General features: G+C 42.2%; 108 protein-coding genes, 1 tRNA gene, 1 other RNA gene and 2 pseudogenes (1 of these 112 running past the window's edge). 58 read left to right on the top strand and 54 right to left on the bottom strand.

What is annotated here, in order from left to right; all coding sequences use genetic code 11:
* The 4 genes in view from LTAR_RS15920 to LTAR_RS15905 are tightly spaced (at most 13 nt apart) and all read left to right on the top strand, a layout consistent with a single transcriptional unit that may run on beyond the window.
* Nucleotides 1–2,131: the 3' portion of an HD family phosphohydrolase gene (locus LTAR_RS15920; RefSeq protein WP_062423301.1), read on the top strand. Its footprint begins 26 nt before the window's first position; 2,131 of the gene's 2,157 nt are visible here — the last part of the coding sequence; the start codon falls outside the window, past its left edge; it ends in the stop codon at nt 2,129–2,131.
* Complete coding sequence (gene ybeY, locus LTAR_RS15915; RefSeq protein WP_062423300.1) at nt 2,128–2,583, top strand: rRNA maturation RNase YbeY; 456 nt, start codon at nt 2,128–2,130, stop codon at nt 2,581–2,583. Before LTAR_RS15920 ends, ybeY begins: the two co-directional genes overlap by 4 nt.
* Nucleotides 2,584–2,958, top strand: a complete 375-nt coding sequence (locus LTAR_RS15910; RefSeq protein WP_201776014.1) for a diacylglycerol kinase family protein — start codon at nt 2,584–2,586, stop codon at nt 2,956–2,958. It begins immediately after the preceding gene.
* A gap of 13 nt (nt 2,959–2,971) precedes the next feature.
* Nucleotides 2,972–3,808, top strand: a complete 837-nt coding sequence (locus LTAR_RS15905; protein ID WP_062423299.1) for a TIM barrel protein — start codon at nt 2,972–2,974, stop codon at nt 3,806–3,808.
* Between the two features lie 2 nt (nt 3,809–3,810).
* Here the strand turns inward: LTAR_RS15905 and LTAR_RS15900 are convergent, their stop codons facing one another.
* Complete coding sequence (locus LTAR_RS15900) at nt 3,811–4,506, bottom strand: response regulator transcription factor (protein WP_062423298.1); 696 nt, start codon at nt 4,504–4,506, stop codon at nt 3,811–3,813.
* Nucleotides 4,507–4,639: 133 nt separating this feature from the next.
* On the opposite strand from LTAR_RS15900, the gene LTAR_RS15895 reads away from it, so the two are divergent.
* The 6 genes from LTAR_RS15895 (at nt 4,640) to LTAR_RS15870 (ending at nt 9,155) form a co-directional block, all read left to right on the top strand.
* A complete protein-coding gene (locus tag LTAR_RS15895) occupies nt 4,640–5,038 on the top strand; it encodes a response regulator transcription factor (protein WP_062423297.1) in 399 nt (132 codons plus the stop codon).
* 8 nt (nt 5,039–5,046) lie between these two features.
* Nucleotides 5,047–5,415 carry a DUF192 domain-containing protein gene (locus tag LTAR_RS15890; protein ID WP_062423296.1) on the top strand — a complete coding sequence of 123 codons (369 nt, stop codon included), beginning with the start codon at nt 5,047–5,049 and terminating at the stop codon, nt 5,413–5,415.
* A complete protein-coding gene (locus LTAR_RS15885; RefSeq protein WP_062423295.1) occupies nt 5,408–6,799 on the top strand; it encodes a LysM peptidoglycan-binding domain-containing M23 family metallopeptidase in 1,392 nt (463 codons plus the stop codon). Before LTAR_RS15890 ends, LTAR_RS15885 begins: the two co-directional genes overlap by 8 nt.
* Before the next feature lie 66 nt (nt 6,800–6,865).
* A complete protein-coding gene (locus LTAR_RS15880; protein ID WP_062423294.1) occupies nt 6,866–8,452 on the top strand; it encodes a hypothetical protein in 1,587 nt (528 codons plus the stop codon).
* Between the two features lies 1 nt (nt 8,453).
* Nucleotides 8,454–8,888 (top strand): hypothetical protein, encoded by a 435-nt coding sequence (locus LTAR_RS15875; RefSeq protein ID WP_062423293.1) that lies wholly within the window; start codon nt 8,454–8,456, stop codon nt 8,886–8,888.
* A 57-nt stretch (nt 8,889–8,945) separates the two neighbouring features.
* Nucleotides 8,946–9,155: a hypothetical protein gene (locus tag LTAR_RS15870; RefSeq protein ID WP_062423292.1), complete on the top strand. Its 210-nt coding sequence runs from the start codon at nt 8,946–8,948 to the stop codon at nt 9,153–9,155.
* A 52-nt stretch (nt 9,156–9,207) separates the two neighbouring features.
* Here LTAR_RS15870 and LTAR_RS15865 read toward each other — a convergent pair whose 3' ends face one another.
* Nucleotides 9,208–9,762, bottom strand: a complete 555-nt coding sequence (locus LTAR_RS15865; RefSeq protein ID WP_062423291.1) for a hypothetical protein — start codon at nt 9,760–9,762, stop codon at nt 9,208–9,210.
* A gap of 260 nt (nt 9,763–10,022) precedes the next feature.
* Here LTAR_RS15865 and LTAR_RS15860 point away from each other — a divergent pair, with 260 nt between their 5' ends.
* Nucleotides 10,023–11,309, top strand: coding sequence for a hypothetical protein (locus tag LTAR_RS15860; protein WP_062423290.1), 1,287 nt, complete (start codon nt 10,023–10,025; stop codon nt 11,307–11,309).
* A gap of 25 nt (nt 11,310–11,334) precedes the next feature.
* Here LTAR_RS15860 and LTAR_RS15855 read toward each other — a convergent pair whose 3' ends face one another.
* The 6 genes and pseudogenes from LTAR_RS15855 to hisS form a co-directional block, all read right to left on the bottom strand.
* Nucleotides 11,335–13,320: a serine/threonine-protein kinase gene (locus LTAR_RS15855; RefSeq protein ID WP_062423289.1), complete on the bottom strand. Its 1,986-nt coding sequence runs from the start codon at nt 13,318–13,320 to the stop codon at nt 11,335–11,337.
* 198 nt (nt 13,321–13,518) lie between these two features.
* Nucleotides 13,519–14,080: pseudogene (locus tag LTAR_RS17685) on the bottom strand (IS3 family transposase); the annotation flags it as partial.
* A 48-nt stretch (nt 14,081–14,128) separates the two neighbouring features.
* Nucleotides 14,129–14,320 (bottom strand): annotated as a pseudogene (locus LTAR_RS17680) (IS3 family transposase); the annotation flags it as partial.
* 32 nt (nt 14,321–14,352) lie between these two features.
* The gene (locus LTAR_RS15845; RefSeq protein ID WP_139044604.1) at nt 14,353–14,946 is read right to left on the bottom strand and encodes a helix-turn-helix domain-containing protein; all 594 of its coding nucleotides are present in this window, start codon (nt 14,944–14,946) and stop codon (nt 14,353–14,355) included.
* Nucleotides 14,919–14,993: transfer RNA gene (locus tag LTAR_RS15840), tRNA-His, on the bottom strand. Before LTAR_RS15840 ends, LTAR_RS15845 begins: the two co-directional genes overlap by 28 nt.
* 48 nt (nt 14,994–15,041) lie before the next feature.
* Nucleotides 15,042–16,310: a histidine--tRNA ligase gene (gene hisS / locus LTAR_RS15835; RefSeq protein WP_062423287.1), complete on the bottom strand. Its 1,269-nt coding sequence runs from the start codon at nt 16,308–16,310 to the stop codon at nt 15,042–15,044.
* Between the two features lie 168 nt (nt 16,311–16,478).
* On the opposite strand from hisS, the gene LTAR_RS15830 reads away from it, so the two are divergent.
* The 23 genes from LTAR_RS15830 (at nt 16,479) to LTAR_RS15720 (ending at nt 37,845) form a co-directional block, all read left to right on the top strand.
* The gene (locus LTAR_RS15830) at nt 16,479–16,865 is read left to right on the top strand and encodes a DRTGG domain-containing protein (RefSeq protein ID WP_062423286.1); all 387 of its coding nucleotides are present in this window, start codon (nt 16,479–16,481) and stop codon (nt 16,863–16,865) included.
* A gap of 9 nt (nt 16,866–16,874) precedes the next feature.
* The gene (locus tag LTAR_RS15825; protein WP_062423285.1) at nt 16,875–17,876 is read left to right on the top strand and encodes a CBS domain-containing protein; all 1,002 of its coding nucleotides are present in this window, start codon (nt 16,875–16,877) and stop codon (nt 17,874–17,876) included.
* 1 nt (nt 17,877) lies between these two features.
* Nucleotides 17,878–18,222, top strand: coding sequence for a DRTGG domain-containing protein (locus tag LTAR_RS15820; RefSeq protein WP_062423284.1), 345 nt, complete (start codon nt 17,878–17,880; stop codon nt 18,220–18,222).
* Nucleotides 18,219–18,980: a PHP domain-containing protein gene (locus LTAR_RS15815; RefSeq protein WP_062423283.1), complete on the top strand. Its 762-nt coding sequence runs from the start codon at nt 18,219–18,221 to the stop codon at nt 18,978–18,980. The genes LTAR_RS15820 and LTAR_RS15815 overlap by 4 nt, the downstream gene beginning before the upstream one ends.
* A gap of 216 nt (nt 18,981–19,196) precedes the next feature.
* On the top strand, nt 19,197–19,712 hold the full coding sequence (locus tag LTAR_RS15810; protein WP_062423282.1) for an NADH-quinone oxidoreductase subunit NuoE family protein: 516 nt from the start codon (nt 19,197–19,199) through the stop codon (nt 19,710–19,712).
* 12 nt (nt 19,713–19,724) lie between these two features.
* Entirely contained in the window at nt 19,725–20,273 is a 549-nt protein-coding gene (locus LTAR_RS15805) for an ATP-binding protein (RefSeq protein WP_062423281.1), read from the top strand.
* A 24-nt stretch (nt 20,274–20,297) separates the two neighbouring features.
* Nucleotides 20,298–20,669, top strand: coding sequence for a (2Fe-2S) ferredoxin domain-containing protein (locus LTAR_RS15800; protein ID WP_236686627.1), 372 nt, complete (start codon nt 20,298–20,300; stop codon nt 20,667–20,669).
* 45 nt (nt 20,670–20,714) lie between these two features.
* A complete protein-coding gene (locus tag LTAR_RS15795) occupies nt 20,715–22,496 on the top strand; it encodes an NADH-quinone oxidoreductase subunit NuoF (RefSeq protein WP_062423279.1) in 1,782 nt (593 codons plus the stop codon).
* A 91-nt stretch (nt 22,497–22,587) separates the two neighbouring features.
* Nucleotides 22,588–23,076, top strand: coding sequence for an NADH-quinone oxidoreductase subunit NuoE (gene nuoE / locus LTAR_RS15790; RefSeq protein WP_062423278.1), 489 nt, complete (start codon nt 22,588–22,590; stop codon nt 23,074–23,076).
* Nucleotides 23,077–23,085: 9 nt separating this feature from the next.
* On the top strand, nt 23,086–24,726 hold the full coding sequence (gene nuoF, locus LTAR_RS15785) for an NADH-quinone oxidoreductase subunit NuoF (protein WP_062423277.1): 1,641 nt from the start codon (nt 23,086–23,088) through the stop codon (nt 24,724–24,726).
* Nucleotides 24,727–24,756: 30 nt separating this feature from the next.
* Nucleotides 24,757–26,688 (top strand): molybdopterin-dependent oxidoreductase, encoded by a 1,932-nt coding sequence (locus LTAR_RS15780; protein WP_062423276.1) that lies wholly within the window; start codon nt 24,757–24,759, stop codon nt 26,686–26,688.
* A gap of 28 nt (nt 26,689–26,716) precedes the next feature.
* Entirely contained in the window at nt 26,717–27,259 is a 543-nt protein-coding gene (locus LTAR_RS15775) for an NADH-quinone oxidoreductase subunit B family protein (protein WP_062423275.1), read from the top strand.
* Nucleotides 27,260–27,281: 22 nt separating this feature from the next.
* Entirely contained in the window at nt 27,282–28,709 is a 1,428-nt protein-coding gene (locus LTAR_RS15770; RefSeq protein ID WP_062423274.1) for a Ni/Fe hydrogenase subunit alpha, read from the top strand.
* 125 nt (nt 28,710–28,834) lie between these two features.
* A complete protein-coding gene (locus LTAR_RS15765; protein WP_139044603.1) occupies nt 28,835–29,287 on the top strand; it encodes a hypothetical protein in 453 nt (150 codons plus the stop codon).
* Between the two features lie 49 nt (nt 29,288–29,336).
* Nucleotides 29,337–30,440 carry a formylglycine-generating enzyme family protein gene (locus LTAR_RS15760; protein WP_236686625.1) on the top strand — a complete coding sequence of 368 codons (1,104 nt, stop codon included), beginning with the start codon at nt 29,337–29,339 and terminating at the stop codon, nt 30,438–30,440.
* Between the two features lie 100 nt (nt 30,441–30,540).
* The gene (gene hypA, locus LTAR_RS15755) at nt 30,541–30,885 is read left to right on the top strand and encodes a hydrogenase maturation nickel metallochaperone HypA (protein ID WP_062423271.1); all 345 of its coding nucleotides are present in this window, start codon (nt 30,541–30,543) and stop codon (nt 30,883–30,885) included.
* Nucleotides 30,886–30,893: 8 nt separating this feature from the next.
* On the top strand, nt 30,894–31,562 hold the full coding sequence (gene hypB / locus LTAR_RS15750) for a hydrogenase nickel incorporation protein HypB (protein WP_062423270.1): 669 nt from the start codon (nt 30,894–30,896) through the stop codon (nt 31,560–31,562).
* 7 nt (nt 31,563–31,569) lie between these two features.
* Nucleotides 31,570–33,852, top strand: coding sequence for a carbamoyltransferase HypF (gene hypF / locus LTAR_RS15745; RefSeq protein WP_081420026.1), 2,283 nt, complete (start codon nt 31,570–31,572; stop codon nt 33,850–33,852).
* A 9-nt stretch (nt 33,853–33,861) separates the two neighbouring features.
* Nucleotides 33,862–34,119 (top strand): HypC/HybG/HupF family hydrogenase formation chaperone, encoded by a 258-nt coding sequence (locus LTAR_RS15740; RefSeq protein WP_062423269.1) that lies wholly within the window; start codon nt 33,862–33,864, stop codon nt 34,117–34,119.
* 17 nt (nt 34,120–34,136) lie between these two features.
* Nucleotides 34,137–35,249 (top strand): hydrogenase formation protein HypD, encoded by a 1,113-nt coding sequence (gene hypD, locus LTAR_RS15735; RefSeq protein ID WP_062423361.1) that lies wholly within the window; start codon nt 34,137–34,139, stop codon nt 35,247–35,249.
* Nucleotides 35,239–36,315, top strand: a complete 1,077-nt coding sequence (hypE, locus tag LTAR_RS15730) for a hydrogenase expression/formation protein HypE (RefSeq protein ID WP_062423268.1) — start codon at nt 35,239–35,241, stop codon at nt 36,313–36,315. The genes hypD and hypE overlap by 11 nt, the downstream gene beginning before the upstream one ends.
* Before the next feature lie 79 nt (nt 36,316–36,394).
* Complete coding sequence (locus tag LTAR_RS15725) at nt 36,395–37,195, top strand: class I SAM-dependent methyltransferase (RefSeq protein ID WP_062423267.1); 801 nt, start codon at nt 36,395–36,397, stop codon at nt 37,193–37,195.
* 2 nt (nt 37,196–37,197) lie between these two features.
* A complete protein-coding gene (locus tag LTAR_RS15720) occupies nt 37,198–37,845 on the top strand; it encodes a PIG-L deacetylase family protein (protein WP_062423266.1) in 648 nt (215 codons plus the stop codon).
* 41 nt (nt 37,846–37,886) lie between these two features.
* On the opposite strand, the gene LTAR_RS15715 is transcribed toward LTAR_RS15720, so the two are convergent.
* From LTAR_RS15715 to LTAR_RS15680, 8 genes are all read right to left on the bottom strand, one after another.
* On the bottom strand, nt 37,887–38,204 hold the full coding sequence (locus tag LTAR_RS15715) for a Rieske (2Fe-2S) protein (protein WP_062423360.1): 318 nt from the start codon (nt 38,202–38,204) through the stop codon (nt 37,887–37,889).
* Between the two features lie 5 nt (nt 38,205–38,209).
* Nucleotides 38,210–38,608, bottom strand: coding sequence for a Fe-S cluster assembly sulfur transfer protein SufU (gene sufU / locus LTAR_RS15710; RefSeq protein ID WP_062423265.1), 399 nt, complete (start codon nt 38,606–38,608; stop codon nt 38,210–38,212).
* A gap of 12 nt (nt 38,609–38,620) precedes the next feature.
* Nucleotides 38,621–39,844, bottom strand: coding sequence for a cysteine desulfurase (locus LTAR_RS15705; RefSeq protein ID WP_062423264.1), 1,224 nt, complete (start codon nt 39,842–39,844; stop codon nt 38,621–38,623).
* An 8-nt stretch (nt 39,845–39,852) separates the two neighbouring features.
* Nucleotides 39,853–40,155 carry a hypothetical protein gene (locus LTAR_RS15700; RefSeq protein ID WP_062423263.1) on the bottom strand — a complete coding sequence of 101 codons (303 nt, stop codon included), beginning with the start codon at nt 40,153–40,155 and terminating at the stop codon, nt 39,853–39,855.
* A gap of 53 nt (nt 40,156–40,208) precedes the next feature.
* A complete protein-coding gene (sufD, locus tag LTAR_RS15695; protein WP_158423461.1) occupies nt 40,209–41,558 on the bottom strand; it encodes a Fe-S cluster assembly protein SufD in 1,350 nt (449 codons plus the stop codon).
* Between the two features lie 27 nt (nt 41,559–41,585).
* Nucleotides 41,586–42,998 carry a Fe-S cluster assembly protein SufB gene (sufB, locus tag LTAR_RS15690; protein ID WP_062423261.1) on the bottom strand — a complete coding sequence of 471 codons (1,413 nt, stop codon included), beginning with the start codon at nt 42,996–42,998 and terminating at the stop codon, nt 41,586–41,588.
* A gap of 39 nt (nt 42,999–43,037) precedes the next feature.
* The gene (gene sufC, locus LTAR_RS15685) at nt 43,038–43,814 is read right to left on the bottom strand and encodes a Fe-S cluster assembly ATPase SufC (RefSeq protein ID WP_062423260.1); all 777 of its coding nucleotides are present in this window, start codon (nt 43,812–43,814) and stop codon (nt 43,038–43,040) included.
* A gap of 152 nt (nt 43,815–43,966) precedes the next feature.
* Nucleotides 43,967–45,163 (bottom strand): diguanylate cyclase domain-containing protein, encoded by a 1,197-nt coding sequence (locus LTAR_RS15680; RefSeq protein ID WP_062423259.1) that lies wholly within the window; start codon nt 45,161–45,163, stop codon nt 43,967–43,969.
* Between the two features lie 188 nt (nt 45,164–45,351).
* Between LTAR_RS15680 and LTAR_RS15675 the strand changes: the two genes are divergently transcribed.
* The 8 genes from LTAR_RS15675 (at nt 45,352) to queG (ending at nt 53,087) form a co-directional block, all read left to right on the top strand.
* Entirely contained in the window at nt 45,352–45,984 is a 633-nt protein-coding gene (locus LTAR_RS15675; protein ID WP_062423258.1) for a helix-turn-helix transcriptional regulator, read from the top strand.
* Complete coding sequence (locus LTAR_RS15670) at nt 45,981–46,328, top strand: metal-sulfur cluster assembly factor (RefSeq protein ID WP_062423257.1); 348 nt, start codon at nt 45,981–45,983, stop codon at nt 46,326–46,328. Before LTAR_RS15675 ends, LTAR_RS15670 begins: the two co-directional genes overlap by 4 nt.
* A gap of 108 nt (nt 46,329–46,436) precedes the next feature.
* Nucleotides 46,437–48,119, top strand: coding sequence for a DUF6056 family protein (locus tag LTAR_RS15665; protein WP_062423256.1), 1,683 nt, complete (start codon nt 46,437–46,439; stop codon nt 48,117–48,119).
* 64 nt (nt 48,120–48,183) lie between these two features.
* Nucleotides 48,184–49,158 carry a magnesium/cobalt transporter CorA gene (gene corA, locus LTAR_RS15660; RefSeq protein ID WP_062423255.1) on the top strand — a complete coding sequence of 325 codons (975 nt, stop codon included), beginning with the start codon at nt 48,184–48,186 and terminating at the stop codon, nt 49,156–49,158.
* A gap of 236 nt (nt 49,159–49,394) precedes the next feature.
* Entirely contained in the window at nt 49,395–50,372 is a 978-nt protein-coding gene (locus tag LTAR_RS15655; protein WP_062423254.1) for an NBR1-Ig-like domain-containing protein, read from the top strand.
* 22 nt (nt 50,373–50,394) lie between these two features.
* Nucleotides 50,395–51,156 carry an NBR1-Ig-like domain-containing protein gene (locus LTAR_RS15650; protein ID WP_062423253.1) on the top strand — a complete coding sequence of 254 codons (762 nt, stop codon included), beginning with the start codon at nt 50,395–50,397 and terminating at the stop codon, nt 51,154–51,156.
* An 18-nt stretch (nt 51,157–51,174) separates the two neighbouring features.
* On the top strand, nt 51,175–51,843 hold the full coding sequence (locus tag LTAR_RS15645; protein ID WP_062423252.1) for an NBR1-Ig-like domain-containing protein: 669 nt from the start codon (nt 51,175–51,177) through the stop codon (nt 51,841–51,843).
* 101 nt (nt 51,844–51,944) lie between these two features.
* The gene (gene queG / locus LTAR_RS15640) at nt 51,945–53,087 is read left to right on the top strand and encodes a tRNA epoxyqueuosine(34) reductase QueG (RefSeq protein ID WP_062423251.1); all 1,143 of its coding nucleotides are present in this window, start codon (nt 51,945–51,947) and stop codon (nt 53,085–53,087) included.
* On the opposite strand, the gene LTAR_RS15635 is transcribed toward queG, so the two are convergent.
* The 3 genes from LTAR_RS15635 to uvrA form a co-directional block, all read right to left on the bottom strand.
* Nucleotides 53,084–54,448 carry an Ig-like domain-containing protein gene (locus LTAR_RS15635; RefSeq protein WP_062423250.1) on the bottom strand — a complete coding sequence of 455 codons (1,365 nt, stop codon included), beginning with the start codon at nt 54,446–54,448 and terminating at the stop codon, nt 53,084–53,086. The genes queG and LTAR_RS15635 overlap by 4 nt on opposite strands.
* Before the next feature lie 61 nt (nt 54,449–54,509).
* Nucleotides 54,510–55,265, bottom strand: a complete 756-nt coding sequence (locus LTAR_RS15630) for a muramidase family protein (protein WP_062423249.1) — start codon at nt 55,263–55,265, stop codon at nt 54,510–54,512.
* Between the two features lie 129 nt (nt 55,266–55,394).
* Entirely contained in the window at nt 55,395–58,280 is a 2,886-nt protein-coding gene (gene uvrA / locus LTAR_RS15625; protein ID WP_062423248.1) for an excinuclease ABC subunit UvrA, read from the bottom strand.
* A gap of 168 nt (nt 58,281–58,448) precedes the next feature.
* Between uvrA and LTAR_RS15620 the strand changes: the two genes are divergently transcribed.
* On the top strand, nt 58,449–59,750 hold the full coding sequence (locus LTAR_RS15620; protein WP_062423247.1) for an MFS transporter: 1,302 nt from the start codon (nt 58,449–58,451) through the stop codon (nt 59,748–59,750).
* Here the strand turns inward: LTAR_RS15620 and LTAR_RS15615 are convergent.
* From LTAR_RS15615 to LTAR_RS15605, 3 genes are all read right to left on the bottom strand, one after another.
* Nucleotides 59,734–60,591, bottom strand: coding sequence for a hypothetical protein (locus LTAR_RS15615; RefSeq protein ID WP_158423460.1), 858 nt, complete (start codon nt 60,589–60,591; stop codon nt 59,734–59,736). The two genes, LTAR_RS15620 and LTAR_RS15615, sit on opposite strands and share 17 nt — an antisense overlap.
* Before the next feature lie 63 nt (nt 60,592–60,654).
* A complete protein-coding gene (gene mce / locus LTAR_RS15610) occupies nt 60,655–61,059 on the bottom strand; it encodes a methylmalonyl-CoA epimerase (protein ID WP_062423245.1) in 405 nt (134 codons plus the stop codon).
* Between the two features lie 8 nt (nt 61,060–61,067).
* Nucleotides 61,068–62,717 (bottom strand): acyl-CoA mutase large subunit family protein, encoded by a 1,650-nt coding sequence (locus LTAR_RS15605; RefSeq protein WP_062423244.1) that lies wholly within the window; start codon nt 62,715–62,717, stop codon nt 61,068–61,070.
* Nucleotides 62,718–62,801: 84 nt separating this feature from the next.
* On the opposite strand from LTAR_RS15605, the gene LTAR_RS15600 reads away from it, so the two are divergent.
* The 6 genes from LTAR_RS15600 (at nt 62,802) to LTAR_RS15575 (ending at nt 69,492) form a co-directional block, all read left to right on the top strand.
* Nucleotides 62,802–64,052 carry a cation:proton antiporter gene (locus LTAR_RS15600; RefSeq protein ID WP_062423243.1) on the top strand — a complete coding sequence of 417 codons (1,251 nt, stop codon included), beginning with the start codon at nt 62,802–62,804 and terminating at the stop codon, nt 64,050–64,052.
* Nucleotides 64,052–64,414, top strand: coding sequence for a hypothetical protein (locus LTAR_RS15595; RefSeq protein WP_062423242.1), 363 nt, complete (start codon nt 64,052–64,054; stop codon nt 64,412–64,414). Before LTAR_RS15600 ends, LTAR_RS15595 begins: the two co-directional genes overlap by 1 nt.
* Nucleotides 64,415–64,505: 91 nt before the next feature.
* Nucleotides 64,506–65,039 (top strand): 50S ribosomal protein L9, encoded by a 534-nt coding sequence (rplI, locus tag LTAR_RS15590; RefSeq protein ID WP_062423241.1) that lies wholly within the window; start codon nt 64,506–64,508, stop codon nt 65,037–65,039.
* A gap of 84 nt (nt 65,040–65,123) precedes the next feature.
* Nucleotides 65,124–66,578 carry a helix-turn-helix domain-containing protein gene (locus LTAR_RS15585; protein WP_139044601.1) on the top strand — a complete coding sequence of 485 codons (1,455 nt, stop codon included), beginning with the start codon at nt 65,124–65,126 and terminating at the stop codon, nt 66,576–66,578.
* A complete protein-coding gene (rimO, locus tag LTAR_RS15580; RefSeq protein WP_062423239.1) occupies nt 66,578–67,915 on the top strand; it encodes a 30S ribosomal protein S12 methylthiotransferase RimO in 1,338 nt (445 codons plus the stop codon). The genes LTAR_RS15585 and rimO overlap by 1 nt, the downstream gene beginning before the upstream one ends.
* A 17-nt stretch (nt 67,916–67,932) precedes the next feature.
* Nucleotides 67,933–69,492: a glycosyltransferase family 39 protein gene (locus tag LTAR_RS15575; protein ID WP_062423238.1), complete on the top strand. Its 1,560-nt coding sequence runs from the start codon at nt 67,933–67,935 to the stop codon at nt 69,490–69,492.
* A gap of 68 nt (nt 69,493–69,560) precedes the next feature.
* Here the strand turns inward: LTAR_RS15575 and LTAR_RS15570 are convergent, their stop codons facing one another.
* Together LTAR_RS15570 and murJ are read right to left on the bottom strand one after the other, a co-directional pair.
* Nucleotides 69,561–70,832 carry a tetratricopeptide repeat protein gene (locus LTAR_RS15570; RefSeq protein WP_062423237.1) on the bottom strand — a complete coding sequence of 424 codons (1,272 nt, stop codon included), beginning with the start codon at nt 70,830–70,832 and terminating at the stop codon, nt 69,561–69,563.
* A 21-nt stretch (nt 70,833–70,853) separates the two neighbouring features.
* Nucleotides 70,854–72,398: a murein biosynthesis integral membrane protein MurJ gene (gene murJ, locus LTAR_RS15565; protein ID WP_062423236.1), complete on the bottom strand. Its 1,545-nt coding sequence runs from the start codon at nt 72,396–72,398 to the stop codon at nt 70,854–70,856.
* A 133-nt stretch (nt 72,399–72,531) separates the two neighbouring features.
* On the opposite strand from murJ, the gene LTAR_RS15560 reads away from it, so the two are divergent.
* From LTAR_RS15560 to LTAR_RS15550, 3 genes are read left to right on the top strand one after another with little or no spacing between them, the layout of a single operon-like run.
* The gene (locus LTAR_RS15560; protein ID WP_062423235.1) at nt 72,532–73,353 is read left to right on the top strand and encodes a metal ABC transporter ATP-binding protein; all 822 of its coding nucleotides are present in this window, start codon (nt 72,532–72,534) and stop codon (nt 73,351–73,353) included.
* Entirely contained in the window at nt 73,350–74,180 is an 831-nt protein-coding gene (locus tag LTAR_RS15555) for a metal ABC transporter permease (protein WP_062423234.1), read from the top strand. Before LTAR_RS15560 ends, LTAR_RS15555 begins: the two co-directional genes overlap by 4 nt.
* A 17-nt stretch (nt 74,181–74,197) precedes the next feature.
* Nucleotides 74,198–74,881, top strand: coding sequence for an SAM-dependent methyltransferase (locus LTAR_RS15550; RefSeq protein ID WP_062423233.1), 684 nt, complete (start codon nt 74,198–74,200; stop codon nt 74,879–74,881).
* Here LTAR_RS15550 and selB read toward each other — a convergent pair.
* The 24 genes from selB to thpR all read right to left on the bottom strand — a co-directional run bounded on the left by selB (nt 74,862) and on the right by thpR (nt 103,969).
* Entirely contained in the window at nt 74,862–76,772 is a 1,911-nt protein-coding gene (gene selB / locus LTAR_RS15545) for a selenocysteine-specific translation elongation factor (RefSeq protein ID WP_062423232.1), read from the bottom strand. The genes LTAR_RS15550 and selB overlap by 20 nt on opposite strands.
* Nucleotides 76,773–76,774: 2 nt before the next feature.
* The gene (locus LTAR_RS15540) at nt 76,775–77,953 is read right to left on the bottom strand and encodes a coiled-coil domain-containing protein (protein WP_062423231.1); all 1,179 of its coding nucleotides are present in this window, start codon (nt 77,951–77,953) and stop codon (nt 76,775–76,777) included.
* A 52-nt stretch (nt 77,954–78,005) separates the two neighbouring features.
* On the bottom strand, nt 78,006–79,394 hold the full coding sequence (locus LTAR_RS15535) for a proton-conducting transporter transmembrane domain-containing protein (protein ID WP_062423230.1): 1,389 nt from the start codon (nt 79,392–79,394) through the stop codon (nt 78,006–78,008).
* On the bottom strand, nt 79,391–79,975 hold the full coding sequence (locus tag LTAR_RS15530) for a hypothetical protein (protein WP_062423229.1): 585 nt from the start codon (nt 79,973–79,975) through the stop codon (nt 79,391–79,393). Before LTAR_RS15530 ends, LTAR_RS15535 begins: the two co-directional genes overlap by 4 nt.
* Complete coding sequence (locus LTAR_RS15525; RefSeq protein WP_139044600.1) at nt 79,976–81,460, bottom strand: hypothetical protein; 1,485 nt, start codon at nt 81,458–81,460, stop codon at nt 79,976–79,978. It lies immediately after the preceding gene.
* Nucleotides 81,461–81,571: 111 nt separating this feature from the next.
* On the bottom strand, nt 81,572–82,990 hold the full coding sequence (gene hydA, locus LTAR_RS15520) for a dihydropyrimidinase (protein ID WP_062423226.1): 1,419 nt from the start codon (nt 82,988–82,990) through the stop codon (nt 81,572–81,574).
* Nucleotides 82,974–83,591 (bottom strand): DUF8743 domain-containing protein, encoded by a 618-nt coding sequence (locus LTAR_RS15515; protein WP_062423225.1) that lies wholly within the window; start codon nt 83,589–83,591, stop codon nt 82,974–82,976. Before LTAR_RS15515 ends, hydA begins: the two co-directional genes overlap by 17 nt.
* Nucleotides 83,592–83,636: 45 nt before the next feature.
* Nucleotides 83,637–85,103 carry a pyridoxal-phosphate dependent enzyme gene (locus LTAR_RS15510; RefSeq protein ID WP_062423224.1) on the bottom strand — a complete coding sequence of 489 codons (1,467 nt, stop codon included), beginning with the start codon at nt 85,101–85,103 and terminating at the stop codon, nt 83,637–83,639.
* A 20-nt stretch (nt 85,104–85,123) separates the two neighbouring features.
* A complete protein-coding gene (locus LTAR_RS15505; RefSeq protein ID WP_062423223.1) occupies nt 85,124–86,068 on the bottom strand; it encodes a glycosyltransferase family 2 protein in 945 nt (314 codons plus the stop codon).
* Nucleotides 86,069–86,091: 23 nt separating this feature from the next.
* The gene (thrC, locus tag LTAR_RS15500) at nt 86,092–87,339 is read right to left on the bottom strand and encodes a threonine synthase (protein ID WP_062423222.1); all 1,248 of its coding nucleotides are present in this window, start codon (nt 87,337–87,339) and stop codon (nt 86,092–86,094) included.
* 67 nt (nt 87,340–87,406) lie between these two features.
* Entirely contained in the window at nt 87,407–88,408 is a 1,002-nt protein-coding gene (locus LTAR_RS15495) for an ABC transporter permease (RefSeq protein ID WP_062423221.1), read from the bottom strand.
* A gap of 9 nt (nt 88,409–88,417) precedes the next feature.
* The gene (locus LTAR_RS15490) at nt 88,418–89,458 is read right to left on the bottom strand and encodes an ABC transporter permease (RefSeq protein WP_062423219.1); all 1,041 of its coding nucleotides are present in this window, start codon (nt 89,456–89,458) and stop codon (nt 88,418–88,420) included.
* A gap of 12 nt (nt 89,459–89,470) precedes the next feature.
* Nucleotides 89,471–90,943, bottom strand: coding sequence for an ABC transporter ATP-binding protein (locus LTAR_RS15485; protein ID WP_062423217.1), 1,473 nt, complete (start codon nt 90,941–90,943; stop codon nt 89,471–89,473).
* Nucleotides 90,944–91,041: 98 nt separating this feature from the next.
* Nucleotides 91,042–92,361, bottom strand: coding sequence for a BMP family lipoprotein (locus tag LTAR_RS15480; RefSeq protein WP_201776013.1), 1,320 nt, complete (start codon nt 92,359–92,361; stop codon nt 91,042–91,044).
* A 100-nt stretch (nt 92,362–92,461) separates the two neighbouring features.
* Nucleotides 92,462–94,300: an adenine deaminase gene (locus LTAR_RS15475; RefSeq protein WP_062423215.1), complete on the bottom strand. Its 1,839-nt coding sequence runs from the start codon at nt 94,298–94,300 to the stop codon at nt 92,462–92,464.
* A gap of 136 nt (nt 94,301–94,436) precedes the next feature.
* Nucleotides 94,437–95,174: a glycosyltransferase family 2 protein gene (locus LTAR_RS15470; RefSeq protein ID WP_062423213.1), complete on the bottom strand. Its 738-nt coding sequence runs from the start codon at nt 95,172–95,174 to the stop codon at nt 94,437–94,439.
* 62 nt (nt 95,175–95,236) lie between these two features.
* Nucleotides 95,237–96,184, bottom strand: a complete 948-nt coding sequence (gene arcC / locus LTAR_RS15465; protein WP_062423211.1) for a carbamate kinase — start codon at nt 96,182–96,184, stop codon at nt 95,237–95,239.
* 22 nt (nt 96,185–96,206) lie between these two features.
* Complete coding sequence (locus LTAR_RS15460; RefSeq protein ID WP_062423208.1) at nt 96,207–97,187, bottom strand: ornithine carbamoyltransferase; 981 nt, start codon at nt 97,185–97,187, stop codon at nt 96,207–96,209.
* A gap of 54 nt (nt 97,188–97,241) precedes the next feature.
* The gene (locus LTAR_RS15455) at nt 97,242–99,206 is read right to left on the bottom strand and encodes a hypothetical protein (protein ID WP_062423207.1); all 1,965 of its coding nucleotides are present in this window, start codon (nt 99,204–99,206) and stop codon (nt 97,242–97,244) included.
* Nucleotides 99,166–101,112 carry a hypothetical protein gene (locus tag LTAR_RS15450; protein WP_062423206.1) on the bottom strand — a complete coding sequence of 649 codons (1,947 nt, stop codon included), beginning with the start codon at nt 101,110–101,112 and terminating at the stop codon, nt 99,166–99,168. The genes LTAR_RS15455 and LTAR_RS15450 overlap by 41 nt, the downstream gene beginning before the upstream one ends.
* 63 nt (nt 101,113–101,175) lie before the next feature.
* Complete coding sequence (gene pyrB, locus LTAR_RS15445; RefSeq protein ID WP_062423205.1) at nt 101,176–102,126, bottom strand: aspartate carbamoyltransferase; 951 nt, start codon at nt 102,124–102,126, stop codon at nt 101,176–101,178.
* 38 nt (nt 102,127–102,164) lie between these two features.
* Nucleotides 102,165–102,929 (bottom strand): GntR family transcriptional regulator, encoded by a 765-nt coding sequence (locus tag LTAR_RS15440; RefSeq protein ID WP_081420023.1) that lies wholly within the window; start codon nt 102,927–102,929, stop codon nt 102,165–102,167.
* 71 nt (nt 102,930–103,000) lie between these two features.
* A complete protein-coding gene (gene rsfS, locus LTAR_RS15435; protein ID WP_500778622.1) occupies nt 103,001–103,345 on the bottom strand; it encodes a ribosome silencing factor in 345 nt (114 codons plus the stop codon).
* Between the two features lie 45 nt (nt 103,346–103,390).
* The gene (gene thpR, locus LTAR_RS15430; RefSeq protein WP_062423198.1) at nt 103,391–103,969 is read right to left on the bottom strand and encodes an RNA 2',3'-cyclic phosphodiesterase; all 579 of its coding nucleotides are present in this window, start codon (nt 103,967–103,969) and stop codon (nt 103,391–103,393) included.
* Between the two features lie 81 nt (nt 103,970–104,050).
* Here thpR and ssrS point away from each other — a divergent pair.
* Nucleotides 104,051–104,228: non-coding RNA, 6S RNA (ssrS, locus tag LTAR_RS15425), on the top strand.
* Nucleotides 104,229–104,311: 83 nt separating this feature from the next.
* Here the strand turns inward: ssrS and LTAR_RS15420 are convergent.
* Nucleotides 104,312–105,634 carry a UDP-glucose dehydrogenase family protein gene (locus tag LTAR_RS15420; protein WP_062423194.1) on the bottom strand — a complete coding sequence of 441 codons (1,323 nt, stop codon included), beginning with the start codon at nt 105,632–105,634 and terminating at the stop codon, nt 104,312–104,314.
* Nucleotides 105,635–105,785: 151 nt separating this feature from the next.
* Here LTAR_RS15420 and folD point away from each other — a divergent pair, with 151 nt between their 5' ends.
* Both folD and LTAR_RS15410 read left to right on the top strand, forming a co-directional pair.
* Nucleotides 105,786–106,664 carry a bifunctional methylenetetrahydrofolate dehydrogenase/methenyltetrahydrofolate cyclohydrolase FolD gene (gene folD / locus LTAR_RS15415; protein ID WP_062423192.1) on the top strand — a complete coding sequence of 293 codons (879 nt, stop codon included), beginning with the start codon at nt 105,786–105,788 and terminating at the stop codon, nt 106,662–106,664.
* Between the two features lie 8 nt (nt 106,665–106,672).
* Entirely contained in the window at nt 106,673–108,055 is a 1,383-nt protein-coding gene (locus LTAR_RS15410) for an 8-oxoguanine deaminase (RefSeq protein WP_062423189.1), read from the top strand.
* A 92-nt stretch (nt 108,056–108,147) separates the two neighbouring features.
* On the opposite strand, the gene bcp is transcribed toward LTAR_RS15410, so the two are convergent.
* Nucleotides 108,148–108,606 (bottom strand): thioredoxin-dependent thiol peroxidase, encoded by a 459-nt coding sequence (gene bcp / locus LTAR_RS15405; protein WP_062423185.1) that lies wholly within the window; start codon nt 108,604–108,606, stop codon nt 108,148–108,150.
* Nucleotides 108,607–108,642: 36 nt separating this feature from the next.
* Nucleotides 108,643–109,419: a UbiA prenyltransferase family protein gene (locus tag LTAR_RS15400; RefSeq protein ID WP_139044599.1), complete on the bottom strand. Its 777-nt coding sequence runs from the start codon at nt 109,417–109,419 to the stop codon at nt 108,643–108,645.
* Between the two features lie 332 nt (nt 109,420–109,751).
* On the opposite strand from LTAR_RS15400, the gene LTAR_RS15395 reads away from it, so the two are divergent.
* The 3 genes from LTAR_RS15395 to LTAR_RS15385 all read left to right on the top strand — a co-directional run bounded on the left by LTAR_RS15395 (nt 109,752) and on the right by LTAR_RS15385 (nt 112,325).
* Entirely contained in the window at nt 109,752–110,579 is an 828-nt protein-coding gene (locus LTAR_RS15395; protein ID WP_062423181.1) for an amino acid ABC transporter permease, read from the top strand.
* 2 nt (nt 110,580–110,581) lie between these two features.
* The gene (locus LTAR_RS15390; protein ID WP_062423179.1) at nt 110,582–111,310 is read left to right on the top strand and encodes an amino acid ABC transporter ATP-binding protein; all 729 of its coding nucleotides are present in this window, start codon (nt 110,582–110,584) and stop codon (nt 111,308–111,310) included.
* Between the two features lie 142 nt (nt 111,311–111,452).
* Nucleotides 111,453–112,325 (top strand): MBL fold metallo-hydrolase, encoded by an 873-nt coding sequence (locus tag LTAR_RS15385; RefSeq protein WP_062423170.1) that lies wholly within the window; start codon nt 111,453–111,455, stop codon nt 112,323–112,325.
* Nucleotides 112,326–112,331: 6 nt separating this feature from the next.
* Here LTAR_RS15385 and LTAR_RS15380 read toward each other — a convergent pair whose 3' ends face one another.
* The 3 genes from LTAR_RS15380 to LTAR_RS15370 all read right to left on the bottom strand — a co-directional run bounded on the left by LTAR_RS15380 (nt 112,332) and on the right by LTAR_RS15370 (nt 115,250).
* The gene (locus LTAR_RS15380; RefSeq protein ID WP_062423167.1) at nt 112,332–113,033 is read right to left on the bottom strand and encodes a glycerol-3-phosphate acyltransferase; all 702 of its coding nucleotides are present in this window, start codon (nt 113,031–113,033) and stop codon (nt 112,332–112,334) included.
* A gap of 138 nt (nt 113,034–113,171) precedes the next feature.
* Nucleotides 113,172–113,990 (bottom strand): DUF5656 family protein, encoded by an 819-nt coding sequence (locus tag LTAR_RS15375; protein ID WP_062423166.1) that lies wholly within the window; start codon nt 113,988–113,990, stop codon nt 113,172–113,174.
* A gap of 120 nt (nt 113,991–114,110) precedes the next feature.
* Entirely contained in the window at nt 114,111–115,250 is a 1,140-nt protein-coding gene (locus LTAR_RS15370; RefSeq protein WP_081419793.1) for an integrase catalytic domain-containing protein, read from the bottom strand.
* Nucleotides 115,251–115,343: the final 93 nt, after the last annotated feature.

Here is a 115,343-nt window from a genome sequence, read left to right as displayed (position 1 = left end):
GAAACACTTTTTCAGCAACCGAGTCGTTTCTCGGATCATATTACTTTTGCTGGCTGCCGTTTTATCCTATGCAGCCCTGATTTTCCCGTTAGCATTAAGACCATCTTATCTACCTATAACTGTTGGCAATGTTGCCCCGCAAGACATTCAGGCACCTTCCTCATTAACATATATTAGTGAAATACAGACTGAAGCTGCGAGAAAAGATGCAGAAAGAAGTATAGCTCCCATATATCTACCGGCTGATCCTGCCATAGCGCGGCAAAAGATGGATGACCTCAGAAAGACTATGGGGTACATTACATCTATTCGGATGGATCAATATGCCACTAGAGAACAGAAAAGTGCCGATCTCCAGGCATTGAAAAATGTTAAATTTGAGGCAAATGAAACTTCGAGTATTCTGGATCTATCAGATGAACGTTGGGATTCAATACAACAGGAAGCGCTTCGTGTTCTAGAAGAAGTGATGCGGACAACAATTCGCACGGATCAGATCTATGAAGCTCGTCAATCCGTTCCGAGCCGCATTTCATTGGCTTTTTCTCCTGCCTCCAATACCATTATTTCACGCCTTGTAGAACCGCATATCGAAGCAAATTCACAATTTAGTGAAGATCGAACACGGGCATCCGTAGAACAGGCTAGAAATGCTGTCCAACCTGTGTCTCGGTCATTGCTTTCCGGTGAAATTATTGTCCGCCGTGGACAAATTGTCACCCCCCTGATTTTTGAAACACTTGAGAAATTTGATCTTGTAAAACCGAAATCTGGTTATACGAATTATCTGGCACCAGCAGCACTAATTGCAATTATTGCTGCATTCATAGTTTTCTATTTCATCCGAAGACCCATTTCTCCTATCAATAATTGGCAGGGTTTGTTGCTGGTCGCGGGATTGTTCATCATTTTCCTCGTTCTGGCGAGATTTATTGTTCCCAATCGGACAGTATTTCCCTATCTGTTCCCAATGGCTGCCTTTGGATTGACTATTTCATGCCTGTTTAATTTTGAAGTTGGCCTGATTTTATCTTTAGCACTTTCCATAGTGGCTTCTTTTGGGCTTTCTTCCACTTTTGATATAACTCTTTATTATGCTTTAACTTCAATTATTGGAATCCTCATTCTTGGAAAAGGAATGAGGATTTCTAATTTTCTCTATGCGGCAGCAGGCATCGGCATGACAGGTTGCGCCATAATTATTGCCTATCGCCTTTCACCCGGCAGTCTCGACTTGATTGGGCTGGCAACCTTATTAGGTAGCGCGTTTATCAACGGGCTGGCTTCGGCAAGTCTTGCCTTGCTTTTTCAATACTTCTTTTCTCAACTTCTTGGTACAACGACTGCCCTTCAATTATTGGATTTATCAAGGCCAGATCATCCGGTTATGCAATTCATGTTAAGAAACGCTCCGGGAAGTTATCAACATAGTCTACAAGTTGCCAACCTGGCAGAACAGGCTGCTGAAGCAATCGGAGCTGACGTTCTACTAACTAGAGTCGGCGCACTTTATCATGATATTGGTAAAGCTGCCAACCCTCAATTTTTTATTGAAAACCAGGTTACAGGGAAATCCAATCCACATGATGATCTGACACCCGAGGTTTCATCTGCCACAATTATTCGTCATGTTAGTGACGGGATCCAGATTGCCCGAAAGAATCACCTACCACCCAGAATTATTGATTTCATTAAAGAACATCACGGTACATTGTTGACTCGTTATCAATATGCCCGAGCCATTCAGGAATCCGCTGGACAGATTGAGCAAGTGAATATTGAACAATTTCGATACCCTGGTCCCAGACCTTGTTCCAGGGAGACAGCATTGCTAATGCTGGCGGATGGTTGTGAGGCGCGTGCAAGAGCTGAATTGCCCCGATCAGAGGTGGAATTACGGTCTCTTGTTAAGAAAGTTTTTGATTATCTTCAACAGGAAGGACAACTTGATCAGACATCATTGACACTTCGGGACCTAAATGTGGCTTCTGATTCTTTTGTTTCAACTTTACGTAATAGCTACCATCCGCGCATTATATATCCAGAAATAAAACCACCTAGCAGTCCCACAGAGCCAATTATATTTTTGACACCTCAAGAGAAATTTGATCTGGATAACAAATCAAAATGATTCACATATCTCGAAAAGTAATCTTGCCAAATGAAATGACCTTGTCATGTATTCGTCATATTGCTAAAAGTTCTTTGTCTACAACCCAAACGGATGGTGACGTTAGTATTATTTTTACCAACAATACAGAAATTCATAATTTAAACCGTGATTTTCGGGACGTTGATGCTCCTACAGACGTTCTTTCCTTTCCTTCTGATGAGGTGGATCCAGATTCTGGTGTCCGATATCTGGGAGATATTGTTATATCTGTAGAAAAAGCTGCTACTCAAGCAAAAATCGCTGGGAAACCATTATTTGATGAAATTTCAATGTTAATAGTTCATGGTTGCCTTCATCTGGCAGGTTTTGATCACTCCTCAGATGAACAAAGAGATGAGATGAAAAAATTACAGGAATCAATTCTTGCAAATCTAGGAATCAAGAATTATTCATGGCCTGAGGAAATTTAAATGATGGATTTTTTTATCAGTAGAATTCACTCATTTGGACACGCGTTTTGCGGCCTTGGGTATGTTTTGCGAACACAGAAAAATGCATACATCCACTCGTTGGCCACAATACTTGTCATTTGTATTGCTCTTTGGCTCCGAATTCCTGCCAGTGATTTTGCCATTTTGATCCTTACCATAGGTACCGTCTGGACGGCAGAATTTATCAATACATCACTGGAAGCTGTAGTTGACCTGGCGAGTCCTGAAAAACATCCACTTGCTAAAGTTGGAAAGGATGTGGGGGCTGCTGCCGTCTTAATTGCCGCCATGTCATCGGTGATTATTGGATTAATAATTCTTGGGCCTGCTTTATTACGAAAACTTGGTTACTAATGGAGTTGTTTTAATGACATCACCTTTCCGTTTTGGCACAGTAGGATCCCCCATATCAACTCCCAAAAAACCTGGTGGCAGCGTGGGAGCTATCCAGCAACTTCGATCGCTCGGACTTGATGCTCTGGAACTTGGTTGGGTTCAGAGTGTACGGGTTTCTGAAGAAACCTGTCAGGCGATAAAAAAAGAATCTACTAATCTTGATGTTGCTATCAGCGTTCACGCTCCGTATTTCATCAATCTAAATGCGAATGATGAAGAGTGGCCGAAATCACGGAAAAGATTGATGGATGCGTCATGTTATGGAAACCTTGCAGGTGCAACGGATATTATTTTCCATCCTGGTTCATATTTTGAGCAACCGGCAAGCGAGGTTTTGGCTAAAGCTATACCACGATTGGAAGAGTGTGTGCGAGAACTTCGCGATGCCGGAAATCAAGTTACGTTGCGCCCCGAAACGATGGGCAAAAGTGCCATGTTAGGCTCATTAGAAGATACACTGGAAATGAGTAAAAATATTCCAGGAGTACTTCCCTGTATTGATTTTGCCCATCTCCATGCACGGTCAGCAGGTAAATTGAATACTAGCGAAGAGTGGCTTTCACTTATCGATCTGATAGATAAAACATTGGGTGCCGATGTTTTGAAAAAAATGCATATCCATCTTTCCGGAATCGAATATTCCGAAAAAGGTGAAAGGAATCATTTGCCTATTAAAGAATCAGATTTCAATTTAATTGAGTTGCTAAAGGTATTAAAAACAACAGGATGCTCAGGCAGAATCATGTGCGAAAGTCCCATCATGGAAGATGATGCTTTATATATTCAAGAGATGATGATGCAAGTCTGAGTTTATTCTTCCGATTTACTATCCATTTTTTCAATTAATTCTTTTGGCATATATTCTTTTAAATTATGCTCAACTGCAAAGGCGGCAGCCTCAGCACGGTTACTGACACCAAGTTTTGATAGAATGCTCGAAACATAATTCCGAATAGTGCCTTCTCCAAGGAATAGTTCTTTGGAGATTTCTCTGTTAGTTTTCCCTTCGGATACTTTAAGAAGCACCTTTTTTTCATTATCGGATAAATGCGCAAAAGCAGAGGCTTCTTCTTGCTTCACAACACGTTTAACTTCTTGGAAAATTCGTTTTGTCATCGCCGGATCAAGAGGTGCTTCACCACGCCCTACTGCTTCCAGAGCCTTCACAAGATCATCCCCGCCAATTTGTTTTAATACATACCCTGAAGCTCCTGCGCGTATGGCTGAGAATAACATTTCATCTTCCGCATACGATGTAAGCATGATCACTTTTGTATTTGGATAGGTGTGCGTAATCTCTTCGCAAGCCTCGATACCGGAAGGTCCAGGGAGGCGAATATCCATAAGTACTGCATCAGGTAATAATTGAGCCACTTTCTCAATGGCTTCTTTTGCTGTTCCCGCTTCACCGACCACTTCAAATTGAGGATGATGTTGTAATAAAGACCTCAATCCAATTCGAACCACTTCATGATCATCAACAATCAGAATTCGTTGTTTCTCCATAATATCTCCTGCAGGTTATGATAAGGAGTATACCCGATTGTAAAAAAGTCGTATCATAATATTGAACTAATTTATATTTAATCTTTAACGTCCAGATTTCTCTTGTGATACACTTCATAAAATAGGAGTTGAGATGGCAATTTCATCGATTAACAGGATCATATATATTGAAGACGACCCTGATATGATCGACCTCATTACTCTCATTTTGACACGTCGAGGGTTTACTGTCAAAGGTGCAAAAGGGGGTGTGCAGGGATTGGAGTTGGTTTTGTCAGAGATTCCAGATCTCGTGCTTCTTGATCTCATGATGCCTGACCTGGATGGTTGGGATGTTTATCAGCAGATGAAAGCTCAAGCAAAAACAAGAAATATTCCGGTAATTGTGATCACAGCGAAAGCTCAAGCAATTGATCGAGTTCTTGGATTACGTATCGCCAAAGTAGACGATTATATTTGTAAACCATTCAGTCCGAATGAACTTATTGCCAGTATTGATCGCATTTCTCAGAAAAATAGAATACAGGTATAAACAAAAGAATGCGTTTGATTAAAATTACGAATATATCAAATCAATCTGCTCATCCTTTACATCTGGGAATCTGCGATGATTTTTTCTCCCGGTTACAGGGATTAATGTTTACATCGAGTATTCCAATTGATGGAGGTCTCTTTTTTATTAATTCGTCAGAAGATCGAATCAATTCTGCCATACATATGTGGTTTATGAATTATGACCTTTCCATCTTTTGGGCAGATAATTCAGGGATAATTGTTGATAAAGTTATTGCCTGTAAATGGAAGACTCTGGCAGCACCAAAACAAAATGCAAAATATATTCTAGAGACTCACATAGATCGTTTTGACGAATATAATTGTGGAGATAAATTGGACTTTCAATATGATTAAATTTAATAAAATTGTTTTATTTACTCTAATCTTCTCTATTTTTTGCTATCAACCAGTTTACGCGCAAGACCAACCATCAGGCCCTACCTATACGATTCAGCCGGGAGACACATTGGGAGTAATTGCGACAAAATTTGGTGTTTCTGTAGACGACATCATAAATGTCAACAAGATTGAAAACCCAAATGTATTATCGGCCGGCCAACAAATAATTATTCCTGGACTAGAAGGTGTTACTGGAAATTTAACTGCTGAAGATGTTCCACTTGGTGCGAATCTATCCAGCTTAAGTATTCAGCATCAATTCCCGATCGCCATGCTGGCAAAGTTAAACAAAGTTACCAGTCCTTATGAAGTTTATGCCGGCGCGAGTCTCATTTTGCCAGTGTCTGAGCAGACAGGATTAAAAAATGTTCTGAGTTTAAAACAGGGTGATTCCCTTCTTGATTCCGCAGGCCAGTTAAAAAAGAATCCATGGGTTATCGCTCTTCAAAATAACCTTGACCAGACATGGCAGGCGATTCCATCTCAACCTATTTTTTATTCACAAGATTCGGCAGATCCCAAACAACCTTCCTACACTCTTCCATTTTTATCGAGTTTGCAATTTGATGCCCTTCCCATAATTCAGGGTCGAACTGTGGAGATAACTGCCACAGGAGAAACAAACTTGCAATTCTCTGGGAAACTAGCCGGTAATCCATTGCACTTTTTCCCCGTCCAAGAAGGGAAATATGTGGCTCTGCAAGGTATAAATGCGATGATGGATACAGGTCTTACTAATTTTGAATTGACAGTGACACGTCCTGATTCTTTATCATTTCAATTTTCGCAGATGGTTTATGTTCAATCAGGATATTATCCCGAAGATCCTCCTCTCACAGTCGATCCTGAGACCATTGATCCGGCATATACAAAACCCGAAGACGATACAATCAAGAAGGTTATTTCCCCCGTATCCCCTCAACAACTTTGGAATGGTCTCTTTCGAGACCCTGTTGATGAACCAATTTGTACAAAATCAATTTTTGGCGTTAGGCGTTCATATAATGGGGGGCAATTTGTTGGATATCACGGTGGTCTTGACTATGGTGTTTGTGCGAATTTGAATATCTATGCACCGGCAGCCGGAACTGTTGTTTTCACCGGGCCGTTGACAGCAATGGGTAATGCCACATTCATTGATCATGGACATGGAATTTATACCGGTTACGGTCATCAAGCGGAGATAAGAGTTAAAGTTGGTGATCATGTTGAACCAGGACAATTGATTGGCATTATCGGCGCCACAGGCCGCGTTACTGGACCACATCTTCACTGGGAAATTTGGGTCAACGGCCAAAAGGTAAATCCGGTTCAATGGTTGGAAAGAGCCTATCCATAACACATTACAAGCTACGGTATAATTAAATGCTTGCTAATTCTCTTTACGGGAGAAAAAGATTATCTGATGGCATCATCTACTCTTACCTTGCAGCAAGATTACTGGAGTGATTTTAAGTTCACTAATCAGGATCTCGAGTTTCTATATAACCATCTTTTAGAAATTGAATTACCTCAAACGGCAGAAGAGCTTACCAAAGCTTTGATTTCTCACCGTATCGAGAAAGAAATTTTCGCATTAATAAACCAGAAACCTTCAGATGGACTTCGTTATCAACCAGGCGAAAGGTATAACAAATCTGATATTTTGATATTTCCTGCGCTGGGATGGAAAAAAGGTGTCGTCACAGATATTCGGCCTTCTAATAACCCTAATCTCCCACCTTTTGAAGTTCTTTCAGTGAATATTGATAATACCAATCATCTGTTTGCCGCCGGTCTATCTGATCACATCTTGAATCAACCCTTGAAAGTAGATGAAAACGATCCGGCTTTTAATGCAAATTTGGTCTTTGAGAAATTTGGCGAAGCCATCACGGAGAAAGTGACAGAACATCTTGAAGCCGTAGATGATCTTGTTCGTATTGCCGGAAGATGGTTTCCCAGGGCTTTGTTGGTCGATATTAATGTCGGTCATCTGAATCTTGTTGAAGCTGTACTCGATATGAACGGTGGTGGACCGCTTGCCACCCGCAATCTTATGGAACAGATTGACCTGCCGACCGACGTAAATTCCAAGCTTACTGAATTTTCACTTAATCTGGCGCTTGAGGAAGATGAGCGTTTTGATGAAGTTGGTCCTGCTGGAGAAACGCTCTGGTTTTTGCACCGTCTGGAACCTGAAGGAGTTCGCGAATCCCCTATTACGCTTCGATATACTCAACCAACTGAGAAACTTGAAACAATGGAAAGTGATCTGGTAGATCAGTTGATAAAGAATGTTATTGATGAACTTGAACCAGATTCTGGTAAAGTAGACAAACCCGACCAGGTAACAATTAGTCTGATCTATCCACATTGGCGGGCTGGTACTCTTCCAATGACAAAAGCTATACGCAGACTCTTCCCTTCTGCCTATGAAGCTCCAAGAGTCCAGTTCAAATTTATCGATACTGAAACAAATGAAGATATCTCTGGTTGGGTTGTGCGCACAAATAAATATGTTTTTGGATTGAGAAATTGGTACGAATCAATGGAATTAATTCCAGGAAATTATGTAACCATTTCACGAGGTCAAAAACCTGGGGAAGTACTAATATCTGCCGGTAAAAAGAAACCATCACGTGAATGGGTCCGTACAGCTCTAATTGGAGCTGACGGTGGTATCGTTTTTGCGATGCTCAAACAATTGGTCAGTGGAAGTTTCGATGAAAGAATGGCGGTTGCCATTCCAGATGTTGAAGCTCTGGATAAATTATGGCAAAATGGAAATTATTCTCGCCAATCATTGGAATCAATTTTGAAAAAAGTTATGAAAGAACAGGCGAAATTAAATCCTCAAGGACATGTACATGTTCAAGAGTTGTATTCTGCCGTAAATTTAATCCGTCGGTGTCCCCCTCTAATTATTCTTTCTATCCTTCAAAATAGTAAATGGTCAAATCATATGGGTGATCTCTATTTCCGCCTGGCAGAAACTGAAGAAGAGGTCTGAGATGATTGAGACAAAGAAATTTAGCCTCGTTAAACCAACGGCTGATACTCCATTTCATATCGATTTTGAGTGGTGGAAACTACATGATGGGAATTGGAGAATATATCTTCATTCCTGTCTCTGCCCTGAGCATCAGGCTGCTTTTGAGAACATTGAAGAAAGCACAACAATTGACTGGGTTGACCCAGTCACAGCAGAAGTTCAGACTGTTGACGGTCTCCAGGATACATTGATGACCCATTGTGCTAAACAGACTGATTTTCTTACTAATCATACAACCCTGGTGGATGCAGTTTTTCGAACACTCATTTCTCATGGCAATACTCCTATGTCTCCCAGAGAACTTGAAGAGCAAATTGGTAAACCGGCTGAAACAATTCTGAGAACCATCGGCGGAATTCAAGTTTATAAAGGTCTCCGCCCTGTAGGTCAATAGTAAGACAATCGCCATGAAAATGGCGATTGTCTTTAATTCAACCCGAGAGGATATCCGATGACTGAATGGGAATACCTTGAATTTGAAACGGAATATTATCAAGTCGATCGAATTAATGGAAAAACCCAATCAGAAAAGAAATTTGTCTGGCAATATCTTTTAGAAATCGGGAAAGAAGGATGGGAAGTAGTTTCTATGTTATATGATTCAGAACATAGAAGACGTATTTACCTTGCAAAGAGAATTATCGAATCTAACCGTGAATAACAAAAAAATTTTTCAAGAATAAATGCCAGTAAATTAATTTTTCAATAATTACCTAAAAAATTGAAATAATGCCAAATAAAAGAGAAGAAAGGAATGACTTCCCTTTTTTCTCATCTTTATTTTTATCCTTATTCTTATTCTGTCGTTGCTCTACCTGTGGATCAAAAAACAGGATTCTTGGTTTTTGTTCTGTAAAATCGATCACACCAAATGGGCTATTCGACGTATTGGGGCGAATCTGGTTTAGTATAAGAATTATGTGATCCTTCTTGTAAGAGATGTATTTATTCTTGTTTGGCAAGGAAATTTGCATCTCCTGCCCTTCAAATGTCTCAATTGAAACTTTCTCGGTTCCATTGGAATGCGTTTGAATTACTCTGCCGAATAATCCATCATAAGTTGATTTGCATTTTGGGCATGAAATGGGGTCAAACTTGTAAAACCATCCATCTATATCAAATTCATATCCGCATGTATCACATGAAAAGAGAAGTGTATACGAATGCGAGTAGAGTGATTTCCAAATATAATCTTTTGTTTCTTGTTCATCAAGTTGTTCTAGTAATTTTTCTTGTTGATTGACATTTATCGTTTGACAGTTATCCATGCAAAACCCCATTGATCTTTTTTATTACATTTCTCTGAATAGATTATCGTATTTTTCAGCATGATTTTTATATACAAAAATGAAAGGTTACTTTCAGGTTATAGATATTGACAAAAATTAACAAAGACATTTGTTTTTTTATATTCCATTTCTATTCTTCCTCTTCATTCATTTGGTTAACTAATTATTCATCATGACACTTTGCAACATTGTTTTCCGTATATATTCTTGATGACTAAAAACATGGAAAAGGCAAAAAAATGGTACTGGCAACACGTTCTGAATTTATAGCGAAATCTGATAACATTTCTCGATACGATACTGTTACATCGAGAATCCCTTCCTTAAAAAGCCATTTTCAAAACATCTGGTGGAATTGTTCTTCAGATATACCTTCTTTTATTAATTCATATACTAGAACTGAACAATTTATATATGAAAATAAATCGGATAAGTATGTAGATCAGTTATTTCGACAAATTGACTTTCAAAAAAAAGCACCTGAGTATCAAGAGACAATAGAGGCGGTTCGTCAAGTCGCAGCAGAATTCTTGCAGGAGAGTTTTCACATACCTCCTCATTTATTTGCATTCATTGATTCATGCGGAATTTATGATTCCATTAAAACTTTTTTTATACTATCCCGTAAATTTGATCCTGACATTTCTATAGAAGATATATATCAAGCTGGAAGAAATGTTATTACAGCCAATCTAATCCAAATGCTTCTAGGTTTACCTGTGCGGGTTTCTCCATCTATTTTTGCCTATTCCATGCTTTATCCATATACCGATAATTATCTCGATGACCCTTCTATTTCGAGTACAACCAAATATGCCTTTAATATGAAATTTCTTAAACGTCTCCAGGGTGAAATGGTTGAATCTTCCAATCCAAATGAGAAAACAATAAGTACTCTGGTTGGAATGATTGAAAGTGAATGGGACAGAATGCAATATCCAAAAGTATATGAAAGTCTACTATCAATTTACCAGGCCCAGGTAAACAGCCTATCTCTTGTATCTAAAGAAATCTCCCCGTTTGAAAAGGATATTCTTGGGATCAGTTTCGAAAAAGGAGGAACTTCAGTCCTTACCGATGGCTACCTTATTGCCGGTGATTTGACACTTGATCAGGAGGAGGCTCTCTTCGGTTTTGGTGCGTTTACGCAATTGATGGATGATCTTGAAGATGTTCACACTGATTTAATAGAAAATCGTGCGAGTATTTTTTCAACCACATCTCATTTCTGTAAGCTTGATAGACTTTTTAATCGTTTTTATGATTTTGGGCATATTGTTATTCAGAATCTTAATGCCTTCCCGGGGAAAGATGTTCAATTACTATCTGAATTGATGACCACGTGTATAGATCCGATGTTGCTTACCTCAATAGGTCAAGCAATATCTTATTTCAACAAGAATAATTTAGGCACCTACGAAATCCATATGCCTTTTCATTTTTCATTTCTAGAAAAACAAAGGCAAAAAGTAATTAAGAATAAAAAGAATATTGAGAGATTCTTAGAATTGGGTTTGATCTCTTAATAAGAGAAATCAGGGAGAACTGAATTTATTTGGATATTAACCGGATATTATCAAAATAGACAGACAAATTGTCTTCTTCGGAATTCCCTTTTGCACAGAATTTTGACATTACCATCAATCCGAATTTCAATTCATGCTTTCCGGTGTATTTTTGGTTCAATATTATCTTGTTGTCAATCATTTCCCCGGATATTCCATCATCGGATTGATATATTTGATCTTTATCAATAAAGGCAATGACTTTTGTTCTAATTGGATTTCCACTTGAATCTTTTTGGCTCTTTCCGGGTTTGAAAAACATATCAAACCATATTTCATCAACTGCTGTGAGGTCTATAGTCTGGTTTACACTAGTCCGCATCCCTGGAAGGAAGCAGAATTCATAAACTTTATCTCCAAAAAGCGTGATTCGATAACTTGATGATCCTTCACTGGCCCAGGTTTTTGAATAACTTCCCAGAATATGCGACTCGCCAACCTTATTCACCCAATCTGTTGAATCTTCAAAACTGGAATTCTGAATAACTCCAGACAACACATGCTCAGATCCGGAAGAATCCATCGTTTTATTTGGAATTTTCGTCTGAGTGGTTAAATTATCAATTATTAATTCTGGTTGACTTGATTGTGTTGGTAATTCACTGGTTAAAATCATTCCAGTATCAGGCGAGCTTGATGGGATGGCTTTTGTTGTAATGGATGGTATCGGGTCTGTTTTCTCCCCAATATTCTGTTTTATTTCCAACCCATGGATTAAATTTCCGCGTCCCAATATCAATATGATCGCAATCCCAGCGATAAACGAAGGAATGCTCAGCCAATAGAACCAACGTGTTTTTCGCAGGCCTTTTGTCTTTTCATCAATCCCCTGGGGGTTTTTATCGTTTGATATTTCATGAACACGGGCATCAGAATTTTGTTTATTTGTTTCTTCCGTAATTTCAGTATCCTCAAATGTACGGATAGATGTATGTTTTTCTGAATCTTTTAACCCAAATTCTTTCTCTATCGGACGTGTCTTAATGTCATTAGTGCCATTTGGATGAAAAACGCTGGAGTTGATTGCCTGGCCTTCCCGGCGGGCGAGTTCTGCGTTTTTCATTCTCTCCCATTCTTCTGATTCCTTACGTTTTTTTTCTAAGAGCGCTTTTTGTACCTGTTCTTCCCGTTCCATTTCTCTGAATAGCTCAGCAGCAGCCTCTCTCCCATCCCCTGGTCGCTCATCAGGATTTTGCGAGAGCATTCGAGCTAACAAATCAATCAAAGATTGACGAATACCTATTGTCAATTCTTCTGCCCGGGCAGGACTATTGATATGTGAATAGTTCTCTCCTGTAAGCATTTCAAATAGGAGCAATCCGATCGAATAGACATCGGAAGAGGGTTTAATTCTTTTTATAGATTCACGTTGTTCCGGGCTTCCATAATCAGAAATGGGAGGATGAATACTGATACTCTGTTTGGTAGTTTGTTGTCGGCTCAAATCTGTTGGGATTTGAGAATATCCAAGACTGGAAACTTTTACATGATCAGTATCGTTGAAAAGGATATTAGTTGGTTTTAAATCTCTATGGACAATGTGGTTCTTATGTAAAGGAACAAGACTGTATGCGATTTCCAACGCAATTCGCAATGCTTTATCTTTTGGGAACGGAATTCCTTTGCTTCTATACAAAAGAATCTGGTCAGTCAGGTTTCCACCAACAGCAAATTCCATTTCAAGAAGAAGAGCGTTATTATTTTCGACTAAATCAACCACCTGTAAAAGATATGGATTTTCCTGTGAAGCGTTTAATTTGTCATATAGCTGTTTTTCAAGAAGGAAGTATTGGCGCCAGTATTCATACTCCCCACTTCCAACGCCTGGATCACCCAGCGTCAAGACTTTCAAAGCCCGCTTGGTTTTTGAGGCCAAATTATTAACCCGGTAAACATAGGCAAGTGTGCCTTTACCAATTAATGTTTCAACGCGATATTTTGCAAATATGAGATCACCGGTTTGATAAATCATAGACTCATTTTCGCATAACTTGTGAGAAGAGGGAAATCGTTAAGAGAAATTGTATATTATTTGTGGATTTTCGTAGAGGGATGATGATAATTTATACGCCTTCAGGGAATTTGTGATATGGTCTTTATTGCCACTCCCTGGAATTGATTATCAAAAAAACCCCTGAAAATGTAGTGCACCCGAAAAGTTAGACAATAATTAAGTAGTAGTTAAGGACTGAGTTCGAAATTGAATAGGGCTCAGTCCTTTTAGTTTAACCTTGATTCTACGATTGTTGTAGTAATCAATATATTCAGATAGTTCAGTAATGAACTGATCCACAGAAGCAAACTTTTGGTTGTAAAAAAACTCTGACTTTAGTAACCCGAAGAAGTTTTCCATGACACTATTGTCATAACAGTTACCCTTTCTGGACATGCTCTGTTTGATCCCTTTATCCTTGAGCATCTTCTGGTATAGGCGCATCTGGTATTGCCACCCCTGATCAGAATGAAGGATCAACTGGGTGTTATCAGGAACCTTCTGAAAAGCCTGTTTTAGCATTTCGGTGATCTGATGGAAATTTGGACTTTTGGAAAGGGTATAAGAAATAATCTCGCCATTGAAGAAATCTAATATTGGGGATAGATAGAGTTTCTGCCCAAATAATTTGAATTCTGTGACATCTGTGACCCGGCTTTTCTGCCTTGAAATCACGCCTCAAATGGTTTCGAGCAATCCTTCCCAACTGTCCACGATAAGAGCGATATTTCTTCGGTCTCAACTGACAGGTTAGGTGTTCCTGTTTCATAAGCCTCATCACCACTTTGTGATTGATTTGAAGCCCTCTATTTCGAAGTTCCAGTGTGACCCGCCGGTAGCCATACCGGCCTTTATTCTCATTACAGATCTGCTTTATTGCTTCCAGATCACCACTATGCTTTTCAGGTTCTCTCTGATGCTTCAGGTGATAGTAATAGCAGCTCCTGGGGAGTTTAGCTGTTCTTAGGAGCTTCTTCAATGGATATTTTTGCCTTAGTTCAGAGATAACAGCTATCTGATCCCTTTTTCGCGTTTTTCCCGCTCCCCAACCAAGGCGTTCAATTTTTTTAGGTAAGCGTTCTCTGCTTCCAGGTATTGAATCCTATCCAATAGCTCTTCTTCCCTGGTCATCGGTGGTTTGGGTTTTTGAACCCTTGGCTTTCTGCCTTTTTTCTTGTCTTCTAGCCCCTCTATCCCATTTTCCAAGTATCTTTTCTCCCATTGCCATATTGTGCTAGGTCTTATCCCTAATACTACACCTGTCTCTTTGAAAGATATTTGGTTGTCATGCATGTATTTTAAGACTTCATATTTCTGTTTCGATGTACACCCATATGCATGGGTTTTTAGCCCATTTTCGCCATTTTGTTGATAATTCCTTATCCACATCTGAAGCTCTGATTTGCTTATTTGATGTAGCTTTGCTACTTGATAAATACTTCCTCCATTTTCAACTTCAATAATTGCCAATAATTTCTCTTCCTGGTTGCACTTGGTCATAAAAACTGCACCCCTTTCCGTTGGTGGTGTCCAACTTTTGGGGTGCAGTTCAAAACAGGGGTTTTTTCTGTATATGGTGGGGTGGCTGATGGGTTTCGAACCCACAACATCCACATCCACAGTGTGGCGCTCTGCCGTTGAGCTACAGCCACCATAAACGTGAGCTATTTTATCACACGCACACGCCATCGGCAAGCAAATCATGCCATCATTGACTGTAAAGTTTTTCCGGCTTCCTCAACCGGCACTGTTTGTTGTTCCCGCTTTAATAAATCTTTCAATGTTACCGTATTAGCAGCAGCTTCATCCGGCCCTTGTATAGCAGCAAAACGGATACCTTTTCTATCCGCAAACTTCAATTGCTTTTGTAATTTGACGGCTTCAGGATATGTTACTACCGTAATCCCTTCCAACCGCAATTTATTGGCAAGCGAAAATGAGGAAGGCAATAAAGTGGAATCAAAGATTGTCACCAGCACCATCTTTTGTTGTTCTTGCTTGGCAGGAATTTTTCCATATTTTTGAAGCAACAGCGTAACCATTACATCCCCCATGGCAAACCCAACACCAGGTAAAGGATCACCACCAACATCCCCTACGAGGTTGTCGTAACGACCTCCTCCAAAAACCGCCCGGCCTTCGCCGGCAGCATCACGGCCTTCAAATACAGTTCCGGTGTAATACTCCAGACCGCGAATTACCTGTGGATCAAAAACAACGAATTCATCCAACTTCATAGCTTTTAATACATTAAAGAAACGAACCAACTCATCGGACTTCTTCCAAAGGTCTTTATCTTCCAGAATATGGCACAATTGCTCAAATTGATCTGGAGTTAATCCACATTCTAAAGCATATTCTTTCCAGGAATTGGGATTTAATTTATCACGCCTATCAATAATATGGAAAACAGTCTTCCGGTTTTCTGGAGCAATTCCCATTTCTGCCAGTGTTACGTCCATCAGTCGGCGGTTATTTACGAAAATCTTAATTTCATTTGGAGTTAATCCAACACTCTGGAAAAAACTGGCCGCCACCGCAACCAATTCAGCATCTGCCTCAGGCGAATCAACTCCGAGAATATCAATATTCCATTGGAAGAACTCTCGGGTTCTGCCCTTTTGAGGGCGTTCATATCGCCAGAACGGCCCAAACGACCACCAGCGTACAGGAAAAGCCAGCTCATTTTGTTTCTGGGCAATCATTCTGGCCAGAGTTGGCGTCAATTCTGGCCGCAGGGTGATTTGATCTCCACCCCTGTCGGAAAATACAAATGATTGTTCTTTAACTAATTCTTCGCCGGATTTAGCCGCATAAAGGTCTAACCGCTCTAAAATCGGACCTTCATATTCTTCATATCCAAATGATGAGCTTACTTTCTTTATTTGTTGATACAGCCATGTTCGAATAGACATCTCTTCCGGATAAAAATCTCTTGTTCCCTTTACTGGCTGTATTAGAGTTTTCATAGTTATCTCCAAATTGGTGGTATGGTTCTATTCTAAACCATCTTGTATGCTGTGGATATTAATCAAAAATTTATCCAGCAGTTAAAGTTGTATTCATACTTTATCTGGATTCAATCAAGAAATTTGTGTACAATTGTCTGAAATATTGTTTTTCAAAAAGAGAATTTCATGAATGCTGAAGAGCTGATTAAGACTGTTGAAGGTACATTGATCAATCCGGATGCCGACCTTTCAAAAGAAATAAAAGGAGGGTGCGGCGCCGATTTAATGAGTGATGTTCTTGCTTCCATTCAGCCTGAAGCAGTACTACTTACAGGTTTGTGCAATCCACAGGTTGTGCGAACGGCACAGATGGCTGATGTATCTGCAATTGTTCTGGTACGCGGCAAACTTCCACCCCAGGAAACCATTGATCTGGCTAATAATGAAAGAATTCCTCTGATAACCAGTCCCTATGGCATGTTTGAATTATGTGGTCGTTTGTATCAGAATGGCCTAAAGAGTTTTGAGTCTTCTGTGGCTGATGGAGATTGCTCGTGTGAACAATTTTCCTAACCGGAAAGAATGAACGCTACTTCGAATCGTTCAACTGTAGTGTTGACCGACCAACAGGCCGAGAGTATCACTCGGTCAGAAGAACTGGCGTATGAATTAAGAATTAGTGAGGTAATGACACGCAACGTGCGTGCTGCTTCACCAGAAATGCAAATGAAGGATGTCGTCGAGATATTCCGGAAAACGGGAATATCGGGCATGCCTGTAACAGAAAATGATCACCTTATCGGCATAATCAGCATGGAAGATATCTTCCATTGCCTTATGGAAGGTGACCTGAATGCCTACACCACCCAGTATATGACGCCCAATCCATATACGGTCAAAGACGTTGATCTTGTTGTCGAGGCTTTGAAAGTGTTTGTCGCCACCGGTGTAGGGAGACTTCCTGTCGTTGATACCGAAGGGAAACTTTCAGGAATAATCACCAAAGGTGATATTACCCGGGGTTTATTGAAAGTTCTTCAATCAAAAACTCAGGAAGAAGAAATGCGTCGTTATCGCGCATCTCATCTTTTTGAAGATATCGAATCAGATCGAACCAGCCTTATTCTGCGGTACACAATCAAACAGCATGACTTTGTTCATGGTGGTGCCGCTTCCAGCAATATCAAACGTGCCTTGTTACGCCTTGGCGCTAGTCCGCAAATTGCCCGGCGTTGTTCTATTGCTATATATGAAGCAGAAATCAATCTTATCATTCACACTAACAATGGGGGGATTATTCGAGTGGAGATAGAACCTCATCAAATCACCATTGATGTAACAGATGATGGACCTGGGATCGCAGATGTTGAGCAAGCCATGAAACCCGGTTATTCAACAGCCAGTGAAGAAATACGAGAATTGGGTTTTGGTGCTGGTATGGGGCTTGCCAATATTGCCCGTTGCGTTGATAGTATGAAATTAGAATCTGTCTTGGGTAAAGGAACGCGGTTAAGGATGAAAATAAACCTGGAAAGTAAAGATACACTGGGAGAATCTAATCCGAATTCAATGGAGAAACGATAACATGAATGTTCAACAAATCATTGATACTCTTAAATTAAAAGTACTTACTGAGAATAAGGATTTCTCCTCCATTCAACCAACATTTGGATATAGTTCAGACCTGTTAAGTTGCGTGATGGCCGGTGCTCCAAAGCAAGGTATCTGGGTTACCTTGCAAGCCCATGGCAATATCGTAGCCGTGGCGGCTCTTCTGGAATTGACAGCTATCATCATCACCGAAGGTGCCATGCCAGATGAAAACACAATCCAAAAAGCCAATGATGAAGGTGTGACTCTTCTATCAACTTCGGCATCCACATTTAATGTTATCGGGCAGTTATGGGAGATGGGGCTTCGTAATCCGTGAGCCCAATAAATCTATTCCGCGCAGAACTTCACGTTCATACGGTTCTTTCTCCATGTGCCGAAGTGGAAATGATTCCACCACTCATTATTCAGGAGGCAATGGACCTTGGTATCAATCTGCTTGCCATTACAGATCATAACGCCACTGCCAATATAGAGGCGGTTATTAAGGCAGCCAGAGGATCTGGCATTCACATATTTCCCGGCATGGAGCTTCAGTCTCATGAAGAAGTCCATTTGCTATGTCTGTTCGATTCACTTGACCAGATTCGGTCAATGCAAATTCAGGTAGATAAAACCATGCCTGGTCTTCAAAACAATCCCGATTATTTTGGCGAACAATTTGTGGTTGATTCAACAGGTGATTTTATTCGCAGAGAAGAATCAATGCTTCTGGCATCTTCTTCTCTTTCAATAAAACAGGCATGCGACCTTGTCTCTGATCTAGGTGGATTGCTTATTCCCGCTCATGTTAATCGAAAAGCATTTGGACTTCTACCCACCCTGGGTTTTATTCCCGAAGAGTTATCATGCAACCAGGTAATGGAAATCTCCCGGCACATCTCAGCAGAAAAAGCTCTACTTGAATATCCACAATTATCCGGAAAAACACTCATTCAGAGTGGTGATGTACATAGACTTTCGGAATTTCTTGGGGTTAATTATTTTCATTTGGAAAAACCATCAATTCATGAATTGTCGCTGGCGTTTTCAAATTTGGATGGAAGAGATTTTGCTATAAATCAACCAAATTTGTGACAGAAATCACAGGTTGAGGTAAAATCAATCAACCTAATCGGTGAAAATTATTTCGCCGGTTGTAAACATTTTTGATGACCATCTTTCCAACTTTTCGATGACATTCGTTCTATGTCTGATGATTAGCCTGACTGTACACTTGAAGTACATAATTTGGAGAGTATTGGTATAGAAAAGGTATCTTAGAGGAAACTCTTAAATTCATTGGAGCCGGTTATGGCAGAAATAAAATTCAGTATTTCATCTAATGACCCCCTAGCAAAACCAGAATTAAAGAAAATTATTGACGAAGTAATTGACCGAAACAAACATTTGAATGGAGCGACAATGGTTGTTCTGAATGAACTTCAGAGCAAAATTGGCTTTATTTCACGCCCCATGCAGGTTTATGTAGCCCAACGATTGGGTATTCCGGTCAGCCAGGTGCACGGTGTTGTTTCGTTTTATTCTTTCTTCACTACTAGTCCGAGAGGAAAACACACTGTTAAATTCTGTCTTGGCACAGCCTGTTATGTAGGTGGAATTCCTCAAATCATTGAAAAGGCTAAACAGATATTGGGTGTTGAACCTGGTCAGACAACCGAAGATGGAGAAATTACCCTTGAAGTCTGCCGGTGTGTAGGTGCATGCAGTCAAGCTCCGGTTGTCGTCATTGACGAAGATCTTCATGGACGTGTACGTCCCAATAAATTCCCACAATTGATCAAATCGATTCAACCAGGTCAGGAGTAGGAGATACTCTTCATGCGGGAACTTGCCCTTCATCTGTTGGATATTGCTGAAAACAGCGTTGCAGCAGATGCAAAGACGATCCGCATTGAAATTTGTGAAGATATTTCCAGAGATCGCTTATCAATGAAGGTTGAGGATGATGGCAAGGGAATGACGGAAGAGATGGTGCAACGTGTAACTGATCCATTTGTTACATCCCGAACAACGCGCAAAGTCGGGTTGGGACTTCCTTTACTTAAAGAAGCGGCTGAAGCGTGCAACGGTTCTTTAACCATCACTTCCAAGGTCGGAAAAGGTACATCGGTCTACGTAGATTTCCAACGGAGCCATATAGATCGAATGCCTCTGGGTGATATTGCTACAACGTTCTTAAATCTGTTGATTGCTCATCCGCCCATACATTTCATTTTCCGATATATGATTGGCGAGAAGGAATTCTACCTGGACGATGAAACGATAAAAAGCGAACTTCAAGGTGTGTCGATGACGGAACCGGTAGTTCTGACTTTTTTACGGAATTTTTTTGAATCAGGCATCCACAGTATTCAGACTGTTGCCTGAATGAACCCTGTTTTCAGGAGAAAAATGATGACAACCATTAAATCGCTTGAAGATCTGAAGAAAATTCGCGAAGAAGCTCTTGAAAAGCGCAAGGTAAAAGCCTCCGAAGGAAAAGCACAGGTTTCAGTAGCTATGGGGACTTGCGGTATTGCAGCTGGCGCTCGTGAAACCATGAAAGCCATTCTTGATGTTATCGAAAAAGATAACATAAGTGGAATAATTGTTACTCAAACCGGGTGCATCGGCCTTTGTGAAAAAGAACCGATCGTTCAGGTAACAGTAGGTACTGAACCTAAAGTTGTCTACGGAAAAGTAACTCCAGAGCTCGCCCGCCGGATTATGAAGGAACACATCGGCAAGGGAAATATCATAAAAGAAAATGTTATTCAAGCCTAGTTTTTCACCGTTCAACGGTGTAATCCATTATCGAAGGTTCTTACAATGAAGTATTTTCGTTCACATATATTAGTTTGCGTTGACCCTGAATGCCTTAAAAAGGGTGCTCATGAGGTCATGGACGCCATTCAAGATGAATTGGTCGCCCAGGGTTTAATTGATGAAGTCCAGGTATTGGAAACATCCCGAATCGGCGATTGCTCCCAGGGACCAGAAATAATGGTCTACCCCGAAGGTGTTCATTACGGTGGGTTAACTGTTGACGATGTTCCCTTTCTGGTCGAAGAACATTTTTTGAAGGGCCGCATTGCGAAAAAATTCATCATCGAAACAGAAAAAGCGAAAGATGAAGAACTTTCGGCTCCTACTCCCAAAGAAATGCGTGTTGTCTTGCGCAATTGCGGCAAGATTGATCCAGAAAACATAGAAGACTATATTGCCGAAGATGGGTATCAGGCAGTTGCCAAGGTGCTCACATCAATGACACCGGATGATGTCATTGATGTAATGTTGAAATCTGGTGAACGTGGACGCGGTGGTGCCGGTTTCCCCACTGGTAAGAAATGGAGCTTCGCGCGTGCCAGCACAGAAACCCCTAAATACACCGTCTGTAATGCTGATGAGGGTGATCCTGGTGCTTTTATGAATCGCCGTGTTTTGGAAGGCGATCCACATGCGGTACTAGAAGGTATGATTATTGCAGGTTATACCATCGGTTCCAACCAGGGTTACATATATTGTCGTGCTGAATATCCTGTCGCTGTCCATACATTGAACATAGCCATTGAACAGGCTCGTTCACTGGGTTTGCTGGGTAAAAATATTCTCGGAACCGGATTCGACTTTGATCTTGAAGTCCGCATGGGTGCAGGTGCGTTTGTCTGTGGTGAAGAGACAGCATTGATGGCTTCCATTGAAGGCAAACGTGGTGAACCTCGGCCTCGCCCTCCCTTCCCGGCTGTTAAAGGTCTATTTGCAAAACCGACAAATATCAACAACGTAGAAAGTTATGCCAATGTTCCTCAGATCATTCTGAAAGGTGCAGATTGGTATTCCAGTCTGGGTACAGAAAAAAGTAAAGGCACTAAAACATTTGCCCTTGCCGGCGACTTGAAGAAACCAGGTTTGGTTGAAGTTCCACTTGGTATTACTCTTCGTGAACTCGTTTACGATGTTGGCGGTGGAATTAAAGATGATAAAGGTTTTAAAGCCGCCCAGATAGGTGGCCCCATGGGCGGTTGTCTCCCGTCTAAATACCTTGATCTACCAGTTGATTATGAATCATTAATCTCTGCCGGTGCCATGATGGGATCAGGCGGCCTGATTGTTTTGGATGATGAGACCTGTATGGTCGACATTGCCCGTTACTTCATGGATTTCACCCAGGATGAATCCTGCGGTAAATGTACCCCCTGTCGCGTGGGAACCCGCCGTATTCTGGAAATCCTTCAGAATATTTGCGATGGAAAAGGAAAAGACGGCGATATCGAGACTCTTGAATATCTCTGTAAAGAAATCAACGCGGCTTCATTGTGCGGACTTGGTCAGGGTGCGCCCAATCCTGTCATCAGCACTTTAAAACACTTCCGCAATGAATATGAAGCTCATATCTATGATAAACGCTGTCCGGCCAAGGTCTGCAAAGCCTTGATCCATTACTCAATTACTGATGGCGTATGCACAGGTTGTACTGTCTGTGCTCGTAACTGCCCGGTGAATGCCATATCTGGTGAGAGACGGCAAACACATGTCATTGACCCGGATATCTGCATTCGTTGCGGTATCTGCGCTCAGGTTTGTAACTTCAATGCTGTGGAGGTGAAGTAGCCTTAATTTCACAATTGAATACTTGCTGGGACTTTCGTTTTATAAAACGCTTTCTATGCTGTTCGCATCGTTCCGACATGCTGGAGGAATAATGGTCCAAAATACCAAACAAAGTGATGTGGCAAATTCAGTCATAGTAGCAGTAAAGGCAGCTGTTGATGCCTTTGGCGCCAAACGAGAAGAAATGATCCCGATCTTGAATGAGATCAATAAGAAGCTCGGGTATATTCCTCCGGAAGCGCTGGACGAAGTAAGCATGCTTTTGAAAGCCCCGAAGAGCCAGTTATATTCGGTAGCCAGTTTTTATCGGATGCTTTCCACAAAGCCGCGCGGCAGACATGTAATCCAATTTTGTGAGAGTGCACCATGTCATGTGGTAGGTGGAAAAGAAGTCTGGGAAGAACTTCAAAAACAGGTTCATTTGAAATCTGGTGAAACCAGCCCTGATGGTAAATGGACATTGTTAACCACTTCCTGCCTTGGTGTATGCGGTGTTGGACCTGTTATGACCGTAGATGAAGATATTTACGGAAACATCGCACCCGGTGAACTTCAATCCATTTTGGCTCGTTACGAATAGGAGCACACGATGAAAGCCTACCGATCTATGGTATTGGTTTCCAGTGACCCGCTCTCAATGGAACGGGGAGCCCGGCAAGTGTTTGAGAAAATTCAACAGGATTTGGAATCATTTGGAATATCAGATGAAATTTCACTGACAATGGTGGGTGATGTTGGACGGCATGATGCCCTTCCCCTGGTAATCATCTATCCAGAAGCAGCGATATATGGCCCGATAAAAACCGAAGACGTTCATCATCTTGTTGAAGAGCACCTTTACAAAGGTCGGATTGCCAGTGAATTATTGGCATCCAGTCGTGAACTTTCCGGACGTATCGCCTGGTTGAATTCCCGCAAAGGAACCCTCCCGGCAGAGAATCGGATAGTACTTCAAAGAGCTGGACTTATAGATCCGAACAATATTGAAGAATACATTATCCATGATGGATACGAAGCTCTGGGTAAAGTAATCTCTGGTATGAAACCAACTGAGGTTATTGATGAGATCATCAAATCAGGGCTGCGTGGACGCGGCGGCGCAGGTTTTCCAACCGGCCTGAAGTGGAAATTTGTCGCACAGGCAAAAGGGAATCAGAAATTTGTCGTATGCAATGCAGATGAGAGTGAACCTGGCACATTTAAAGATCGATTGATCCTTGAAGGTGACCCATTTTCCATTCTTGAAGCAATGACAATCGCCGGTTTTGCCGTAGGTGCCTCAGAAGGATATATCTATATTCGTGGAGAATATGCTCTGGCACGTCAAAGACTTGAGGCAGCCATTGTTGCCGCTAAAGAAATGGGATTTCTTGGGAAGAATATCTTCAATTCTGATTTCTCTTTTGAAATCCATCTCCATTCAGGTGCTGGTGCATATATCTGCGGTGAAGAAACTGCGCTGTTGGAATCCATTGAAGGCAATCGCGGTGAACCCCGGGCACGTCCACCATATCCAACCACAAATGGTTTATGGAATAAGCCAACGTTAATCAACAATGTTGAAACATTGGCCAATATTCCGGCCATTATTCGTGAAGGATCCGCCTGGTTTAAATCAATTGGCACACCAAGCAGCCCGGGCACAAAAGTCTACACCATTCTGGGTAATGTAAATGTAACCGGTCTGGTTGAAGTTCCAATGGGAATTACCCTCCGAGAAGTTGTCGCTATTTATGGAAAAGGTATGAAAGATGGCGCCAACTTCAAATTAGCACAAACGGGTGGTTCCAGTGGATCGATCATTCCTGCAAGTTTGCAGGATACACCCATGGATTTTGATTCATTCAACAAGGCCGGTGTAGCTCTTGGTTCAGGTGCTCTTCTCATCTGCAATGAAGAGACCTGTGTAGTCGATTTAGCAAAAGTGCTTATGAACTTTTTCCGTGTAGAAAGTTGCGGAAAATGTGCTCCTTGCCGAATCGGGAACCAGAGAGCATACGAAATTCTAGATCAAATCTCCGAAGGGATTGGTTCTTTGAGCGACCTGGATGACCTGGAATTGATAAGTGACAATTTGTTCCAACTATCAAATTGTGGTCTTGGTCAAACATCTGGAACACCCATTCGGGATATCTTAAAGTATTTTAGAGCAGAAGTTGAGGCACATATTCGTCTTAAAGTATGTCCATCCGGAGTTTGTTCTATGAGTGGACATAAGGTACATGCATAAACTGTAATCTCGAAAAAGAGAGGTTTTCTTATGGTCAACTTAACCATTGACGGCAAAAACATTGAAGTAAAAGAAGGAACGACAGTCCTCCGGGCAGCTCAGTCTGCGGGGATTGAAATTCCCACCCTGTGCGATCACCCAGAATTAACCCCTTATGGAGGTTGCCGTTTATGTCTGGTTGAAGTAGAAGGGGCGCGAACGTTACAACCATCCTGCACACTTCCTGTAAGTGAAAAAATGGTTGTTAAAACGACTACAGATCGCGTTAAGGAAGCAAGGAAATTTGTTTTAACCCTGCTATTCAGCGAGCGTAATCATTTTTGTCCGTTCTGTCAGGAATCTGGTGGTGATTGTGAATTGCAAAATGCTGCCTACCAGGAAGGTATGACAAATTGGCCTCTGTCGCCTAATTTCAATACTTTTGGTGTTGATGCTTCTGGTCCTTATTTCGTACTTGATAATAATCGCTGTATTTTGTGTCGACGTTGTGTGCGTGCATGTGGCGAACTTGTTGGTAACTTTACATGGGGATTTGAAGAACGCGGCGCAAAGAGCTATCTTGTCGCCGATTATGGTGTTCCCATTGGAGAATCTTCCTGTGTTTCTTGTGGAACCTGTGTTCAGGTCTGTCCGACCGGAGCCATTATCGACCGTCAATCAGCCTACCGTGGGAGAGATGCTCAGGTAACAAAAGTACCTTCAGTTTGCACTGGTTGCTCGATCGGTTGTGCGATCAATATTGTTGTAAAAGATAACCAGATCGTTCGAATAGAAGGACGCTGGGGTGAAGGTGTGAGTGACGGTATTCTTTGTAAAAGTGGACGTTTTCTTCCCCTTGAAGAAAAACGTGAACGCATTCTAACTCCGATGGTTCGCAAGAATGGTTCTTTAAAAGCTGCCACAATGGAAGAAGCGGTTGCAGCTATTGCCACTGCGATTAAATCAGCAGGATCTGGTGTTGCTGCATTAGCCTCGACGAAACTGTCCGTTGAATCTTTGTCACTTTTCAAACAAATATTCTCTGATGGGCTGAAAAGCTCCATGGTAACAACTATCGAGGAAGGCGCCATGACTTCGGCGTCAGCCAGTTTTACAGATAGTTTGAAGAAATCATTTGAAAGCAAAATTGATTCGATGAATTCGGCCGACTGTGTTGTTGTGGTCAATACCGATCTGTACAAAGAACATCAGGTACTTGGCTTCATGGTCAAGCGGATTCTTCCAAGCGGCACCAAGCTGATTGTTATCGATTCCGATGAAAACGGGTTTGACCCATTTGCCGATGTGAAAGTCAAAGCAGGAAAGGGTTCTAATGTAGACATACTTGATGCCCTTCAATCTGCTGTAAAGAAACAAAAAGTAACAGATGAAGCAGCAAAATGCGGCGTTAAAGAAGCTGATCTGGTAAATGCTGCCTCAATCATTTCCAGCGCAGAACATCCTGTTTTCATCTACAGTGACAAACTAAGTGCCAAAGATGGTCAGAAAGCTGTTTCGGCACTTATTGATCTGGCTGGTTCAGTAAAGAATAGTGCCATTATCAACACAAAGGGAAAAGCGAATAGTCTGGCTGCCTCTCAACTTAAGTTGGACAAACCTTTTGAGGCTGGAAAACACCAGGCTTACTTTGTGGCAATAGGTGACGATGAACCGACTGAAGGTCTTTTGACGGATCTTGAAAAAGCGCCTTTCCTCGCTGTATCTGCTGCATATCACACCAAACTTACAGCCAGGGCAGATGTTGTCATCCCTGTTGAAATGTGGGCGGAAATTTCCGGTCATTTCATCAGCATGGACGGTCACCTGCAGAAAACATCCAAATCTTTGACTGCACCCGAGGGTGTCTTTAGCGATGTTGACGCCTTGAAAGCATTAGCATCTGCCCTGGGTGTAAAGACAAATGATAATTGGAAAGAAGCGATTAAATCGCGAGTATCTCCCGTGGAAATTGTTGAAGCTTAACAGCATGGGATTAATATAAGGAGTAATCATGGCAAAACCAAAAATAGCATCAGACTGGTTGGCTGGCTGCGCGGGCTGCCACATGTCATTACTGGATATTGATGAACGTATCGTCAAGGTCGCTGAACTAACAGATCTCCGCGCCACTCCCATAACAGACCTCAAAGAACCAGACGAAAGCGGCGTCGATGTAGGTATTCTTGAGGGTGGGATCAACAATACATACAACGAAGAAGTGGCTCATCGAATGCGCAACCGCTGTGGACTCCTTGTTGCCCTAGGTGACTGCGCCGTCTTTGGTGGTGTACCAGCCATGCGCAATTTCTTTACTCTGGAAGAAACTCTCCGTCGTGCATATGTAGAGACAGAATCTACAGAACCGAACAGTGCCGTTCCTTCTGATCCTGAATTGGCAAAACCAACCGAGGTACGCGCTCTTCAAGATGTAGTGCCAGTAGATATTTATGTCCCTGGTTGCCCTCCCAGTCCAGAGGTGATCTTCCATGTATTGAGTGAGCTGGCACAGGGCCGCCGTCCGGAAATTAAAGGCGACCTGCTGGACTGGCATTAGAGGTAATGAGGAGATATAGAAAATGCCTGCACAAAAAATAACGATTGAACCGGTTACACGTATTGAAGGTCATGCTAAGGTGACCATCCACCTGGATGAAAAAGGGGATGTCTCGCATGCTTACCTGCATGTGAATGAGTTCCGCGGTTTTGAAAAATTCTGCGAAGGCCGTATGGTCTTTGAAATGCCGTATATCACACCGCGTATTTGCGGTATCTGCCCGGTTAGTCATCACCTGGCGGCTGCCAAAGCCGGTGATGCAGTGATGGGCACTCCTCCACCGCGTCCAGCCTCGCTTTTACGTGAATTAATGCACATGGGGCAGATTGTCCAGAGCCATGGCATGCATTTCTTTGAACTGGCCGGACCGGATCTTCTTCTCGGATTTGATGCCGATCCGGCAATACGCAATGTGGTTGGCGTCATTGGAGCCAACCCGGAACTGGCATTAAAGGCAGTGAACTTACGTAAATGGGGTCAGGAGATCATTTCCATTCTTGGTGGCCGCCGCATACACCCCCTCTTCGCAGTTCCCGGCGGTGTTAATAAATCTCTCAAACCTGCCGAGCGTGAGGCTATTCTAAAAGACCTCGATGCCCAGATTGAAACAACGAAAATTGGTCTGCAGATCATTAAAGATTGGGCTGCCGCCAATAAAGAAGATATCGATAAATTTGCAGTTTTCCCGACGGGATACTTTGGTCTGGTGACTCCCAAAAATGGTCTTGAATTATTTGAAGGCAAAATCCGTTTGTTGGATAAATCGGGCAAGCAGCTCGAACTGTTCGAAGGCAAGAATTACCTTGACTATATTGCAGAACATGTCGAAAATTGGTCTTACCTAAAGTTCCCCTATTATAAACGTCTGGGCTATCCTGATGGTGTGTATCGTGTTGGTCCACTTGGCCGCTTGAACATTGCCGATGTAATTGAAACCCCGATGGCCAATGAAGAATTAAAACTTTTCAAACAAATCAACAATGGTAAACCGGTTGAAAATACACTTCATTATCACTATGCCCGGTTAATTGAAACATTATTTGCGATCGAACGGATTCGAATTCTGCTGGACGATCCTGATATTTTCAGCACCGATATCATGAACACCAAGAAAAACTTCCAGGGTGTTGGTGTTGGAGTCATTGAGGCACCTCGTGGCACATTGATCCATCATTACTGGGCTAATGAAAATGGACAATTGGAAAAAGTAAACCTGATTGTCTCCACCGGTCATAACAACTGGGCTATGAGCAACGCTGTAGACAGTGTCGCAAAAACGTATATCTCCGGCCAACAGGTACGTGAAGGCCTGTTGAACCGCGTAGAAGCCGCTGTCCGTGCTCATGATCCCTGCCTGTCTTGCTCTACGCATGCTGTCGGCCAGATGCCGATGATTGTAGATATCGTAGATCCTGAAGGATCCACAATTCAAACGTTGAGACGGGATTAATAAATTCTATTAAGAAAAGGGCGATGCCTTCCTCGTTGGCATCGCCCTTCTTTATTTTGATTACTATGAATATACCTTCAACTATTTTTATTGGATATGGTAATCCTGACCGTCAGGATGATGGTGTGGCCTGGCATATTCTGGCAAACCTTGCGCAAAAGCTTGGTAAACCTGTACCGACAAGTTGGGAAGAACCCTTTGAGATTGGGAAAGAATATCCCCATTTGCTGTTTCAATTGCAATTAAATCCTGAAGTGACCGAAACTCTGGCTCAATATCAAATTGTTTGTTTCGTTGATGCCCATACCGGCGATATTCCAAATGACATCCAATTTGGAGAAGTGTCAGAAGGGTACCAAACATCCCCTTTTACACATCATATGACGGCAGAAGCTTGTTTGAAGCTGACAAACACCCTTTACAGGTCAGAACCCAAAGCTTATCTACTGTCAGTACGAGGATATTCTTTTGGATTCGCACAAAACCTATCTCCACAAACGGCCTTCCTTTCTGCTATTGCAGCAAATAAAGCCTGGGATTGGTTGAATAATCTTCCACCTGACTTAACAGGTATATAATTTTTTCAGAAATAATTAGCAGAATAGATTGATGGAGGGGTATATGGTCATGTCGGATCATTTTTCTACTTTTGTTATTCTCTTCTTTTTCGGTTTCATTCTTTCTGCTTGTATTGGTTCTGTCTCGAAAAATTCCGGCAATACACCATCGCTTATTCCATCATTAGAAGCTTCTAGATCTCCAACGGCTGTTGAGGTTACATCCACAATTCCTTCAACAGCTACTCCATTACCTTCTGCCACATATACTCTTACTCCAACAGAAACACTGACTCCAACTCCCAGTCTTGGAATTGGTTCATCATTTGTTCGTGATGCCGATAAAATGACAATGATGTATGTTCCAGAAGGTGAATTCCTGATGGGATTAAGTGATGAAGAAATCGATTCAATTCTGAAATCCAATCTCTGCAAGAATGATCCATGCAAAAAATCTAGTTTTATAGAAGAACAACCACAACATAAAGTATATCTTGACGCTTTTTGGATAGACCAAACAGAAGTAACCAATGCCATGTTCTCTAAATGTGTGGCAGATAAAGCTTGTAAAGCACCGGGAAAATTTGTCGATCCAGATCACCCACAATGGTATGGTAATAAAAAATTTGATAATTATCCCGTTGTTCTAATCACCTGGCAGCAGGCAACTGATTACTGCCATTGGGCTGGAGGGTCACTCCCAACTGAGGCACAATGGGAAAAGGCTGCCAGAGGAACGGATGGCAGGTTATTTCCCTGGGGGAACGATCAAGACCCATTAAAAGCAAATACCTGCGACAAGAATTGTATTGGTGGAGCCAGCAAAGATTTTTCAGTAAATGATGGGTATCCTGAAACCTCTCCTGTCGGTTCATTTCCTCAAGGTGCCAGTCCTTACGGTGTGTTGGATATGGCAGGAAATGTTTATGAGTATATTTCTGATTGGAAATTCGATTTCTATTATTCAGAATCTCCATATAAAAATCCCACCGGCCCGCAGACTCCGATTCCGCCAAATCCCAATTTAATAAATCCTTATCCATGCCACTCATTACGTGGTGGTGCCTGGGATGAAGCATTTGGCGCACCTCATCTGGTTTCTTCGAGGAATTGTGGCGGTACAGGAACATTCCATTGCCTTGGGTTTCGGTGTGTAGTAAATATAAAGCAGTGATTCCAACCACTTGCTTACATATCATCAAGTTTAATATTTTATTGCATCTATATGACCTTTATTATCCGTTTTTCCAAGGAAAAGAAGATATAATTGCTCTGTGCATGAATTAGCTGTTACTGAATCAATATTACAGATTTCAGAAAAATATGCCAGAGAAGCTGATGCCCTGAAAGTTACTGGTATAAATCTGGTGATTGGAAAGTTATCCAGTATTGTAGATGATTCCGTTCAGTTTTACTGGGACATCATCAGCAATAATAGTCTTTGTAAAGGAGCATTGCTTCATTTTGAACGCCGTGATGCTGTTTTACATTGTAATCAGTGTTCCGTAGAATATCGTATTGATACATCACTTCAACCCTGCCCTAACTGTGGAAGTCCTGATGTAAAAATAATCTCAGGTGAAGAGTTCTTTGTAGACAGCATTGAGATAGAAAAGTGAGATTGCCTATGAATGCCATACGTGTTCCTGTTGTAGAAAAAATCTTGAGCGCCAATGATCAACTGGCATCACAAAATCATGCCCTGTTAAAGAGCAAGCATGTCTTTTCCATCAATATCATGGCTTCTCCAGGTGCCGGTAAAACAAGCGTTATTCTCCAGACAATCAAAGGATTACAGGGTCGCTTGAAAATCGGCGTTATAGAAGGTGACACATCAGCTGTGACCATTGATGCCGACAAAGTCAATGAAATGGGCGTACCGGCTGTACAGATAAACACTGGCGGCGATTGTCATCTGGATGCCGTTATGGTTGCCGGCGGACTTCAACAACTACCGCTTGACGATATTGATTTGATGATTATTGAAAATGTGGGCAATCTTGTTTGTCCTGCTGCATTTGATCTTGGTACAGATATTAATGTTTTGATTGCTTCCGTTCCAGAGGGTGATGATAAACCTTATAAATATCCGGCCATCTATCGTGGTCTGGATGTTTTGATTTTGAATAAAATGGATCTTCTTCCTTATATCAAATTCCGCCCAGATTATTTCAAAGAAGGCGTTGAAATGCTGAATCCGGGTCTTCAAACCTTCCCTGTCTCCTGCGTAACAGGTGAGGGAATTTCTGCATGGCTGGATTGGCTGGAAAAAAGAGTCAAAGAGGAAATCCGGTAGAGGTTGGATGGACGAGCTTTTCGGTCTAGCCATCCATGTGCGTGGAATAGTTCAGGGTGTTGGTTTTCGGCCGTTTGTCTATCAACTTGCGGTAAAGAATAACCTGTGCGGATGGGTATGCAATTCCTCCAACGGAGTTGAGATTGAACTCAACGGTGAAAAACCCGCCATTGAGTTATTTCTCTCTGAATTGAAATCATCCCCACCACCACTTTCTCGTATCGATAATCTATCATTCCATGAAATACCTGTAAATGGCTATGCGCAATTTGACATTATTGAAAGTCGATCAGATCCATCGCATTTCATCCCTATTTCTCCGGATATGGCAATATGCCCTGATTGTCTAAAGGAATTATTTGATCCATCCAATCGGCGGTACCGATATCCATTTATCAACTGCACGAATTGCGGTCCGAGATTTTCAATCATTAAGAACATTCCTTATGACCGTCCATTTACCACCATGGCAGAATTCCCCATGTGTCCGGATTGCCGACAGGAATATGAAAACCCATTGGACCGTCGCTTTCATGCCCAACCGATTGCCTGCTCTGCCTGTGGGCCAACCATTTCTTATGTTGAACAGAATCAGCAAATAGATCGGAATGAATCTGCACTTCAGTATGCTCGAAATGCCATCCGATCAGGAAAAATTCTGGCTATAAAGGGACTCGGTGGATTTCATTTCGCCTGTGATGCAGCCAATACATCTGCAGTTCGCGAATTACGGAATAGAAAAAAAAGGGTAGAAAAACCTTTCGCCTTAATGGCTTTTTCCATTGAGTCAATAAGAAAATTTTGCAATATATCATCAGAAGAAATCAAATTATTGGAAACTCGTCAACGCCCTATCGTTCTTTTGAGAAAAAGATCAGACTGTTCACTCCCGGAAGAATTGGCACCAGGTCAATCGAATCTGGGGTTTATGCTTCCTTATACACCACTGCATTACCTGCTTCTGGAGCCAGCAAATGATTTCCCGGAAGTATTGGTGATGACTAGCGGGAATCTCAGCGAAGAACCTATAGCATATGAAGATCAAGATGCTGAAATTCGTCTCTCTCCCCTTGCTGATGCATTTTTGACTCACAACCGCGGTATTCACATGCGGGTGGATGATTCTGTAATGCGTGTGATGGATCATAGTCCTGTATTTATAAGAAGGTCACGCGGTTTTGCTCCTGATCCGATAACATTGCCATTTACTGTTCCCTCCATATTCGCAGCGGGAGCAGAATTGAAAAATCACTTTACCCTTACACGCGATTCCTATGCATTTCACAGTCACTTCATTGGAGATCTTGAGAACTTCGAGACTCTTCAATCCTATACACAGGCAGTATGTCACTTTGAGAGATTGTTTCGTATTCAACCGGAGATAATTGCCTGCGATCTTCACCCTGATTATCTTTCTACGAGGTATGCACTTGAAAGAGGGCAAAAGGATGGGAAACCTGTTATTCCAGTACAACATCACCATGCCCATCTGGCGGCCTGCTTGCTCGATAACACATGGGACTCTGATGAACCAGTCATTGGTTTGACTTTCGACGGTACAGGTTACGGAACTGATGGAACTATCTGGGGAGGTGAGGTCTTAATTGGTGGTTACAAAGGCTTTCAACGACGCTTCCACCTTTCCAGGTTCGTATTACCGGGAGGTGACAAAGCCATTAAGAATCCATCCAGAATTGCATTATCTCTACTACACTCTTTAAACTTGCCCTGGTCTTCCGGGCTTCCCTGTGTTCAATCCTTTTCAAAGACTGAATTGAATGTAGTCTCTTCCCAGATTATTCATAAGGTTAATTCCCCGGAAACTACATCCATGGGTCGTCTTTTTGATGGAATATCCTCTCTAATCGGAATTCGGCAGAAGGTTACCTACGAAGGTCAAGCAGCCATAGAACTTGAAGCCTGTTCAGACCCATTAGAAACCGGGTGCTATTATTTTGATATTCAACCTGATACCATTAATTATTCTCCTGTTCTTCATTCCATAATGAATGATTTTCAAACGGGGCTCTCGGTTAGTACAATTTCTGCTCGTTTTCATAATGGTTTGGCGAATTTATGTAATTCACTGTGTGAAATAATAAGAAATGAGACAGGCATTTCTCATGTTGCCCTCAGTGGTGGTGTCTGGCAAAATGCTTTCCTTTTTTCCAAAACATCTGAAATATTAAAGAGTAACAATTTCCATGTTTTATCGCATCATCAAGTTCCCACTAATGATGCCTGTATTTCATTGGGTCAGGCTGTTATAGCCGCCCGGATGAATCTTTAGGAGGTTCAAATGTGTCTGGCCGTTCCCGGAAAAATCATCGAAATATATGATTCTGGTGGTATGCGCATGTGCAAAATCGATTTTGGCGGTGTTATTCGTGAAGCCTGCCTTCAGGCATTACCTGATGCAAAAGTAGGTGAATTCACCATAATCCATGCCGGTTTTGCCTTGAATACTTTAAGTGAAGAAGAAGCACAAGAAACGTTGGAAGCTCTTCGTGAATTGGGCGAAATTGAAAATGAATTGGATGCAGGAGCTGTTCTGTGACATCAGATACCTTTTCCATGTTAAACCAGTTTCGGAATGCCAACCTTGTCAAAGCAGGTATTTCTGAAATACATCGCATTACAACCCGACACTGGGCGATCATGGAAATTTGTGGTGGACAGACTCATGCCATCCTGAGGTATGGATTGGATGAATTGCTTCCAGAAAATATCGAACTGGTACATGGACCTGGTTGTCCTGTTTGTGTCACGCCACTGGAATTGATAGATAAGGCTTTAGCCATTGCAGCTCAACCCAATGTAATTTTCACAACTTTTGGTGATATGATGCGTGTTCCCGGATCATCTCGTGATCTGTTCAGTCTCAAAGCGGAAGGCGCCCAGGTACGCATCGTCTATTCTCCATTGGACGCGATAAAAATAGCTGTAGAAAATCCAGATAAGCAGGTTGTATTCTTTGCCATAGGTTTTGAAACCACAGCTCCAGTAAATGCGATGAGCGTTTTACAGGCCAAGAATTTAGGGTTAAAGAATTTTTCCATTCTGGTATCACAGGTTTGTGTTCCTCCGGCTATGCATGCTATTCTTGGTGCCCCGCAAAATCGTGTCCAAGGCTTTCTGGCAGCAGGTCATGTTTGTTCAGTTATGGGATACTGGGAATATCCTCCGATTGCAGAGAAATATAATATTCCCATTGTTGTCACCGGATTTGAACCTCTTGATCTGGTAGAAGGGATTCTTTTTACAATCAGGCAGCTTGAAACCGGTAAACATGTAGTCGAAAATGCTTATTCACGTGTAGTTTCGGAAAACGGAAATTTACCTGCGCAAGAAATGATCCGCTTGGTATTCGAACCATGCGATCGTAGTTGGCGGGGTATTGGTGAAATTCCAATGAGCGGTCTTGGATTGCGAAAAGAATTTAATAATTACAATGCCGAATCCCGTTTTGAAATTGGAAATATTCAAACCAAAGAATCAGATATTTGCATCGCCGGCCAGATTTTACAGGGAATAAAGAAACCACCAGAATGCCCTGCATTTGGAACCATATGCAACCAGGATCATCCTTTGGGAGCTACGATGGTTTCATCGGAAGGCGCCTGTGCCGCCTATTTAAGGTATGGTAGAGCACGAAAAGGTATATCGGAGAATCAATATGCCAGTTAATTTGTCTTCGTTTGAAGGTCCTGTATGCCCTGTTCCTATATATCATCGGGACCAAATTGTGATGGGACATGGAAGCGGTGGTCGTATGACAGCCGACTTAATCCGTGATATTTTTCAACCTGCATTTAGTAATCCTTCTCTAGATGAAGGCAACGATTTTGCCAGTGTGTCCGTCCCTACCTTTAATACATCCAACGGGCGATTGATCGTATCTGTCGATTCGCACATCGTAAAACCAGTATTTTTCCCCGGAGGAGACATTGGCCGTTTGGCCATCTGTGGAACCGTCAACGATGTTGCCGTCTCTGGCGCAAAACCGCTATATATAACCGCTGGCTTCATTCTTGAAGAAGGATTACCAATCAGCACACTTCAATCAATCGTCCAATCCATGAAATCTGCTGCCGATGAAGCCGGTGTGAATGTTGTTGCTGGCGACACTAAAGTGGTTGAAAAAGGTGGTGCTGACCAGATTTTCATTACAACGACTGGCTTTGGATGGTTGGATTCAACCATCCAGATTGGCGGGCAATATGCCAGACCAGGTGATTCAATTTTAGTATCGGGTACATTGGGAGATCATGGAATTGCTGTACTTTCTGCCCGGGGCGAATTGGGGTTTGAAACCTCCGTTTGTTCTGATACTGCCCCATTAAATCACCTTGTGGACACAATTCTTCAAGCATCACCACATACTCATGTTTTAAGAGACCCTACCCGCGGTGGGGTGGCAACAACATTGAATGAAATTGCCAATCAGAGTCATGTTGGAATCACTCTGGTAGAAGAGAGTATTCCATTAAATCCGGCTACACGTTCTGCCTGTGATATGTTGGGATTTGATCCTTTATATGTAGCCAATGAAGGTAAATTAATCGTAATCGTTCCTCAGGAAGAAGCGCAAATTGTCCTGAATTCAATGAAACAGACAAAGTACGGCAAAGATTCGGCGATCATTGGTCAAATTACATCAAATCACCCCGGGCAAGTACTTATGCAGACACCTATTGGTGGCACTCGCCTTCTGGATGTTCTTGCCGGAGAAATGCTGCCGCGAATTTGTTGATATATTTGCTTGAAGTTTCATGTCTCGTCATTTATACTTGATCCATTCTGAACAAATATCCCAAACCTGAGAGGGTTCTATGAAAATCGATTACCAGGAAACAACAAACGACCTCTTAAAAAGAATTGATATCCATAATAAATATGGCGGCCGCGACATCGATGCTTGGATGTTGGATCTCATTCAATTGAAGCAGGGTGATAAAATTCTGGATGTCGGATGCGGCGCCGGAAAACAGTGTTTTTCTTATTACAAACATTTAAAAGGTCAGGCCAATATCACCGGTGGCGATGTTTCGGATGAATTATTGTCAGAGGCAAAAGAAGAAAATCATAAATACAATGACGCTGTTACATTCATGACGTTAAATTTCAACAGGCCATTCGACCTTCCTGAAAACACATTTGATTTTGAATCGTGCTGTTTTGCCATTTATTATGCAGAAGATATTCCATTCACTATTCGTGAAATGCACCGTGTATTGAAACCTGGTGGTCGTTTGTTTACAAGCGGACCCATGCCAACCAATAAACAGCTATTCTATGATGTGATTCGTGAAGCTACTGGAAAGACAATTCCTCCAATGCCCGGAAGCTCCCGCTACGAAAGCCAGATTCTAGCCAGCATGCGTGCAACCTTCTCTAAAGTAGACGTTCATGTCTTTGAGAATCCGCTTACTTTTGAATCGGCTGAACCATTCATTGAATATACGCGTGCCTCCCTTTCAGAAGATCGTAAGCTTTGGACCAGTTTCTTCAAAGATAAATCTGAATTTGAAGATATCATGAATAAAATCAAAACCGTAGCAGAAAAACGCATCAAATCTGACGGTAAATTAGTAATGACCAAAGTTGTTGGTGGATTCCTCGCCACAAAATAACTATGGCCGAATCGCTGACTTTTTCTGGCAAACGAATTTGCTTTTTAGGAGCACATCCTGATGATATTGAATTGGGTGCTGGCGCACTTATCGCACAAGTAGCCGGTCAATCAGATATCCGTTGTGTAACTCTTTCTGACAATCAGAAGAATCCTGAATTGCACCATTTGGTTGAAGAGCATTATGCCAGCATGGCCAGGCTGGGTATTCCTCAGGAAAAGGTCATACTTGGACAGTTTGAAACCCGCCGGTTTCCACATGCCCGTCAGGAAATTCTGGAATTCATGATCGAACTGAATAAAAGCTTCAAACCAGATATTGTGTTTGTACATACACGTGCTGATATCCATCAAGATCATGGCACCGTGACGGAAGAAGCACTTCGAGCCTTTCGAGGAACAACTGTACTTGGCTTTGATGTTATTCGTTCAAGTTATGGTTTCTTCCCGAATTTTCTTGTGGAAGTCAGTGAAGATGATGTTCGTAAAAAGATCGAAGCATTGCAACAATACACAACATATTCAACAAGATACTATTTCAATGCCGAACTTACCCGTGCAACATTGATCCGATATGGTGCTATTGCCGAACGCCGTTACGCAGAAGGATTTGATATCCTGAGGGTAATTGGCAAATTTGGATATAATTAATAAAAACAACCTCCTAGGTCTTTATTCAGGAGGTTGTTTTTTTAGATTTTTATAAATATTTTTCCATCTTCTACTTTGATCTGATAAGACGGGACATCTCTAAAAGCGGGAGATTTTGTTGCTTTGCCTGATCGAATATCAAATCGAGCTCCATGCCGTGGACAGACGACTTCGTAACCATCAACCTGTCCGTCGCCCACTGGACCATTATCGTGAGTGCAAACATCACCAATGGCGAATAATTTCCCACCCAGATTAAAAATCACGATTGGTTGTTCATTAATCTCAATGAATAACCGTTCATTGAGCGGTATATCCTGTTCTTGAGCTACATAAAGAAATTCAGTTTTTTCTTCCATCAGGATCAATCCAGATCAGATAATTCCGATTCTTTTCCCACGCCATAGACACCAGCTTTCACCACTTTGAGCGGCAGGAGAGCGCATTTTAACCGGACTGCCCCAAGTTCTATTCCGAGCAGGTCAAGAACATCCTGTTTTGTCAATTTCTTTACGTCTTCAACTTTTTTCCCAATAATTGCTTCCATCAATAAATCTGCAGAAGCCTGTGATATAGCACATCCGTGTCCACTGTACTTTGCTTCAGTGACAATACCTGAATCATTTACTCTTATGTCTACACGAATATGATCACCGCAAACTGGATTCTCATCTTCATATGTGTAATCATTTGGATCCAATTCTCCGCGAAATCCGGGGTTTTTATAATGTTCTATGATGATTTCCCTGTAAAGATCATCCATGATTCACCATTTCTAATCAAACATCATCTTAACTTTATCGAGGCCTTTGATTAATGAGTCAACATCCTCTTTTGAATTGTAAAGGTAGAAGCTGGCTCGTGTGGTCGCAGGAAGTCCAAATTTGATATGAAGCGGCTGGGCACAATGATGCCCTGCCCTGACAGCAATTCCTTCACTATCAAGAATCTGGGCTACATCGTGAGGATGTATTCCACTCATATCAAATGCGAGTACCCCACCACGCTGATTATGTGGACCAATTACTTTTATTCCGCCGCTTTCTTCCAGCCGTCTTAATCCATACAGTGCAATTTCCTGCTCATGTTTGGCGATTTCTTCCATCCCAATGGATGATAAATAATCAATAGCGGCGCCAAAACCCACGGCTTCAGCAATAGCCGGCGTTCCTGCTTCGAATTTTGCCGGAACATCATTGGTTGAAAAACCTTCAAATGTTACTTTACGGATCATATCTCCACCACCCAAAAATGGCGGCATTTCATTCAATAGATCAAATTTGCCGTAAAGTGCTCCGATGCCTGTTGGCCCGCACATTTTGTGAGCCGAAAATGCCAGGAATTCTGCATCAATATCCTGGATATCAACTGGCAAATGCGGAACAGATTGCGCACCATCAATTAATACAATGGCACCGACTTGATGGGCCAGTGTGGTCATTTCTTTTACCGGTGTGATTGTTCCGAGGACATTTGACATATGCGCAAATGCAACCAGTTTCGGTTTTTTCTCCAACAAATTCTTATACGCATTCATGTCCAGAATACCGTCTGGTAGAACCGGAATGAACTCTATTCGTATCTTTTTCTCTTGGACCAGAATCTGCCAGGGTACAATGTTCGAATGATGCTCCAATTCAGTTAGAAGAACGAGGTCGTTTTCTTTTAGATTTTTTCGTCCCCAGGTAAAAGCGACCAGGTTTATGGATTCGGTGGTATTTCGTGTGAAAACGATGGACCTGGCAGAAGGTGCATGGATAAATCTTGCCACTTTTGCACGTGCATTTTCATATAATTCTGTTGCTTCTTCAGAAATGGTATAAACACCGCGATGGATATTGGCATTATGGCGATGGTAATAATCATCCATCGCATCCAATACAATCTGTGGTTTCTGTGTTGAAGCAGTGGAATCGAGATATATCAGCTTTTTGCCAGGATGAACTTCCCTGCTTAATATCGGGAAATCTTGTTTGTATTTTGAGAAATCAACAGACATAAGATTCTTTATAGCAGGTCAGCTTTACCAGAGATCGATTTCCCGGTTTTGGTTTTCGCCGGTGCCCGAAGGTTTGTTGAATTCTGTGGAAACCACAAAATATGGTCTGGCACCATCCAGCCGTCAGTAAGATAGACATTGCCGCGAAATTGAACGGCAACCATTTTCGCATCTACCTGAACCACAATTCCACGAACCCAACCGCGTACACGGTCTCCACCTTTATCGTGGTCGGCCAATACCTCTACGGTATCGCCTACATCAAAATTATTTTCCGGTGTCGGATCTTTCATGAAAGGTACAGATGCCAATTTTTGCTCCTGTATTTCAAAAAATTTGCCAATTCATATTACCACGGCAGAATTTATACTGCCATCTTATTATGAATGTACTGTTGAAAACGGTTGCGAACACCTTCAAAGGGGATTCTCTGCATAATCGGATCAAAGAATCCTTCTACAATCAGGCGTTCTGCTTCTTTTTGAGGGATACCACGACTCAATAGATAAAACAGTTCATCTTTATCGATCTTGCCTACGGTTGCTCCATGCGTACAACGCACATCATCTGCCTTAATTTCGAGTCCGGGAATTGAATCGGCATGTGCATTCCGGCTCAATATCAAATTTCGATTTGCCTGATACCCATCGGTTTTTTGGGCACCCGGAGCTACATAGATCATTCCCTGCCAGACTGAATGACTGTTATCCAATAAAGCCCCTTTAAACAGCAGGTCGCTTGTTGTATGGGGTGCCAGATGATTTTGTTGGGTATCGTGATCAAGATGTTGTGTTCCATCCGTAAAATAAAAACCTGACATTTTTCCCGTTGCACCTTCGCCTACCAGGTCAAGGTCTGTAAAGTTTTTTGTAAGGCGGCTCCCGATGGCACCAAAAGTCCACTCAATCGTGCCCTGGTTCTCGACTCTGGCACGTTCATTGGAAAAATTCCACACATTCTTTCCTAAGGATTGCAGTTCTACAAATTGCAATCTGGCATTTTCACCTATTAGAATCTCGACAATGCCCGCATGAAAAGCAGATCCATTTTCATTTTCAGGTGAAGCGGTTTCATGGATAAATGTTGCTTCCGAATTTTCTTCCAGAACAACAATGACATGGGAAAGTCTGGCAGTCTTTTCTATGGCACCCCAGATAATACTATGTAAAGGTTGGCTAATCTTTACATTTTTCGGTATGAAGAGAAAAATTCCATCTTGCCCAAAGGCTTGAACCATAGCAGGGAACAACCCCTCTTCTGGTTTGACAATTTTTCCGATGTATCGGGCTAATAGCGATGGATTGTTCTTTCGTAATTCCGAAAAAGTTGTGAACACCACACCTTTTTCCAGCAGATCATTGGATAATTTAATTTTTTCGTCATTTATTGAAAGAATAATCTGCCCTGCCTGTTCGGTATCGGCCAGTGGACGAAGGATTTCTTCAGGGGGGGTGGCAGCCGAATAATCATTTAAATCATTATTCTGTAATCCGAATTGACCGGCATTCAATCTGGACAGATCTGTTCTGCGCCATGCCTCTTCGGTAGTAGCAGGAATTCCTTGAGTCTTATATACTTCCCAGGCATGTTCCCGAACAGCTGCCAGATCTTTTGCCTTTTCAGGAACGATATCATTTTCTGAAAATGTGAATTGGGTTGATCTGCTTGCTGTTGATGTTCTGTTTCTGGTAATTACAACAGGCGTTTCATTCATAGGTTCTACCATCATCCGTCCGGTTTATCAACCGATGGATCCTTCCATCTGAAGTTGTATAAGCCGGTTCATTTCAACGGCATATTCCATTGGGAGTTCTTTGACTAATGGCTCAATAAAACCAGATACAACCATTGTGGTTGCCTGTTCTTCCGATAAACCACGGCTCATCAGATAGAAGAGCTGGTCTTCTCCGACTTTGCTCACGCTGGCTTCATGACCGATGGTAACATCATCTTCGTCAATTTCTATATACGGGTATGTATCTGATTGCGATTGTGGATCCAGCAGAAGTGCATCACAAACTACATTTGATTTGACATCTTCTGCACCTTTATATACTTTCAACAACCCACGGTACGAAGCCCGTCCACCAGCCTTGCTGATCGATTTTGATGTAATTTTGCTGCTGGTATGCGGAGCAAAATGAACTACCTTCCCGCCGGTATCCTGCTGCTGCCCTTTACCGGCGAAAGCCATAGAGAGTATCTCTCCGTGTGCTCCCGGGCCAACCAGATAACAAGATGGATATTTCATGGTAACTTTTGAACCAAGATTTGCATCCACCCATTCCATTGTTCCGCCTTCGTGCACGATTGATCGCTGTGTAACCAGGTTGTAGACATTATTTGACCAGTTCTGAATGGTTGAATAACGTACCCGTGCATTCTTTTTTACTACAATCTCAATCACGCCGCTGTGAAAGGAATCAGTTGTGTACTGAGGTGCTGTACATCCCTCGACATAATGAACCTGTGAACCTTCATCAGCAATGATTATCGATCGTTCAAATTGACCGATATTGGCACGATTAAGCCTGAAATATGCCTGTAACGGCAGATCAACTTTCACACCCTTTGGAACATAGACAAATGATCCGCCAGACCAGACAGCTGAATTTAATGCCGCGAATTTATTATCTTCAATAGGCACTACGGTTCCGAAATATTCCCGGAACAAGTCGGGATGCTGCCTGAGACCTTCCTCAATACTGAGGAAAATTACTCCCATCTTTGCCAGATTTTCCTGAATGGAGTGATACACCATTTCAGATTCATACTGTGCACCTACACCAGCCAGGAACTTTCTCTCCGCTTCCGGGATACCCAGTTTTTCAAATGTGTTCTTTATGGTTTCAGGAACATCGTCCCAGGTTTTACCTTCAGCCTCGGCTGGCTTGACATAATAATAGATATCATCAAAATTCAATCCAGTAATATCAGCGCCCCATTTAGGCATCGGGCGTTGTTGAAAATGTTCAAGTGCTTTCAGGCGGAACTCGAGCATCCATTGAGGTTCGCCTTTCATGGCTGAAATTTGTTCTACAACCTTCCGGTCAAGTCCCCGGCGTGTCTCAAATACCGATACATCTTTATCACTAAATCCATACCGGTAATCCTCGAGTTCATTTAAGAATTGAGCCTGCGGTTCGTTGCTCACCTTGAATCTCCAATCTTCACCTTTATTCGCATTTTCAGATCAGGCAGACGTACCGTTTTCCAGCTTTTCGCGTACCCAGGTGTAACCATGTTCTTCCAGATCCAGAGCCAGATCCGGACCACCAGATTCCACAATCCGGCCGTCCATCATCACATGTACAATATCTGGTTGAATGTAATTCAAAATACGCTGGTAATGGGTAATTACTAGCACACCCAGTTCCTTATTGCGCAGTGTATTTACACCTTCCGAAACAATTCGTAATGCATCAATATCCAGACCAGAGTCGGTTTCATCGAGTATGGCAATAGAAGGCTGCAACATGGCCATCTGGAGAACTTCGGCACGTTTCTTTTCTCCACCAGAAAAACCTTCATTAAGGTACCGTCCGGCAAAGGCCGAATCCACCTTCAACATTTCCATCTTTTCTTTCATGATTTTCCGAAATTCTAGGATGGGAATACCTTTATCGTCTGGATTTGCGGCTTTTCGATGAGCATTTACTGCCGTTCTCAGAAAATTCGCCACAGTTACTCCGGGAATTGAAACCGGATATTGAAATGCCAAAAAAATTCCCAGATGGGACCTTTCTGCTGGAGAAAGGTTTAATAAACTCTTTCCATCAAAAAGTATATCCCCTTCTGTTACCTGGTAAGACGGATGTCCCATCAACGTATTAGCCAGGGTGGATTTACCCGTCCCATTGGGACCCATTATGGCGTGTACTTCACCCTGAGGAAGCGTAAGATTCAAACCTTTAAGAATTGGTTTATTTTCTATTTGTACATGCAGGTTTTTTATAACCAGTTCACTCATGAAGAAAATCTCCTGACGTTGTTTTGAGATTGCCTAAAGTCTACCATTTTAGTGGGATTATGTCAATATTTATAATATTATTCATATAATTTAATATATTGTCAGGCAGGTTTTTTCTTCCCTGCCTGTATGTATCTTTCTCAATAGCTGACTTATTCCACTGAAACAGAAGGATCAAGTTTAATCACGACCCCATCAGCAATCTCTTCTATGGCAACATTATTAATATCGAGCTTGTTGGTAATATTCTCGATCACATTTGTTCGGTTTTTATCTGCAGCAAAAACAATCTCGTTATCTGAAAAATCTACCAGGCGTATATTTCCGATATTGGGGATGCAACTCAATTTTCGCTGCAATACTTCGATATCAGTCAGCGTATGGATACCACAAAAATGGATGGCTGTCTCATCGGCTCTTATTGTGTTTTGAGAGTTAGTTCTTTCGTACTCATGAAATGATGTTTCGATTTTGTCTGATTCCAGCACTTGATCTCTGTATTCAGAAATCTCCCGATAACCAGTTAAAACTGTATTGTTTTTTATGGCGTACTGTAATGCTGCTTCTGCTTTCAGAAGCAAATCTTCATCTATTATTGAATCTTCGGGGAAACTCACCACACCAATCTGCAGTTCTTTTTTAATTTTTTTATCCACCTGATCAATTAACCGTTTTGCAATGACCTCTGCACCGTCATAATCTGTTTCTGGAAGTATTACACCAATTTTGTCGATGTTAATAAACAAGGTATCTACATTCCGGCAATTATTGAACAGTATTTCACAAATATCCTTCAACAGGCTCTCTCTGGCTTCCAATCCAATAGTCTCGGCCATTTCGTCCCAGCCCCTCGTTTTTATTAGAAGCAGTGACATTTTCTTCCCATATCGCAGACTTCGGGAAATTTCATTGGAGAGAGCTTTTCGGGCGTAATTAAATCGCATCAACCCGGTGGTCTCGTCATTAATACGCATTTCTTCTATGAGTACATGATCTCGTTCAACCTGCCGGTACGATAAGAGTACCTGTTTGCCGGTATTCCAGGCAAGTACAGCCGTTCCAATTTCACCGGCCAGGAATGTGATATATACCATCAGACTGGTTGTATTGAATCCATACAACACATACAGCATTACGCCAAATACGATGACTGTGATGATATTCATCCCCCAGATGATGGCAGCGGTCATGGCTGATAGGGAAGCCGCCGCAACGGTGGCCAGAACCAGTGTTCCAGACATGGCTGTCTGAATATCGACATAGAATAAAGCGGCACAAGATAGAGCAAGCCAGATACATAATAGCCCGGGATACAATATCAATGTTCTCGCCGATGGTGTATTCTTCATTGCCCGTCTACCTTTCCTTTAACCGGTAAATCATGTACGCCTATAATTGTAACTATGAAAAAAATCTTAGGCAACTATTTGAACGTTAAATCGACATAATAAATAATTATTAGTATAAATATCATGTATATTGACTATATTCTTTTCTCCATGCTATACTAAAAACATCATTTGGGATTTGAGGAAGAATGAAGAGTACACGAGAAAAAATACTCGAGACACTGTTGGATAAGCCTCGTTCAACAATTAATGAATTGGCAAAAGCAGTTTCGATTAATTCAATATCGGTGCGCCATCATTTGACCAGTCTATTGCTTGACGGTCTGGTGGAAAGTGAAGAAGAACGTCATGGAGTTGGAAGGCCCCATCTGGTCTATTCGCTCAGCCAGAAAGGAATGGAGCATTTTCCTACACGCTACTTTGAGTTGACTTCCCGCCTGTTGGACCAGATGAAGGAATCGCTCCCTGCCTCTGTTATTAATCGTTTCTTTACAGATATGGCAGAAAATCTTGTGAAAGATTATGAAAAGCAGACCAGCGGTTATTCCATTGAACAGAAACTTGATTTCATCAAGAATCTACTGCAGAAGCAGGGTTTTTCAGTAGGCTGGGAAAAGAAGGATTCTCAATACTTTATTTTTGAAAATGGTTGCCCGTATTACCATGTAAGTCAGGCGCACCCTGAAATTTGTTCGGTAGATCAAACCCTGATTTCCAAAGTTATGAATATACCCGTAGAAAAAATCAGCTGTGTTTTAAGTGGTGACTCCAACTGTGTCTATTGCATATCCCAGGAAACATTGGAAGGATCCAAATTATGACGTCTGTCCCTGGAACAAATCGTCCGGTCTGGTTGGCAGAATCCACCCATCCTGATCTCATGCCGGCTGTTAAAGAAGCGTTATCCCAGGTGGTCGATCCAGAAATTGGGTTGAATATTCTTCAACTTGGGCTGGTACGCGATCTGATGATTACGGAAAAGAATGCCATTCTTAAAATGATTCTTACAACCCCCTTTTGTCCATATGGTCCTGCTTTGCTGGATATGACCCGTGTAAAAGCAGAAGAAGGTTTGAAAATGCCGGTAGAAATCAGTCTCGGCATGGAAATGTGGGATTTTTCCATGATGGAAGAAGGATTGGGCGGTGATTGGGGTCTCTTTTGACGTTTTTTCAACTTCATTGATCATGAAACATAAAAACAGATTTCATCCCCGTGAAATCTGTTTTTCTTTATAATCAAGTATTCCATTTCTTTAAAGACAATATTTATTATGCTAAAAAAATTGGCTTTTTCCGGTTCTTCTTCCAAAGCTACATTTGTTGTGATCTTTATATTAAGTTTGATTTTTGTCGGTCTAACCAATAGTGCAGTATTCGCTTTTTTCACTGGTGGAAAGGCGCTTCAGGGACGAAACCTTATAATCCAGATTGGTTTCTCCATCGGGTTGTTCCTGGCTTATTCTATCTTGATTCTGCTGCTTTTTCGCCGTCTGATTGATTGGCTGCTGACTCATGTCTATGCGCTCTTTTCTATTTTTGCGGTTCTTCCTTTGTTTTCCCATGCCTACATAGGCTCTTTCATCCGTTTTGCTGCGGATGATTTCAGTTCCGCCACCTTGGCAGTAAATAAAGGTGTTTTAAGTGCCACACTTGACTGGTACTTGAACTGGTCTGGTCGGTTTTCCGCCAGTTTCCTCGATAGTATTATGGGTTCTCTGCCGCCCAGCGCGATGAAATTTGAAACCGGGCTAACTCTTCTCCTCCTCTTTATTGGTCTTTTTTCAATTGTCTCCCAGGTCCTTTCCTATACTTCGAAGTACACAAAAATTTGTACATCCATTTTTCTGCCGGCTGTTATCCTGACTTCGACCTTTGCGATCGCTCCTGATCTCCCCCAATCCCTTTACTGGGGTCAGGGAATGCGATCATTGATTATTCCACTGGTATTCCTTTCCTTTCTGGTTTCCGGGTTAATTTATTTTCAAACCCGGCATACAGAATCAATTTCACCTTTATGGTTAGTGTTATTTGGATTTTCCGCTTTCTTTGCCGGCGGTTTCGGTGAAACATATGTGGTCATTCAGACATCTTTATTTGGAGTTTTGTTCATTTTTACCTTTTTCCATGAACCAGCAGGTTTTCGCAAGACGTTGGTATTATGGTCGGGTGTCGGTCTCCTTTGTTCCCTCGCTGCCATGGTTGTGATCATTGCGGCTCCTGGTAACCACATTCGCCAATCGTATTTCCCTCCATCACCTGACCCTGTTTCATTACTGGCCATTGCTTTTCGATCTTTTATAGATTTTGTGGGAATAATATTCCTTTCTCCCGAGAATCTGGTCGCCATGTTTAGTGTTTTATTATCCTCCGGGTTGGTTGGTCTTTTTCTCTCTCATGAAAATACAGCCGCTCAATTCTTTGTTATTAAGGGAAATCCTTTTTTCTGTGATTTCCGACATTCGCTGTCAACAATCTTTTTATCTGGCCTTCTCCTTATCTTTGTCTGCTTTCCACCGGCAGCATACGGAATGTCAGCCGCTCCACCACTCCGGACACAGATATTGCCGGGATTTCTGCTCACCTGTACGACTGCAATTCTTTCAACCTGTGGAGGCATCTTTTTTGGTTATCGGGTATCCAATTTTGTTGAAAAATCACTAAAGAATAGGTGGCCGGTTTTTATCGCTCTTTTTTTCTTCATCGGCTTCTCGTTGACTATGACTCGCGATGTACTTTCTGTCGCCCCAGATTATCGTTTCTTCGCCTCACGTTTTGACCGGGCTGACCAAATGATCCGGAATGCCAGACAAAATGGTAAAACTTCTGTGTCTATTCCAGAAGTACATAATCCATTCGGTTTAAGCGACTTTGGTGCCGGAACCACATTATGGTTGGATGGTGCAGTCGATTCATATTATGGAATTCATGTGATAATCAACAAGAACATGAAATAATCAAGTATTCCGCAGATCGTTTTTCTACAAAAAATCTGGAACCTTATTTGCTATACTCTCAACTATGATCAAATCTGTCAGACTTGAAGCAGGCAAACCACCCGAATCCATATCTCTATCAGATATTTCTCGCTTTCTAGAAAAACCGCGGGGAATCATCTGGGTAAGTCTGGAAAAGGCTTCCAATACCGAAATTGAATCCATCCTCTCCGGAGTGTTTAATTTTCATCCTCTGGCTATTGAAGATTGCGAGAGTATCGGTTACCAGACCCCAAAAGTGGATGATTTTGATCACTATCTCTTTATCATTGCCAATGCCATCCACCCGGATGCCAATTTAAAAGACCTTGCCACCAGCGAACTGAATATTTTTCTGAGCGAACATTATATAGTGACATGTTTCACGGACGAAGCCATGTCTTGCGTGCAAAATATCTGGCAGCGTATGTCCAAAGATGACCGTCTTTCTGCACGTGGAGCCGATTTTATCTGCCATGCCATTCTGGATACGCTGGTTGATGAATATATGCCGCTTCTGGATAAAATGGATGAAGAAGTTGAATGGCTGGAAGATCAGGTTCTGGCCAATCCTGAAACGGCCACCCTCGAAAGGCTTCTCACCCTCAAACATATGGTTATGTCGTTACGTCGGGTGATCAGCCCCCAGCGCGAACTGATCAACCGCTTAACCCGCGATGAATTCCTGCAGATTAGTGCCGTCAGCCGCATCTATTTCCGTGATATCTATGATCATTTGGTTCGGATTCAGGATATGAGTGAATCCATCCGCGACATTGTCTCAGGAGCAGTTGATATTTACCTGAACTCAACCTCTCTCCGTCTAAATACCGTGATGAAAGCCCTCACCATCGTTTCGACCATCTTTCTTCCGTTGACCTTTTTAGCGGGTGTCTACGGAATGAATTTTAAATATTTCCCCGAGCTTGAGCTTACCTGGGCGTATCCAGCGCTCTGGTTTGTTTTTCTCCTGATTGTTGTTTTAATGCTGACATTCTTTAAAAAGCGTCAATGGTTTTAATAAAAGGAATATTTCTAGAGAGTAAACTTTTGTCTTAACTTCGGAAAACGGTTCTCTGCATTTTTTGAGTTGACTTGTATAAAACAACTTATTTGAAGTCAACGATCATTTCACAATGAAAAGGATGAATCTCTCGTCAATTTCAACCTGTTTCTATTGTAAATTGTGTTTTCACTCGTTTTTTGATGCTTTATTAAGCGTTATAATGTACCTGATTTTAACCTGGAGGAAATGCTATGACTTTGAAGAAAAGATTAATAGGGTTAAATACCCTCCTGATCCTCTCTCTGGCGTTGACAGCCTGCGGTCCACAGGAGACTCCGGCCCCTACGATTGATGCCAATCAATTGTTCACTCAGGCGGCCGTAACGGTAATTGCCCAATTGACGCAGAATGCGCCCACCGTCACCCCGACCATCCCGGCCACCAATACACCAGAGGCCACAGCCACACTGGCGGCGCTGCCAACATTGGCGATGCTCCCCACTCTGGCTCCCATGCCGACCGCAACATCCGCTGCCGCCAACAGCCCGGATAAAGCACTGTATGTCACCCAATCACCGGCTGATAACACTTCTGTAAAAACCGGCCAGGTATTCAATATCATCTGGCGGCTGCGCAACGTCGGAACAACCACCTGGAATCAAAACTACCAGTACCGCTTCTATTCTGCAGCCAATAAGATTCCCACCTCTGCCAACGGGTATAACCTCACCACCACCGTGGCTCCCAATGCCGAAGTGGAATTGAAGGTTGTGGCCACCGCACCGGGTACCCCCGGCACCTATGACACCCGCTGGGTGCTCACCAATCCGGAAGGTGTTAACTTTTCTTCGTTTGACCTGACACTAAATGTAGTTCAAGGATCCAGTGGAAGCTCCTCTGAAGCAACGGCTACGGGTGTGCCTAATGCCTGTGATACACAAGAATTAGCTGGCGCTCCATGGGTTCTTGATCCAGGTAGTTCGAAAGATTTTACTATCTCTGGTGGCCAGGCAACAGTCTATTTTGTTGCAAATACCACAACCAATTCAGGAATAAATATTAAAGCATCTTCCTACAATAATGATGTACCTGTTGGTCAATCGGTATCTGCAGAGCATTTTGGATCACCATCAAAAGATCCCAGCTCCTTTACAATTACGGTTACAGGATCTGCATCAGTAAAAATCACAAAAATTCTTTACTGGGCAGCCAATAATTCATGCCCGTAAATCAAAACAGGTGAGACTTAGTATGAAATCGAATTCACTAAGATTAATATCGCTGCTTTTTATGGTTGTTACCCTGTCGGGTTGCGGCAGTTCAGCCAGCCCTTCTGCCCCTGTGGCAGAAGGGCCTACGGTTGACCCCAACCTGGTCTTTACTTCCGGCGCACAAACGGTGGTCGCCCAGATTACGCTGGACGCTGCCAGCCGTCCTGTTCCCACCGCCGCCATTCCCGTGACGCCCACGGCGGAAACTCTGCCCACGCTGGCTCCTCTTGCTACAGTCGAAGGCGGTGCAGCCCAGCCCCCTGCTGGTGCGGCTGTGACACCCGGTGCCGTGATTGACCAGAATGCCACCTTGCCGGCTGCCCCGGCTTTGCCCACCATGACCAACCTGTCCACGCTGGCCCCGGCAGCCTCTCTGGCGCCGGCTGCACCTGCGGGAACGGTTGTGGCACAGATTCCAGACAAATTGCAGTGGGTTTCCAACATTCCTGCCGATAAAAGCAAGATTCCCGCCGGCAAGCCGTTCAAAATCACCTGGAAACTCCAGAATATCGGCACCACAACCTGGACCAACTCCTATTCCTTTAAGTTTTATGCTGGAACACAGCTTTCCAAAGCGGCTGCCTACCCGATCACAAAAGATGTTAAACCCAATACATCCATCGATTTCACCGTGGATTGTGTGGCGCCTGCAACACCCGGTGAGGTATATTCCCTGTGGGTGCTGCAGAGATCAGACGGGTTGAATGTCGGTAAGTTTGACATCACCCTGACCGTTCAGTAATTTTTGAAGGAAACGATCATGAAACTCCCAAAGAGTATCCTTCTGCTTCTGATTGCCGCAAGCCTTTTCAGCCTCACCGGTTGCAATGCGCCTGCTACGGCAACTCCAACCGCAGAACCCACCCTGGATGTGGCGGCCATCAAACAGGAAATCTACCAGACAGTGGTAGCCCAATTGACGGCTGACGCTCCAAAGGCAACCCCCACTGCGGCTGCCACGTCAACTCCGATAGATACAGCCACAGCCGCCGCACCTGTTGCGCCTACTATCACGCTCCCTGCCATCATCACCGTGGCGCCTAAATCAACATTCACTGCGGCAAGTTCCTATACCCGTTACCCGACCTGGACGGTTACTCCCTATACAGATCGCGCCTCCCTTTCCTTCCAGAACCCGGCAGACGGCCTGGTAATGGCACCCGGTCAGGCTTTTGATGTCAAATGGGTTATAAAGAACATAGGCGCCCGCGATTGGAATAATGAATTCTACATTCGGTATATCAGTGGCGTTAAAAGTTCCACTTTTGAAGTACTGATGCTCCCGAAAGTTAATCGCGGCGGTGAGACAGAGATTTTGGCTGATTTTGTCGCTCCCCAGAAACCCGGTAACTACGTATCAAAATGGGGTCTGGTCAATGATGACGGAGTAACCTTCTTCCACTTCAATTACGTTTTCTCTGTAAAATAAGATCAGCAGTTCAATTATTGAAAAGACTGTGAGGGAAATCTTCACAGTCTTTTTTTCTGTTTCTTTTCGTACCAAAATTTCCGACAAGTATAATTAATTTTATGTCCACATTTATAACCGCCAATGAAATTATTTCGATTACCTCCCGCCATGGATTTGTACTCTGCGGAGCTGCCAGCACCGATCCTTTGCCTGAGTTTGACCGGTATCTGGATTGGATCAAGGCTGGATATCAGGGAACCATGCATTTTTTAGAAGATCCCAAAGGTATGAAATCACGGTCAAATCCAGAGCAATTATTCCCCGGCAGTATGTCTGTGCTTGTTCTGGGAGCCAGATATACTATAGATCGATTGACGGAAAGTCCGTTTCCATTATCCGGTCGAATCGCTTCGTATGCCTGGGGGAAAGATTATCATGATGTGTTGCAACATCGGGCTGAACTGGTGATGTCAGATATTTCTGATTCTTTGGGAAAACCGGTTGAAAATTTTGTGGCAGTGGATTCTTCTCCCATTCTCGAAAAACCCCTGGCCAAACGTGCCCGCCTGGGCTGGACGGGTAACAACTCTCTTCTGATTCATCCCCGATTGGGATCGTTCTTTTTTCTTACCAATATTTTCCTTAAAGAAAAACTTGACCCTATCTTTAACAATCTGTACGGTTCCTGCGGAACATGCCACCGTTGCATTGATGCCTGTCCTACCGCCTGCATTTTGCCCGGCGGATTGCTGGAAGCCCGCCGATGTATCTCATATTTAACCATTGAACATCGCGGCATAATTCCGGTCGAACTGCGAAAGTCCATGGGGAATTGGATATATGGATGCACGATCTGTCAGGCTGTGTGTCCGTGGAATCGAAAACCTGGAAATAATTATGTACTTCCTGAATTTGAAGCTGCAGATGAACGTGTCATCTTTCCTGATTTGGTCGAAATTGTCCATCTTTCGGATGATGAATTCAAATCTCGTTTTTCCGGTACATCCTTAAAACGGTTGAAGCGTTCCCGTCTTGTCCGGAATGCTGCCGTTGCTTTAGGGAATTCCGGTCAATTGGATGCCGTAAAACCGCTTGGCTGGTTACTTGAAAATGAACCAGATCCTGTCATACGCTGCCATGCTGCCTGGGGATTGGGTCAGATTCGTACATCAAAAGCCCGAACAATTTTATCTGTCCGGCTTACCCGGGAGATAGATTCATCTGTGCAGTCTGAGATCAGGCAGGCTCTTGACTTGCCTTAAGGAACCCAATTCGGCAAGGCAGCGTCATTCGCAATAATGGTGATATTTCCGTCATCTTTATTCCATTTTGCAATGCGTGGTTTCACATCAGAAGTACCCATTTGTGCCTGCTGAAATACAATTTCGTCTCCATCAGGCCTCCACTTTGGTGCGGCATTGATTAATGAATAATTATCAGTTATTTGTTTGATTTCTTTCGTTTCCAGGTTGATTAACCAGATTTGACGTGAAACTGGTCCATCTGATTTTCGAACACCGGCAACTAAAAAACGTCCATCGGGTGACCAGTCAGGTTCACCCAACTCTATATCGTCTAATTGACCGACCATTGGTTCACTAATTGTGCTTGATCCAAGATCGACTGAGTAAAGTTTTGAAAAAACATCATCGTGTCCGGGCATATCATCCACAAAAACCATATGAGATCCATCAGGCGACCAGGTTCCACGCTGTATTCGACTGGTTCCGAGCAAAAAGTTGTTCTTTCCTTCAGGGATCATAACGCGAATGCCCTTACCGATGGAGTCATAAAACGCTATTTTTTTCCCATCTGGTGAGAAAGAAGGAAGGATACCTGGCATATTTTTTTCCTCGGCAAGTGGTTCTGGAGAATATTTACCTTCGTCAAGAATCATTGTGTAAATATATGATCGAATGCTGGTAGATCCATCCATAGGATCATGATTCCACGAAAAAGCCATCAGGTGACCATCGTTAGAGACAGCGGGATCTCCACATGATTCTTTCATGCAATCCAGTATTTTCACATCTTTCTGACTATCTATACTAATTTCATGAATATCCGAACCGCCGGAAGAATTTTTTACGGAATAAACAAAACCAGAGCCATCCGGTAGAGCGGCGAAATCTATGATATTCCCCCTGGTTTCTGTAATTTTTGTTACAGTTCCGTTGCCATCGGCCAAAAAAATTTCTGGTGAAGTGGTAGCCTGCCCCAGGAAAGCAATGCGGGGTGAACGAATGGAATAAGTCCATACATAGTCGCTTTTCAGAGTTCTTCCATCCAGGCTGCTGGCGCCACTGATCAGCTTAATCGTTAAATTTTTGCCAGCCATGAAGGCAGAATCCGGAAAAATAATTAGTGTTTTATTAATCCATGAAAATTTTACATGTGTTTCTGGAATGATCTGAATTCGACTTTCCACAGAATTGGTATTCATGGATTCGGGAAACGTCAATTTGATCGAAGAAACCATTCCAATGGAACTATCGGCATCCGGTTTGATCTTTGGGTCGGGTAATGAAAAAAAAGGGGGTGCAAATACTAATACAAGGCCTCCCACCACCAGAATTCCAAAACAAATATAAAGTATTAATGGATATGTTTTATTTCTGCTCATAGAATAAAGGGCGGGTAAATTACCCGCCCTGCAATCTTCTTCCTTTGTGAAAGGTATTTATCTATTTCGGTTTAGTCGCTGTTACTGTGGCAGCTGCAGCGGGCTGTTTAGTTCCGCCAATTTGCGTACCGCCGGGTGTAATAGTAGCCGGCCGGGTTGGAACAATAGTGACAATATTGACAGGGATTTTTAATACCTGACCGACATAAATCAAATTGGCATCTTTTAATTTGTTTGTTGTAAGAATGTTCTCAGCCACGCTGTTGAATTTGCTGGCTATTTTACCGATGGTATCACCTGGTTCCACAGTATACTCCACCAGCGTGCCAGATTTAATATTCTGGGGAATTGGGGTATCTGTCGGTAATACAGCTCCTGGCTGTGGAATCAATATCTTTTCTCCTACACGGATATTGCAATTGGCGCCCAATGCCGGATTTAGCAGCACGAGAGCCTTTACCACGGTGGAAAATTGATCGGCAATTTTCTGGCAATAATCACCTTCTACTACCGTGTATTCAAACGGTCCACTTGGAGTAACTGTCTCGGTGGGAGCCACCGTCAGAGTCAATGTAGCCGTCTCAGTAGGAGTACTGGTTGGAGGTACGGGTGAAGCGGTGAAAGTCAATGTAGGTGTGCTTGTTTTTGTTGATAAAAAAGGCAAATCAGGTTTATTCGGTCCTGAAAGCCAGAACACCAGCAGTAGGACGCCGCCCAGAATTAATACACCGGCCAATCCTCCTATGAGGAACGGCATGGATTGCTGCCGTTTTTTGTATGAATCAATGACATTTTGTGGGTTTTCTTTTCCAGCCATAGGATTTCCCATTCTCTTTTGGAATTTCAGGCAAATGATAAGCCTTACGTTCCTGGTTTATCGTTGCTCAGTTAATCCTGCTATCAGGCATTCTACTTGATTCTTGCTCTTTATGCGAGTCACCTTCATCTATCTGTTTGTCAGTAAAGGCTTCAGGAATTTTCCCGTATATGACGTTTCAACAACAGCAATTTGTTCCGGCGTTCCGGTTGCGATAAGTTGACCACCACGGTCTCCTCCATCCGGTCCCAGATCAATAATATAATCTGCAACCTTGATAATGTCGAGGTTGTGTTCAATAATGATAATCGAATTACCATTATCCACCAGACGCTGCAATACTTCAATCAGCTTATGAACATCGGCTGCATGTAATCCAACGGAAGGTTCATCCAGAACATACAAAGTTTTCCCGGTTGCCCGGCGAGAAAGCTCTTTTGCCAGTTTTACTCGTTGCGCTTCACCACCAGAAAGTGTGGTTGCTGGTTGGCCCAGACGGACATATCCCAAACCTACGTCCATCAAGGTACTCAGTTTTGCCTGAATATTGGGGAAAGCAGAAAAGAATTCGATGGATTCCTCAATGGTTGAATCCAGGACATCCGCAATGGATTTTCCTTTAAATTTGACCTGCAGTGTCTCACGATTGAACCGGGTTCCGTGACAAACATCGCATGGAACATACACATCCGGCAAGAATTGCATCTCTATACGCAATTGTCCTTGACCCTGGCACGCTTCGCAGCGTCCTCCATGAACATTAAACGAGAAACGTCCACTTTTATAGCCGCGAATCTTGCTTTCGGGTAATTCGGCAAATAGTTGACGGATTTCATCGAATAAGCCGGTATAAGTGGCCGGGTTGGATCGCGGGGTACGTCCAATTGGTGACTGGTCAATATTGATGACTTTATCGATATGTTCAATACCTTCAAGTCTCTCAAATTCTCCCGGCTGTGTATGGGATCCATAAATTTGTTTTGCCAGCTCGGCATACAAAATGTCAATCATTAATGTGCTCTTGCCGGATCCTGAAACACCAGTGATACATGAGAGTACTCCGAGAGGGATATGCACATCAATATTCTTCAGGTTGTTGGCCCTGGCGCCCCGAATTACCAGCTCTTTACCATTGCCTTTACGTCGTTTTTGGGGAATGGGGATTTTTTTCCGTCCACTCAAATATGCTCCGGTAAGAGAGTTTTCATCCTGAAGAATATGATCAACTGTTCCGGCGGAAATAATTTTTCCTCCATGTTCGCCTGCTCCGGGACCCAGGTCAATAATCCAATCTGCTGCCCGAATAGTCTCGTCGTCATGTTCAACTACCAGAACAGTATTACCCAGTGACACCAATCCCTTTAATGTGGCCAGGAGCCGGTCATTATCTCGCGGATGCAAACCAATTGACGGTTCATCCAACACATAAAGCACTCCCATCAACCGTGATCCGATTTGAGTTGCCAGCCGAATACGCTGTGCTTCCCCTCCGGATAACGATCCGGCAGGACGGCGTAATGTCAAATAATCCAATCCAACATCAACAAGAAATCCTAATCTTTCTTTAATTTCCTTAAGCACCCGTTCGGCAATAGCCTGCTGTCTTGAGGTCAGGCAGGAATCTTTCTCCATTAGTTTCCTGATCCAATCCAGTGTCGTCACAACAGGCCAACCGGTTACTTCAACGATATTCTTTTCATCAATAGTCACCGCCAGTGCTTCCGGACGCAGACGCGTTCCCTTACAATTCGGACAGAGCCGGTCACACATATATTCGCTGATCTTGCTGCGAATGAATTCTGAAGAAGTTTCCCGGAATCGCCTCTCAAGGTTTGGAATTACACCTTCAAACGTAGTATCAAAGGTTGTTTTCCGGTCGTTTCGTCCGACCATATTCATGGTCACTTCCTGTTTTCCAGTTCCATAAAGAACTAACCGTACCTTCTCTTCCGGAATATCTTTAATGGGCATATCCAGGTCAATATCGAAATGTTCTGCAACAGCCTCCAGCATCTGCCAGTAATAACCACCCTGCTCGCGCGAATTGCTCCATTCCGTGGCAATAATGGCACCGTCGTTGAGTGATCGTTCCCGGTCAGGAATAAGCAGATCTGGATCGATCTCCAGTTTGCTTCCCAACCCTTCGCATTCCGGACAGGCACCGTGTGGAGTATTAAAAGAAAACGTTCTCGGCTCAATTTCCGGCAGACTGACCCCATGTTCCGGACAGGCCAGGTGTTCACTGAAAAATAGATCAGTGGGCGGGTCTACACTGAGGTTTTGAATCGTTACATAACCTTCACCAATTTTCAAGCTGGTCTCAATTGAATCCGTCAATCGTGAAAGGGCTGAATGTTGTTCTGACTCATCTGCCTGTTTATTTATCACCAGACGGTCCACTACAGCTTCAATTGTGTGTAATTTGAACCTGTCGAGGGAAATTTCATCTTCGAGATTGAAAACTTTTCCATCAACTCTGGCACGAACAAATCCCATTTTTCGGATATCGTCAAAAATGTTCTGGTAGGTTCCCTTTCTCCCCCTGACCAATGGTGCCAGAACCAGAATACGTGTGCCATCAGGCAACCCCTCAATAATATCAACAATTTCTTGAGCAGACTGCCGCTGAACTTCTCGTCCACAAATCGGACAGTGTGGAATCCCTACACGAGAATATAACAGACGCAAATAATCGTAAATCTCTGTTACCGTTCCGACTGTGGATCTCGGATTATGGGAGGTTGCTTTCTGATCGATGGATACTGCAGGAGACAGGCCTTCAATCGAATCGACATCCGGCTTATCCATTTGCCCTAAAAATTGTCTGGCATAAGCAGATAGAGATTCAACATACCGTCTCTGCCCTTCTGCAAAAATCGTATCGAAAGCGAGGGATGACTTTCCTGACCCCGATAATCCTGTAATAACAACCAGTTTATCGCGAGGAATATCTACATTAATGTTTTTCAGGTTGTGCTCTCTGGCACCTGTAACCCGTATTAAATTTTGCGACATAATTTCACCTGATGAGTCCAATTTAGCCGATTCAAGCCTGTATTATACTATTCGAACTTTATTTCTACAGTATATAAACCATTTGTTCTTAGAATTAATTTACCATTTATAACTGTCTTTTTTATTTTCCTTTATAATCAATTGAAAATCCCCACCGAGAGTGACAATATGGAAAAAGACCATAAAAAGATCATCAATGCCTGGGCGATGTACGACTGGGCAAATTCAGCGTTTGCCACCACAATCATGGCGGCGGTTTTACCAGTCTATTATGCCAGTGTAGCGGCAGCCAATCTGCCAGGTAATTCTGCAACAGTCTACTGGGCATACACCACATCCATTTCATTGTTGATTGCAGCCATTGCCAGTCCCATTCTTGGTGCTCTGGCAGATTTCAGCGGCTCGAAGAAACGGCTGCTGGCTCTCTTTGCCTTCATCGGTGTTCTTGGAACAGCATTGCTCTATTTTGTAAAAACCGGTGATTGGCTGATGGCTTCCATCTTCTTTATTGTGGGGGATCTGGGTTTTGCTGGTTCTCTGGTTTTCTATGATTCGTTGCTGCCCCACATCGCTTCAGGGGAAGAAATGGACCAGGTATCATCCAAGGGATATGCACTCGGTTATCTCGGTGGTGGGTTGTTACTGGCTGTCAATCTTGTGATGATCATGCTGGCACCTAAAGAATTGACAGGTCTCATGTCACGGTTGAGTTTTCTCTCCGTGGCAATCTGGTGGTTTGTTTTTACAATACCGCTTCTCAAATATGTCCCTGAGCCTGACCGTCACATTATGGCCGGTGAAGAAGAAATTAACCCATTGAAGGCCAGTTTTGGCCGCCTCGGTAGAACCTTCAAAGAAATCAGAAAATATCGTCAGTTATTCATCTTTCTCATAGCATTCTGGTTTTATAACGATGGCATTGGAACAATAATCAAAATGGCCACGATTTACGGTGCAGAGATCGGAATCGGGCAGACTACACTCATCGGAACATTGCTGATGGTTCAATTTGTCGCCATTCCCTTTGCATTCCTTTTCGGGTGGCTGGCAAAAAAGATTGGCACAAAAAAATCCATTTATCTTAGCCTGCTCATTTATACACTGATTGCCATATTTGGATATTTCATGCAACAGGAATGGCATTTCTGGGCATTGGGTTTTGCCGTGGCGACAGTTCAGGGTGGAAGTCAGGCTTTAAGTCGTTCTCTGTTCGGCCGTATGATGCCAAAGAGTAAATCGGCAGAGTTTTTCGGGTTTTTCAGTGTCAGCGAGAAATTTGCCGGAATTGCCGGTCCGTTTGTATTTGGTGTTGTTGGTCAATTAGTCGGTCACAGCCGCTTGAGCATTGTTTCCCTTATCATCTTTTTTATTATTGGTGCGATTCTTTTAAGCCGTGTTAATGTGGAAGAAGGTATTGCCATCGCTGAAAAAGAAGAAGCTGCTTTACAGGAAGTCACTGTTCAAGCTTGACAGGTTCTTGACCCGATTCGGTAAATACCCTTTCAAACACCGGAATAATTCCGGTGTTTTTTATTCTGCTAAACCCATTAATGAATTGAAAAAGAGCACAGAGTTCTAATGAAAAAGGCAGATATCCCAAATAGCCAGGCGCTGGCATTTCGAAAATTTTTGCAAAGTTTACATAGGGAACTGTATAAATCCACTTAGGATAAGAATAATAATTCCAGCATTCCCAGAAGAAACCTGTGACAAGTACCCCAACAAAGAGGCATAAAACTGGACGCCAATCTTTCTTTTCCAAAAAATCATACAATCCAGATGTACCCAACCAGAAATTTACAGGTTCAACAATGAAATAGATAGATAACCACATGAACGGGAAGAAGTACTTCGGCCAGATCAGTAGAACTGTCAGCATTACTATACCTGTAAGTAAAGAAAGAACGGCTGTTCTGCCTGATTTTTGAATTCTTATATTTATAAAAATTGGTTTTACCCATTTAAATGTACTTGCCAGTTCGGATGATTCAAAAACAGCCGGAATCACAACCGAAAAATTTATGGTTGCCATAAGGAAATATTCTATAGTATTGAGGTTTTCGACACCCAGATAATGCCAGTTTTGTACTCGTCTGTTTAGTATTTCAAACAACCACCAAAACGGAGCAGAGGTACAAAATAAAAATACAAATCCTCTAACATTTCTGTTTATTTGACTTGTATTGGATCGGAGAAATACCATTCCATCAACAATAAGAATATAGCCCAACCAAAGAGGGAAAAAAGCGTACATGGATCGTGTCCCTGGCAAGAACCAATTCATTGGCCAAAAGACAGCTACCAAAACCATGCCGGCCCATCCCCATACCGGGTACTTTTTACATTGTTCTGTAAAATTTTTCATAAACAAAGTCTAGACAACTTGATAAAGCTCCACCAACACCCCTCCAGTGCTTTTAGGGTGGATAAACGCCATTTTTCTACCCGGTTCTTCCATTGGGACTGAATTAATTAACCGGATACCTTTTTCTTGCAGAGTCTGCAACATTCCTTCAATATCATCTACCTGCAGACAAATATGATGAATTCCCGGTCCACGGTCTGTCAAGAATTTTGCTATGGTCGAATCTTCATCTGTCGGTTGCACTAGTTCTACCTCGCTTTGACCAACTGGAAGAAAAGTCACTTTTGATTTTTGGGCGACAACATTTTCAGTATGGTCTACAGCTAATCCCAGGGCATTCTGCCAGAAAGCAGAAGACTCTTCCGAATTTTTTACAGCTATTCCAATATGATGAATTTTCAGAATTTTTGCCATAATCACCCTTATGAAAAAGATGGGGCCTGATATTCACCCCAAAGTTGTTTTAATACACCGGTAATCTCACCAAGAGTGACATTGTTTTCAACACACTCAATAAACAGAGGCATCAAGTTATCTGTGGTTTTAGCCGAAGTTTCCAGTCTGGTGAGTAATTCTGTTACCTTTTGATGATCTCTTGAAGTTTTAAATTCCTGCAGTTTTTGAATTTGTCTAATCTCAATCTGGTTGTCAACCTTAAGACGGTCCAGATCCTGTTTCTCATCTATCTGAAATTCATTCACACCAACAATTATCTGGTCATTGGATTCAACGTCTTTTTGAAATGAATAAGCCGAATTTTGAATTTCATTTTGAATATACCCTCGTTCGATCGCCTGTAAAGCTCCTCCCATTTCATCGATCTTTTGTATATACGCAACGGCTTTATTTTCAATTTCATTGGTTAGTTGTTCAACTAGATAAGAACCGGCAATCGGGTCCACGCTGTCTGCCACACCGGATTCGTGAGCGATTATTTGTTGCGTCCTGAGGGCAACCCTCACTGATTTTTCTGTTGGAAGCCAGAGGGCTTCATCCATACTATTTGTATGGAGTGATTGTGTGCCACCCAGAACAGCTGCCAAAGCCTGCAAGGTAACTCGAATTACATTGTTTTCCGGCTGCTGTGCAGTCAATGTTGAACCGGCTGTTTGTGTATGAAAACGAAGCATCCATGATTTTTCGTCTTTTGCCCCAAATCGATCTTTCATGATTCTCGCCCATAATCGGCGTGCAGCCCGGAATTTGGCAATTTCCTCAAAGAAATTATTATGGGCATTGAAGAAAAATGACAATTGTGAGGCGAAATCATCAACAGGCAGCCCGGCATTAATGGCAGCATCGACATAGGCAATCGCATCAGCCAGAGTGAAGGCTACCTCTTGAACTGCCGTAGCGCCGGCTTCACGAATGTGATATCCAGAAATACTGATGGTATTCCAGTGGGGAATATGTTCTGTGCAGTATTGAAAAACATCGGTGATTAGCCGCATTGATGGCTTTGGAGGAAAAATATATGTTCCTCTGGCTATATATTCTTTCAAGATATCATTTTGAATTGTTCCCCGTAAACATTTTTCTTCTACACCCTGCTTCTTTGCCACAGCAATATACATAGCCAACAATATAGATGCGGGTGCATTAATCGTCATGCTGGTGGAAACTTTGTCTAGAGGGATTCCATTAAATAAAGCCTGCATATCATCGAGACTGGAAATCGAAACTCCCACTTTTCCAACTTCGCCAGCAGATATGGGGTCATCGGCATCATAACCAATTTGAGTCGGTAGGTCAAACGCTACAGAAAGTCCAGTTTGTCCTTGATCCAATAAATATCGATACCGCTTGTTAGATTCTTCCGCTGTCGCATATCCAGCATACTGGCGCATTGTCCAGAACCGGCTTCGATACATGGATGGTTGAACACCTCTTGTAAAGGGATATTCTCCAGGTAATCCCAATTCTTTTTCATAATTCAAATCACTTGGCATCGCAACAATTGGGATTTCAATTCCCGATGTAGATTTGAATATTTTTTTTCGTTCAGGTGCTTTTTTTATTGAAGCGGCATATCTTGTAGACATCCATTGTCTCTGATAGTCTTCAATCGTCATCGTCGCCTCGAGAAATTTGGAATTTGATAATTAAGTATACAGTGAATAGCATATTGAAGTTTATTTTGATAAAATAAATTCACTATGACAAATTTTCTCCAATTACTCACAGCATTAATAATTATTCTTTCAGCAGCAAAAATCGCCGGTCATGTTAGTGTTAAGTTTGGCCAGCCATCTGTTTTTGGTGAATTGCTCATAGGGATTATTTTAGGGCCATCGCTGGTAAATCTTATCAACCTGCCATTTATTTCTGATATGCATCTAATCGATACTATTGATGAAATGGCAGAAATAGGTGTGCTGCTTCTGATGTTTCTGGCTGGAATTGAGCTTCACTTGCGTGAATTGGCCCGCAGTTCACGTGTAGCTATGTTTTCAGGTTCACTGGGGGTCATATTTCCGATTCTTCTTGGTTTTTTGGGCGGCATACTGCTTGGTATGGAATTCAAGATTGCATTATTTGTCGGCCTTACACTGGCAGCAACCAGTGTCTCAATTTCTGCTCAGACATTAATGGAATTAGGATATTTAAAGACACGTGTTGGCTTTGGCTTGCTCGGTGCGGCAGTTTATGACGATATTTTTGTTATTTTATTGTTATCCATCTTTGTCGCTTCCATTGAAGGTGTATTTAGTGCTGCAAGTGTTTTCCTTCTCATCCTTCGAATGGTCATTTTCTTTTCTCTAGCTGGTGCCTTTGGTTATTTCATCCTTCCCAAATTAGTTAAGCGTGTTTCTGCAACATCTTCTAGTCAGGGAATGCTCACTTTTACGCTGGTTATGGTCTTCATCTATGGTTTATCGGCAGAATTAATTGGCAATATGGCAGCAATCACTGGTACCTTTTTTGCCGGTCTTTTCTTCTCACGCACAATAGAAAAAGATCAAGTATCAGCTGGCATACAAAACCTGGCTTACGGATTTTTCGTTCCGATTTTCTTTGTTAGCATAGGTCTGAAAACAAACCTTCGATTATTCTCACTCGAATCACTCGGTTTCCTTATCGTAATGTTACTTGTTGCAGTCATCAGCAAGATTTTAGGCTCCGGTCTCGGTGCCAAAATCGGGGGATTATCATGGCAAGAATCCTATCAACTTGGTAATGGAATGATTTCAAGAGGTGAAGTAGGATTGATTGTGGCCAGTATCGGTGCGAATTCAGGTCTTATTACTTCCGCCGTTCTAACAGATATTGTGATAATAGTTTTGATATCAACTCTTATTACACCCATCCTACTAAAAAAGAGTTTTACAAATCCACCAGTTTTTTTTATTATTAAAGATAAAAAAGCATCCACAATTGAACCCGTAAAATCCGAGGAGGTTGAATAATGTTTTTCATTCTTTTTGTTTTACAGGATACGGATAAATTGGACCAAATTTTGGATGCATGGCAAAAAGCTGGTGTGTCGGGGGTAACGATTTTACCAAGTATTGGAATTGTAAAGATGAAGGAAAAGCGAGCCTTACAAGAAGATTTTCCTATCATTCCTACATTGGAAGACCTTGTTGAATCTCCTCAAAATCATTCTCGTTCGTTATTTTCTATCGTTCAAACTCAAGAAATAGTTGATGCCGTTTATAAAGCAACTATTGATATCGTAGGTCTGCTTACAAATCCAAATTCGGGTATTTTTGTAGTCTTACCAGTTCTTTCTGCTTATGGCATAGAGCGTTCTTCTACGAAGAATTAAGTTTGACCAATCTCCTTTCAACTGGTAAAATATTTGTTTGCAAAGACCGTAGTACCCTTCGGTCTTAATCATTTTTGAAAGGGCTTAGAGAATGAAAGTATTATTAATCAAAGATGTTTATAAGCTTGGCCGCGCCGGTGATGTAAAAAAAGTAGCTGATGGCTATGGCCGCAACTTCCTGCTTCCCCAGGGTTTTGCTGTTCTGGCAACTATGGGAGCTTTGAAACAGGCTGACAAAATTCGCGCTCAGGCATCTGTTCGTCGTGCTGAACTCAACAGTGAGATGGGCAGTGTTGCAGAAAAAATCAATGGTATTGTTTTGACATTTGCCTCCAAAGCTGGAGAAACCGGAAAACTGTATGGTTCCATTACCACGCAAATGATTGCAGAGGCACTCAACAGCAAATGTGGCACAAACATTGATCGCCGCGCCGTAGAAATTCAACCTGTACGTACTCTTGGTGAACACAAAGCTCGTATTCGTCTGACAATGGACCTTGTACCTGAAATCAAGATCATTGTTCATCGTGAAGGTGAAACTGTGGCTGTCCCCACCACTACAGCCGCCCCTGTTGCCGAAAAGGTTGAAGCGGCAGAAATTGAAACCGCTGAAACTTCGGCATAACAAAAAATATTATTTGTATTTACTATTTTCCGGCCAGCTCCAGCTTTGACTGGCTGGCCGGTTTTTTTGATTGAATCTCAATTCATGCAAACTTCCATCGGCGAACAATTTAAACAGGCTCGGTTAGCCCGGAAAGCATCCATTGAGGATGTCTCCAGGGCGATTCATATCCGTTCATATTTTATTGAAGCCCTGGAAGAAGGGAAATTTGATGAGATTCCATCACAGGCACAGGTCAAAGGCTTTATTCGCCTGTATTCAGACTGGCTGGGATTGGATACTCAAATTCTTCTGGATTCGCTATTCCCTAAACCGGAAATTTCAATTCCCGTTCAACCACAGAATTTTGAACCAGAGAAGAAAACAAAGATTAATTTCTTCAACAAATTTAAAAAGGAATCAGTTGTTTCTGATTTGACTGCAAAAACTGAACCAATCGAATCGCATAATAGAGACAGTTCAGTTGAATCTCCGGCACCCATATCAGAGATTGAAACCAATGATGAAATAGTTGACCGATCTGTCAAACCCCAGATTACGTCAAGTATCCTATTTCAACAAATTGGCAGTGAATTAAAAACTTGCCGCGAAAAACTCAATATTTCAGTCGATGAAATTGAAAAATTGACTCATATCCGTGCAAGATATCTACTTGATATGGAAAACGGAAATTTCAATGACATTCCATCAATGGTTCAAGCCCGCGGTCTATTGAATGGATATGCAACCTTTCTGAATATTGATTCTGATCAAATTTTAAGTAAATTTGCAGAGGCACTGCAACAGCGCCGCATTGAATTACTTCCACCCGAGCCTGAACTTGTAAAAGAAAAAAAGGCTAAAAGCACTCCTAAAAAAGAAAGAACTGGGATTACTCGATTCATTACTCTTGATTTTATAGTGGGCAGCGTGACAATTATAGGTCTAGTGATTTTTGGCACCTGGTCAGCTATTAAAGTCATTTCTACTCACAATAAAACTGTTGAAAAACCGCCTGCCATCGCTGATGTTTTAATGCAAAATCCAACAAGCGAATCCCCTTTCAAAGGCACTCAAACCATAGAACCAACACTTTTGGCCCGTAACCCGGAAGACATTGGGAAAATTCCTACGGCAAATACGAATTTAAATCAACCTCAAACGAATGAATCACCCACTCCCCCTGTACCCAATCTGGGTAAAGCTTCCATGCAGGTATATATCATTACCAATCAAAGAGTGTTCCTTCAGGTAACAACAGGTCGAAAAGTCGCCTTCCTGGGTCGGACTGTTCCGGGCAATGCATATCCGTTTACTTCTGATGAACGTATCGAAGTTGTCAGCGGTGATGCCGCTTCCCTTCAAATTTATTACAACCAGAAGGACCTTGGCACCCTCGGTCTTCCTGGAGAGCCGTTACGATTGATCTTTTCAAAGGATGGCATTGCTACCCCAACATCAGCTGTGACCTCTGCTCCAACCAGCACTCCTCTGGCAACATTAACGTTGCGGCCAAGTCCTACTTCAGTTCCTCCTACAATTACCCCTTATATACCTTGATGAAATCTAAAAAGACATTCTATTTAGAGTCATTAGGCTGTGCCAAGAATACAGTTGATTCCGAATCCATGGCCAGCCTTCTTATTCGTGATGGATACTCTGCTGTTGAAAAACCATCGCAGGCTGATGTATTGCTTGTTAATACATGCGGATTTATATCTGCCGCCCGTCAGGAATCTCTTGATGCTCTTAAAAGGCTTTCTTCCCATAAAAAAAACAGTCAAATCCTGATTGCAGCCGGATGCCTGACCCAGCGCGATCGCTATCTGATTGTCAATGAAATATCCAATATTGATGGAATTCTTGGAACCCGCCGATGGATGGATATTATTGAGTTATTGGAGAAAATTCATCAAACCCCATCGCGACAGACTCCTTTGTATCATCTTCCAGATGTTCCTACCATTGGTACAGATGAAAAGGGTGTTTTACGAGTGGCCGTCCAGGGACCTAGCGCATATTTGAAAATTGCAGATGGTTGCCGCAGACCCTGCGCATTTTGTTCAATACCCCTTATCAAGGGCACAGCCGTCAGCCGTCCAATGTCAACCATTTTGGCAGAAGCCGAGTATCTACAGGAAAATGGCGTTAAAGAGATCAATTTAATAGCCCAGGATGTAACGGATTATGGAAGTGATCAGGGGAAAAAAGATGCTTTACCTGATCTTCTTGATCAATTGAAAAAAAACGTACCCAATATTCCATGGATCCGTTTACTCTATGCCTACCCCGGGGCAGTCTCAGACAGGTTGATTACCCAACTATCTGAAGGAGCCGTTGTTTTACCATACCTGGATATTCCCTTGCAGCATGCTCACCCAGAAACATTAAAACGAATGAAACGTCCATCCAATATGGAATGGGTATTTGGTACGATTGAAAAACTGCGTAAAGGTAATCCACAAATTGCACTACGAACCACATTCATCGTTGGTTATCCCGGTGAAACTGAAGATGAATTCAATACCTTGATGGATTTTGTTCGAACTGTGAAATTTGACCGTGTTGGCGTCTTTACTTTTTCATTTGAACCAGGTACCAGCAGTGAACCGTTGGGTGATCCTATTCCACAGGAATTGAAGGAAGAACGATTCAATATTTTAATGGCCGAGCAGGAACGTATCTCGTTGGAAAAGAACCAGGAATTTATTGGCAAAGAACTATCTGTTCTAGTTGAAGGAATGGACAACGGGATATCCATTGGCCGCAGTTATAGAGATGCCCCTGAAATAGATGGCCTTGTCATCGTAGAAGGCCAATTGCCTGTCGGAGAGATTTCCCATGTTCAGGTTACCGGTGCCATGGCATATGACCTGGTTTCCCGTCCGCTTCAATAATTACTACAATATGATGGATGAGAAGATTATTTTCATCCATTTGCCATTATTTTTATGATCACTTCTCCTGGAAAGATGGGATTGTATTAATAATCTGTGTTGGGGTATTTTTCGGCACATTGGTGATCAGCGATCAGATTTTCGATCGAATGCCCCACCTGGAAGATGAATTCGCCTACGTCTGGCAGGCACAAGTTGCCGCCAGAGGTGAGATATTCAGACCGTCTCCCGCCTGCCCTCGTTGTTTTCTCGTTCCATTTGTCATAGACCACAACGGACTTCGCTATGGGAAATATCCACTTCCCTGGCCGGTCATGCTTTCATTTGGGATCAATTTGCACGTCCGTGATTATGTGAATCCATTTCTGGCGGCCTGGTGTATCTGGCTTATCTATCAGCTCATTCAGAAGATTCTTTCCTCTCGTTCTGCCATTATTGGCGCTTTATTATTAGCTTCTTCACCTTTCTTTTTGATACTTTCTTCTACTTTACTATCCCACACATTTTCATTATTTCTTGTACTTGTCTTTTTTAACAGTTGGCTGGACATCTTTCCGAAGAATAATGACAAATTACCTTTCTGGATGTTAGTGGTAATTTCCAGTTTCTCTCTAGGTTTGTTAATGCTTTCCCGCCCGTTAACCGCATTGGGAGTAATCGTCCCCTTTCTTTTATCTGGTTTTATTCTTTTGATTACTGGATCTCATCAACAAAAGCGTTTACTTTATGTTATGGCCGGTATTGTTATGCTCTTCATACCCGTTTATTTCTTATGGCAATATGTTTTAACGGGTGATCCTCTCCGAAATCCATATACATTTGTATGGCCATATGACACGATAGGGTTTGGTCCCGGTATTGGTCGCCAGACAGGTGGTTACCAACCCCGTATGGCGATTTTGAACGCCCGGGCTTCTTTATACGTCGGCATGTTTGATTTATTTGGCTGGTTAAGTTATTCCTGGGTTTTCTTGCCGCTTGGATTGCTGGTACTGATTATCCATCGTAACTGGCGCGCTCTCATGATGAGCGGCACATTGTTTACGCTTATCGCGGCATATGCACTCTACTGGATAGGTTCCGACCTGCTGGGACCTCGATATTACTTTGAAGCCCTGCCAGCCTGTGTTTTACTTTCAGCTGCCGCAATAGACTGGCTGCTTGGCAGGCTTCCACATCTGAATGGTGGCCAATTTTGGAAAGCCATTTCTTCATGGCGTTTTATAACGATATCTACTATATTTGTGCTGCTTATTTGCTGTTCTCTATTTTTCTACCTGCCGCAGCGCCTGCCGCGTTTTCATAACCTTTATGGAGCCAACAGAGATAGGCTTCAGCCCTTTATCACCAATGACAGACCAGGAATCACACCGGCTCTGGTGATCGTCCACATCACTCAATCCTGGACAGACTATTCTTCCCTCACTGAGCTCAGCAATCCATATTTCGATACACCTTTTGTTTTTTCTCTCAGCAAAGGTGCTGCCATGGATGCCATGGCTGCCTCCATGTTTCCAAAAAGGCTAATCTGGCATTATTATCCCGATGAGCCTTTTATTTTACGATCATTTCAATAATGATTATCTGTAGAAACCAGAACCATTCAAAATGGAAATAAACCAACTATCTAATTACTATATAATTATCATGTTGGTACCGCAGTTGGCTCTTCAGTTGGTACATCTGTTGTTCCAATAGTAGGTACTACTGTTGGTTCGACAGGAACCGGTGATTCACTGGTCGGTTCAGGATGAGCAGTAGGTGGCACCGCTTCCGTCGGGGGAGTACATTTTCCTGTGGCTTCGTTTAATTTTTTCTGGGTGGCTTCATCTACAGATAGTTGCAGGGCATTCTGGTATTGCTGAACCGCGCTGCAAGGATCATCCTTGGCCATCAATTGATCACCATAAAGGATTGATCCCATCCGGTATCTTTCCGCTGCTGTCATTCCTGAAGCATCTCTCAAACCTGGAGCTGTTGCATAGAACTGGGCAAAGAATTCCAGAACCTTTGGCCAATCGACAGCCCAGGCAGCTGCACCATACAGGTAATATCCAGCCGTCTGCCGGTAGGATAAGGCATCTTTATCCAGAGGTCCATATTGCCCAGCCATCGTGATGTCATAAATCCCTTGTTCCAGGAGACCACTGTTTATTCGAGCAATTCCTCTATTACGCAAAGAAATATAATACAGGCCGTCTACTTGAATAGCCCTGTATGTTCGGTCTACATCACGAAGAGAATCAAGTGTGGTAATCGCCGCATTCCATTCATTATTGGCAACCTGTTGTCTGGCCTGAACGAATAATTCCTCGGTATTGCGGGTATCTTTTGTTGGAACAGGTGTAGGAACGTCAGCCACAACTGCTGTTGGAGTTGAAACCATTGCCTGGGCCATCATGACTTCAGCCAGCTTCTCTTTAATTCCAGGGAAATCCGGGTTTAGCTGAACAATATATTCCAGACGTTTTCGGGCAGTATCTAACTTGCCCTGTGACTGATCAAGAAGAGCCAGTTGGAACTGTGTCGTAGCCACGACAGCTATCTTATTTTTTTGTTCAGCCAGTCGTGCTTTAACAGCTGCATTGTATCCAATCCATCCGCCAATTCCACCACCGATTATGATAAGGATTAAACCAATTAAAATCCATTTCCAACGTTTGGGTTTTGCGGTTGGCAGCGGCTGTGTAGGAGGATCACCAGGCGGCGTAAGATTTACTTCATCATCCAATTTGACAGGATGAACTGCCTGGGTTTCACTAAGATTAGAATCTATTTCACGAATTGGTCTTGTGGTTCCCGGTGCAACGCGTACCTGCATGGTCTTTCCTTCATGTAAAGCATCTATTACCACGGGTGATGTATCTTCCGGATTGATTTCGGGAGTTTCCAATTTATTTGTTTTTTTCTTCGCCATGGTGTAAATTATAACCTCTTATCACAACCGTGTTAATTGCTTCATTTCTTTCCATAATAACGGTAGAGTGGCTACTCCACCAAGAACCAAAGCGATTAATGAAGCAAATAATGGTCGAGTGTAGTCCTGAAGTAATAATAAAGAAATTGTTGTGACTAATCCACCAATTAATGCTGCCGCCAATCCTCTTGGTATTGAAGAAGAAAAACTGATATTCTGATGTATTCTCTTTTTAAATACCCAGAGTAAAATGACGGCTTCACTTGTATAAGCCAGACAATCTGCCAGGCTGATGCCTACCGCACCCAACAGACTGGTTAATCCAACTGCCAAGCCCAGGAAAATGATTAAATTCAATCCGGCTGCCCACAAAGGGGTAATTGCATCTTTTTGGGAATAGAAAGACCGCACAGCAACTTCCAGAACACATTGTCCGGCCAAACCTAGCAGGTATCCACGGGTAACCCAGAGTACCAGATCAGTCTGCTCTGGTGTGAATTTAAAGGCAGTTGAGATCACTCCGCCCAACCCGGAACCCAGTACAAAGGCAACAGGTAAGGTCAATACAATCAAAGTCTGAACGGCTCTTTCGATTGTTCTGGCAAATTCTTCCCATTCCTTTTTGGCTGCTAACTCTGCGAGACTTGGCAGCATGGCGGTGCCAATGGCTGTACCAATAAAAGTCTCCGGAAATTGAAAAAACATCCATCCATAGGTGAGGGCAGAAACAGACCCTGTTGATAAACGGCTGGCGATATTGTCTCGAACAATGAAAATCAATTGAATAAATACCATGGTCACCAGACGGGGCCCCAGAATTGTCAACACCTGGCGAACAGCTTTATCTTCCAGATGAATACCCGGTTGCCAGTGATATCGGTATTTAATTAGACCAGGAACTTGAATAAGAAGATGAAAAACAGCACCAATTATGACACCATAGACTAAACCGTATACTCCCATCCCAAATGCCGGTAATTGTATTGAGCCAATCCGATAACCCTCTGTGGGAGAAAGCACTAAAGCCCCAAATATCTGTCCCAGATTGTAAAGTACCGGTGCGGCAGCCGGAAGGATGAAATGTTGGTTTGCCTGAAGACCTGCCAATACAAGTCCTGATATTGAGAAGATCACTGTGGCAATAAGGTTCAGGCGCATTAATTCAGCCACTAACATCTGTTGTGGCCTTTCAAATCCTGGTGCAATCCCTATTTGCCATATAACCAACTTATCGCTAAGCAAAGCGATAATAATCGCTAAACCGGCTGTCACAATAAAAGCCAGGTTGGCTATGCGTGAAAACAATCGCCAGGCTGATTCTCGCCCTTCCAGAGTCAAAGTCTGTGTCAACACGGGAATAAATGCCATAGCCAGGGCACCCCCTGAAATCAGCGCGAAGAGCATGTCAGGCAGATTATTGGCTACATTAAAAGCATCCAATTCTTTTGAAAGTCCAAATTGCCTTACGATTATGATTTGTCTTAGAAATCCAATAACTTTATCGATTAAGAAAAAAGCGGCAACAATGGCAGAATTTTTTGCGATCTGACTGAGTCTGATTTTCATGGTTGGTCCCAATCTTCAAAAAGAATATTTTATCAAACTCTTGACAAGAAATCTCTTTTATTGATAATGATAATGTTTTTCAATTACAAAAAAAAATCAGGTTTGACAATTACCTGTAAGGTACTGGATTGCAATGGGAAACCAGGAATTAAAAGAGGGTATTTTTTCAGAAATACCGGCAAGAATTGATATTTCAGATGTATCAGTCATCTATAATAACAGACCGGCATTAGATCATGTATCGCTTTCTGTTCCACATGGTTTACAGGTAGCTGTTGTGGGACCTAATGGCGCCGGAAAATCTACCCTGTTTAAATTGCTGGTTGGATTAATCCATCCAGATACGGGTACGATTCAAATTCATTCCCAACCACTGGGGGATGATGCCTATTGTGTGGCATATGTTCCACAAAGGGAAGAGGTGGATCTCCGCTTTCCAGTTACGGTTCAGGAAGTCATTATGATGGGTCGCTATCGACACTATGGTCTTATTAGAAAACCATCACAAAATGACCGCGAAATTGTCCGTATTGCCATGAAACGTTTGGGAATTCAAAAATTAGCGAATTCGTCTTTGAATGAACTTTCCGGCGGTCAATTGCAGAGGGTGTTTCTTGCTCGTGCAATTGCGCAAGAGCCGCATATTCTTTTGATGGATGAACCATTTAATGGAGTGGATTTATCAACTCAAGAGGCGACTTTTGAACTTCTTGATGAATTAAAAAAACAACAGGTTACTGTGATGGTTTCAACACACGATCTAAACATGGCCGCTACAAGATTTGAAGCCATTGTATTGCTCAGGCATCGCTTAATTGCCTATGGGAAACCTGCCGAGGTGATGAAACGCGAACATCTGGCAGCCGCCTTTGGTGAGCAACTATTCATGTTGGATGGTGCAGCACTGGTTGATCATTGTTGTCCACCCGATTCGACCGAGGTGAACCACCTATGATCACATGGATTACTCAACCTTTGATGTATGAATTCATGCAACGCGGTTTATTGGCGGCTGTGATTGTAGGTTTGGTCTGTTCAATAATTGGCTGTTATGTTGTTTTACGATCCATGGCTTTTCTGGGTGATGCTCTGGCCCATGCCATTCTGCCCGGCATTGCCATTGCGTATCTTTTTGGTGGCAACCTTATGATAGGAGCACTTGTCGCCTCCATTCTGGTTGCTCTTGCAATTGGCTTCTTTTCAAAACATGGCACCATACGTGAAGATACAGCCATTGGTGTGTTGTTTTCTGCTGCTTTGGCTTTGGGTATTGCCATCATAAGCACCATTCGGACATATGCAGTCGATCTTAGCCACATCTTATTTGGCGATGTTTTGGGCGTTAGCTCATCAGACCTTATTCAAATTTCCATTCTGGCTTTTGTAATAATTATGCTTGTTCTGGTTTTTTATCGACCATTCAAGATCATTTCCTTTGATCCTGTTCTTGCTACAACACTTAAATTACCAGCTGAACAATTAAGAACATTACTTCTTATCCTAATTTCTCTTACTATTGTTACCTCTCTTCAAACTGTAGGGATTGGTCTGGTGGCCGCGATGCTCGTCACTCCGGCGGCTTCCGCTTTTCTCCTTACCAATCGACTTTCACGTATGATGTTGGTTTCAGCCGGGATCGGGGTGTTATCCAGTGTTTTGGGTTTATACATAAGTTATTATGTAAGCATTGCATCAGGTTCTGCGATCGTTCTTGTTTCGACGTTGATCTTTATCTTTTCCTATTTATTCTCACCGAGGAAGGGAATTCTTCGGGTATCTTAACCTGATTGGATATCATTATGGATCTTCGAAATATAAAGCTGGGAATTTTGTATATTGTGGCTACTCCCATTGGAAATCCGCGTGATATAACCCTTCGAGCCATTGATATTCTGCGAGAAGCCGATGCCGTTATTTGCGAAGATCGAAAAATCGGATCCAGACTGGCAAAAAGTATTGGAATTGATGTGAAAGAATGGATTGAAGCAAGTGAACATAACGAAAGTCGCGCTGGTGACCTTGTTCAGGAAAAATTGTTATGTGGTGCTTCGATAGCGCTTATCACAGATTGTGGAACCCCCGTCTTTTCTGATCCTGGGGCGAGATTAATTGAGAGAGCTATAGGAATAGGAGCAAAGGTAGTGCCTGTTCCAGGTGCATCATCGCTTATGGCAACATTATCAATTCTGGACCTGCCTCTTACAAAATTTTACTTTGCCGGTTTCTTGCCTCGACAGCCAGAAGAACGAGTAGCCATGTTGGAATACATTCGAAAAATGCATATTCCAATCGTTCTTATGGACACCCCCTATCGAATGGACACGGTCTTGAAGGATTCCATAAAAGCATTTGGATCAGGAAAACGTGCTGTGTTGGCTTGCGATCTTACGTTACCCGGAGAAATCATTTATCGTGGAAATCTGGGGGAGATATACAAACAGGCTGGCGGTAAAAAGGCAGAATTTATCCTGGTAGTTTATTGATTTTCCCCAACCTGCGAACATCGCCGTCACGGAGTGTCACCCCCGATCTGTCCAAATATTCAAGAAAAGCCAATGCATACTTGCGGGTGGATTTGAAATAGTCTCGAAATTCGGCAACTGTTATCTCGTTCTTTTTTGATATAGTCTGTATTACAAAATTCGTCATCTTTTCTATTTCAGAATCTCTGAAATAGATATCAGTTGAAACCCGGATTATTTTTCCATCTGCCACCAAAGCATTGAATACTTTCTTCCCAACAACCTCAGTTATTTCCATTTCATCTGGCGGTTTATACGGACGTTGATCCCAGATTTTGAATAATTCCTCAATCTTTCCAATTTGGTCTGCAGAGAATTGAATTGAATAGTTGGGAAGCTGGAGATGTTCATTTTTTTTAATAATCAGTTTTAAATATAGAGCATGATTTAAAAGAATTTCTAATAAATCTTTATTGATTTTAAGGGACTGTTGCAGCTCAATTTTTGATATTCCATCAGACATTGGATTTTTAGTGTGATATCCATCCAATAGATTCATCATTTTTTTCCTAAATTCTGTCCAATTCTCTGTAGTAATAAATGCCTTTTTATCAAAATTTGTTTCTTTGCTTAATAAATCAATAATTTTCCTAGAATCTATGAGTCTTTCTATTTCTATTCTTATGATTTCAGGAGATTCTGGAATTCTTGCGTACAAATCTTTCGTAGAAAATATGAAGTTCTGGTCTGCAATTCCCAAAATTTTTTCATCCAATGTTCCATGGAATATTCTTGCCAGTGTTTTTAGGTTGTTTTCGTCAAAACGTTTATATTTTTGTGGAACATCCACACGCATTATTTCTCCCCCGCCTATAGTCAAAGACAGTGATGGATTCCGTAGAATTATGCGATCTCCAATTTCAACAGGAATTGGATCAGAGAATTCAATTTGAATATATCCTTCGCTTCCTGGATTAATTTCTTCAGCACCCAGTAACCTGATGCGCCCCATTCTTGATGCAGCAAAGAGATGGACTTTCACTTGATCGTTATGTTTCAAACTTTTTAAGGATTCGCTCAATACAGTTACATGTGCATCAATCCGCTTAGAAGGTCTACTGGCTTGCCCCCCAGTAATCATGTCACCTCTCTCTACGGTGGAAGCATCAATTCCCTGAATGTTGATTGCCACTCGTGACCCAGGGAAAACCTGATCAACGTTTCTCTTCAAGGATTGAAGACCCCGGATGCGGCTGATGATTCCTTTGGGTAGAATGCAAATTTCATCACCCGTGTGTAACATTCCATCCATTAATGTTCCAGTAACTACGGTGCCAAATCCTTTTATCGTAAAAACTCTATCAACGCTTAACCGTGGCCTGGAAATGTCTCGCCTATTCTTAATACCTGAAATAACATTTTCTATAGCTTCGATCAATTCTGGAATTCCAGCCTTTGTTTTTGCAGAAATTGGAATGATGGGTGAGGATTCCAGAAATGTATTTTTCACCGATTTCCGAATGTCCTCGGTGACTATTTCCAACCATTCATTATCTGTTACCAGATCACACTTTGTTAATGCTATGACACCATAATTAATAGCTAACAAGTCAAGGATTTCCAGATGTTCCCGTGTCTGAGGCATAACGCCTTCATCAGCCGCAATAACCAAAACAACGGCATCAATCCCCCCAACACCAGAAATCATATTATCTACAAAATCAATATGTCCAGGAACGTCAACAAATCCGATGGTTTCGCCGCTGGGTAGATTCATCCAGGCAAATCCCAGATCAATGGTCATTTGCCTGGTTTTTTCTTCTTTTAATCGATCAGGATCCATGCCCGTTAAAACCGAAACAAGTGTTGATTTCCCATGATCAACATGTCCGGCTGTACCGATAACTTTCATGATTATCCGTTGGTTTTGGAGACCTGATTGAATTCTTCTGCCCAGGAATGGCTCATTAATACCAGGGCTTGAAGACGTTTCTGTGTTTCTTCATTGATCTGAGTAATCATGTCATTGATATCAGCTGATAGGTCTTCCAGTTTAACAATGCGTTCTTGATATTTTTCTAATTGACGCATCAATTCTCTAAATTGTTCTTCCTGGCTTAATGAATAATTCGTCCACCGTTTTTGATCATCATTTTTGAAGCCGCTCCACTCCTGCCGGAACCTGTCTTCATTTATCCGAGACATTTCAGTGATTTCATTTATTCTTCGATCAAACTTTTGTGTAATATCATCAAATGTATCTTGAGATCGTTTTACGGCTCGTTGCATGGCTTCAAGAGTCTGTAATTGAGTATCAATCGTCGTAGTTTGTTTTTCAAAAGCTGAGAATCTATCCTGCCATTCTTTCCAAGTTCGATCCCGCTCTACCTGTTGCAAAGATTGTTTTTCGATAAACGCGTTTACAATTTGTCTACGTTCTGTTTCTGCCGTTAATAATTCAGCTACGCGCATTTCTAGTTTTCGAACGGAATCAGTTGTCATATCAACTTTACCGCGTTGTTCATCCTGACGTTTTCTTATGGCAGTTACTTCACCCAGGAGATCAGAAAGACGTTTTGAATCCTGTCTTCTTCCTTCTTCTAAAAGGCGAAGCGTTCGTTTATATTCTTCATCACCATGTGAAATATCTGCAATTTTCTTATCGGTTTCACCCAACAATCGGTTTAATCTGAACTCTTCCTCTTGCCTTACCTGTAAATTTCTTCTTATTTCGTTGATTGCTTCCAAATTTTTTCGAAGTTCTGCGAGATTTTTATTTATCGTATCAATTTCTTTTGATCTTGTCTTCTCAATTTCGCGATTTTGATCAATTCTTGCTTTGTCAATTAATTCGATATTTTTTGTCAGCTCTATTCTTAATGTACTGATAGCGGAATCAATTTGTTCAAATTTTCCGGTAAGAGAAGTAATCCGGCTCGTTTCAGTTTGAATAGTTTTTACTTCCTGCGAAGCACTAACAATACTGGCTTCCAATGAAGTCAGACGATCTATCAACATGGCAATTGTTGTTTTATCTTTTCGACGTTCTTCATCAAGCCATTCGATTTTTTTGTTTAGTTGCTCTAAATCCATAATGAACCCTTCTTGATGGTCTCGAAAAAATTATACCATCCGGATATTATCGTTATTTTAGATTTGGGAAAGCCTGAAGCATTGAGAGCAATGTTTTATATAGTGGAAGAGGAAATACACCAATTAACAGAAATAACAAATTCCATCCATATAAATACAATTTTTCAGTGCGGGAAATTTGTACATCTATTCTTGGAGAATACAACTTTTGAATTTTTCTTATGAAACGTATTGAGCTTAGCAGGAAAACAAGGATACAAATTGTTACCCAAATCATAGCAGTAAAATCTTTTTTTGCCAGTGATTCAAATAATGAAAGTCTAGAGTAAAACGCGGGTAAGACAGGTATTCCTGCAATAGAAAATGTTGATAAAAAGAAACCAAAAATCATTGCAGGGTGTATGGATAAAGCCTGTTTCTCCGTATTGTTTTCTTCCAATTGTTGAATAAAGGTTAATAAAACAGACCATAAGGAAATAGCCATTATTCTTGGGAGGATCATGAGTACAAAGGCATTCCAACCACCTGTATCATTGAGGCTCAATGATATTAGAGATAATCCAGTTTCAAAAGAGATCAGGTAAGCTGTAGTTCGATAGATATTTTTCTCAAAAAAGAAAAATAAGGAACTGCTGGCCAATAATAGTATGCCTATGAAACGTAAGACAATAAATATTCTGGCATCATCTCTTAACCAAACAAATCCGTCTAGATACCGAATGATCAAAATTAATGTTGCCGTATTAAAGAGTAGAAGAACGAACCCAACCTCAAATGGAGGTTTTTCTTCTGATATCTGTGTCATCCAGGCGTTAAATGGGAAAACTCCCAACCAAAATGAAAATCCAAGCCCAAGTAATACTAAAGCCTGGAATATTAGTCTTGTTTCTGTTGGATTGGCTTCAATGGCAGACAAAACCCAACCAGAAATAAGCATAAACGGCATCGCAATAGATTGAAAAATGAGAAACCGCATCACTCCATTAGAGGGTAATTTTCCGTAAGAAGTTAATAGAACTACAGATAAAATGACACAAATCTCCAATAATAATGCTGCATAAAGAAAAGGTTGAACCGATAACGCACCAATAAAAAGACCAGTCAGGAAAAAACTAAGCGGCACGAATTTTACAGGAACATCAATAATGAATGCCATCGATATAAAGAAGAAGAGAATGACATAAATTAATGATGTATATATCAGATCTCCATTTCGTAGAGTAAAGCTTCTCCCTAAAAAGGAGATGGATGGTGAAAATTGAAATACAAATTCTCCAATTCTAATCAGGGGCTTGCCAATTGGAACCAGGCTGCTTGATATGAAAAAGAAAATTGAAAATCCAAGACCCCAGATTAATGTACGCCTTTCATCTTTTCGGATTGTCCACAGAAATATGGCAACAAGTAAAGGCATTCCAATCCAAAGTATGGGAGCGCTCATTCAACCCTCAACTCTTCCTCGGTTGAATGAAAATATACGGTCAACCAGGCCAAACCAATGGTAAGAAAAGCAAGTACACCTGAAACTAAAACAGAACTTTCTATAGAGGCATACATAACTTCAAAGCCACTGATAAATGTGATTAATCCAATAATTGTTCGGATAATATTTCGTGAAAATCCGACCTGTATAATTCCACTGCCCAAAAGGAGCATTCCTCCCCAGAGTATTTCAACTCTGGCAGGAATCAGGTTTTGAATCAAGGATGAACTTGAAAATGCTAGAAGCCAGATCATGGCGATGACCAGAAATCGGAACCCAAAGCCAGATGTCATAGTTTCATTCTCTTTTTCAAGTATCGAATCTGGATGAACGGAACTAACAATCGCGATGGCGATCCAACCACCAATTAGTTTTACTGCGCTTTCAGCGAAAGACCATGAAAGTGTTGTTAACCAGAAAACTGAGAAAACCTGGAATACCCAGGCGATAGAAATCCATCTCCATTGGTTTAATACAAACTCAATGGTTGTGGCAACCAGTATAAGTAACACGGCAATAATGGAAATATTCTGAAGCATTTATGACATACCCAGACTTTGTAGAATGGTGATGACCAATACCAGACAAAGTATCGCCCAGAGAATACCTCCATCACCTTCTAACAAATTGTTGATTGTCGAAATAGGTAAAGATAGTTTATTCTGAAATCCTGAGAAAAAACTAAAGCGAGAAAATTGAGATTTTTCCAAAAGTTTCAAATATAAGGTCTTACCAGAAGCTATACCAGATTCAAAATTAAAAAGATTCATCCTTTCAAAAAAGAAAATGACAAAACCGGCCACAGTCACAATGATTGGTTGGATCACTATATTGAGTCTAAATAAACCAGGCATCCATTGAAGAAGAATTATCCATGATGAAATTATTGGAAAGATAAGACCGGTAGGTGAAAGATATACCGCCCAACGTTCTCCCTCTGGATTTTCAAAGTTTTCTTTTTTAAGTGTCTTTTTTATCGAATAATAAAATAGTAATGTTGCAGGTATGAGAAAGATGATACCGGGTATTTGTCCTTTTACTGTAAAACCTGAATAACCGGTATTGTTTGGAGTAAAAGGCAATCCACTAAAACTGGCCAAAGCCAGTACTCCTACTATCTTGGAAAACGTATTTACAGGGTATTGTAAAACCAATACTAAAAAAATCCCAATCGAGCAGATTAATAGCTGGATTCCAGAGGCAGAAAACCCATATAAAAATTCACTCATGATCATACATGCAAAGACAATTTTAAGAACAGCCGCATTTGAGCTTGTTTTTCCAATCAGTAAGACTATTATGGCAAATATTGAAATACCCAAAAGATAAAGCAGAAAACCAGATTTAATGGCCGTATTATTTGTTGGAACAGATAACCTGAACAATACAGATAAGGTAATGCACATATCCATACAAATCCGGGAAATAAATAAACCCTCCTTGGTCTCACGCGGTGAACCGGTCACTTTGTTTATTGGCAACATAACCATTCGAATAACGCAACTGGCAAGTATCAGATACATCGGTCCTGGTTGTATGGATTTCCAATCATCGGAAACATCAGGCAATGAACTGTTCCATGCCAGTGAAATAATCAATAAAATCAAACTGACAAAATGCCACACAGAATTTGTAATATTGAAGGAAAACTCTTCATTTGTTTTTCCTGAAAAAGATAGAAAACCGATATCAACAATATCAAAAATTCCGATTAATAAAATAACTGTTAGCAAATTTCCAGTCTGACTTGCCAGATATCCAAGAGCGCCTAGTAATAGAATACCCGCCCATTCCCAGCAATCAGCATCGCGACCAATTCTTGCAGAAGAAACAATCAAAAGAGAAATAGTTACGGCGCATATCATGAATGCAATTGGCCAGGAAATGATATCTATTTGTAAAAATGGAAATAGGTAAGCAGCTCCCAAAGAATCCAGCGAATGAAATGAGAGATTAAAAGGCAGCCTATTTTTGAAAAGTAAAGTAATAATCCAGGCAATTACAGACGCCAGAATTGCAACCAACCAGGCAATTCCCGGCCCTCTGGGTACGAAATTCAATACAACCACAGCGATAGCGGCACTGAGAAGAATTATTACAGGTATGAAACCAAACACAGATTGTATTCTGTCGCTTTAAAGAATTTCAGCAAATGGCTTACGGTAGAGAAATTTTCCGGATCCCTTTTTGCCGTACCAGGTGCTACCATCAACGATCAATTTTCCTCTGGAAAAGACCTTCTCTGGATAACCGGTCAAGCGCCAGCCTTCGTAAAGATTATAATCTGTCCGATGCTGTGCCACACCTACCCCATATATGACTTTTTTATTTGGATCCCATATGGCAATATCAGCATCACTGCCCGGCAGTATAGTACCCTTTTTTGGATACAAACCAAAAATTTTCGCCGGATTCGTACAATTTAACGCCACAAATTCATTTGCAGTGATTCTTCCCTTTTGAACACCTTCTGTCCAGAGTATTGGCAACCGATCTCCGACACCGGGAAGACCATTGGGAATTTTTGTGAAATCATCTTTGCCAAGTTCTTTTCCAGGGATCATTACAGGTTCATTTTCATAGATGATTGGTCTATTTCCTTCAAAGAAAAATGGGCAATGATCTGTAGACAGAACTTTTATTGTTCCTTTTTCCAAACCTTCCCAAAGTCTTAAATTATCTTCTTTTGAACGCATAGGTGGAGAACAAATCCATTTGGCTCCATCTGATTGATCAAGGTTTTCCTCTGTAAAGAAAAGATATTGAGGACAAGTTTCGCCCATTACAGGCAATCCTTTGCTGCGAGCATATTCCAATTGATCCACTTCTCCTGCGGCATTCATGTGGACAATATAGAGTGGAGCTCTTGCTTGGGCGGCCAAAGCACAGCCGCGCAGACTGGCTTCGACGGCACCCCAGGCGGGTCTTGTACGGGCATGCCAAACAGGTGACGTATTCCCGGCGGCTAATGCTTCCTCTATAAGCAGATCAATTACATCTCCATTCTCTGCATGGAGCATAGTTAACATACCGGCACTTTTGGCAATACGTAAAACCTGAAGGATTTCTCCATCTTGAAGGCGAAGTCGATTATTGTAGGCTGTAAATACTTTTAATGTAGTAATACCTTTTTTTACAAGACTTGGAATCTCTTTACCAATATCTTTATTGAATCGAGTAATATTCATATGGAACGAATAATCTGTTACTGCCAGATTATCTGTTCTTTGATGCCATGCTTCCACACTCTCTGTCAGTGTTTCACAATCTTGTGATACAAAATCGATTGTGGTTGTGGTTCCCCCGAAGGCAGCTGCTTTTTGTCCCGTATAATGATCATCGGATGATACCGTACCGGCCATAGGTAAGGCAAAATGTGTGTGAACATCCACCCCGCCTGGTAAAACATATTTCCCGGTAGCGTCATATACCTCATCTACATTGTCAGTTATTTCTCTACCAATTTGTAGGATTATTTCATTTTCAATCAAAACATCAGCCTGGTATGTTTCAGAGGCTGTGATAATTGTTCCACCTTTAATTATTTTCTTCATGGTGTCCTCCAGACAAATCTGTATCGTACAATTTATTCTTCCGGTTTTTTGGAAAATCTATCCATTGCATTAATGTTTCAAGCAAAATCATGTCATCAATCATGGAAGGTTCTTCTGATTCAAATGATGACTGATCTGAAATGGCTCTTTCCCTTAAACTCTGCCAGAGTAAACGTCTCTTATCAGATCTAACCACCAGATCATTTACAGTATCTGCATTGTTAAATAATTCACCAATTGTATATAAAAAAGTTATTCGTTTCCAGTTACCAGCTTTTATTGGATGATCTATACACGAAATCGGTCCCAATGCCAGTTTGTAGTATTCTTCATTGGCTCGTTTATGGTCCATCTCATCGTGAAACAATTCTGCCCGGGTGACCAATTCATGGCCATTAACCGGGCAGATATATTCTATTTGCCATCGATGATCTGCACCAAAAGCACCGGTTTGATAAAAAGCTAAATAATCAACATCCACTACCTTTGGTGCAGATTTTAATGGAATTCGATACCATCCCAATAAACGGGCTATCTCCAGATCTCTCTGATCCGGAAGTATACCAACAAGCATTAACGCTTCATCAGGGACAGACAGCAATGTGTTGCTCCGAATGAGAACACCAAATTCCTGTAGTTTTGATAATTACAAAAGTCCTACGCGATCATTGAATTCACTTATCAATGCATCTATTTCAGGAATTTGTTTCTGGATATCAGTCCAGTAATGATCATCATCCCACTGGGCATTGATCTCTTCGAAAGTTTTTCCCTGTTGCTCTACCCAGGTATAGTACTTCAGATTATGGATGCGTTTGCGGTCCATTGTAGTCAGGTCAAGCAGGTAATCAGAGGAAATACCCTTCAAGTAATGATCGAATGTAGCAGCCGCATCATTCTCGGTGAATTCACCAAATGCCTGCCGATATTCTGAAATCCGGCTGCCGTACAATTCCATAGAGTCAGTTAATACGGTGATGACGATATCTTCTTCGCCCAATCCTTCATATTTAGCGAATTTTATAGCGGATAGACAATTGGCAATTCCAGAAAATCCCAGCAAATCAAGTTGATTTACGATTTTTTCAGGAATTCCCTGTTTTTTTAAGTAGGCACGTCCCACCGGCTCGTTGAATAAACGCATAATATTGACTACGGCATTATCGTCAATCGCTACAACGACATCCGTATTTTTCACATTATGAATCCATGGCACATGCTTGTCGCCTATTCCTTCGATCCGGTGAGAACCAAATCCGTTCATCAAAAGTGTGGGACATTGAAGAGCTTCACTGGCGATGATCTGGCTGTTAGGAAATGCCTGTTTCAGGTAATCGCCACAGGCAATGGTTCCAGCAGATCCAGTTGTAAGGGCTACACCACCGAAACGACCACCTTTGCGTAATTCCTTTTTTATGACTTCTTCCATGGCGTGACCGGTGATTTCATAATGCCATAGATAGTTCCCAAACTCTTCAAATTGATTGAAAATCATCAAATCCTGACCGGATTTTCGCAATTCCCAGCATTTATCGAATATTTCTTTGACATTCGATTCGCTGCCAGGAGTTGCAATCGTTTCACCGGCAATTTTTTTCAACCATTCAAACCTTTCCTTGCTCATTCCTTCTGGAAGAATAGCTATGGATTGGCAGGCTAACAAGGCTGAATCATAGGCACCACCACGGCAATAATTTCCTGTCGAAGGCCATACGGCTTTTTGGGTGGTTGGGTCAAATTGGCCTGTCACAAGCCGGGGAACCAGGCAGCCAAAAGCAGCACCCACTTTATGAGCGCCTGTTGGGAACCATTTTCCTACCAATGCAATTACTCTGGCTTTTGTGCCAGTAAGGCTGGAGGGTAATTCTATGTAATTTACTCCACCAAAAGCTCCACCCTTGGCAACTGGTTCGTTATGCCAGGTGATTCGGAACAGGTTTTCTGGTGAAACATCCCATAATCCAATGTTTTTTAGTCCGGTTTTTACTTTGTCTGGAATTAAAGCCGGATTTTTCATCTGCGCATAAGTAGGAATAATGATATTCCGCTCCCTGGCCCGTTTGACAGCTCGTTCAAGCCGGTCAGGATGCATAGTCAGATCAATTTTTGTCATCTTTTTTCTCCTGAAATAGGTTATTTAGATGGTTTTTCTGGTGCTTCACTCACAATATATAACGGCCGACCTTTTACTTCATCATAGATCCGGCCAATATATTCACCCAAGATACCCAGGCAGATAAGTTGAACACCGCCAAGGAACAAAACCGCAAGAAGTGTGGAAGCCTGTCCGAAAAATGCTTGTGATCCTGCTATACGCATTATGATAACGATTGGTATGGCAATAATGCTGATTCCTGCAGCAACGAAACCTACATAGGTGGCAAGCTGCAAAGGAAAATAGGAGAAGCCGGTGATTGCATTCAATGCCAGCAAAAGCATCTTTTTCAAAGGATATTTTGTTTCACCAGCAAATCTCGCAGCCCTTTTATATGTCACACCAATTGACTTGAAGCCAACCCAGGCAGACATTCCCCTCAAGAAACGATGCCGCTCATGCATTGAATTCAGTACATCCACAACTCTCCGGTCCATCAACCGGAAATCACCCGTATCCAACGGAATATTCACATCGGTAATTTTATGAATCAGGCGATAAAAAAAGGAAGCGGTAAAGGTCTTAAACCAGCTTTCCCCTTCACGTTCTCCACGAACAGCATAAACCACCTGGTATCCTTCCCGCCATTTTTCAATCAACGGAAGAATGACCTCCGGTGGATCTTGAAGGTCAGCATCAATAATAACGACAGCCTTACCTTCAGAATAATCCAATCCTGCTGTGACGGCTATTTGGTGTCCAAAATTCCGGGCAAATATAATTGGTTTTACTTTTTTGTCTCGTTCACCTAATTCCCGAATCTGTTCAGTGGAGCCGTCCATTGATCCGTCATCAACCACAATCAATTCCCAGGTTTGACCGGTTGAATTCATCACCTCAGAAACTCGCCGGTACATTTCCTGAATACAATCTTTTTCATTGTAGACAGGAACAATAATTGAGAATTCTGGTTTGTTTGGCATGACGTTGTAATCCCTTCTATCTCCTATTTTCCCAGATGTTTCATCAGGGCTTTCATTGTAGGTTCTATTACGGGAGCGGGATTTACAGCCTGCATAGCCGATTTGATATCCTTTAGGCCATTGCCGGTATTAATGACTACGACAGGGTCATTTTCATTGATTAATTTTGTTTCGATAGCTTTCACCAAACCGGCATATGCAGTAGAACCGGCAGGCTCAGCAAATATCCCAACTTTTCCCAGTTCTGCAATTCCTGTTATGATCTCTTCATCAGAAACAGTAATATAAGCACCACCTGTTTCTCTTGCCGCTCTAACAGCCCGGACGCCATCACGCGGTAGATCAACACTGATACTATCGGCGATTGTTGTTGCCGAAATAGGAACGATTATTTCATTTCCGGCAAAGAATGTATTGGCTATTGCCGCAGATTTTTCAGATTGAATTCCAAAAATCCGAGGCATTTGTCTTAACCAACCCAATCTTTGCAGGTCTTTTAGACCTTTATGAATACCCGAAATAATATTTCCATCACCAACAGACACAAAAATGCAGGCCGGGCAAGAATCTTCGTCCAACTTTAAGAGAACTTGCTCCCATATTTCAAAACCGCCGGTTTTCTTCCCCTCTGCAGTGAATGGGTTGTAACCTGTGTTACGGCAATACCACCCAAATTCCTGGGAGGCTTCTATGGTTAGATCAAAGGCTGAATCATAATTTCCATCAACGAGAATAACCTGTGCGCCAAAAACAATTAATTGCGCCACCTTGGCGGCAGGAGCTGTTCTTGGAGCGAAAATTACCGATTTTTGCCCAACAGCTGCTGACATGCATGCCAAAGCCGCACCGGCATTTCCCGTTGAAGCTGTTACTACGACTTCAGATTTGATTTCCCTGGCCCGTGCCACCACAACTGAACTGGCTCTATCTTTAAATGACGCAGATGGATTTCGACCTTCATCTTTAATCCACAAATTTTTCAGACCCAGTTTTTTCTTTAATAATGGGGGGGAATATACAGGAGTTCCCCCCGCCATGCGCAGTGGAGTTCCTTCTCCTCCAGGATCCTTTACTGGTAGAAGTGGAAGGTATCGCCATAATGAAGGATCATCCCTTGAGATAATATCTTCAATCTGGTATTTTTTCTTGATTTCATCATAATCGAGAATAACATCCAGATTTCCGCCATCTTTAGGGCATGTATAAGTAAGTTGCTCTGCAGTGTATTCTGTTCCACACAAAGAACAACGATATCCCAAGAATTCTTTCATCTTTCACCTGTCTGATGTCTGATGTCTTATCTTTTCACCAATTCATTATACATCGAATTGTATACTTCTATTCATTTTCAAATGGTACACCCAGAGATGAAGGTGGATTGGTCTTCATGGAACGGAGTAACCGGCTGATTGCAGGCCGCACATTTTCCGGTAATCCCATTATCGTTCGATCAACCCATTCAGCGTTTCCAATATTGACTAAAAGTAGAGTAAGAATCATTAATGGAAAAGGAGCAACCTGTAAAACCTGGCTGGGAATTCCCGGGAGGCTGGTTTGCAACACCAATCCTAACCATTGCAGAAAAGCAAATAGATAGGCTCCCAGACTTCCACGTAATGGGTTCCATCCGCCGAAAATTACGATAGCCAGTACGATCCAACCAATTCCGTCCAATCCAGATATGGTGCCCTTCCATCCAGCTTTCACTGATAAGGAGTACATTGGTCCGGCAACTCCAACCAGTGCTCCCCCCAGGATAGTATAGATATACCGCATTTTATTTACATTTGTTCCACGGATATACGCAGATGCCGGCCTTTCCCCAATACCCTGCAAACTGAGCCCGGGGCGAGTTTTATAAACATAAATATTCGCAAAAATGATCAGTAAAAAACTTAAATAGACCAGAATGTCTTGATTAAAAAACAAGGTTCCAAGTATCGGAATTTTTGAAAGTAAGGGAATTTCAAAAGCCGGTGGAACACGGGGACCTGATAATCCCATAAATGGATTACCCAAAAAATAAGCCAGATCTCTACACATCAATGTTAAAACAAAACCAACTGCAACCTGCGATTGTTTTAATGTGATGCTTGAAAAAGCTACAATCGCCGCTACCAGAGCGCCAACAAAAGCTCCAGCTAAAAAACCTAACCATAAATTGTCAGTGCTGGTTGCCACAGCAAATCCAGTCATTGCAGAGAGGATGATTGTTCCATTGACAGACAAGTTAGTTACACCAGCTTTTTCCGTTATGGTTTCACCAATGGTGGCAAAAACAATAGGAGTAGCTGCGGCGATTACACCGGCCAGACCAACAAGAATGAGATTAAATTCCATAATTCTGACCTAAGCCTTTTTCTCGAAGCGTTTTCGTACGCCGTCCATCATCAAAACAAAAAGGACAAGCGCACCCTGTAATACGCCGGAAAGAGATGAATCTAATTTCATGACAATGGGTAATTGAATACTTCCAAAGTTTAGGGCAGCAAAAAAGAAAGCGACTGGAGCTGCCCAAATAGCCTGATAATTAATCAACATTCCCACCATCAACCCAAGGTACCCATATCCGGAGGAAATGGAAGGTATTAACCTGTGATATACCGCTAGAACCTGTAATGCTCCGGCTAGTCCTGCCAATCCTCCACAAATTAAGAAGGCAGACATCATGAAATTTGAAGTAGGTATCCCAAAAACGGAAGCCGCTTTTCGATTTTTTCCAACAGCCTTTAATTTCAATCCAAAGTGGGTATTGGACAACAAAACATATACAAGCACAAGTGCAAGAATTCCAATAAGAAGTGACCACCAACTTAATCGAAGTCCGGGGATGGTAGGCAGCCAGAGTGTATTAGCAAATGGTTCCGTTCCACTCATGGAACCGATACCTGGACGCTTCCACGGTCCAAATATCAGCCAGATAGTCATGGCTGTGGCAACAAAATTCAAACCCAATCCACCAAAAATCTCATTAACACCACCATAGGTTTTCAGTGCCCCGGCTAATGCCGCCCACAAAGCTCCACCAATAAATCCACTTAATACAGCCAGGAAAATAATGATTGCCGGAGAAACATCGGAATGCTGCAATAAACGAAGTACCAGTGTGGTTGAAATAGCTCCAAGTGTAATCTGGCCTTCAATACCGATATTCCACAAGCCGGCAGTAAAAGTGACGAGGGCTCCTGCAGAGGCTAACAGCAATGGAATCCATACCACAATAACATTTGTGATCGCTTCTATGGAGCTAAAAGATCCCACAAGGATGTTTTTGTAAGCTTCCAGCGGTTGGGCTTTTGCAATGAGCAAAATGATAGACGTAAAAACCAAAGCCAGAACAACCGCGGCTACCTGAATTCCAAATCGATACCAACGTGATCCGCTTTTCAATGGAGAATCTCCTTAGTTCACAAAGCCTTTTCCGCCAATCAATTGACCAAGTTGATCGACGTTTGTTTCTGCGGCAAGCATCGGTTTAGATACTTTTCCACCAAAAAATACCAGAATCCGGTCACTGTAGTGAAGAATTTGTTCAAGATCAGAGGAAATGAATATCACCGCTGTTCCGGTCTTGCATCTTTCTTTCAGCTTTTCCCATAACCAGATGGTTGATTCAAGATCCAACCCTCGTGATGGGTGTTCCAGCAATACCAGGCTAAGCGGTTCATTCAATAAAGCCAGAAGGGCGCGTTGCTGGTTGCCGCCGGATAATTCCTCAACATAGCTATCTGGTCTTCCCTTGATATTGAATTCACTGATCTTTACTTTTGTACGATGTAAAGATTCTTCTTGATCAATAAATAACTTTTTTGTGTCGCCTGTCAATATGAAGTGCTCTTTTAATGTAAGTCCGGGTATTAATCCTTCTTCCATACGATCTGCTGGAACATAGGCTACTCCAGTTTTCAGGTAGGAAGAGTATGGCTCGTGAGTAAGGTCATGCCCCTTTACAAGCAGTTTTGTACGTCCGGTCGTCGCCAATAATCCACCCAAAGCGCGCAAGAATAACCGTTGTCCGCTGCCTTCCATACCCGCCAAACCGATCACTTCACCAGCTTTTACATCAAGATCAACATCACGTATATGCAGCCGGGGATCTTCAATTTCGAGGTTATGTATCTCTACCACATTCTCTTCACTATGGCAGCCCAATCTGCTGCCCAATTCCATGGGCTTGCCAAACATTAATCGAACAAGATCATCTGTATGGTACGGTTGTATGGCTTCTCCGACCAGCAAACCTCCTCGGAATACCGCCGCCCTGTGACAGAGTGTCTCGATTTCTTCCAACTTATGAGAAACAAAAATCACGATCATTCCTTCTGATGCCAATCGTGTTAGTGTTTCGAATAATTTTTCTTTTTGAGAAGCTGATATACCCGTTGTGGGTTCATCCAGAATTAGAATTCTGGCTCCCATCCAGAGAAGCCTGATGATCTCTAATTGCTGGCGTTCTCCCACAGTCAATCCTTCGACATAGGCTTCTGTATCAATAGAAAAACCGAATTGATTGGCCAGTTTCTTAATATCAGCGGCTACCTTGCGCTTATTTGGAAAAAGTCCGCCTTCCTGGCCTATAAGAAGATTATCAATCACCTTCATTGGCGGAAAATCAAGCGGGTCCTGATGGAGCATTCCGATTCCGCGTTTCAGCGCATCCGAAGGAGAGTGAATCGTAATCACCTGGTCATCCAGCAAAATTTCGCCTTCATCGGCCTGAATAAATCCGGAAAGGATTTTCATCAGTGTACTTTTTCCGGCACCATTCTCACCAACTATACCCTGTATCGTACCTGGTAGTATCGTCAATGAAATATTGTTATTTGCGTGAACGGGACCAAAATACTTATGGATACTCCGCAGTTCTACTTTCATATTGGATCAGTTTGTTTTCTGGAGATTTGGGATTTTAGAAAAGTGGGAGGAAGGACTAACTCCTTCCTCCCCTTGGATTATTTCAGAAGGTTTTTATACTACGGAGCAACGCTCAAGCCTTCAATACCTTCCAGCAATTGCGGTTGATACCAGATCTGCTGATCAGTGGCTTTCTCGCCATCTTTCAAGAAATCTGTACCATCCTGCCATTTGATCGGACCCGTCCACAGGTTCAAACCACCAGCAAGTTCACCAATGAAAGCATCCAAATTCTTGGCATTTTCTTCAGACAAACCTTTGCCTTTGTTGAAGCCCATGGCAGAAGTATCGGGATTGTTGATATCTTTCCAATCCGGAGCTGCCCATTCCCAGTATGATTTGAAAGAACCATCCATTACAGCTTTGACAGCCTTTACATAACCGGGCCCCCAGTTGAAGTATCTGACACCCAGGCATACATCCGGAGCTTCATTGCAGGCATCCTTGTAATCATACGCCACAGCCCAGGCCTTCTTGCCGCCATCGACGGCTTTCTTTGTCTGCACCAGTGCTTCCATGGTATCAAGAGCAGAAATCAATACATCATGACCACTGTTCAAGAAATCATCAGATACAGTAGAGGGGTCAGCCGTAACACCAGGAATATTGAACCAGAAACCAATCCAGGTAACTTTCATCTTCAGATCTTTTGGATCTTTCTTGGCATAGGTTTCCCAGCAGTGTTTGGCGCCCAAATAGGTGGCGTTGGCAAAACGGCGGGTCTCATCATTGATCAATGGACCAACATATCCGATCTTTCCAGTCTGGGTGGTAAGGGCTGCAGCGCAACCACCGATCATTTCACCATATTCCATCTGAGACATCAGGTTGGAATAACCTTCCATTTCTTTATAGTTCTTGCCATCTTTCCAGGCCAGATCACCAGAGATGTGCAATACAGGAATGGTCGGATTGTTCTTTTTGAATTCGACCGAGGCGTCCTTGAAGTCATCCGAATTGAAGACGATTAATTTCGCACCTTTTGAGACTAATTCTTCGGCGAGCTGATCACCGGTTGTACCCGGACGGTCAGCAGAATTGACTTTATCGATGTAGATCATTTTGGTTCCTGGAACCATTTTCTCTACATACTGGCCGGCCAGATAGCTGGCTTCACTCCATCCATGATCATTATATGGACCAACCATAACAATACCGAACGTAAATTCACCAGCAGCAGTCGGGGCAGCAGCTTCAGCTTTTGTCGGTTCGGGTGCTTTGGTTGGTTCGGCAGCAGCAGGTTCTGCGGCTTTGGTTGGTTCGGCGGGTTTGGCAGGTTCTGCTGTTGGAGCCGGGGTAGCAGCCGGTGCACATGCAGAAACAAGCATGGATGCAAGCATAAACACAACTATGGTACGCCAGATTACATTCTTTTTCATAACTACTCCTCCTGTAAATTTGTTATTGAATTTGGGAAAATCAGCATTACATGATAAGAATTGCATCACCTCCTGACAAAAATATTCCGGTTCTATTACCCTATTTATTGACGACCAAATCAACAAATTTAGGCGGTTGACCGGGTTTCAGTTCAACCAATCCTTTGTTGGAAAGGTGTAACTCTTCCAAAACAATCAGACCCAGAAGGCTCAATGTCATTTCTACTGAATCAGCCGGACAGCCTGCCTTTTTAATGGCATCCTCAACCGCCCGAACCTGTTTGGCAGCCACAGCCACCGGTTCCAATGACATCAACCCTGCTAGAGGCAGCGGCATAATGGCTTCTATTTGACCGTCCACTACTACAGCGAATCCTCCGCCGGCTTCAATAAGGGCATTTCCTGCCACAGCCATAGCTTTATCATCAGTTCCCAAAACCATTAGATTGTGACAATCATGTGATACGGTGGAGGCAAAGGCAGTGTTGGGTTTAAGGGTAGCACCGGTCATAAATCCCAGCCCCTTTGTTCCCGTCAAACCTTCCTTCTCCTGATGACGATAAAAAATGGCTATCTTAGCAATATCTTTCGAAGGATCAGATTGCAACCCTCCATTGACAGGTGTCATTTCGGTAAATTCTTCCGTTGTGTGCACCATGCCAGGATAAACACGCATTACTCGAACAGTCTCTTTTCCACTAGCTGGAATAGCAAAATCTTTTTCGGTGAGTTTTTTCAGATGAACAGACTTCAAAGCCCATTCAGGATAATCATAGCGGGGCAATTCAACAACCATCTTGCCATCTTTTGAAACCAACACACCATCGGCATAGACTTCATCAATGGTTACATTTACCAGATCACTCAAAATAAGAATGTCGGCAGCCCGTCCGGGAGATATCGTTCCAATATAACGGGCTTTTTCCAAAAGTTGAGCTGTATTAATAGTGACCATTTGAATAGCCGTAATGGGATTCACTCCCTGACGAATAGCCTCGCGTACAACCCGCACAAGATGGCCTTCGTAGGCTACTGTCGCTGGTGTCACATCATCGGTTACCATCGAGAAGAATCGGGTATCAATTCCCGGATTCTCAGTAATGGCTTTGATGGTATTTGGCATATCCAACCAGGCTGTACCATAACGCTGCTGAGGATACATACCTAATTGAGCTCGTTTTAATGTTGCTTCTGCCGTCGTCGACTCGTGGCAGGCATTCATACCAGATGCAATGAATGCATTTAAACCCTTATTCAATTCCAGAGATGCATAATGCCCTGTTAAAATAATACCCGCCTTCAAAGAGGCGGCTGTAATGGCATGAGTATTGGGATCACCATAAATAACACCAGGGAAATTCATCTGTTCTCCCTGCAATTGAGCCCAACCCTCTTCATATGCTTTAGCCACTTCTTCGGCTGTGATTGTTGCACCGGCATCTTCAAAACCCGGAATTGACGGAACACAAACAGGCATAGCCAGGAAAACCTTTAGCGGTAATCCTTCTGCCGCTTTGTGAAATAATTCAACAGCTTTCAAACCGAATACATTTGTTATTTCATGGTTGTCTGGACAAATGGTAGTAGTTCCATGGGGCAATATTCCCGCAGCAAAACTACGGATATCAACCATGGTGCTTTCGATATGCATATGACTGTCAATAAACCCGGGAGCCAGATAACGTCCATTGGCATCGACAATCTTCGTGTTTTCATCCGCAAGCACGTGATCGGCATTGCCAACCAGTGCAATAAATCCGTGTTTAATGGCAATATCAATCCCCGGTTGAATCTGGGACGTATTGACATTTATTAATTTTCCATTTTTGATAATCAGATCAGCGGGAAGAAAACCCATGGCAACAGCAGCCATGTCGCGTGTTACATCGTGCAATGCTTTTCTTTGATGATAGTAAGTTCCAGATTTAGCAACAGTCATTTTTTCTCCTTACTGTAATAATGTTTCAACCAACAAAGGTTGTTGTTCGTTATATCAGGCAGAAAAACTTGCTTTATTTTGTTGCATATCGAACTTCTATTATTTTGTTCCATCCCCGAAAGGAAACAATTCTATTTTATCTTAATTGTTTGCCTCCCGAGAATGCTTCATTCAGGTCATTCTTAATTTGAACCTGCCACCAGACTTTAATTACATCGGTTAATGTGTTCTTTAAAACTTTCCATTTGATTGCATTTGATTTACCGGTTCTTCTATATTCAACTTCAACCGGGTATTCTGTAATGCGATAACCGGCTTTGCTTGACTTTATCAACCGCTCGGCTTCAGAAAATGGCGTCGAGGAAATTAGCGGAAATCGTTGAATGATCTCTTTGCGTACAAGCTTAACTGCTCCGGCATCATATGTATTTACTCCAAAGAAAATTTTTGGAATCAAATTAAAGACCATCGAAATAAATAAACGACCAGGTCCATATGGCTTTCGTATCCGACTGGCAATGATGACATCCCATTGTTCTGTCATCGGAAGCATATGTATCAGGCTTTCCGTTTTCCATTGTCCATCAGTGGAATTTAGAAATACAAAATCTTTCTCCGCCTTTTGATTCAACTCCTCGAAGGTATCCCGGATACCTTTATTCACAAGGTGATTTATCACTCTTACTTCCGGCTTCTCCGCAGCAAAACTCTCAATGATTTTTCCTGTATTATCGCTGGAGGCATCATTGCAAATAATCAACTCAAAGTCAATTTTCCATGCCGTCAACAAATCGTAGGCATGCTCTAAAACTTGTCCAACTGTTTTTTCTTCATTGTAGGCTGGAAAACAAACAGAGACGCTCGGATAATTCATGATTTAACCACCATAGAATAAGATGAACCCCTGACAACAATTCATGTCAGGGGTTCATAATACTACGGAACTATCCAGGTACCGGTCTCGCCTTTCAATGCGCGGCCAATATTCTCTGGATTTGTAATCAAGGCTTTTTTCCCGCCGGCATCCAGGAATTTCAAGATTGCCTGAATTTTTGGAAGCATACTGCCTTTGGCAAAATGCCCTTCTTCCATATACTTTCGGGCTTCAGCTGCTGTCATCTTATCAATCCACTTCTGGTCTGGTTTATTAAAGTTGATAGCCACTTTTTCTACCGCAGTGCTGATAACAAAAAGATCAGCATTGATAAGATTTGCCAGAAGTGCAGAGCCGAAATCTTTGTCAATAACAGCCTCTACTCCAACGAGATTACCGTTTTCATCTTCAATCACCGGAATCCCGCCTCCACCAACACCGACAACGGTAAAACCAGCTTTGATCAGTGAATTAATGGCTTCTGCTTCAACAATCTTCTGGGGTATTGGAGATGCGACTACACGTCTCCAACCCCGCCCGGCATCTTCCACCACAACCCAGCCTTCTTTGTCCCGACGTTCTTTGGCGGTTTTTTCATCCATAAAACTGCCAATAGGTTTGGTGGGATTCTGGAAGGCTTTATCGTTTCGGTCGACAATTGTCTGTGTTACGATAGCCGCAGCCTGTTTTTTCATACCACGGGCAAGAAATTCATTATGCAAAGCCATTGCGAACATATAACCGATGGAACCCTGCGAATCTGCGCCACAGAAATCCAATGAAACATCGTGCAATTCATGGCGTGATAGTTCTGAGCGGCGAAGAATGAATCCAACTTGCGGTCCATTGCCATGAGTCACTACGACTTCCCAACCCTGTTCGATCATATCTACGATGTGCTTCATCGATTCCTTTCCAGCATGATACTGGTCTGGAATTGTCTTGTGGTCTTCATCTTTGATTAATGAATTACCACCAACAGCGACAACAGCAACACCTTTTTTTTCCATTCGTATTTCTTTCCTTTCAGTTTTATCCCATGGTTAAAGCCATTACGGCTTCCTGAGCATGCATTCGGTTTTCGGCCTCATCATAGACCACAGAATTCGGTCCATCAATTACAGCATCGGTTACTTCGATATTGCGGTCAGCCGGAAGAGGATGCATATAAATAGCATCAGGTTTCGCCAATTTCATCTTGCGTTCATCCGTGATCCATGATTCATATTTCTTGATGATTTTGGCGCCTTCTTCCGTATCGGTTGTTGTGAGCATAGCTCCCCATGATTTGGCATAGACGATATCGGCATCCTTGAATGCTTTCTCCATATCATCAACTACTTCAAATTTGGTATTGAAGCGTTTAGCCTGTTCTTCAGCCTGCGCCATAATATCTGGCATCAATTTAAACTCAGGAGGATATGCCAGGGTTACATCCAGGCCAAAACGGGGCATTTGCAAGATCAGACTCTGAGGGACTGACATAGGTTTCTGGTATGATGCCGCGTATGCCCAGGAGACTACCATCTTCTTCTTCCGAAGATCACGTCCCTTCTTTTCAAGAATGGTCATCAAATCTGCAAGACACTGGAAAGGATGGTAGATTTCATCCTGCATATTGAGAACAGGAACTCGCGAATATTTGGCAACATCATTTATGTATTTATTTCCTACACCCCAGTCAACATGGCGGATGGCAATGCCATCATAATATCGGCCGAAAATCTCTCCAATTTCCTTGGGGGTATCACCGTGCGCAATTTGCGTGGATTTCGATTCGATGAAAGCCGCATGACCTCCAAGATGAGAGATTCCTGCTTCAAATGAGCCGCGAGTCCGAGTGCTGCTAAAGAAAAATAGCATAGCCAGAACTTTATCTCTCAAAAGCGGAAATGGTTCATTCAAAGCGCGTTTGCGTTTCAGGTCAAACGCCACATCCATGACTGTTTCAACTTCTTCTTTGCTAAAATCCAGATCACCAATCAAATCACGTCCATGTAAGAATGTTTGCATGATACTGATCCTTTCTATAGTTATATTTGTGTATACGCAATTCAAGAAGCGTATTCACTCATTATTACATCCGATTTGTGCCATTGATTTTCTAACTTCCTGTACCACCTCCTCTTTGTCTAATTTCTCTTGCAACGTATCTGTCCACGTTTTGCAGATTTCCTGTTGCGACTCTGGATTTAAATTAAATTTCTGAGATACATGAACAGCGTCAAAATACTTGCCTTTTTCGAGATATGCTCTGAGTAATGGCTGTACTTCTTCAAAATTTCGAATGGAAAGGTTCTGGTCTTTTTCCTGTTGATACAAATCTATAACGTCATCCCATTTCTTTTCTTGTAGTAACCGAGTTCCCATCTGATAGAAATAGCAACCTGCTGGATTAATTGTAGCTCGAAATGTGTTATGTTGTTTGACATCTGACATCTGGTCAGGTATCAACAAAGAAGGATTGGAGAATTTTTTAGTCAATGCCAGACTCTTTGGTAAATTCACAATATCTGTATCAGGTTCAATCAAATGAAGACATCCATTTTCAGGCTGCCAGATAGTCAGTATTTTTGTTTTATCAATTGCCAAATCCAAATTGTCTATGCGCAAAACACGGCTATTCTTACCTGAATCTGCCAAAAATTCTTGAAAACCAGGTTCATTCGCCGATATGATATTCACTGAAGCATCGCCCTCCGGTACGTTCATCTTTTCTTTGACCAGAGCATTGATTGATCTGATGGACGTAAAATCCAATGGCAATTGCTCTACCACAATACTGGTTCCCTCTTCCAATGCATTCCCTCTGACCTGTAATTGGGAAAGAAAGCTATCTACTTTCGCAGACTCATTAGCAAATCGTTGGGAAATCTGAAACCTTGCTCCAGCCGATAAGACTATCAGCAAAGAAAATAGTATTGCCTGATATTTTTCCAGAAAGAGTATTTTTATTCCCAGAATGGTAAGAATTGATAATAGAAATCCACTTACCAGAATTCCCAGATCATCAGGGTAATTTGCTGTCACTGTGATGTGTGCTATTTTTTGTTCAAAAATAAAGCATATCGTGAAAATGACCAGTCCCGCAAAAATACAAATATCATTCTTACCTGTCTTCCAATCAGCCTGTTGTATTCCATTATGTAATTTGGACAGCAAATATGTCAAAAAACATGCAGCAATCAAAAGTATTGCAAGGTAAACTGCAACCTGCCCGCCTCCAGATGGAAAACTGATAACCTTTCTCCAGATTGAAATTACTTCAGAAAACCACTCGCGTATTGTTGATAGAAATAGTGATCTGATGTTTGTTTCTACAGGGTTGGTTCCCAATACAATCAAAATACTTACTACCAGATGCCCTAAACCTGTTCCAAGAATCCAACCTTTTCTTTTTCCATATTCTCCCAATGAAACATACAAGGCGATCCCAATTATTAAGAGCCCTTCAAAAAGAGTGATTATGGGAGTGATAAATAAAGACAAGAGTGAAAAAACAAAAGCTATGAATAAATTCCAAGAAACAATTCTATTTTGAGAAAGTGCAAACAGATAACAAATAGCCGATAGTAGTGACAGGCTGAGTCCTAAAAGGATCGATGAAAGTGCAAACGCAGCACCTGGTTGTCCAAATGTCGGAAAAACTAAAAATAGAAGACTGCCAGCAGTTGAATAAAAATTCCCAAAATTCAATCTTAAAAGAAGAATGTAGGCCAAAATTCCAGAAAATGACAACAATAACATGTTTAATAAATGATACAGAAACGGTTGTTTACCTATGAAAAATATTATTGCACTCTGAATCCTCTCATCCAGATAGAGATTCGATCCAACGTCTGATGGGTGTAGAACAGATACCCACTGGTCACCATATAAACCAAATCGATGAATAAAAACGCCGGTAGTCAGGATTGTTATGATAAATATCAACCCTATAGTTAGAAAATGCTGATAAAAGCGTTGTGAATCGCGCGTGGATACCATATGATTAATCGCACCCAGCCTGTTCAGTAAAGCGTCCGACTTCATTATCCTCTTTCGCCAGTTTATTCCAGAGATTACAGATAGCCGGTCGGCTGTTTTCTTGTTTCAGGCTTGACCTGGCCAATTTGGCGGCACTATCAATGTCACCTATCCTTATAAAAGCCTCAATGAATGGCATGTTTTCCGTAAGGTCGTTGGGTTCCATATGATTCTTCTCAGCATCATCATAAAGAGCTCGAACTTCTGACCATTTTCCCAGTTGAACGGCCAATTCGCTTTTCTGGTAGATATAGCACCATCCGTGTTCAGGTTCAGGCATAAATGAAGGTGGGGTTGATTGCGGTCCAGGTAGTATTCGTTCTTCGGGATGGGTGAAACTGGCAACTTTCTTTAATCGTTTTGGCAAAGAATCAAGTAATACTGTTTGTTCATCCACAATACGCAGACAGCTCCCATCTTTATACACAACGGGAAGCAAATTGTTGCTGTTCGATTCAAAGGTTAAAAACCGGTAACCATGTGAAACGGAAATATTTGGCTTCAAATCAGAAAGGTTTGATCCAAGCCGTTCACCCATATCAAAAAAGTTGTATGCCAATTTGGTTGACTTGCTTTGCGGTGCATAAGTCCAGTTAAGAATCGGTGTAAGGTTGTTATCTCCATAATAAAACAAAGGGATGACTTCTGAAATCACTATTGTTCCCGGTTGAAGGGAAGGTGCCCGCCAGGATAATTGCCAGAAGAACTGGTTCAATTTTTGCCATTCCAACTGATACAGCATAACATTCTGATAATGCATGCCAACGCTTCCAGCTATGATCAAGGCGGCGAATGCGTTGCGGAAAGCCGGTCGAAAAAGCAATAAACAACCTGCCAATAACAAACTTGAACCCACCATGAAAGGCAGTGTGGAACGATCCCATGGAAATTCCAACTGTACAGGTATACCTGTAATCCAGAATGGTATTCCAGCCAATATGATCGCCACGCTTCCCATAAGCAGAGTAATGAGAGGTGATGTTGTCTCTGCTGATACTTTTTTTCGGGTCAAAGAGATGAAAACAAATATGAAACTGACACAAATGAGCAGGTAATAAATGATTCCCGGATGGTTATCCAATGGAATTGATATAACCTGTCTCCAGGCTCCCAGTATGGCAGCTCTGATTTCTTCAACAAGCACTTCCAAGAGACCTATCAATGTTTGGATCGGATTTAGTCCCACCTGATTTAGAAAAGTCGGTTTATACGTAGGAAATTTAAATATGAACATGCGCCAGTATGCGTAACATCCCAGTACAACAATATAGGGGAACCACGTAATTGCAGTTTTATAAATAGCAGTCTTCCAATTCTTGAGAGACCGTTGAAAATTGATAAACAATAGAATCGGACGAAGCAATTCCAGCCCGATGAAATATTCCACTGAAAATATCGATAAAGATGCCAGAGTACCTGCAACCTGATAAGGCCAATTCGTCTTAATATCTTTTCCAGCCTTCATCATGCAAATGAAAGAGACTAGCATAAGATCGAAAATTGTAAAATGCAGAATAAATTCCAAAGGTTGCGGTTGTTGCCGGAAACCCGGATAAATCAAAAGGAACGAAGCTGCCCAAAATGGAAATGGATCGCTATCTGGAATGATTTCTTTAATAAGATAATAAAAAAGAACAGCGCTAATCCAGCGTAAGATAAGCAGATAAACGTGATAAGCCCAGATATGATCATTAGCCAAAGGGGCGATAATTCCATATACCCAAGATGAAAATGGCCTGTCCCAGGCTACAAGGTTATTAAGCCCTTCCATTCCAAACATATGAAAAGCCCATAGGTGCGGCCAGTCATCTCCAAATAATCCTAATTTTGGGATTACCAGACCATACGTCAGGACGGCAAGGAGCAACAACAGTATCGGATCAAGTGTCTTTTTAGATAAAGCAGATTTCATTGGTAAAAAACAAATGATTGCCGCTGCATAAAAAATGCAGCGGCAATCAAAAGATTTAATTCTTTACTCCATTTTTCCAAGAACCAGCGCCAACAACGCCATACGCATCACAACGCCATTATAGGCTTCCTGCCAGTAACGGGAATGTTTGGTGATATCCACATCGGGAGGAATTTCATCCATGCGCGGGAGAGAGTGAAGCAAAATTGAATCACTTTTGGCTTTGTTGAAAAGCAAGTCACGGGTGATCTTGTAATTTGCCGGTGTTTCTCCGTGTTCTCCGGCTTCCTGGCGTGATTTTGTATAATCGGGTTGCACAACCGGTTCAACAAGGATGACATCTGCCTGATCAATTACATCTCCCACATGTGGTGCTTCGCAGAAATCAAGGTTGTATTGTTTCAATTCTTCCTTAAATTCTGGTTTCATTGACATATCGGGAGGCGACACAAATATGGCTTTGGCATCAAATTGTGTAAGGGCATAGGCGATGGAGTGCATGGTACGCATGCGCATATCACCGACACAAAGCCAGGTCAGACCATCCAGAGTGCCTTTTTCGGTAAGAACCGTATACAGGTCCGTCAGGATCTGGGTGGGATGTTCACCCCATCCATCACCACCATTGATGATCGGTACAGAAGCCCACTTGGCGGCTTCATGTGGTGCACCCTGTTGGAAGTGGCGCATCACAATCACATCGCCATAGAATTCAAGCATCTTGACGGTATCTTTAATCGATTCCTGATACCAATCTCCAGCGCGGGTCATCTTGGCATCGGAAAAACCGGTAACATGACCACCAAGCCGGTGCATGGCTGCTTCATGGGCAAGGCGAGTGCGGGTACTCGGTTGGTAGAATGCCGTTACCAGCGTCTTTTCTTTCAACATATCGACATTTTTCCGTGAGCGGGCAATGGGTTCCAATTCATCAGCTACCTGCAACACATGGAAAAACTCATTTCGTTCAAAATCTTTCAAAGAAAGAATGTCGCGACCAGCAAAACTACGCATATTGAACCTCCATTTTTTATTGATTGTTTTCTACGGCTCTACCATTCAGTGGGTCTGCCAAGCCGTCTCATCACATGGAATTTAAATTGCCCTGGAACAAAATAACTAATGGAATAGTCCACTATTCGTCCATTCGTTGTATACAACTGAGCTGTCAGTAATATCAGTGCCGTCCCCTCACCAATTTTCAGTTTTCTGCTGGTTTCCGCATCTGCATTGATAGCCAGTATGTCTGTTCGTGAATATGAAAGAGGTATTTCTTTTTTTTGTGCCAGCAGGTCATAAACCGATCCATGAATACTTGACTTTACGTCAGCCTGAGCCAGATATATTTCGGGAACATTATCAACCAGATAGGCCACAGCCTTTCCATTGATGGCAATGACACGAGATACCTCAAGTACATTGGCTGAATTTTCGATAGGATTAAAAATTTCTATTTCGTCAGCGGTCATTCGTCTTGACCGGATTTCTAATTCAAGTACTTCCGTTTCCATCCCCTTACGTTTTGCGAGACTGTCAAGGCTCTCCAACACTTCGAGTCCAAAATCAATAAAAGGAGCCTGACTCGCAACAAAAGTTCCAATTCCCTGCCGGCGAATTAATAAACCCCTTTCCACCAGTCCAGTTACCACTTCACGCAACATGGCCCGAGATACACCTAATTGCCTGGCCAGATCAGGTTCAGGCGGCAAGCGATCACCGGGAGAAAGTGTGCCCAACAATTGGATAAGCGAATTTTCAAGCTCCACTCTGGGAGCTCTTATCAACAGAGGTGAGCTATATGAATAACCATTAGCCATTATATTTATTATACGTCAGATGTCTGACATTTCAATAATGAAAATGGTAAACAAAAAAGCTATCGCCAGTATTATTGGATTTTCAGCAAGACCTTTCCATTACTCCAAAGATCTTCCAACGAATAATAACGGCGCTGGTCCGGATCAAATAGATGAACAACAATATCACCCATATCAATCAAAATCCAACCATCGTCCGCATTCCCTTCAATTCTGGAATGCAAACTGAATTCGGTTCGGGCTGCCCGTTCCAGGCTCTCGGCCAGAGCTGTCAACATTCTAGTACTGGAACCGTTACAGAAAATAAAATAATCAGTAAATGATGCTATCCCGGAGACATCCAGAAGGACGATATTTTCCCCTTTTTTATCTTCCAACACCGTGATCAGTTTTTTTGCCGTTTCGACCGTATTCAGAATTCACCTCATAAAACAATTTTCTAAAGTATACCGGATTTTTTCCTACCTGTTATTCTCAATCAATTGGTTTATTGAAATTGCTGAATAAATCGCTCCTGATCGGGTCAGGTCACTTTTATAAAGAACAACCTGATTTACAACAAAAATCATCGGATCGTGATGGGCTTCTTGTTCAATAATTTTTTGAAGAAATTCTTGTTCCGGTCTTAGTAAACCAGTTTTCACTCTTCCCAGTGTCAAATGAGGTGAAAATTTCCTTTCTTCTTTTTCAAATCCAATTTGAGATAAAGTCGTTTCGATTTTGAATTGAATATCTTCTAGATTTGGATTCATCTGAATGCCCGACCACAGAACCTTGGGATTTGTAATACCCGGAAAACAACCAATTCCACCAGAGGTTAGTTGAAATTTACTCGTATTTTTCAGGCAGTCTGCTAACTTCATTCGAACATCAGGAAGCTGTTTCTCGTTGATCTCTCCAAGAAACTTTAATGTGAGGTGAATCGAAGTAGGATTGACCCAGGCGACCCCTGACCGGATACCCTTTCGTAATAATGTTTGAATTTCGGTCAAATAATGTAATAATTCCCCAGGGAGCGGGATGGCAATAAATGTTCTCATTTTCGTTAGTACCTTGCGATAGCGGCATTTGAAAGCGTTTCCAACCCACTATACATCAAATTTAAATTGTGGTATAAGGAAATTACCCTGCTGTGTTCGTGATGCTGCAACTGCGGTTTTGCGCCAACAGTTTACAAACGGATCTTAATCTTTCAGTGGTGACGCGATAGGCTTCGGCCAAGGCGGATTCACTGGGTCGGGATCCTACCTGCTTATGCAGGTGCAAAACTATGCAGCACATCGGCATAGCGGGGGTTTTTTTCTTAAAGAAAAACACCTCAGGTTTTTTCCTGAGGTGCTTTCAGTTAAGAATTCATCGCCAGATTTTTAACGCATTCTCTGTTAATCCAGGGTATTGGTTGGTTTTGTAGCCCGTCCAACACCAAAATATTGGAATCCCATATTTTTCAAGGTTTTTTCATCCCAGAGATTACGTCCATCCATAATTACTGGTTGATTCATCAATTCTTTAATTTTATTAAAATCGATCTGCTTGAATTCATTCCATTCTGTGATCAAAATTAGAGCATCAGAACCTTCTGCCACCTGATATGGATTGTCACACAATTTGACTTTTTGCAAAATCTGAGCGGCATTTTCCATTGCCTGCGGATCATATGCCTTGATCTTTGCACCTTCATTTTCCAACAGATGTATCACTTCCAATGCAGGTGCTTCCCGAATATCATCTGTATTTGGTTTGAAGGAAATCCCAAGAACGCCAATCGTTCGATCATTTAAACCGCCTAATGCTTTACGGAGTTTGTAAACCAGGCGGCGCCGCTGATTCCGGTTAATTTCCATAACAGCCTGCAGCAATTGTGGATGGGTACCATGAAGAACAGCCATATGTGCCAGAGCTTTTACGTCTTTGGGGAAGCAAGACCCACCCCATCCCAGCCCAGCATCCAGGAAGGCGCTGCCAATGCGTTTATCTAATCCCATTCCCTGGGCAACTACTTTTACATCGGCACCCAATTCTTCACAGACATTGGCAATTTCATTGATAAACGAAATACGTGTGGCAAGAAATGCATTCGAGGCATATTTAATCATCTCTGCCGTGCGAAGATCTGTGATAAGAACCGGGCAGCGCAAGGGTGCATAGAGCTCAGCCACTTTTTCAGCTGCCGTTCGATTTTCAGAGCCCAATACTACCCGATCAGATTGCATGAAATCATTGATTGCCGAACCTTCGCGGAGAAATTCCGGATTGGATACGACATTTAAATCCAATGGACGTCCATTCCGGCGTTTTTGAATGACTTCAGCCACCCAATCACCGGTGCCAACCGGTACAGTAGATTTATTAACGACAATAATTTTAGAATCTACCAGGTCAGCTATTGATTCAGCAGCCTGCCGAACATATTGAAGATCGGCTTCTCCATCAACGCCAGATGGTGTGCCTACAGCAATAAAAGCTATTTCAGCATCCTTGACGGCTTTCACATAGTCTGTGGTGAATATTAACCTGCCGGCTTTAACATTACGTTCAACAATTTCCTGCAGACCCGGTTCATAAATCGGCATGATGCCTTTTAGTAATTTTGAGATCCGGGTTTCATCAACATCAAGACAGGTAACTGAATTTCCCAGATCAGCAAAACAGGTTCCTGTAACCAACCCAACATAACCGGTACCTATGACGCAAATTTTGCTCATGTTTACCCTCCGAGAGCCAAATTATACTGGAAGTTGTGACATAAATCCTATTTATATAGGGTTAATCATGGAAATATTCCACAGGGAAGTTTTTCCCCAAACAGTATAATTTTATTGGATATGCGCGGTTAATACTAATCTGGAGGAAATTATGCCTGCTACGATCATCAGTGGTACAGAAATCGCAAAACAAATTCGCGCTGACGTTGCCAAAGAGGTGGCCGAACGGGTCCAGGCAGGAAAACCCAAACCCGGTTTGGCTACAGTTCTGGTAGGTGACGATCCTGCATCTCATGATTATGTCCGCTCGAAACAAAAAGCCTGTGCCGAAGTGGGGATCAATTCTTTCGGATATGAACTTCCTGCTTCAACCTCCCAACAGGAATTGGAGTCTCTGGTCAAGAAATTAAACGATGATCCCCAGGTGAATGGGATATTGGTACAACTGCCCTTACCAAAAGGTTTTGATGAAGAGAGCGTCTTAAGCTCTATTCGTCTGGAAAAGGATGTTGATGGATTCCATCCGATAAACATTGGACGCCTTGCACAGAAAGGCCGTGAACCATTATTTGTTCCCTGCACTCCTGCCGGATGCATGTTCATGTTGGAAAAATATCTGCCGAAGATTGAAGGAAAGAATGCTGTGGTACTCGGGCGTTCCAATATTGTCGGAATGCCAGTCGCCCTATTGCTGATTAGGGCTAACGCCACCGTAACAATTTGCCACTCCAAATCATCCGACCTACCCGGGATCATCCGTCAGGCAGACATTCTGGTTACAGCTGTAGGCCGTCCCGAAATGGTTCGCGGTGATTGGATCAAGCCTGGCGCCGTTATCATAGATGTGGGAATCAATCATGTCGATGATCCCTCCCGTCCCAAAGGTTATCGCGTGGTGGGGGATGTTAATTTCAAAGAAGCAGTTGAAGTGGCTGGAGCCATCACGCCAGTTCCTGGTGGTGTTGGTCCGATGACAATCGCCATGCTCTTAAAGAGCACCCTCACAGCATCAAAAATGGCGAATGGATAGGATAAAAAATGTCATCTCTACTGATTAAAAATGCGGATGTTCTGGTGACAATGGATGATTCCCGCCGGGAAATTAAAAATGGCGGGTTATTTTGTGAAAATGGCTTTCTGAAAAATGTCAGCCCGACGTCCGAATTGCCATCATCCGCCGATGAAGTTCTTGATCTTTCTGGATATATTGTGCTGCCGGGGCTGGTCAATACACACCATCATTTTTATCAAACCCTTACCCGGGCAGTTCCTACTGCCCAGAATGCCAACCTTTTTAACTGGTTAAAAACCCTTTATCCTATCTGGGCCCGCATGAATCCAGAAGATGTTTTTATTTCTGCAGAAACGGCTATGACAGAATTGGCACTTTCAGGATGCACAACCGCTTCTGATCACCTCTATCTCTTCCCCAATGGGTCAAGGTTGGATGATGAAATTGCTGCCGGCAAAGAGGTTGGTATCCGTCTTCATGCTTCCCGCGGTTCCATGAGTCTTGGTGAAAGTAAAGGTGGGCTGCCTCCGGATAGTGTTGTAGATTCAGAAGAAAATATCTTGAAAGACAGCCAGCGTTTGATAGAAACCTATCATGACCCCAATCCAGGATCCATGCTTCAAATTGTTCTGTCTCCATGTTCTCCTTTCAGCGTTACAAGCGATTTGATGAGAGAAAGTGCACAATTAGCCCGTCAATATGGTATCCATTTGCATACCCACCTGGCAGAAACCCAGGACGAAGAGGCGTTTTGCCAGCAAATGTTCGGTTACCGTCCAGTTGAATACATGCAATCAGTCGATTGGATAGGCAAGGATGTATGGTATGCACATTCCATCTATGTCAGCCAGAAAGAAATTGAACTCTATGCGCATGAGGGATGCGGCGTGGCTCATTGCCCCTCTTCAAACATGCGGCTCGCCAGCGGCATTGCACCTATACGTGAATATATATCTGCCGGTGTTAAACTCGGGTTGGGAGTTGACGGTTCCGCCAGTAATGATGGTTCTCATATGTTAGGAGAAGCCAGGCAGGCATTGCTTTTAGCAAGATTGCGTGCTGGAATTGAAGGTGCCTCATTATCAGGGAATGATGCCCCCCCTATTTTTACAGGCCGTCAGGCTCTCGAACTGGCAACACGAGGTGGCGCCGCCGTACTGGGACGATCGGATATTGGGTCTTTAGAACCGGGGAAATGTGCTGATTTCATCGCGATTAAACTCGACAAACTAGCCTACGCTGGAGCATTACATGATCCGGTTGCGGCTCTTGTCTTTTGCGCACCGCAAAATGTTGACTACAGTTTTGTTCACGGAAGAATGATAGTAAAAGAAGGCCAAATCTTGACAGTGGATTCACATAAACTCATCGAGCGACATAACCATGCTGCTGCCAGAATTTTGAGATAAATAAAAAAGCGGTTGGGCAGACTGTGAACTGCACCCCAAAAGTTGGACACCACCAACAGAAAGGGGTGCAGTTCACAGGCAGACCGCTTTGTTTATCCCAAATCATCGATAATTTGTTTACTGTGATCTGCCGGTTTTACATTTTCATATACCTTCTTGATCATTCCTTCGTTATCAATCAAAAAAGTGGTGCGAAATACACCATCATACTCTTTTCCCATGAACTTTTTTCTGCCCCAGACACCATACAACTGACAGACTGTATGTTCTACATCAGCCAATAGGGTAAATGGCAGGTGATATTTTTCTTTGAATTTTTTATGCGCTTTTACTGTATCCGGGCTCACTCCAATAATCCTTACACCAGCTTTTTCATAAGTTGAGTAGTCATCTCTGAAATTGCACGCTTCCGTTGTACAACCGGGTGTATCATCTTTCGGATAAAAGTATAACAACACAGGCGAACCCTTATAATCCTGCAATTCACGAACATCCCCATTTTCATCTTCCAACCGAAAATTCGGGGCTTGAGTATTGGCTGTTAGCGTCATAATTATCTCCTTTGTATTTTTCCTATATTTATTATGTCATTTGACCCACAAAGAAAACAACAGAACGTATAACATACACAAAACCTCCCCATACCCCCCCAATGCCAGAAAAGACCACCTGGGTTTTGCACCATTTTTAATTCGCTGGATTTCATAAATGGAGAAAATGGAAATAGGTAAAGGAAGAAACATCGGCCAGACAAGATTCCATGTAAGACCCAACACAGCCGACAAAGCAATAATTAAATAGACACTCAGGATTAACCAATTGTGTAGATCCATGGCCAATTTCCAGCCAAGCATCATCACCATGGAATTGGTCCCCGTAATCATTTCATTGAGATAATTCTTCAAACTGGTTGAGATCATCGCAGCGAGAAATAATGGTACCAGTGGAAATGTCAATTGAATGACAAGTGGGTGGAAAGACTGGCTTTGAAGAAAGAAAGCAGTCGCAGGGATGAGGTTGGCAGTAAAAATAGTCAGTAATATTTCTCCATATCCCCTATCTGCCAGACGCATTGGGGGTACTGCATAGGCAAGGAAAAGAACAAAAATAAGGATAAAAAAAGAGAATTCAGCCAGATTGTATGATGTTAAATAGATAATTAAGTAGACAAAAGCGCAACAAACTGTGTAGGAAATCAGACAGATGAGTAAGAATACCCGCCTGATAATAATCTCTTCGGTTGATGGAATGATTCCTTTATGACGAGCCATTAATAATGGATCAAAGTAAATAGTTATAGAAAAACTTCCCAACGCAATGAAAATAAAAAATCCACACTCCAAAAGAATCAAAAACCAATTCAATGGGATCCCCAAGAATTTCGCAATTCCATTTCCTAGAAATGCCGTCAATAAAATGACGGTTAAAATTGTGACGTATTTTGTTGTGAATAATTCTTTAAAAATGATAGATCGAGTATTTTTCATATTCGAATTCTAGCATGTGATAGATCTTTATCCCCTCCATCTATTGATTTTTCTCTACAATATGATACTTTCTAGCTATGTGTTAGGTGATATACTTCAAAAATTAAATTTCAATCTGATTTATATTTTCGAATATGGATTACAAAAGAGGAGAGATATGATGAAACAAAAGAATCCTACAAAAATTTTATTATCGGACTGGTGAACAGATGGAAATACAGACTGATGGTGCAGTTTCGATAACTCCTATTCCCAGCCCGAAAAATGGAGATGAGAAACGTCGTTTTGATAAATGGTGGTTGTTGCTTCTTTTCGTTGTTTTCCTCATTGCTTACCTTTCAATTACAAAAAGTGATCCTTATTGGAGAATCATCCTGTTTGTTCGGGATGGTATCTGGGTCTCATTATCCACAACCGTAATTTCTTTCCTTTTGGTTCTGGTTGTGGGTCTTCTCGTTGGACTTGGCCGCCTTTCTAAAAGTAAGGTCATTAATGGAATTTCAACGGTTTATGTCGAAGTGATCCGTGGTATTCCATTACTCGTTCAATTGCTATTCTGGTATTTTGCTTTTCCTTCCGTTGTTCAGGCAATCGGAAATTCACTGAATATCGAAGCATTGAAGAACTATCTCGCTAATCCTGTTGGGATGGCTATTCTAGGTTTAACTTTCTGTTACGCCGCCTACATGGCAGAAATTTACCGTGCCGGTATTCAGAGTATTCCCAAAGGTCAAATGGAAGCTGCACGCAGTCTGGGTATGTCTCATTTTGAATCAATGAGATATGTGATTCTTCCCCAGGCTGTTCGCATCATTCTTCCGCCTGTTGGAAATGAATTTATTTCACTTTTAAAAGATTCATCGCTGGTAAGTGTTGTTGCAGTGGCAGATATTACCCGCCGCGGACGTGAATTCATGGCTGCCAATTTTATTCCATTGGAAACATGGACCATGGTCGCTCTCCTTTATCTGACAATGACCTTGTTCTCTGCCCGGATTGTTACTTTTATCGAGCACAAGACTCGTTTGGAGAGATAACCATGGAACCCATTATTCACATTGAAAATATTTCCAAAAAATTTGGCGCGCTTGAAGCACTGCATAATGTGAGTCTTGATGTTCAGAAAGGTGAAGTGGTCATGATTATTGGCCCTTCAGGTTCTGGAAAATCGACTTTATTACGGTGCATTAATCGTCTGGAAAAATATGATGAAGGATTGATTATTGTTGATGGTATTCCTTTGAATACTGCCGAGAATATCAATGCAGTGCGTACCGAAGTAGGCATGGTATTTCAACAATTCAATCTTTTTCCTCATCTGTCTGTCATCGATAATATTGTTCTGGCCCAGCGTGTTGTTCGTAAACGCAATAGAGCCGAAGCGGAAAAAGTCGCTATCGACCTACTTGAAAAAGTGGGAATTCCTGATAAGGCTCATGCCCGCCCCGGGCAGTTATCAGGTGGACAGCAACAGCGTGTGGCAATTGCCCGCGCTTTGGCAATGAATCCCAAGATTATGTTATTTGACGAGCCCACCAGTGCTCTGGACCCTGAAATGATTCAAGAGGTTCTGGATGTCATGCTTAACCTGGCAAAAGAAGGTATGACGATGGTGGTTGTTTCTCATGAAATGGGTTTCGCGCGTGCTGCCGCTCATCGCGCCATTCTGATGGATGGTGGACAGATTATTGAGGAAGCACCTCCGGAGATTTTGTTCACCAATCCCAAAGAAGAACGCACCAGACTGTTCTTAAGTAAAGTACTATAAGAGAAAGTGGTGGTTGAATATCCTCAACCACCACTTTTTTGACTTTTATTTTATTTTGTGCTATTCTACCCATTTGATATTTCACTCCAGGCTTGATGGATTTCTTCAGGCCGTTCATTCTATACTCTCAGGATAAGACTACATGCAACACGAACGTGTCTCCGAAAATGTTTACTGGTTTCAAAGTGAAGTGTATGCCCAGGTAACTGCAGGTGCAGTCACCGGCACGCAATGGGCGGTTGTCATCGATACTCTGGCTATGCCCGATGAAACTTTACAAATGCGCCAGTATATAGAAGAGACGCTGGGTATGCCCGTACGTTATGTGATTAATACACACTATCATGCCGATCATACCTGGGGCAATTGTTATTTCCCGGGAGCCACGGTATTATCTCATTCATTATGTCGTAAAGCCATGCAGGAAAAAGCCATCCCTGCTCTCGAAAACACCAAACAGAATAATCCTCTATTCAGTAAATCAAAAATTGTGCTTCCACAATTGACCTTTAGTGAAGGCACAATGACATTACGGGTTGGTAAGAAAAACCTCATTCTTATGACCACTCCCGGTCATAGTGCCGACGGTATATCTGTGTTAATTGAAGAAGACCGTGTACTTTTTGCCGGTGATGCCTTCATGCCCTTGCCTTATATTGTTGATGGTGACATTGACGCCATGGCAGAAGTCATTAAACAGATCGGGAAAATGGGATTGGAGAATATTGTCCAGGGTCATGGAGATATTATCTTGCGTGGCGAAATTGAAGGAACCGTAAAAGAAAATCTTGCCTATTTGACGAATATCCGTAAAGCAGTCAAATCTGCAATTAAAAAACGCAATCCAGAAGAAGTGCTGAGCACAGTGGATATTGAGAGCTGCGGGAAATCAAGAGTCTATCTGGGTGGACTTGGTGAAGACCTTCATCGCCGCAATTTGAAATCTCTGTATGTCAAATTCCTGCGGGAAGGCGCTTCTGCGCTTTCATCTGACGAACCAGCCGAAAATATCTAGCCGTTCTTATTCCAAATCATCACCATTATAAAAATCAGGCCGTTTTCCGGCTTTTTTGCGTTGAATATAGGATCGAATGCCGACAGAACGTTCGGTTCCATCAATAAGCCGTTTAATATTTGGTCTTAAAGCCCAGATCAACAATAATTCGCTTAAGACTCCATATGCCACATAAATCCATGAGGCATAACCCATTGCAGCACGATAAATAAATACTCCTGTAGCGATTAAGGCAATACTCATAGTTGTTACTGAAGCAAAACCAATGATCACGTAAACCAACAAACCCAGGGGCAAAATAAACGCCCAGATCGGCGGCCAGATTGCAATGGCGCCACCCAGGCAGGTTGCACCTCCTGCCCCGCCAGTCAATCTCAGTTTGCCCTTTTCGTCCTTATGCGCAAGGAAAATGGAATAATTATGTCCAATAATGGCAGCAATTCCACAAAAAACCTGTAACCATGCATTTCCCGGGGAAAAAAAGTTTACCAAAAAATAAGTCGCGGCACCTTTTAGAATATCGAATAAAGCTGTAAGAAAACCGGCAAAAACTCCGGCAGCTCGCATTGCATTTGTTCCGCCAGTTCTTCCAGAACCAACTCCGCGCACATCTTTACCCGTTCCAATTCTTACAATGATCAACCCGAACGGAATTGCACCCAGGAAATATGATGCCACAATGCATAAAACGAAAGTCAATACTTCCATGTATCCAATCCTTCTTAGGGTATTTTTCTATAATCAATAACCCCCGAAAAGGGGTTTCGTTTTTTGAATTGATATCATAATCATACCAGAGTCGCTTTTTTTGCTGCCTGTACAAAAGTCATATTCATTTCATATTTTTCAAGGATGTATAACAAAAGCTACGCCGACAAATAGAAAGAGAATTAATACAGGTTCCATCCAATTTTTGTGCATGTCCAATTTATGTTCATAAAGAACAGCGAATGAAATGCATGCATAGCATAAACCTGTTAAAAAAAGACCAAATTGGATGGGAAAAATGGGTAAATAATGTAAACCAATCGCCACCTGAGTTGTTACGAAAGCAGTCACAATAGACCAATGCAGTAGTTTCTTTTCTCTCAGACGAAGGCTTAATACCCGCCAACTGATAAGCCCTGCTGTTAAAAAATAAACCGGTAATGTCAAATATAAACGAATACCGGCCCCTCGTAATGCAACACACAGGATAAGATATACTGCATAACCGACAGCAGTCAAACTAATTACCGCCAGGTCGTATCGAGCATCAGTAAAATCCACTACAATAAATTCAGCATAAAATACGACACCAAGTAAAAGACCGCCAAAAATAAAAACAGCCCACCACTGTAAGTTGATTTCAAGAGCCCCCAACGGAACACCAATAGCCCAGGCTGTCATAGCTGGTAATAAAAGGTGTTGAAATTCTTTTCCATTATACAATTCATCCATTCTTGAATGAAGTAACCATGACATCCCGGTTGCTCCAAGACCTGCTGCAAGGATAGAAACAAGACCAGTATAATCTACGCGCAAAATGAAAAGGAATCCCGGTAATTGCAGATTCAATTCACGATTTGGAATTTTTATAAATGGCGTAAGAGAATAAGCTAATAAGATAGCTGCCATGACAATACTCAATCGGCCGCTATCAATTCTTTTTCGAACTGTTTTCATTATCAGATTTTATCATTCCAGTTGTTCTTTAAACGAATACTATTCATTTTTGTAATATCAAATGCGTAATGCCTCACGGGAAAATGTAACCAAAGGGTAATCGTTGCCTCATAATTGATGTTACCGAGATAAAGTACATAATTGGTGAACCTTCTGATCTATGGACTTACGAAGAGTAACTGGATTTAGCTGAACATACAAATTGGTGAGGTTGGCTTTGATCTGGAAGGGGATCAGATCAGAACCGAGAACTCGTTGGTAGGGAGTAGCCGCTTTGTCATAGAGTTTGATAATTCGACCATCAACATACTCCTTGGAGATAAGCTTAAGCACTGGTTGAAAGAAATTGAAATAGAGACTGAGATCAGAGTAAATACTCTGCAGAAGATTATATCCAGAGAGAGTATCAAAGCGGTCATAACCGACCAGATGACGTACCACAGACCAATTCTTCTGTTCGACATGAGCCTGATCATTCTTGCGATAAGGGCGAGAGCGTGTAAAAGTGATCTTTTCAAATTGGCAGTATTGGAACAACATCTCATTGATGAATTCGCTGCCATTATCTGAATCAAGCCCCAATAGATCAAACGGGAGGCGTTCTTGCATGGCCACAATAGCCTCCAGAACCGTCTGTCGGCTACGCGGGAAGACTGCCTGGCACTCGGTCCACCCCGTGCAAATATCCACGCAGGTCAATGTATTTACGAATTGACCTGCGGCTGTATCTCCACAGTGAGCTACAAGGTCAATTTCCATGAACCCCGGTCTTTCCTCATTCCAGGGGGTATAGGTACGTACCGGAATTGATTTTTTAAGGAGTGTACCTGGTTTTGTGGTGCTTAGCCCATGAGGACGCACGTCATATCTTGAACTCAAACACCGGTCTATGCTGGACCGGCTCATTTGCAGCAGTAACTTTTTTGTCTCTGGCGATATGTGGATTTCGTTATTCCGTTCAAGTACCTTTACGATTTCTGGCAAAAATGGCTTTAGACGCTTCGAACAAATCTGACCACATATTTCCCAGATATACTCCAGGGCCGTGACCACCTCGCCTTGATAGATTCTCCGTGGCCCCGGTTTCTTTTTGGCTCTTGGTTTTCCCGTCCTACCCAATACTCGTATCGCATACTTACGATGATATCCCGTGATGGCGACTAATTCATCCAGTATTCTTGCTTTTTCTGTTTTGTTCCCTTTTTGATAGCGGGGTCGGATGGTTTCTACTAATTCTCGCTTGCTTTGTTGACTCATCATAGCTCCCTCGGCAGCTCTCTATTCTCTGCCCAAGGTAACATCTATTGTGAGGCAACGTTTCTCCTAAAGTTACTTTTAATTTGAGGCAATGCG

Source organism: Leptolinea tardivitalis, assembly GCF_001050275.1.
GTDB classification, from domain to species: domain Bacteria; phylum Chloroflexota; class Anaerolineae; order Anaerolineales; family Anaerolineaceae; genus Leptolinea; species Leptolinea tardivitalis.
The sequence above is the reverse complement of the archived record's forward strand: the minus strand, read 5'-3'. Positions and strand labels throughout refer to the sequence as shown.

Excerpts from the sequence above, each read along its gene's own strand:
- ybeY (WP_062423300.1), top strand. The coding sequence starts at position 2,128 with ATGATTCACATATCTCGAAAAGTAATCTTGCCAAATGAAATGACCTTG.
- LTAR_RS15910 (WP_201776014.1), top strand. The coding sequence starts at position 2,584 with ATGATGGATTTTTTTATCAGTAGAATTCACTCATTTGGACACGCGTTT.
- LTAR_RS15905 (WP_062423299.1), top strand. The coding sequence starts at position 2,972 with ATGACATCACCTTTCCGTTTTGGCACAGTAGGATCCCCCATATCAACT.
- LTAR_RS15900 (WP_062423298.1), bottom strand. The coding sequence starts at position 4,506 with ATGGAGAAACAACGAATTCTGATTGTTGATGATCATGAAGTGGTTCGA.
- LTAR_RS15895 (WP_062423297.1), top strand. The coding sequence starts at position 4,640 with ATGGCAATTTCATCGATTAACAGGATCATATATATTGAAGACGACCCT.
- LTAR_RS15890 (WP_062423296.1), top strand. The coding sequence starts at position 5,047 with ATGCGTTTGATTAAAATTACGAATATATCAAATCAATCTGCTCATCCT.
- LTAR_RS15885 (WP_062423295.1), top strand. The coding sequence starts at position 5,408 with ATGATTAAATTTAATAAAATTGTTTTATTTACTCTAATCTTCTCTATT.
- LTAR_RS15880 (WP_062423294.1), top strand. The coding sequence starts at position 6,866 with ATGGCATCATCTACTCTTACCTTGCAGCAAGATTACTGGAGTGATTTT.
- LTAR_RS15875 (WP_062423293.1), top strand. The coding sequence starts at position 8,454 with ATGATTGAGACAAAGAAATTTAGCCTCGTTAAACCAACGGCTGATACT.
- LTAR_RS15870 (WP_062423292.1), top strand. The coding sequence starts at position 8,946 with ATGACTGAATGGGAATACCTTGAATTTGAAACGGAATATTATCAAGTC.
- LTAR_RS15865 (WP_062423291.1), bottom strand. The coding sequence starts at position 9,762 with ATGGATAACTGTCAAACGATAAATGTCAATCAACAAGAAAAATTACTA.
- LTAR_RS15860 (WP_062423290.1), top strand. The coding sequence starts at position 10,023 with ATGGTACTGGCAACACGTTCTGAATTTATAGCGAAATCTGATAACATT.
- LTAR_RS15855 (WP_062423289.1), bottom strand. The coding sequence starts at position 13,320 with ATGATTTATCAAACCGGTGATCTCATATTTGCAAAATATCGCGTTGAA.
- hisS (WP_062423287.1), bottom strand. The coding sequence starts at position 16,310 with ATGAAAACTCTAATACAGCCAGTAAAGGGAACAAGAGATTTTTATCCG.
- LTAR_RS15830 (WP_062423286.1), top strand. The coding sequence starts at position 16,479 with ATGAATGCTGAAGAGCTGATTAAGACTGTTGAAGGTACATTGATCAAT.
- LTAR_RS15825 (WP_062423285.1), top strand. The coding sequence starts at position 16,875 with ATGAACGCTACTTCGAATCGTTCAACTGTAGTGTTGACCGACCAACAG.
- LTAR_RS15820 (WP_062423284.1), top strand. The coding sequence starts at position 17,878 with ATGAATGTTCAACAAATCATTGATACTCTTAAATTAAAAGTACTTACT.
- LTAR_RS15810 (WP_062423282.1), top strand. The coding sequence starts at position 19,197 with ATGGCAGAAATAAAATTCAGTATTTCATCTAATGACCCCCTAGCAAAA.
- LTAR_RS15805 (WP_062423281.1), top strand. The coding sequence starts at position 19,725 with ATGCGGGAACTTGCCCTTCATCTGTTGGATATTGCTGAAAACAGCGTT.
- LTAR_RS15800 (WP_236686627.1), top strand. The coding sequence starts at position 20,298 with ATGATGACAACCATTAAATCGCTTGAAGATCTGAAGAAAATTCGCGAA.
- LTAR_RS15795 (WP_062423279.1), top strand. The coding sequence starts at position 20,715 with ATGAAGTATTTTCGTTCACATATATTAGTTTGCGTTGACCCTGAATGC.
- nuoE (WP_062423278.1), top strand. The coding sequence starts at position 22,588 with ATGGTCCAAAATACCAAACAAAGTGATGTGGCAAATTCAGTCATAGTA.
- nuoF (WP_062423277.1), top strand. The coding sequence starts at position 23,086 with ATGAAAGCCTACCGATCTATGGTATTGGTTTCCAGTGACCCGCTCTCA.
- LTAR_RS15780 (WP_062423276.1), top strand. The coding sequence starts at position 24,757 with ATGGTCAACTTAACCATTGACGGCAAAAACATTGAAGTAAAAGAAGGA.
- LTAR_RS15775 (WP_062423275.1), top strand. The coding sequence starts at position 26,717 with ATGGCAAAACCAAAAATAGCATCAGACTGGTTGGCTGGCTGCGCGGGC.
- LTAR_RS15770 (WP_062423274.1), top strand. The coding sequence starts at position 27,282 with ATGCCTGCACAAAAAATAACGATTGAACCGGTTACACGTATTGAAGGT.
- LTAR_RS15760 (WP_236686625.1), top strand. The coding sequence starts at position 29,337 with ATGTCGGATCATTTTTCTACTTTTGTTATTCTCTTCTTTTTCGGTTTC.
- hypB (WP_062423270.1), top strand. The coding sequence starts at position 30,894 with ATGAATGCCATACGTGTTCCTGTTGTAGAAAAAATCTTGAGCGCCAAT.
- hypF (WP_081420026.1), top strand. The coding sequence starts at position 31,570 with ATGGACGAGCTTTTCGGTCTAGCCATCCATGTGCGTGGAATAGTTCAG.
- LTAR_RS15740 (WP_062423269.1), top strand. The coding sequence starts at position 33,862 with ATGTGTCTGGCCGTTCCCGGAAAAATCATCGAAATATATGATTCTGGT.
- hypD (WP_062423361.1), top strand. The coding sequence starts at position 34,137 with ATGTTAAACCAGTTTCGGAATGCCAACCTTGTCAAAGCAGGTATTTCT.
- hypE (WP_062423268.1), top strand. The coding sequence starts at position 35,239 with ATGCCAGTTAATTTGTCTTCGTTTGAAGGTCCTGTATGCCCTGTTCCT.
- LTAR_RS15725 (WP_062423267.1), top strand. The coding sequence starts at position 36,395 with ATGAAAATCGATTACCAGGAAACAACAAACGACCTCTTAAAAAGAATT.
- LTAR_RS15720 (WP_062423266.1), top strand. The coding sequence starts at position 37,198 with ATGGCCGAATCGCTGACTTTTTCTGGCAAACGAATTTGCTTTTTAGGA.
- LTAR_RS15715 (WP_062423360.1), bottom strand. The coding sequence starts at position 38,204 with ATGGAAGAAAAAACTGAATTTCTTTATGTAGCTCAAGAACAGGATATA.
- sufU (WP_062423265.1), bottom strand. The coding sequence starts at position 38,608 with ATGGATGATCTTTACAGGGAAATCATCATAGAACATTATAAAAACCCC.
- LTAR_RS15705 (WP_062423264.1), bottom strand. The coding sequence starts at position 39,844 with ATGTCTGTTGATTTCTCAAAATACAAACAAGATTTCCCGATATTAAGC.
- sufD (WP_158423461.1), bottom strand. The coding sequence starts at position 41,558 with ATGAATGAAACGCCTGTTGTAATTACCAGAAACAGAACATCAACAGCA.
- sufC (WP_062423260.1), bottom strand. The coding sequence starts at position 43,814 with ATGAGTGAACTGGTTATAAAAAACCTGCATGTACAAATAGAAAATAAA.
- LTAR_RS15680 (WP_062423259.1), bottom strand. The coding sequence starts at position 45,163 with ATGAAGAATACACCATCGGCGAGAACATTGATATTGTATCCCGGGCTA.
- LTAR_RS15675 (WP_062423258.1), top strand. The coding sequence starts at position 45,352 with ATGAAGAGTACACGAGAAAAAATACTCGAGACACTGTTGGATAAGCCT.
- LTAR_RS15670 (WP_062423257.1), top strand. The coding sequence starts at position 45,981 with ATGACGTCTGTCCCTGGAACAAATCGTCCGGTCTGGTTGGCAGAATCC.
- LTAR_RS15665 (WP_062423256.1), top strand. The coding sequence starts at position 46,437 with ATGCTAAAAAAATTGGCTTTTTCCGGTTCTTCTTCCAAAGCTACATTT.
- corA (WP_062423255.1), top strand. The coding sequence starts at position 48,184 with ATGATCAAATCTGTCAGACTTGAAGCAGGCAAACCACCCGAATCCATA.
- LTAR_RS15655 (WP_062423254.1), top strand. The coding sequence starts at position 49,395 with ATGACTTTGAAGAAAAGATTAATAGGGTTAAATACCCTCCTGATCCTC.
- LTAR_RS15650 (WP_062423253.1), top strand. The coding sequence starts at position 50,395 with ATGAAATCGAATTCACTAAGATTAATATCGCTGCTTTTTATGGTTGTT.
- LTAR_RS15645 (WP_062423252.1), top strand. The coding sequence starts at position 51,175 with ATGAAACTCCCAAAGAGTATCCTTCTGCTTCTGATTGCCGCAAGCCTT.
- queG (WP_062423251.1), top strand. The coding sequence starts at position 51,945 with ATGTCCACATTTATAACCGCCAATGAAATTATTTCGATTACCTCCCGC.
- LTAR_RS15635 (WP_062423250.1), bottom strand. The coding sequence starts at position 54,448 with ATGAGCAGAAATAAAACATATCCATTAATACTTTATATTTGTTTTGGA.
- LTAR_RS15630 (WP_062423249.1), bottom strand. The coding sequence starts at position 55,265 with ATGGCTGGAAAAGAAAACCCACAAAATGTCATTGATTCATACAAAAAA.
- uvrA (WP_062423248.1), bottom strand. The coding sequence starts at position 58,280 with ATGTCGCAAAATTTAATACGGGTTACAGGTGCCAGAGAGCACAACCTG.
- LTAR_RS15620 (WP_062423247.1), top strand. The coding sequence starts at position 58,449 with ATGGAAAAAGACCATAAAAAGATCATCAATGCCTGGGCGATGTACGAC.
- LTAR_RS15615 (WP_158423460.1), bottom strand. The coding sequence starts at position 60,591 with ATGGTTTTGGTAGCTGTCTTTTGGCCAATGAATTGGTTCTTGCCAGGG.
- mce (WP_062423245.1), bottom strand. The coding sequence starts at position 61,059 with ATGGCAAAAATTCTGAAAATTCATCATATTGGAATAGCTGTAAAAAAT.
- LTAR_RS15605 (WP_062423244.1), bottom strand. The coding sequence starts at position 62,717 with ATGACGATTGAAGACTATCAGAGACAATGGATGTCTACAAGATATGCC.
- LTAR_RS15600 (WP_062423243.1), top strand. The coding sequence starts at position 62,802 with ATGACAAATTTTCTCCAATTACTCACAGCATTAATAATTATTCTTTCA.
- LTAR_RS15595 (WP_062423242.1), top strand. The coding sequence starts at position 64,052 with ATGTTTTTCATTCTTTTTGTTTTACAGGATACGGATAAATTGGACCAA.
- rplI (WP_062423241.1), top strand. The coding sequence starts at position 64,506 with ATGAAAGTATTATTAATCAAAGATGTTTATAAGCTTGGCCGCGCCGGT.
- LTAR_RS15585 (WP_139044601.1), top strand. The coding sequence starts at position 65,124 with ATGCAAACTTCCATCGGCGAACAATTTAAACAGGCTCGGTTAGCCCGG.
- rimO (WP_062423239.1), top strand. The coding sequence starts at position 66,578 with ATGAAATCTAAAAAGACATTCTATTTAGAGTCATTAGGCTGTGCCAAG.
- LTAR_RS15575 (WP_062423238.1), top strand. The coding sequence starts at position 67,933 with ATGAGAAGATTATTTTCATCCATTTGCCATTATTTTTATGATCACTTC.
- LTAR_RS15570 (WP_062423237.1), bottom strand. The coding sequence starts at position 70,832 with ATGGCGAAGAAAAAAACAAATAAATTGGAAACTCCCGAAATCAATCCG.
- murJ (WP_062423236.1), bottom strand. The coding sequence starts at position 72,398 with ATGAAAATCAGACTCAGTCAGATCGCAAAAAATTCTGCCATTGTTGCC.
- LTAR_RS15560 (WP_062423235.1), top strand. The coding sequence starts at position 72,532 with ATGGGAAACCAGGAATTAAAAGAGGGTATTTTTTCAGAAATACCGGCA.
- LTAR_RS15555 (WP_062423234.1), top strand. The coding sequence starts at position 73,350 with ATGATCACATGGATTACTCAACCTTTGATGTATGAATTCATGCAACGC.
- LTAR_RS15550 (WP_062423233.1), top strand. The coding sequence starts at position 74,198 with ATGGATCTTCGAAATATAAAGCTGGGAATTTTGTATATTGTGGCTACT.
- selB (WP_062423232.1), bottom strand. The coding sequence starts at position 76,772 with ATGAAAGTTATCGGTACAGCCGGACATGTTGATCATGGGAAATCAACA.
- LTAR_RS15540 (WP_062423231.1), bottom strand. The coding sequence starts at position 77,953 with ATGGATTTAGAGCAACTAAACAAAAAAATCGAATGGCTTGATGAAGAA.
- LTAR_RS15535 (WP_062423230.1), bottom strand. The coding sequence starts at position 79,394 with ATGAGCGCTCCCATACTTTGGATTGGAATGCCTTTACTTGTTGCCATA.
- LTAR_RS15530 (WP_062423229.1), bottom strand. The coding sequence starts at position 79,975 with ATGCTTCAGAATATTTCCATTATTGCCGTGTTACTTATACTGGTTGCC.
- hydA (WP_062423226.1), bottom strand. The coding sequence starts at position 82,990 with ATGAAGAAAATAATTAAAGGTGGAACAATTATCACAGCCTCTGAAACA.
- LTAR_RS15510 (WP_062423224.1), bottom strand. The coding sequence starts at position 85,103 with ATGACAAAAATTGATCTGACTATGCATCCTGACCGGCTTGAACGAGCT.
- LTAR_RS15505 (WP_062423223.1), bottom strand. The coding sequence starts at position 86,068 with ATGCCAAACAAACCAGAATTCTCAATTATTGTTCCTGTCTACAATGAA.
- thrC (WP_062423222.1), bottom strand. The coding sequence starts at position 87,339 with ATGAAAGAATTCTTGGGATATCGTTGTTCTTTGTGTGGAACAGAATAC.
- LTAR_RS15495 (WP_062423221.1), bottom strand. The coding sequence starts at position 88,408 with ATGGAATTTAATCTCATTCTTGTTGGTCTGGCCGGTGTAATCGCCGCA.
- LTAR_RS15485 (WP_062423217.1), bottom strand. The coding sequence starts at position 90,943 with ATGAAAGTAGAACTGCGGAGTATCCATAAGTATTTTGGTCCCGTTCAC.
- LTAR_RS15480 (WP_201776013.1), bottom strand. The coding sequence starts at position 92,361 with ATGAAAAAGAATGTAATCTGGCGTACCATAGTTGTGTTTATGCTTGCA.
- LTAR_RS15475 (WP_062423215.1), bottom strand. The coding sequence starts at position 94,300 with ATGACTGTTGCTAAATCTGGAACTTACTATCATCAAAGAAAAGCATTG.
- LTAR_RS15470 (WP_062423213.1), bottom strand. The coding sequence starts at position 95,174 with ATGAATTATCCGAGCGTCTCTGTTTGTTTTCCAGCCTACAATGAAGAA.
- arcC (WP_062423211.1), bottom strand. The coding sequence starts at position 96,184 with ATGGAAAAAAAAGGTGTTGCTGTTGTCGCTGTTGGTGGTAATTCATTA.
- LTAR_RS15460 (WP_062423208.1), bottom strand. The coding sequence starts at position 97,187 with ATGCAAACATTCTTACATGGACGTGATTTGATTGGTGATCTGGATTTT.
- LTAR_RS15455 (WP_062423207.1), bottom strand. The coding sequence starts at position 99,206 with ATGAAGTCGGACGCTTTACTGAACAGGCTGGGTGCGATTAATCATATG.
- LTAR_RS15450 (WP_062423206.1), bottom strand. The coding sequence starts at position 101,112 with ATGAAATCTGCTTTATCTAAAAAGACACTTGATCCGATACTGTTGTTG.
- pyrB (WP_062423205.1), bottom strand. The coding sequence starts at position 102,126 with ATGCGTAGTTTTGCTGGTCGCGACATTCTTTCTTTGAAAGATTTTGAA.
- LTAR_RS15440 (WP_081420023.1), bottom strand. The coding sequence starts at position 102,929 with ATGGCTAATGGTTATTCATATAGCTCACCTCTGTTGATAAGAGCTCCC.
- thpR (WP_062423198.1), bottom strand. The coding sequence starts at position 103,969 with ATGAGAACATTTATTGCCATCCCGCTCCCTGGGGAATTATTACATTAT.
- LTAR_RS15420 (WP_062423194.1), bottom strand. The coding sequence starts at position 105,634 with ATGAGCAAAATTTGCGTCATAGGTACCGGTTATGTTGGGTTGGTTACA.
- folD (WP_062423192.1), top strand. The coding sequence starts at position 105,786 with ATGCCTGCTACGATCATCAGTGGTACAGAAATCGCAAAACAAATTCGC.
- LTAR_RS15410 (WP_062423189.1), top strand. The coding sequence starts at position 106,673 with ATGTCATCTCTACTGATTAAAAATGCGGATGTTCTGGTGACAATGGAT.
- bcp (WP_062423185.1), bottom strand. The coding sequence starts at position 108,606 with ATGACGCTAACAGCCAATACTCAAGCCCCGAATTTTCGGTTGGAAGAT.
- LTAR_RS15395 (WP_062423181.1), top strand. The coding sequence starts at position 109,752 with ATGGAAATACAGACTGATGGTGCAGTTTCGATAACTCCTATTCCCAGC.
- LTAR_RS15390 (WP_062423179.1), top strand. The coding sequence starts at position 110,582 with ATGGAACCCATTATTCACATTGAAAATATTTCCAAAAAATTTGGCGCG.
- LTAR_RS15385 (WP_062423170.1), top strand. The coding sequence starts at position 111,453 with ATGCAACACGAACGTGTCTCCGAAAATGTTTACTGGTTTCAAAGTGAA.
- LTAR_RS15380 (WP_062423167.1), bottom strand. The coding sequence starts at position 113,033 with ATGGAAGTATTGACTTTCGTTTTATGCATTGTGGCATCATATTTCCTG.
- LTAR_RS15375 (WP_062423166.1), bottom strand. The coding sequence starts at position 113,990 with ATGAAAACAGTTCGAAAAAGAATTGATAGCGGCCGATTGAGTATTGTC.
- LTAR_RS15370 (WP_081419793.1), bottom strand. The coding sequence starts at position 115,250 with ATGATGAGTCAACAAAGCAAGCGAGAATTAGTAGAAACCATCCGACCC.